This window comes from Mycobacterium sp. NGS51 (assembly GCF_059812525.1).
The window spans coordinates 1-112,614 of record NZ_JCALCV010000018.1; the positions used below are offsets into that span (position 1 = coordinate 1).

The window sequence follows — 112,614 nt, forward strand, 5'->3', positions numbered from 1 at the left end:
CGGTGGAGCGACCATTGCCGCGACAGGCCGGCCAACGCGACAACCGACACGATCCCGCGGTTTGCCATGGCCACCGACCCCACCTGCCCATTGCCGACAACTCGCGTGACACGCCCCGCATCATGACGGGACACCACGAGACGGTTCGCGCAGGTGAGACGGCTTTGTCGAGACGCGGCGGGATATCCTGAAACAGCCTGAAAGCAGGCGGTTCTGACTACGGATCAGAAGGTTGGGAGTTCGAATCTCTTCGGGCGCGCTGCAGGTCTGTGTTACCTCGAGTGATGCTTGGCATTTTGTCTTCGGCTGATGCCCTATCGCGAATTCTTCGGCGTCTTTAGCAGCACTGAGCAAAAGATATCGCCTATGCCGCATCGAATGTAGCGGGCAATGCAATGACCGCAGCGGACTTAGTCCTGAGCTACCATGCCGACGCCGGCAAGCGCCGGTGCTAGCTGGGCGCGCGATTGGACGCCGAGTTTGCGATAAGTATGGGTGAGGTGGACCTCGACGGTACGCAAGCTCAGGAACAGTCTTTGCGCGATCTCGCGATTGGTCTCATTGGCAGCGGCGAGCTGGGCAATCCGCAATTCACTTGCAGTGAGGGCGGCTGGGCCAGTGAGCGCGGTGCGTCGTGGTCGTGCTCCGGCGGCAATCAGCTCCGCGCGGGCCTCTTCGGCCAGTGGGCGGGCGCCGCTTCGGGTGGCCAGATCGAGTCCTTCGCGAAGCACCGGAAGCGAGGCAGATCGGTGCCCGGCGCGGCGCAGCGCCGCGCCGTGGGCGGTTAGCGAGCGGGCCAGTTCCAGCTCAGAGCCGGCCATCCGCAAGATCGCCACCGATTCGCCAAGAGTGTCGAGTTTGTCGTGATCGCCGACGAGTCCCTCGATCCGCAGCGCGATGCCAATGGCACCGGGAGCCTGAAACCGCCGCGAGAGTTCGAGATTCTCGGCCGCGAGTTCGCGCGCCTCGGACACCTCGCCCAGTGCGAAAAGGACCTGCGTGGCATCGCCCCGCCAATGCGCGAACCCCGGGTTGGTGAACCCGTGTTCCGACAGGGTCGTTCCACAGTTCCGATAATCGGTCAGGGCCTCCTGGAGCCGGTTCTGCCGCCAGCGCAGTCGCGCGCGGGCCATGACGACAAAGTGCTCGATGACCATCTCCATCGGGGTGGGTCGCTCCATCCCGCGCTCGGACAGGATGGCCTGTGCTTCGGCCAACTCGCCACGCACGACCAGTGCATCGATGAGAACGGCTGAGGCCAACTGTATTTCGGGCATTGTGGAGAGATCGTGCAAGTCGAGCGCGGCTCGTCCCGCCTCCTCGGCATCCTGCATCCGGCCGGCATAGAACGCTGAATGCGAACGCAGGGTAGAAAAGTACCTGTATCCGCCAATGTCCCCGTTCTGCTGGGCGATTGTGATGGCACGGTCGAGAAGTTGCAGCGCATCGGCGTGGTGGTCGGTGATCGACATCGCGGCGCTCGCAAAATTGACAAGTATCCAGTTGTCAGGGCGGGCTGACAGCTCACTCTTCGCGGCTCGGTGTGCGACAGCGAAGGTTTCGTCTGCAGATCTGGCCCCCGATGCGGCGAAGCAGAAGGCGAGCGACGCGTCGACCAGCCCACCCATGCTGTCGGCTACATCATCGGTCTGCGGGATACGCTCGAGCCTGTCAATCCACGCGATGGGTGATTCCATGGCGGCCAACCCGGCGACAAGCAAGCTGAGACGTTCCGGACGCCGGAGAAATTCGGTTTCCCGCGCGCCGAGAATGCGGCGGGCTTCGTTGTAGCACGCGGTCAGCTCCGTGGCGCGGCCTGCCCGAAAGAGCATCAAGGCCTGCTGCAGGAGCAGGTCTACTCGCAGATCCGGGTCGTCCACCAGGTCGGTCGCCGCGCTCAGCATGTCGGCGGCCTCAGCGGATTTGTTGCCCATTTCCAGTGCTTGCGCGCATTCGATCATGACGGCGAGCCGGTCACCTACATCCGGTGGTTCGGCCAACGCCCGCCGTAGACAGTCCGCCGCGATCTTGGGCGCGCCGCGACCGAGCGCACTCGCGGCTGCAGCACGCAGCTGTTCGACGATTCGTGGATCGCTCTCCGGCGCGGTCGCCAGTAAATGCGGCACAAGGTCTGCAGGTGATACGCCGGCGCTTGCGAGCAGGACGGCCGCGCGTTTGTGTTCGATGCTGCGGCGCAGGTCGGTGCTGTCGGCATAGATCACCGCACGCACCAACGGGTGTCGTAACGAGATCGGTCGGCTGCGCGTAACGATGTCCTCCCCGGCGAGTGCCTCGCTGGCCGCCGCTGCTTGTCCGGGCGTCAGATCCGCTAGCGTGGCGGCGACGTGCAGGTCGCCGACGGGTCCGAGGACCGCGAGGGCGCGAGCCAGCCGTGTCGGTTCCGGCCCGAGGTGCGCTAGCCGTGTCAACACCGCGCGTGCCACCGTGTGCGGTCGCAGATCGGCTACGCACGCGGTTTGGGCGGCAACTGGGCGTACGCCGGCGGCCCGCATCGTTCGCAGACCCTCAGTTAGCAAGAATGGGTTGCCGCCGCTGGCTGTGGCACACGCTCGGCAAAACGCGTCGTCCGCGTTGCCGGCCAGGGTTTCTCGCACCAGCAAGCCGACGGCCGTCTCACTTAAGGGTTGCAAGGCAAGTCGCTGCGGTGTCAGCCCGGTCAACGCGAGGTCTAATCCGCCGCCGGGCGTCGAGGGTCGGCCCGCGAGGACGAGCATGACCGGAAGATCGGTGACGCGCCTTGCCAGGTAGGAGATGAAGCGTAAGGATGCCGGGTCGACCCAATGCACGTCGTCAATCGTGAGCAGCAGCGGGCGTTCGACAGCGAGATCGGCACACACCCAGTACAAGCCGTGCACGACGGCACCGACGGTCGTCGCGTTCGCGGCGGGCGCCTGACCGAAAACCGGCGCTGCCAGACGCGCTGCACCCGTCAGCGTCAAGGACACCACAGCCCGTTCGAAAAGCTGCCGAACCACAGAGAACGGCAACTCTTGCTCGAGCTCACCGCTCAACGCGCTCAGGCTCGTAAATCCATTGTCCCGGCCCAGGCCGCGCACCGCAGTCACCAGCGCTGTTTTGCCAATTCCCGCAACGCCTTCCACGACGACCACACATCCGTGGCCCCCGCATGCCTCGACCAGGTGTCCGCGCACCAGTTCCAGTTCGCGCTCTCGCTCCAGCAGCGCCATGGTGTCTCCGGTTCCGCCGACAAAACATTGTGGTGGCGACCACGATGCTTGCTGGCCCGCGATGACAGATGGTTGCTTCTACGCAACCAAAGTAAACGCCTCGGTTGTTTCGGATTTGTTTCGACGACGCAATGGATCGGAACCCGTCAGAAGACTTATGCGGTCGAGCTGACAGCAGCAGTTGCGCGTTTGTCGGCCAGCTCGAACTGACCGAGAAGTACGACGAGGCGGTGGCAGCTAACGAAGGGAAGGCCTGCCATGACCAGCTTATTGTCCAACGCCGCCCACGTTATTCAGAACGCCGGTGGCACCAGGGCCGACACCGGATCGGCTGCATCTGCGAACGACTCCACGGAATCCACCACCACACGGGTTGTGATTACCGAACAAGGAGTTTTGCTTAGCAGCGCGGCGGCGATTTCAGCGGCCGCAACTCCTCGCCACCGCCGGCTAGCCGCAATGCTGGCAGCGACGGTCGGCCATATCCACCTCCGGCTGCCCGAGTCGCGGCCGACATATCCGCGGCGGGAAGCAACCTATTTCGAGGCGGGGCGGATGTCTCGTGCGATGGAGCACCTGTGACGGCAGCAGCATGCCGATTCGCCAGAAGCTATGGGGCTAGGCCGGTCCACCGATCATGACGTTCGAACACGCACGGAAGGAGTTACGGGATGTCAGAGCAGACCGAGCAGAATATCGGAGTCATCCAGAATGGCTACCAAGCCTTCGCCGCCGGCGACATCGAAACGGCGATGAGCCTGTTCGATGACAACATCGAGTGGGTTCAACCCGGCAACAGCGCAGTCAGCGCTACCTACCACGGCAAGGGCGAGGTAGGCCAATTGCTGGCGCGGTTGGCGGAGAAGCCGATCACCGCGACGCCGCGGCGCTTCCTCGTCGACGGCGACATCGTTGTGGCCCTCACTGATGTGACTGTTGGTGATGAACGAAGCCAGGACGCCGACGTATTCACCGTCCGCAACGGCAAGACGGTGCGCGTAGAAGTGCACACTGATACCGCGCTGATGGAGCGGATATACGGCAGCAAGCAAGTCGCGACCCGATAAGGCGGCCACCAGGACTGCCCGCACGACGGATGGATTCAAAACAGTCACCGCTGGTGTGCCGACTCTGAACGGGCGCCCTCAGTTACCCAGCAGCTCCAGCATCATGTGACTCGCGATTTTCGCGCCGAACGGAATCGCGGCCAGGTCGACGACGTAGTCGGGGCTGTGCGGCGAATACGGGAACAACTTGCCAGCCGCCCACGCCTCGGCGCATACCTGCGGATCGGCGACACCGAGGAACAGGTAACACAGCGGCACGTCGGCGTACGGACCCTTGAGCAGGTGGCAGTCCTCTGAGGCGGTCACCGGCGGTACGTCTGTGGCCACCTGCTCAGATCCGATCGCGTTGCCCAGCGTCGTCGCCACCCGCTGCGCAAGCCCATCGTCGTTGACCAGCGGCGGCGATCCGCCTTTCACCGTGATCACCGGCAGCTGGTCTTCGGGCATCCCGTAGGTGCGGGCGATACCTTCGCTGACCGCCTTCACACCCGCGATCAGCTGCTCACGCACCGCCGGATTGAACCACCGCAGATTGGCCTGCAGCAGCGCGTGATCGGGGATGACGTTATGCGACGAGCCCGCCTGCACGGCACCGACTGTCAGCACCGCGGTCTCCTGCGGAGGGATCATCCGGCTGACGATGGTCTGGAACTCCACCACGGCCAAGGCGGCCATCAGCACCGGATCCTTGGCCAGCTGCGGCATCGAGCCGTGACCGCCGACGCCTTTGAACATGATGTCGACCTGGTCGGTGCCGGCCATCCTGGGACCGCCCGAGGCGGAGAGCATGCCGACTGGGACGGGAGCTGTGTGCATGCCGAGGAGGTAATCCGGCTTGGGCACCACGCCGTAGAGGCCGTCATCGACCATGGCCTGTGCGCCGCCGATCAGTTCCTCGGCGGGCTGGCCGATCAACACCGCGGTGCCCGACCACGCATCGCTCGTCACCGTCAAGACTCGGGCCATCCCGAGCATCCACGTGACGTGCGCGTCATGGCCGCACACGTGCGCGACCGACGACTCGCTGCCGTCGCGCCGGACCCGCACCGTGCTGGCGTAGTCCAGTCCGGTGGCTTCCTCCACGGGAAGAGCATCCATGTCGGCGCGATACATCACGGTCGGGCCGGATCCGTTGCGCAATACCGCCGCGACACCGGTTCCGCCGATGCCGGTGGTCACGTCGAAACCCAGCGCGGCCAATGTTTGCGCGACGATCCCGGCGGTGCGCGTTTCCGCGAACCCCAATTCGGGGTGGCGGTGAATGTCTTTGAACATCTCGACCAGGCGCGCCGTCTCGTTACCGACGAGCGTGTCGACGAACTCGTAGGGCACCAGTCAGCACTCCTCCGGGGCTGCATGGACGCGCTGCTCGGCCGGCAATCGGAAGGTCATCTCGACCGCCGTTCCCGATGGCGTGCAGTCCAACTCGAGCCAGTCGCTCACCGAGCGGATCAGCAGCAGCCCCCGTCCGCGATTACCCGGGTCGGAGGCTGCGGGTTTCCACGAGCCCGAGTCGGTGATCCGGATCTGCAACTCCGCGCCGTCACATCCGGCGTCTACCCGCACCTTGCCCGCCTGCTGTCCGCGGTAGCCGTGCTCGATGCTATTCGCGCACGCTTCGTTCACCGCCAAGACGACGTCGGCAACCAAATCCTCCGAGACGGCGGAGTCCCGCATCCAGGTCATGAGCCGATGCCGGATATCGGCTAATTCGTCTGCAACCGCATCGCTTTCGATGACCAACGCGGCATACGGGTGTCGATAGACCACGATCGCAACATCGTCGTCGTACCCACCGGCCGGTGCCATCGCGGCCAGTGCCGCATCGGCGACGGCATCGACTGTCAGATTCATCCCGTCTACCACCACGTCTGCGACGCGAGCGATGCCGTCATCGATCGATGCGTCCCGTCGCTCCACCAAACCGTCGGTGTACAGCATTAACGTCGATCCGGACTCCAACACAGTGGTTGCTTGGCGACGAGAGTTGTTGCTGTGAACGGCAATCGGTAGCGATTGAGCATCCGACAGCAGCCTTGGCTCGGACTGTGGTGCCACCAGCAAGGCCGGCAGATGCCCGGCGCTGCTATAACGCAACTCGCCCGACTCGGTATCAAGGATGCCGACAAACACCGTGGTGCAGAAGGCGTCCGGGATAAACTCGGCGGCTGAATCGAGTTGTTCGAGCACAGTGGCCGGTTCGGTGTTGGTCAGCAACAGAGCACGTGCAGAGCTGCGAAGCTGCCCCATCACCGCGGCCGCAGACAAGCCGCGGCCCACACAGTCGCCCACAATGATGCCGATTCGCTCTTCCTCAAGCGGCAACACCTCATACCAGTCGCCGCCGATCTCCAACGGCAGGACAGCAGGTTCGTAGCGCACCGCGAAGCCTGTCGGAGGGTCCATAGTTGGCAACATGACTCGCTGAAGTGTCAGCGACGTCTCGCGCGCGCTCTCGAACTGACGAACATGTTGGACTGCCAGACTGAGGTGCCCGACCAGGACCGTCACCAGCAGCCGATCCTCTGCACTGACCCGGCGGGGTTCGCGGAGCTCCAACCACATTGCCACGTCACCACTTCCCGAGAGCACCGCGACTATCCCGCGTGATTTGCCAGGAGTGTCGGCCCACTCGACCGGCTGCACGGTGAGCGGCAACTGATGGCGGGCCTGCTGAAACGTCTCCTGCAGCAAGGGATCCAGTTCGTGCCACGACGAGGCGGCGGCCTCTCCTGCCACCTGGACGGCCGGGTCTGCCCCGTTGGTGGGCCACGTGACAGCCACCACTTGCGTGACGTCGATTGCGGTTCGGCACTCGTCGAGGGTGATCGCGAGTACTTCGCTCACACTTTTCGCCACGCCCACGGCGGTGGCCAGGCGCAGCACCGCGCTTTCCCGCGCGGCAAACGCACGCTCCGCGGTGATGTCGCGAATCGTTCCGACGTACACCACCCCATCGACGCCTTGTCCCGCGACCCTGCTGATGTTTACCGCGACCCATGCCAGTCGGCCGTCGCGATGGCGGATCGGCGTCTCGTATTGAACTTGGCTCTCGGCGCCGAGCCGGGACTGTTGCACCCGCGCCGCCCTTTTGTCGACCAACCACGGATGCGGCCACTCATACGGCGTGTCATAGGAGGGGTAACCGGTGATTCTGGCGAATGCCTCGTTGATCTCGATGACGGCGCCATTGTCGTCGGCGACGAAAAAACCCTCCTGCAGCGAATTGACCAGTGCATTGCGGAACTCGTCGCGATCGGCAAGGTCTTCGGCCCGGGCTCGCTGCTCCTCGTAACGCCTTGTGCCGTCCAGGAATCCGCGTGTCGCGACATCCAGCGGCGCGAAGGTCTGCAACAAGAATTCCAGAGCCGCCGATCTGTCGACAGCGGATTCGCTCGCGAGTTCGTCGTTGACCAGCCGGAAGTGGTTCTCGATGATCTCGAGCATGCTGATGCTTTCCTGCAAGGCACGACGTCCGAGCTCCTCAGCGACCGCAAGGCTCGCCTCGGTGCGCACCGCCAGGTAAGACCGCAGCGCGGCGGCATACGCGACGTGGAAGTCGTAGGCGTTTGTCATCCCGATGCGCCTCGGTGTCGCGCGGTGAGCACCAGCGCATCGTCGTTGTCCTTGCTGTATCGACTGAGGATCTGTTCGGCGATCGCCAAAGCAGGTGCGGCGAAATCGATGTCGTCGAGATGGTCATCGGTAATGCCGTCGCTGGCGATGACGAGCAAGTCACCGGGACGGATCGCGGCGTCCTGGGGCTTGAGGATTTCGGGGAGTCGGTACCCGACGATGCCGCCGATCAGCCGCGCCGACGACCGCACCTCGACACCGCCCGGCTTTTTCGCGACGAGGTTGGCGCTGACGTTGCCAATGCCGATCCAGCGGAGCGTGTTGGACGGAAAGTCGATCTGCGCCAATGTCATTGCGGCGCCCCTGGTATCGGCCATTGCGTGGTGGCAGCGCCGGACCAGGACATCGAGCGGCTCGGCGCACGCATCGCGGAGGATCTCGACCCCGCACAGCGCCGCTCTTGCCGCTTCGGCGCCGTGGCCAAGCCCGTCCAGTACGCCCATCAACGCCCCAGTTCCGTTGACCTGGACTGCGATCGGACGATCGCCGCAAACCTGCTCGCCCGGTCGAGGTCGAGCTTTTGCCGCCCATTCGAACGGTCCGAGCCAGCCGCGCTCAACCATTGGGCGGAATCCACTTCCACATCTCGATGGTCGTGCCTTCGCCGGGCGTGGACTCCACGATCAGCCGGTCCATCAGGCGGCGCGCGCCGGGCAGGCCCATGCCGAGACCACGACCCGTCGAATACCCGTCCTCGAGCGCCCTTTCGATGTTGGCGATGCCCGGGCCGTCGTCTTCGGCGCGCACCACCAACGCCTTTCGCCCCTCCCGGTCGGCCACCATGACCCGAACCGCACCGCGACCGGCGTAGCTGGTGATGTTGCGTGCGATTTCGGAGATCGCGGTGGCGATCATGGTCACGTCGGTCAGGGAGAAACCCAGCTCGTGAGCCAGATGGTGGCCCGCCTGCCGCGCAGAGACGATGTCGTCCGGATTATCGATGCCGACTAGCACGTCATCCAGCACCGTCGGGTCCGATCGGTTTGCGCAGGCCCAGTTGCCGATTCAGCAGTGCGAGGCCTTCTTCCAGGTCCAGCGCGGTGTACATGTCGTCGAACACCAGCCCAAGCTGGACCATGGCGAATGCCACCTCGGGCTGCAGGCCCACAATCACGGTGTCCGCGCCGCGCAGCCGGGTCATGTGCGCGATGGTGCGCAGCGACCGTGCGGCGAACGAATCCATCACGTCAATGGCGGTGACGTCGACGATAATGCCCTGTGCGCGGAACCGGCTCACGCGTTCCATCAGGTCTTCGCGGAGCCGTTCGGTGTCCGAGTCGGTCAGGGCGGCCTGCACTGAAGCGATGAGGATCGCGCCCTGTTTCAGGATCGGTACCGGCATCGGCGCTCTCACTTGCTCCTAATTGTTGTGCTCACCCGCTCTGCTCGCCAGTGCGAGTGACTTCGTAGCCCAGCAGGCGTTCGGCTTCTTCGATGCCGCCCTGGAGGTCACCGACCGCGTTCATCTTCGAAAGGTCTAATCCGATGGTCACCAGGGTCAGCGCGATCTCCGAAGACAGCCCGGTGATAATCACGCTGGCGCCCATCAGCCCGGACGCGTCGACTGTCTGCACCAAGTGGTTGGCCACCGTGGAGTCGATGGTGGGGACACCGGTGACGTCGATGACCACGACCTTGGCCCGGTTGGCCCGAATCGCGCGCAGCAGCTGCTCGGTGACCTGGCGGGCACGCTGGCTGTCGAGGATGCCGATGATCGGCAGAATCAGCAGCTGTTCACGCACTTGCAGTACCGGCGTGGACAGCTCGCGAATAGCCTCCTGCTGTTGTCGGATGATGCGCTCGCGCTCCTGGACGAAGCTCACCGCGACGGTATTGGCGATCCGGTTGGCGGCCGGCTCATAGGCATCGAGCACCCGGTTGAGCAGGTCGAAGTCCGTCTGATACTTCTCGAACAACGAGCGGGCGAGGACGTCGCGCAGCAGCAGCACGATGCCGACGACCTCATGCGTTTCCACCCCACGCGGAATGATCCGCTCGGACAGATCCCGCGCGTAGGCCTGCAGCGCCTCGACGCTCCCGGTCTCGAGCACTTCGACGTAGTTGTCGTAGACGGCGGTGGCTTCGGAGAAGATCTCCTCCGGGGTCATTGCCGTGAGCAACTCGGCCTCGGTGATGCGTTGCGCCCACTTTTCGCGTAAGCCGGTGCGGTTCTGCCGCAGATGCTCAACCAGCTGCGGCAGCAAACCCTCGCTGGAGACCCCCACCGTCTGCGTGACGGCATTGGCCCCTGCAAAACCTAGCGACGGATCCGACATCGAACCTCCCGCTCTCGGCGATACCGGCGGCAGCCCGCACATGTTGTGGGCAACAGTAACTTAGTCTCCGCGGGGCAGCCGGTGAAGTACTATTTCAAGCAGGTTGCGACGGCGGGTCATGGGTCGGCACCGTCCCCGCCACGAGCGATACCACGCCACACAATAAGGATGGCCGTTGTCTGCTCCAGTTCCGATTACCACCTCTATTGGGCACCGCAACGGTGTCACGGTGGTCAGCATTGGCGGTGAAATCGATTTAAGCACCGCGGCCGCATTCGAGGCGGCGATCGCCGGGGCACTTGCCGAGGATCCGACGGTACTCGTCATCGAACTGTCCGCCGTGCAATTCATGGCGTCGGCGGGGCTTCGGATTCTGGTGGCCACTCAGGAGAAGGTCAGCAAATCGGCTCAGGTGGCGGTGGTGTCGAACAACGCCGCGACGAATAGGCCGATTCAGTTGACCGGTCTGGACAAGGTCTTCTCGATGTACCCGACGCTGGATGACGCGTTGACGGCGGTAAAACTGACCGCGGACTAGACGGCAGGCTCCGGTTACGGTGTGCGCAGCACCCGGCGGGCGATCGCGTACTTGTGCACCTCGGTCGGGCCGTCATAGAGCCGGAAGGCCCGCATGTCGGAGAAGATCATGCCGACCGGCGTCTCATTTGAGATGCCGATGCCGCCCAGGATCTGCACGCAGCGGTCGGCGACCTTGAACAATTCCTCGGATACGTAGGCCTTCACCATCGAGCTTTCGTGTCGGCCCTTGCTGCCGCTGTCCAACGTCCAGCAGGCCCACCAGATTGCCAGCCGGCATTGCTGCAAGGCGATCTCGTTGTCGGCGATCATGAAACTCACCCCTTGGTGCTCGCCGAGCGGCTTGCCGAATGCGGTGCGGGTGCGGGCGTGCTGCACTGCGATCGACTGTGCGCGCGCCGCGGCGCCCAGCCATCGCATGCAATGCGTCAACCGGGCCGGGGCCAGTCGCAGTTGCGCATAGCGCAATGCCTGGCCCACCTCCCCGAGCACCGCCGAAGCCGGCAACCGCAGGTCGGCGAAGCGCACCACGCCGTGGCCCTCGACGTAGTTGCGGTCCATTGTCGACATCACCCGTTCGAGCTCAATACCGGGCGTTTGCCCGTCGCACAAGAACAGGGTTGGTCCGTCAGGAACGTGCGGGTTCGGCGCGACCCGCGCCATGATGATCCAGGTGCGCGCGCCCTGGGCCCCGGTGATCAGCCACTTGAGTCCGTTGATGACATAGTCGTCGCCGTCGAACTCCGCGGTGGTGGCCAATTGGTCGGGGTCTGAGCCGGCGCCGTCGGGTTCGGTCATCGCGAACACCGACCGCTGCCGGCCGTCGATGACCGGTACCAGGAACTGCTCTGCCTGCTGCTGGCTGGCGACCTTGCCGAGCAGGTACATGTTGCCCTCGTCGGGGGCGGCGCAGTTGAGCGCCACCGGGCCCAGCGTCGACCAACCGGCCGCTTCGAACAGCACCGCCTGCTCGCGGTGTGACGGCGCCCGTCCGCCGAAACGCTTGGGCGCCTGGAAGGTCAGTAGGCCGGCCGCGCGGGCCAGCTCGACCAACTCGGCGCGCAGTTCGTCGTTGGGACCGTGTCGGGTGAGGCGGGGATCGGACTCGTACGGAACAATCTGCTCGGCCACAAAGGACCGGATCTCAGCGCTCAGCGCGGCCAGGTCAGCCGGAATTTCGAAGTCAATCACCTATCAGCTCCAGAGCCTGCTCGAACAGCTTCACCGTCGCCGCGTGGAGTTGGTCGCCGACCTCCCGCGGTGCCATGCCGGCACAAGCGCGCGCCAGGGTGCCCTCGATCACGATGCCGAGCTTGAAGCAGGCCAGCACGGTGTACCAGGTGATCTGCGACAGGTCGCGGGTGGTGTTGCGGGCGTAGCGCTCGATCAGGTCTTCGGCGCTGGCCAATCCGCCCACCTCGGTGAGCGTGTGCGCGAACACGCTGGATCCGTCGGTTTGTCGCCAGGTGGCCAGCAGCCAGCCCAGATCCAGCAGCGGGTCGCCGATCGTGCACATCTCCCAATCGACGATTGCGACCACGTCCGGGCCGGTCCGGGAAAACATCACGTTGGCGGCGTGGTAGTCACCGTGCAGGATGCCCGGTTTCCACTGCGACGGCCGGTGTTCGTCGAGCCATTTCGCGACGTCGTCGACGCCGGGAATGTCGGGTCCGGGGTAGTTCTCGAACTGGCTGTAGGAATCCAGTTCCGAAAGCCACCGCGGCACTTGGCGTTCCAAGAACCCCTCCGGCTTACCAAAATCGGCCAGACCGACAGCGACATGGTCGACGGCACCTAGCCTGGCCAACGCATCAGCCATCGACAGGCCCATCCCGAACCGCACGTCGGGATCGCTGGCATGCAGCGCCGGCAGCTCTTCGCCGGCATTGAATCCGTCGATGGGCTCCATCAGATAGAAGACGGCGTCGCCGAGCACGCTGGTGTCATCGCAGGTGGCGATCAGTCCCGGGTGGGGTACATCGGAACCGGCCAGCGCGGCCAATACCCGGGTTTCCCGCAGAATCACGGTATTGCTGCGCGGGCGCAGGTGTTGGGGCCCGCGGCGCAGTACATAAGACCGTCCCGACCGGGTGAACCGCAGCATGATGTTCTGCGTTCCGCCGCTGAGCTCGGAAACGTCCTCCAGCGCGCCTTCACCTAGCCCCTGCTGCGACATCCAGTCCGCGACCGCTTCCAGGTTCTCCACGTTGCTGAAGCTACCGTCTGCAAGGATCGCGCTATGACGCCACCCGTGATGCAGCGTTGGGTCGAAATCGTCGAGGCGGGCCGGTTCGGCGAAATCGGCGAATTGCTGGCCGATGATGCAGTCTTTTACTCGCCGGCCGTTTTTAGTCCACAGGAAGGCCGCGCTAAAGTCGTCGAGTATTTGACCGCGGCAGGAAAATTGTTCGCAAACAGCGACTTTCACTATGTGGAGCAGTGGCACAACGACAACTCGGCGATCTTGGAATTCGCGGCGAATATCGACGGGGTCTACCTCAACGGCATCGACATGGTGCACTGGAATGGTGACGAGAAGATCGTTTCGGTCAAGGTCATGATTCGGCCATTCAAGGCGCTGCAGGTGGTCATCCCGAGGATGGCCGAGCTGCTGGGTTACCGCTGACGATCGTGCCCGGATTAAAAGGGGCGGTTAGAGATACGGACCTCGTAACTTGCTGCTCAACCGACCATCGCCCGCCCCGGCCGGCTGCGGCCAGGTTTGAAAACTAGCCGGCAGGGTAAACACGGGTCCAACAGTGCATTGTGTGGACACAATGGAGGTCGCCATGCGGTATAGCGGAGCTATCAGCGCGCTTGTGCTGATTTGGTTGCTGATCGGGGTTGTGGCGGTGTGGCAGCGAGGCTACTTCAAGGGCGAGGCAACGAGTTGTGCCTCCCTGGGCACCGTTGCAGTAACGGTGATCGCGGGGCCGTTGAATTACGCCGGTGTCAATCCGAAAGTCGCTGATTGTCATCTGCCGCAGCCCAGTTCCATGCCCGCAATTGACATTGCACACCTTGTTGGATTGGAGAAGTCATGATCGCTCTTGGAGTTATCCTGCTCATTCTCGGGATTGTGTTTGGCATCTCGATTTTGACGACGATCGGCATCATCTTGCTGGTAGTCGGCGCGATTTTCTGGATCCTGGGCAGCGTCGGCCGGCCGGTCGGTGGCCGCCGATACTGGTATTAACCCCGCCGCCGGGCTCACAGCTCGCGCATAGGCTTGCCACAGTAATGGCTCATGCCCGCGCGCATACTTAGGTGTTGTGGACCAACCCCCGGCGCCGGCCGAGCGTGTCGTGATGCGCCGCGCCGACGGCAACCCGATCAGTGTGCTGGTGGTTGACGACGAGGCCGTGCTGGCCGAAATGGTGTCGATGGCCCTGCGTTATGAAGGGTGGAACATCGCCACTGCCGGTGACGGGGCGTCGGCGCTGGCGGCGGCCCGCGCACAGCGTCCAGACGTCGTCGTCCTCGACATCATGCTGCCGGACATGAGCGGGCTCGACGTTTTACGCAAACTGCGCGAACACAATCCGCAACTTCCGGTGCTGCTGCTTACCGCCAAGGACGCGGTGGAGGACCGCATCGCCGGGCTGACTGCCGGCGGCGACGATTACGTCACCAAACCCTTCAGCCTGGAAGAGGTGGTGCTGAGACTGCGCGCGCTGTTGCGCCGCACCGGGGTGACGACGGTCGACAGCGGTGCCCGGCTCGTGGTCGGCGACCTGGTTCTCGACGAAGACAGCCACGAGGTGACGCGAGCGGGCCAACCGATCTCGTTGACGTCCACCGAGTTCGAGTTGCTGCGGTTCATGATGCGCAATGCCAAGCGGGTATTGAGCAAGGCGCAGATTCTGGACCGGGTATGGAGCTACGACTTCGGCGGCCGGTCCAACATCGTCGAACTCTACATCTCCTACCTGCGCAAGAAGGTCGACAACGGGCGCGAGCCCATGATCCACACGCTGCGTGGCGCGGGCTATGTCCTCAAGCCGGCCGGCTAGCGCTCGGCGAACCTGGTCACTCCAGGTTCGGTTGTTGGTCGGCCAGGTCATCGTGCTGGCTATCGCGTGCGTCGGGATCGGCGCGGTGACCGAGCTCGCGTTGCACCAGTATCTGGTCGGCCAGGTCGACCAAGAACTGCGCAAGGTCGCGCACCGCTCGGCGGACATCTACGGCGCGCCACCGCCGCCGCCGCTGCCCTGGCGCCACTACCACCGCCCGATCCACCGCCCGGGCCCGGGCCCGCTGTTCCTCGACGCGCCGGGTCAGCCCGTCGGCATCGTGGCGGCGGTTCTCGATGACGGTGCCACGGTCGACGCCGGCTATCTCACCGGTCAGGGCGAGCGGGGAAATTTGACGGACGCCGCCAAGGCCCAGCTGCGCGATGTCGCCACCGACCGCCGGCCGGTGACGCGTGATCTCGACGGTCTGGGGCGCTACCGGGTTGTCGCCGCCCACGCCCGGCGCGGTGGCAATGTCATCATTACCGGCTTGCCCCTGACCACCGTCGACAACACCCTGATTCAGGTGCTGTTGATCTTCGGGGTCGTCACCGTCGTTGCGGTCGCCGCCGCGACCACCGCCGGCGTGATGATCATCCGGCGCGCCCTGGCGCCGCTGACCCGAGTCGCACAAACCGCCGGGCAAGTGGTCAACCTGCCGCTGGGCCGCGGTGAGGTGGCGCTGCCGGTGCGGGTGCCCGAACCAGACGCCAACCCGCACACCGAAGTCGGACGGCTCGGGTTGGCGGTCAACCGGATGCTCGACCATATTGCCACCGCGCTCTCGACACGGCAGGCCAGCGAAACTCGAGTGCGCCAGTTCGTCGCAGACGCAAGCCATGAGCTGCGTACCCCGCTGGCGGCGATCCGCGGCTATGCCGAACTGGCGCAACGCATGCGACCAAGCGAGGGTGACAGCGATGTGGTGGCGCATGCCTTGAGCCGGGTGGAATCCGAAACTGAGCGGATGACCTGCTTAGTGGAAGACCTGCTGCTGTTGGCCCGGCTGGACTCCGGTCGGCCGCTGGAACGCGAACCGGTGGATCTGTCCAGGCTGGCGGTCGATGCGGTCAGCGATGCGCACGTCGCCAGCCCGGATCATCAGTGGAAGCTCGACCTGCCCGCCGAGCCGGTGATCGTGGGCGGCGACGCCGCACGGCTGCAGCAGGTCCTGGGCAACCTGCTCACCAACGCGCGCGTGCATACCGGACCGGGCACCGTGGTGACAACCCAATTGGCCGCCGACTCCACACACGCTGTGCTCAAGGTCATCGACAACGGCCCGGGCATTCCGGAGCAGCTGCAGTCCGAGGTGTTCGAGCGGTTCGCGCGCGGCGACACCTCGCGTTCCCGCAAGGGCGGCAGCACCGGCCTGGGCCTGGCGATCGTGTCGGCGGTGATCCGGGCGCACCACGGTACGATCGCCGTGCAAAGCGCGCCCGGCCACACGGAATTCACTGTGCGCCTTCCTTTCACAGCTGACCCATAGCAAGCGCCAATTGGAGCCCCACATCCGGCCAACAAGATCGTCGTATGACGGTCGCAGCGACATTCGACATGGCCGGTACCGGCTTCACCGTGCGCGCCAACGCCGCGCTGATCGCCGCCCAACGCGGCGCCCCGGTGCTCGACGTCGTGGTTCCGGTGTACAACGAGCAAGCCGCGCTCGCTGATTCGGTCCACCGTCTGCACCGCTACCTGTCCGAGGAGTTGCCGTTCACGTTCCGAATCACCATCGCCGACAACGCCAGTGCGGACGCCACCCCGGTCATCGCCGAAGCGCTGGCTGACCAGATCACCGAAGTGCGAGCGGTCCGGCTGGAACAGCAGGGCCGCGGTCGCGCCCTACATGCGGTGTGGTCGCAATCCGATGCCGGGGTGCTGGCATACATGGATGTCGATTTGTCGACCGACTTGGCTGCGCTGGCGCCGTTGGTAGCACCACTGATTTCCGGGCATTCCGACCTGGCCATCGGGACCCGGCTCGGCCGCGGTTCGCGGGTGGTGCGCGGCATGAAGCGTGAAATAATCTCGCGCTGCTACAACCTGATTTTGCGGTCCACGCTGGCGGCGCGGTTCAGCGATGCCCAGTGCGGATTCAAGGCGATCCGATCAGACGTCGCGCAGCAACTGCTGCCGCATGTGGCAGATACCGGTTGGTTCTTCGATACCGAATTGCTGGTGCTCGCCGAGCGAAGCGGACTGCGCATCCATGAGGTACCGGTGGATTGGGTCGACGATCCCGACAGCCGTGTCGACATCATCTCCACCGCGCTGGCCGACCTCAAGGGTATCGCCCGGCTGCTCAAAGGCTTTGCGGGCGGGCAGATCCCGGTTCAGGTGATCGGCGCGGAATTCGGATGTCGAGCCGGTGCACCGCGATCGCTGTTGGGTCAAAGCGTGCACTTCGCCACCATCGGGCTCTGCAGCACACTGGCCTACCTGGCATTGTTCATAGTGCTGCACCATCTGGGCCCACAGCCCGCGAACCTGATCGCGCTGCTGGTAACGGCGGTAGGCAACACCGCGGCGAACCGCCGGTTCACGTTCGGCGTGCGGGGTCGCGCCGGTGTAGCCAGGCATCAAGCCCAGGGGCTAGTAGTGTTCGGCGTCGGATTGGCACTCACCAGTACGTCACTGGCCGTGCTGCATGGTGTCACCGATCCGCCACGCGTGCTGGAGTTGTCCGTCGTGATACTGGCCAATCTGGCGGCGACTGTGCTGCGTTTTGTGCTGCTGCGCGGCTGGGTCTTCCACCCCCGGCGCACAAACATGGAGAGTCTGCCATGACAGTCGTGGACGACGTTGCACCGAGCATGATTTCGCAGCCATCTGCTTCACGCCGACCGCGGTGGGAACGCCATGCGTTGTGGGCGCTGTTGGCCACGACGACCGGTCTGTATCTGTGGGGCCTGGGCGCCGCCGGCTATGCCAACGAGTTCTACGCCGCCGCCGTGCAGGCCGGCACGCAAAGCTGGAAGGCGCTGCTGTTCGGCTCACTGGATCCCGGCAATGCCATCACCGTCGACAAGCCTCCCGCAGCGATGTGGGTGATGGGACTGTCCGGCCGGTTGTTCGGCTTCAACAGCTGGTCGATGCTGGCACCTGAGGCGCTGATGGGGGTCGTCTCGGTAGCCCTGCTGTACGGCACGGTGCGCCGGACCAGCGGTGCGGGTGCCGGTCTGCTCGCCGGTGCGGCGCTGGCCCTGACACCGGTGGCGGCCTTGATGTTTCGGTTCAACAACCCCGACGCGCTGCTGGTCCTGCTGCTGGTTGCCGCCGGGTACTGCGTCGTACGCGCCCTTGAGGGATCACCGAATCGGTGGGTCGCACTGGGCGGTGTCGCGCTCGGTTTCGCGTTCTTGACGAAGCTGCTGCAGGCGTTGCTGGTGGCCCCGGCGTTGGCGTTAGTGATCTTGGTGGCAGCATCGGGCAGCGGCTGGTACAGGCTACGCACCGTGCTGATCGGTGTAGTCAGCATGATCGCCGCGAGCGGCTGGTTCCTCGCCCTGGTTAGCCTATGGCCCAAGGGTTCTCGGCCCTACATCGGCGGTTCCACCGACAACAGCCTGCTGCAGCTGGCCCTTGGTTACAACGGCGTGGGCCGGGTGCTCGGCGGCGACGGCAACCCGGTGGGCGGCCACGGCGGCGGGCCCGGCGGTGGCGGCCCTGGAGGGTCGCCGATGTTCGGCGGTGCCGCAGGAGCTACCCGAATGTTCGGGCAGTCTTTGGGCACCGAGATTTCCTGGCTGCTGCCCGCGGCACTCATCGGGTTGGCCGCCGCCCTGTGGTTGCTCCGGACCGCGCCACGAACCGACCGGACCCGTGCCGGTCTGCTGCTGTGGGGCGGGTGGCTGCTGGTCACCGGCGGCGTGTTCAGCGTCATGCGCGGCATCATGCACCCCTACTACACGGTGGCGCTGGCCCCGGCGGTCGCCGCGGTGGTGAGCATCGCTCTGCGAGAACTATGGCAGCGCAGGTGGTCTGCCACCGCACGGGCCACGTTGGCTGCGATGGCCGCGGTCACGGGCGGATGGAGTTTCGTCTTGCTCGACCGCACTCCGGAGTGGGTGCCCTGGCTGCGCTGCGTGGTGCTGGCCGGTTCGGTGGTGGTGGCATCGGTGCTGATTTTCGCCGGACACCACCTCGGGCGCTACACCGCGGCGCTGGCGGCAGCAGGACTGATGTTCGGGCTGGCGGGCACCGCCGCCTACACCCTCGAAACCGACCTCGCCAACCACGGCGGCGGAGTCCCGACGTCCGGGCCTCCGCGGCCTGACCGAGACTTCGGACCGCCCGGACGCGGCGATGGCCGCCAACCACACCCCGACAACGCCGCACTGAACGCGATGCTGATCGCGACTGGCAACCGCTGGGCCGCCGCAACGGTCGGTTCGCACACCGCCGGTCGCCTGGAACTACGCACCGGCACGTCGGTGATGGCGATCGGCGGCTTCAGCGGTGGGGACAACTCGCCGACGCTCACCCAGTTCCAGCACTATGTTGGCGCCCACCAAGTCCGCTACTTCATCGAGGATGACAACCCCCCTGGCGTCGGCCGCCCGCATCGCCACCGCGACGCCTCCAGCGCCGCAGCACAAATCACGGCCTGGGTGAAAACGCATTACACCCCGCGGAAGGTCGGCGACAGCACAGTCTACGACCTTGCCGGAAAATAATTTCGGTCTGCTTGGTTAGGTCAGGAACAGGTCACATCGATCTCAAACGCCTTGTTCACCGGCTGCATCGGGTTGGCCATGTCGATCCCGGTCGCCGTCCCGCTGATCTTGTAGGTGTTGCCGTCCTTGCTGGCCGTCGCGTTGCCCTGCCCCGCGCCGGGCGTGTAGCCGAGGGTTACGCCGTTGACATTGCCCAGAGCCACCGACTTCACCTCGGGTGGGTTGGCATCAGTGAGAACCGTGGCGATGCCGGTCGCTTGCCCACCGATGGCAATGTTGACGTTGCCGCCGGCGGTGCTGCACACCGTCGTGCCTTGAACGTTCTGGTCCTTGCCGTCAATGGTGACTTTCGTGGTCGACGCGCCGGCCGAGCTCTGCGCCGACGCGCTGGATCCCTGCGACGAGGATTCGGTACCGCCCGTCGTCGACTTGTTACTTGAACAGCCTGAGAGACCTACGATTACGATCGCCGACGCTGCTGCAGCGATTGTCACTGACCGGTTCACCTGTACTCCTTTGTCATCGTGAAAGACCCGTCGACAGGTACGGATCGTCCTGGAAGTATGCGGGGTGAATCGGCTGGCATAGTGAAATTGGCAGAAATCGAATTTTCCGAGAACTGGCTGCGAACTCGCTGAATACGAAGTAATCCTGCGAGCGCGGCGGATTAGTGGCAGCGTCATATCCATGAAACAGAAGCCTCCGACCCCAGCACTACCTTTTGACGACACAAGGGATTTCGTCGATGCCGACCGGGGATTTATTGCGGCGTTGACGCCTTGCGTCGTCACGGCCGCTGACGGCCGCGTTGTGTGGGACAACGATGCTTACTCGTTTCTCACCGGCGACGCCCCGGCATCGGTGCACCCCAGCCTGTGGCGGCAGGCCGCGCTGACCGCCAAACAAGGCCTCTACGAGGTGGTCCCGGGCATCTACCAGGTTCGCGGCCTCGACATTTCCAATATCAGCTTTGTCGAGGGCGACACCGGCGTCATCGTCATCGACCCGTTGGTGTGCACCGAAGTCGCGGCCGCGGCATTGACGTTGTACCGCAACCATCGTGGTGACCGCCCAGTGGTCGCGGTGATCTACACCCACAGCCACGTCGATCACTTCGGCGGCGTGTTAGGCGTCACCTCGCAGGCGGAGGTGGACGACGGAAAGGTGACCGTGCTGGCTCCGGCTGGGTTCACCGAGCACGCCGTGCAGGAAAACGTCTACGCCGGAACGGCGATGCTGCGGCGAGCCACTTACATGTATGGCACGCCGTTGGCCCCAGGGCCGCAGGGCCACGTGGGTTGTGGTCTCGGGCAAGCGCCGTCCACTGGCGAGGTTGCTCTGATTCTCCCGACGATCGACATCCAGTCGACCGGTGAGTCGCATGTCATCGACGGGGTGCAGATCGAGTTCCAAATGGCCCCAGGCAGCGAAGCCCCCGCCGAGATGCACTTCTACTTTCCATCATTCAAGGCCTTGTGTATGGCCGAGAACGCTACTCACAATCTGCACAACTTACTGACGCTGCGCGGCGCGTTGGTACGCGATCCGCGCGCCTGGGCCGGATATCTCACCGAGGCGATCGACACCTTCGCCGACCGTACCGATGTCGTATTCGCGTCTCACCATTGGCCGACCTGGGGACGCGATCGAATTCTGGAGTTTTTGTCACTGCAACGGGACGTGTACGCGTATCTGCACGACCAGACGTTGCGGCTACTCAATCAGGGCCACACCGGTACCGAAATCGCGGAGATACTGGAATTGCCCCCGGCGCTGGAGAATGCGTGGCACACCCACGGCTACTACGGGTCGGTCAGCCACAACGTCAAGGCGATTTACCAGCGCTACATGGGCTGGTTCGACGGCAACCCCGGTCGGCTGTGGCCGCATCCTCCCGAGGCGCTGGCCACCCGCTACGTCGACGCAATGGGCGGGATCGACCGAGTGGTATCGCTGGCCCAGCAGGCCTTCGATGCCAACGACCTCCGCTGGGCGGCAACGTTGCTCGACCATGCGGTGTTCGCCGACAGCACGCATGCCGCCGCCCGCGCGCTCTATGCCGACACTCTCGAGCAGCTGGCCTACGGCGCCGAGAACGCGACCTGGCGGAACTTCTTCCTGTGCGGTGCCACGGAGTTGCGAGACGGCAATTTCGGCACGGCCGGCCAGGTCAGCTCGCCCGCCGTGCTTGCCCAGCTTTCCCCGGAACAGATCTTCGACGTGCTGGCGATCAGCGTAAACGGTCCCCGGGCGTGGGAACTCGGTGTCGCTTTGGATGTCTCCTTTGCCGACTTGGACACCAACTATCGGCTGACACTGCGCAACGGTGTGTTGGTGCACCGCAAGGCTTCCGCCGACGCCGCGACGGCCGATGTGACGGTGCAGCTGGAAACCAAAGCGCGGTTACTGGCGGTCGTCGCAGGCGATTTCACCTCGCCCGGCCTGGAGGTCTCCGGAGATCAGCAGGCGCTGCAGGCATTTCTGGCTGCCCTTGACCAACCCAACCCGGCATTCGACATCGTCACGCCCTAGCCTCGTCGTTCAGATTGCGTCCAGGGCTGTGCCAATCCGAATTCCACGACCCTGAATGCAATCTCGATGCCGGTTAGTCGACGTCGATGACCACCTTGCCGATCGCCTTGCGCTCAGCGACGTGCCGTAACGCCGCGGCCGTGTCGGCCAGCGCAAAACGTGCCCCGATGTAAGGCCGGGCGCGCCCGTCGGCGAACATCTGCTCCAGTTCCCGCATGTCGCGCACCGCCTCCTCGGGGTGATCGGCGATAAACGTGCGGATCTCCATGCCGCGGATCGTGATCCCTTTGAGCAGAACGAGGTTGAGCGGGATGGCCGGAATCGCTCCGGCGGCATAGCCGAGCGTGACGAAAACCCCGCCGCGGGCCAGACCTCGCAGCGCCGGCTCGGCGTACGCCCCGCCAACCGGGTCGATGACGACCCGGGCGCCGCCCTCGGTGACTTCGCGGATCCGGGTCTTCAGATCCTCGCGCTCGTAGTCGACTGTCGCCTCGGCCCCGCGCTGCCAGCACAATTCGAGCTTTTCCGGCGTCGACGCCGCGGCCAGTACCCTTGCGTTCATGGCGACCGCCACGTCGAGGGCGGCCGAGCCGACACCGCCGGCGGCGCCGAGCACGACAACCCAATCCCCCTCCGCCACTGCGGCAACCGAGCGTAGCGCGTGATAGGCGGTGCGATAAGTGACGCCGAATGCCGCGGCGGCGGCATAGTCGGCACCGTCGGGTATCGGCGACACCGACTCGGCTCGAAGCAGCGCCTGCTCGGCGAAGGCACCTACGAATGTCGTACCGGCCGCCCGGTCGCCGGGTGCCAGGCTGACACCCTCGCCGACGGCGAGCACGTCGCCGGCCAGCTCACTACCGGGTGTGAACGGCACCGGAATCTGAACCTGGTACTTGCCGTCGATCAGCAGCACATCGGGAAAGTTGACCGCTGCGGCCCGCACCCGCACCACCAACTCGCCCGGCCCCGGCGTTGGGTCGGCAACCTCCTCGAGGACCAGATCTTCCGGCTGGCCGTATCGACGACAGACGACCGCCCGCATCAGACGCCCAGCCCGCGTAGACAAAACCGCACCAAATGCGCGACGTCGTCGGCGCCGGGCCGCTGGGCCGAATCCAGATAGCGGCGCATGGTCGTCGCGGTGCAGTAGAACACTGCGTCGGCGTCGCGCTGAACGTCTATGCTGCCCAACGCTGCAACCGGTTCGGTCAGCAGATCACGCATCGGCCGCATGATCTCCTCGGTGACATTGCCGCCGGCAGACAGCTGCCCGGCGGCCGCCCGGCTCATGCTGATCAGGTGCGGATCGGTGACCTGGGCTAGTGCACCCTCGATCCAGCGTGCGACCTTGCCGTCGGGAGACGGCGCCTTGGCCATTTGATGCGCAAGGTAGGAAACGACGATCGCCACGCCGCGCTCCATGACCGCCAGGATGAGGTCGTCCTTGCCGGCGAAGTATCGGTAGAACGCCTTGTTTGACGACCCGGCTTCGGCCACGATGTCGCTGACCCGCGGCGGCTCGGGCGCGGCCCGTTCCATCACGCGCACTGCGGCCGCCAAGATCCGTTCCACCTCCTCGGTGGCCTCACGCTGTCGATCATCGAGTGCACGCTCGACGGCCGCGATCACCCTACTGGTCAACGAGAGCACCATATTTGGCGCGCAGGGCCTCGCGACGAACGTCCAGCATCTCGCTGGGCCACTCCGCGCTCTCGGCCTCGACGCCCTTGAGCAGCATCCGGGCCAGGTTGACCTTGTGGGCTTCGGTCGGTCCGTCGGCCAGACCGAGTGCGATACCGCCGAGCAGGACGTTGACCAGCGGCAGTTGATCGGTCAGGCCGAGCGCACCGTGTACCTGAATAGCCCGCAGCGCAATCGATTTCAGCACCTGAGACGCCAGGATCTTGCACGTGGCAATTTCGGCACGAGCACCGTGCTCGTCACCGCTGTCGATCAGCCATGCGGCATGCAGCACGGTCAGCCGGAATGGCGTTAGCTCGGTGTAGGAGTCGGCGACGAACTCCTGCACCAACTGCTTGTCGGCCAGCAAAGTCCCCTGAGTGAAGCGGCTTTTCGCCCGCCGGGCCATCATCTCGACGGCCCGCTGCGCCATGCCGATCGAGCGCATCGCGTGATGTAGTCGGCCGCCGGCCAGCCGGGTCTGCAAGATCAGGAAGCCCTGGCCGGGCTCACCGAGCAGCGCGGAGGCCGGCACCCGCACGTCGTCGTAGTGCACCAGCGAATGGCCGGGCTCGTGCGGGTCGGCGCCGACCAGGTGGTGGTTCGCCTCGACCTTGAGGCCGGGAGTGTCGGCCGGGATCAGGAACGTCGAAGCCCCGTGATGCACCGCCACGTCGGAGTTGGTGATTGCGACCACGATGAAGAACGACGCGACAGAGGCATTGGAGGAGAAGTACTTTCGTCCGGTGATCACCCAATTGTCGCCGTCGCGAACGGCGCGAGTGGTGAACACCCTCGGGTCGGCGCCACCCTGCGGCTCGGTCATCGAGAAGCAGGAGAAGATTTCGCCCGACAGCAAGCCGGCAAGGTAGCGATCCTTTTGGTCCTGCGTGCCGAACCGGGCGATGATCTCGGCGTTGCCGGTGTCGGGCGCCTGGGTTCCGAAGACGATCGGCGCCCACGGGCTTCGGCCCAGGATCTCGTTGATCAGCGTCAGCTTGACCGCGCCGAAGCCCTGCCCGCCGAGTTCGGGCCCCAGGTGCGGCGCCCACAGCCCCTGGTCGCGCACCTGCTGTTTGAGCGGGTCGACGATGCGGCGACGCTCGTCGGTCAGCGGCAGGAACTCGCAGCCCGGAAAGAGCACCTCAAGCGGTTCGACTTCCTCGCGGACGAATTCGCGGATCCAGTCGAGTTTCTTCTCGAACTCCGGCTCCGTGGAGAAATCCCATGCCATGTCGAAACCTCCTCGATTCGTTGGCGGCGACCCGCTGCGCCCGGCGCCGCCGCGCTTGCGATCGCCGCTCAGGGGATGCCGCCGTCGGCCCGCAGAATCGAGCCAGTGGTAAAGCTGGACGCGTCAGAGGCCAGAAATAATGCGGCACCGACGATTTCGGCTGGGTCGCCGGCGCGCTGCAACGACAGGTGTGAAAATGGGTTCTGCGTCGCCTGCTCCAGATTCCACGCCTTGCTGACATCGGTCAAAAACGGGCCGGCCATCAGTGTGTTGACCCGCACCGCTGGCCCGAACGCCTTGGCCAGCGCCTCGGTCATCGCGTTGAGACCGGCCTTGGCCGCGGCGTACGGGACGATGTCGGGGGTCGGGCGCAGTGAGCCGGCGGTGCTGACGTTGATGATCGAACCCCGACCGGCGGCGACCATGCGCTCGCCCACCAACGCCGACAACCGGAACGGGCCCTTGAGGTTGAGGTTGACCACCGCGTCGAACAGCTTCTCGGTGACGTCGGTGAGCTTGTCGTACGTCGGCGACATGCCCGCGTTGTTGATCAGAGTGTCCACCTTGCCGAACCGGTGGTAGACCGCATCGACGAGTCCGTCGAGCTGATCCCACCGCCCGACATGCACCTGGTATGGCATTGCCGTGCGGCCGGTTTCGTCTTCGATCGCCGCGGCGGTGGCCACGCAGTTGTCGATGTTGCGGCTGGCGATCACCACGTCGGCGCCGCAGCGGGCGACGGCGAAGGCCATCTCACGCCCCAGGCCCCGACTGCCACCGGTGATCAAGACCACCTGGCCGGACAGGTCGAAAAGCTGGTCGGCGTAACCCATGTCAACCCTTCGCCGATAGCGACCGGGACAGCTCTGCGGCGGTGGCGATCAACTGCGGGACCATCGCGCCCATCGCCGCGCCCACCTTCGGATCGACCTTGTCGGACTTCACCGAAGCAGCGTAGGTCTTTTCCAGCACGATGCCGAGCTTCCAGTTGGCCAGCACCAGGTAGTAGTCGATGTTCTGCGTCGAGAGTCCGCTGACGTTTTCGTAGTGCTCGAGCAGTTCGCTGCGGGTCGGCATGCCGGCCATATCCAGATAGAAGCCGTCGGTGCGCGGATGTTCGCCGTCATAGCCCAGCAGACACCAAGCCAGATCCAGCAGCGGGTCGCCGACCGTGGTCATTTCCCAATCGACGATCGCGGCCAGGCGGGCCGGGGTGCCGTGAGCGAACATCACGTTGGCGAATTGGTAGTCGCCGTGCATGATGCCCGGGGTGTACTGCGCGGGCCGGTGGCGACGCAACCAGTCAGCAGCCTCGTCCAGGCCGGGAAGGTCGCGCACCCGGTAGGCCTCCAGAAAGGCCAGCCAACGGTCGACCTGCCGCTCGTGAAATCCATCCGGACGGCCGAAGCCCTCCAGCCCCTGCGCGCGCCAGTCCACCCGGCCGAGTTTCGCGGCGCCGTCGACGAGTTCAAGCGCTAGGCCCCGCCGCGCAGACAAGTCGGTATCGAACGGCGTCGGCCAGCCGCCGTCCATTGGGCTCCACCCGTCGATCGCGCGCATGACGTAAAAGGGCATGCCGAGCTGATCGCCGGCATCGTCGGCGGCGATCAACTCGGCATGTGGCACATCGGTGCCGGACAGCGCCCGCACCAGCCGGATCTCGCGCAGCAGGCCGTCGATCCGGGCAGCGTCGGCTCGCGGGCCGGGCATGCGCAGCACCATGCGCTCTTGCCCACGCGCAATCAGATAAATCGTGTTTTGGGAGCCACCGGACAACCGCTCCAGCGCCGGCTTCTCGCCGCTGCCCGGCGCACCGTTGGCGTCCAGCCAACGGCCCAGAACGTCCGCGTCGAGCAACTCGCCACTGGCCGGCCCCATCCGCACACCTCACTCTCTGTCCGGAGAATAACATTCTCTGGCTGCCTGCCGGTTACCGCGGGTGACGTGCGAGGCTGGACAGATGCAATTACTGCTGGTCCGGCATGCCTTGCCACTTCGTAGTGAGCCGGGCCAGGGCTCTGACCCGGACTTGTCCGATGACGGCGTGGCGCAGGCCGCCCGCCTGCCCGAGGCGTTGGCGAGGTTCCCGATCTCTCGGATAGTCAGCAGCCCGCAGCGTCGCGCCATCCAAACCGCGGAGCCCGTCGCAGCGGCCCGCGCCCTGACCGTCGAGGTCGACGAGCGATTCGCCGAGTACGACCGCGACTTGCCCGTCTACATCCCCATCGAGCAGATCCGTGCGGAGAATCCGCAGGAGTGGGCCCGGATGGCGCAGGGGCATCTGCCGAGCTCGGTCGACGAGGCCGGGTTTCGTGCTCGGGTCGGTGCCGCCGTCGAGGACGTGGTTACCACCGGCGACCCGGACGACACTGTGGCGGTGTTCAGCCACGGCGGCGTGATCAACGTGCTGCTACACGAGATCCTGGGCACCCAGCGGCTGCTGTCGTTTCCGATCGACTACGCGTCGGTGACCCGGCTGCTGTTCTCCCGATCCGGGCAGGCCACCGTTGCCGCAGTCAACGGCACCGAGCATGTGTGGGACCTGTTGCCCCGCAACCAACGGCTGTAGTCCGGTCAGCGCCCGCTCGCGTGCTTCTTTGCCGCGCGGCGCAACTGGTAGATCCGCGCGGTACCGGCCAGCACGGTAATCAGACCACCGCACACTGCGGCCAACAGGATGGCGACACCCAGCGGCAGACTCCAGTGCCAGCCGAGAAACTGAAACTGTGCTGAATCGGTGTTCTGGGTGATGAAGATCAGCAGCACGATGAGAATCAGGAACCCGACGGTCAGCGCCGACCAGATGGCGCCGGCGCGAGTGAACATCACCGACGAATCCGGCCGTTCGGTGGCGGCTTCGGGCTGCGGTGCGGGCACCGGGGACGGCTGATCGGGCGACACTGGTGGATCGCTGCTCATACTGCCATCTTGCCCTTTTGGGTGCCGAACAAAACCACATCCGGAAAACCTGTCCGCGAGCAGCGATCAACGCGGCGTGGCACTTGCGCCAGCTTGAGCAAGGTTGACCAGGCTGCAATACCCGGCTGGCCGTCGCCTACGGTGTACCGGTGAGTCCAGCCCCATCGGATACGACGCCGAGCGCTTGGCCGGCGATCTTGACATGGCGCGCCCACGACGCCGCCCGCATGGAATCAGCGCGAGTACAGTTGTCCGGCAACCGAATCAAGGCCAATGGCCGCATCGTGGCTGCCGCCGCCGACAATCATCCGGCGTTCGGCGCCTACTACGACCTGCAGACCGACGAGCTCGGCGCCACCAAGCGGTTGGGGTTGACAGTGACATTGGCCGAGCGGGAACGCCAGCTCTCCATCGCCCGCGACGAGGAGAACATGTGGCTGGTGACCGACCAGCGCGGCGAGTCGCGTGCAGCGTTCGACGGGGCGCTGGACATCGACGTGGTCTTCAGCCCGTTTTTCAACACGTTGCCGATCCGCCGCCGGGGGCTACACGAACGGCCCGGCTCGGTGACGGTGCCGGTCATTTACGTGAGCTTGCCCGAGATGTCGCTCACGTCGGCCGTCGTCAGCTACAGCAGTGCCGGCTCGGCAAGCCCAGGCAGCATCAAGGTGCACTCGCCAGTGTCGGACGTCACCGTCACCGTCGACGCCGACGGCTTCATCGTGGACTATCCAGGCTTGGCAGAGCGGATCTGATCACCCCGCCGGCCCGGCCGGCGGCGGCCAGCTCGGCACGCCAGTTCTCCGCGCCGACGAAGACAGTGACGATCTCCGGCCGGGAAAAACTGTCGTAACGGGTGCGGGCAGCGTGTCCGGTTTCGACGAGTTCGGCCACAGAGTTGTTGTGCGCCAGAGACTCACGGGCACTCGTGAGCAGTTCCATGAACCGGTCGACGGCTGGCAGCACCTGGTCGGCATTGGCTTCACACATGGCCCGCACCAGATCGGGCGCGGTGACCGCCACCCGGGTGCCGTCGCGGAACGACCCTGCCGCCAGCGCGAACGCCAGTGGAATCTCGGCGGCGGTGGCAGCCAGCGCCTCGGCCAGCAAATGCGGCAGATGGGAAATCGCCGCCGCGGCGGCGTCGTGCTCGTCGGACCTGGCCGGGACCACCACCGAACCGCAGTCCAGCGCCAGCGTCATCACCATGGTCCACACCGCAGGGTCGACGTGGTCGTCGACGCTGACGACCCACGGAGCGCCGGTGAACAACCGGACGTGGCCGGCGGTCCAGCCCGAATGTGCGGTGCCCGTCATCGGATGACCACCGACAAAACGCGCCTGCAGGCCAGCGGCGGTGACCTCTTCGAGCACCGCACTTTTGACGCTGGTGACATCAGTCAGCGGGCAGTCCGGCGCCAATTCGCGGATGTAGGTCAGCAAGGACGGGATTGCTGGCATCGGGACGGCCAGCACGACCAGCGCGCCGACGGCGGCGGCGCGGGTCAGCACTTCGGTGAGTTCGGTGGTCGCATCAAAGCCGTCGAACCGAGCCGCCTGCACCCCTTCCACCGACCGGTTGTAACCGAAGACCTCGCGGTTCGCCGCCGCCGCGGCGCGCATGATCGAGCCGCCGATCAGTCCCAGCCCCAGCACGCACACCGGTGTCTTTGCCACCTTCCAAGGTTGGCATATCCGTCAGAACAGCGGCGTCCGACGGTCGGTCAAGCAACGGCCGATCGGCTGGTCAAGGGGCTGACCACCGACTAGCGTTGCGCGCATGGGACCGCAGCGGGCTTCCGCGCAGGCAGATACGCCGGATGGCTTCGGTGTTGCCGTGGTGCGCGAAGACGGTCAGTGGCGCTGCGCTCCAATGCGGCGCAAAGCCCTGACGAGTTTGGCTGAAGCCGAGACCGAACTGCGCGAGTTACGCAGCGCCGGAGCTGTTTTCGGGCTTCTCGATGTCGATGACGAGTTCTTCGTCATCGTACGTCCCGGGCCGTCGGGAACCCGGCTGTTTCTTTCGGATGCCACTGCGGCCCTCGACTACGACATCGCCGCCGAAGTGCTCGACAAGCTGGATGCCGACATCGAGCCGGAGGACCTCGAAGACGCCGACCCGTTCGAAGAGGGCGACCTGGGCTTGCTGTCCGACGTCGGGCTGCCCGAGGCGGTGCTCAGCATCATTCTCGACGAGACCGACCTGTACGCCGACGAGCAACTGGGACGCATCGCCCGGGAGATGGGCTTCGCCGAGCAGCTGTCGACGGTGCTCGACCGTCTCGGTCGGTGATCGCAAGCGCGGCGCAGCCGGGCGCTGCGGGTCGCCGCCATCAAACTCGGTCGGTGACCGGCGACGAAGACCTGATCCGCGCCGCGCTGGCGGTTGCCGCTACTGCGGGCCCGCGTGACGTCCCAGTGGGCGCGGTGGTGGTCGGCGCCGACGGCACCGAGTTGGCCCGTGCGGTGAACGCCCGCGAAGTGCTCGGTGATCCGACCGCGCATGCGGAGATTCTGGCGATGCGGGCGGCCGCCGAGGTGCTGGGTGACGGCTGGCGGCTGGAGGGCGTCACCCTGGCGGTCACCGTCGAGCCGTGCACGATGTGCGCGGGTGCGCTGGTGATGGCCCGAGTCGCGCGACTGATCTTCGGGGCGTGGGAGCCCAAGACCGGTGCCGTCGGTTCGCTGTGGGACGTGGTGCGCGACCGACGGCTCAATCACCGGCCCGCCGTGCGGGGCGGGGTGCTGGCCGATGACTGCGCAGCGCTACTGGAGGACTTCTTCGCCCGCCAGCGATTGGGGTGAGCGGGCGTCGGTTCGGTAGGCTGTCCGGCGGTGGCGTGTCCGAGCGGCCTAAGGAGCACGCCTCGAAAGCGTGTGACGGGTAACCCCCGTCCGAGGGTTCAAATCCCTCCGCCACCGCCAACTTCTTGAGTGCATATGCGCTGGTAGAAGCGCGCCTTATGCGCGATCTTCCGTCGTTGTTGAAATCCCGTTCTTGCGATCCGTCCAATATGTTGGCCGCTACGTCTAGTCAACTGGACGTCTGTGTAATACAGTGCGGTTCTATTCGCGTCGAGGTGCCTAGCAGGGGTGACGCTGTTACAGACGGAGGGACCGACATGCCAGCGAGCGGTCCTCCACCTGACAGTTACTCGCCTTCTGGTGGCCCGGCATCCCTACGGCTGCACCCACCAGGCATGCCTCGGATTGGAGAGCAGCACATTGGCCACGCCACGCGAACCGCACATCGGGGTCATGGTTTCGATCGACACCTTTTTCGCCGCCCGACTCGACGTCGGCAGTGAGATGTCGCTGTTGTTGGGACGCCCGCTATCCGATTGCAAGGGGCGTTTCGATTACGGGCGGCTGCCTGTCAGCCTGGCAGAGCGGCTGGTCTGTCACCTCGATACCGTTGTCGGGAGCCTGGAAAACATCGGCAACCCCAACTGGGACGATAAGACCCTGGCACTGATGATCGGGGCCGTCCGCGACGACCAGCAGCGCATCGACAAGCAGATCGCGGAACAGTCGTGAGCCGGGTGCTGCCACCATTTCACCGGGGACGGTCAACCTCGTAGGTTCCGTTGTCGTCGCGGAACACCACCGTCACGTGGTGTTTGGTTCCATTGATGTGCACCTCACACGTGAAGGTGCCGCCCTTCTGCACAACCGGGTTGCGGCCGTTGTTGCACCTGACCGTCGAGACGTTGTTGCGCCCGTACCCGGACACGGGATCAGTGAGGACCTGCCGGACACCGACCTGCGCCTTATTGACATCGAGTTCGTTGGCGTGGAAGGACCCGAGCTGCCGCACGCCCAGGATCAGCGCCACCCCTGCAAGGCACACCACCGCAACGCCCGCTGCTATCAGCATGCGACGCTCAGCGTACTCGCCCCGCCCAAGCCAGCCGGTACGAATACGCGTGCCTGGCAAGGGTTTCGACTGTTCCGGCGGCGACTGTTGCCCAGCAGGGCGTACGGCCGGGTAACCGGGAGGCGGTTGGCGATAGGGCGGAGGAGGGGGCGGCCGGCGGGGCCGGAGATCGGGCCGCGGCGGCACCGGGTAGTTCTGCGCCGGCGGCCTGCGCGGGTTTACCTCATACCACTTCGGTGCGTCCGGGCGTCGAGGCTGCATCGGTCGCTGTGCCGTTCGCTCTTCCGGCCTGCCGCTTGGCCTTTCGTCTCGACGCGGCGGCGGCATCGGCTGCTGCCACCGGCGCCCAGGCGGCGGACGAAAAGGTTCGGGTGGGCCTGACCCGTGCGGACCGCTCATTGCACCTCTTCTCCTGCGCCACCAACCATTATCGAACTGGCCCGCGACACACACGGCACTAGAACCACACCCATCAGGAGAACCGCTGGTAGCACTGGCCGGCACCACTCAACAAGCCGGAGTGAAACGCAAAAATGCGGGAGAAGCCGGCTGGCACCGGAGTGCCGTTCACATCGCTGGCGGCCAGCCCGTTGGTCAGCAGGCCTGAGATGGCTTCGTCGAGGTCGCCAGCGCCCAGCACGAGCATTTTGCCCGACGGCAGGGCGATCGGCTCGGCCATGTTGCGCTGCGCAACACCGGTCAGGCAGGCCGCGCGCATACCCGCCAGGGCCGAATCCAAGGGCAGTCTCCGCTCGCGCTGCAGCGCCAACACATACCGTGACGTGAAAACAGACAGGGCGGTGTTGTCTCCTTGCGGCAAGCCCAGCTGCGATTCGTCTGATGGCGCTCCCATCCGTTGCAGCACAGGCATATTGACTGAGATCGTATTGGTCGAGGGACAGTAGACGACGGCTTCGGTCCCGCTTCCGGGATTGCAACTGGTGCCGGCCGACGACAGCGTCGGCGGGTCGGTCGGGGCGAAGATCTTTCCCAACAGCTCCATCATCGTCGACAGGGTGTCGTCGTCGATCCCGACGTCGCTTTGCGGGCTCCCTGACTCGAACAACGAACTCGGAAGATCGCCGCGGCGCTGTTGGATTTCGTCACTGTCGATCTCACCGCACGCTTCTGCACCGCTGTCGAAACCGCGCTGCAAGGCAGTGACGCGGTCAAGGGCCGTTCCATGGGGGTCCCCATTTGACGGCGCCTCGGTCGGCGACGAGATCGGATCACGTATGACGATCGCCCCGGCCAGAATATGGCTGAGATCGTCGCCCGTGCTCAGCTGAAAACGCGGTGATTCACCTCCGGCGACCCAGCGGAGGTAGACGCCCGATAGGCAGTCGGCCTGCTGCTCGCGGACGAGGGTCGGGGTCCAGTGGTGGATCAACTTTGCCATCCGCTGGACGGCGTGCCCGTATTCGTGTGCGAGCAGCGCATTGACGGCCATGTCCCCGAAGTACTTCCGGGCCGTGGGGATCAGGCTGCCGCGGTCCCATGCCAGCGTGTCTTTGCGGTGGCAGTACATCGCGTTGGTGTTGCCGTAGGTCTCGTTGCCACACACCGCGGGGCCGAACCGGTCGTTCGAGTCGTACGACAACAGCGTGGACACCGGGCTGAACGTCCGTGAAAACGAGTCGGAGTAATGACGTTGCCAAAAGTCTTCGATGTCGTCGATCGCCAACAGCGCGAGACGGTCGTCATCGCCGCCGTCGGTGTTGTGAACCCGATCGGTGACCGGCGGTGGGACGCCGCGTGGACCGCTGGGACCACCTGACACGGCTAACCCACCGACGCGGTCTGGGTCGTAGAGCATCGATACAGCCCGGCCCGACAAAACCGCGTGACCGCAGCTTGCCAAAAGCAGAGCCGAGAGCGCCGCGCAAATCGCCGCTCTAAGTGTGATTGCCAATCAGATCCTCGGCGGTCGATGAAGCTTGCTTTGCGCCGCGTCCCCAACGGTTGCTGCCTGAACTTTACAATCCACGGCCTCACGTGACGTCGGGCCAGGGACCTCTAAGACGGCGGTCCAGTCACGCGGTTGCCCGACCGAGTAGGGTCGAAGCACCGGGGGCCTGCGCGCGGTGGATCGCTCCCCGCGCAGACTCCTCAGCGGCCAGCAAACTGCTTTGGAGGCGCTGTGGACATCGTATTGGGCATGTCGATGGCCCCGACGACCGTCCGCATGGTGCTGGTCGAAGGCGAAAACGGCCAGGGAGCCACCGTCGAGGAAGACAACTTCTCGATCGCCACGGACGGCGACGCCCAGAGTCCCCCGACGCCAAGCGCGGCCGATCAAGTGGTCGCGGCCATCCTGGGCACCCGGGAAAGCGCGACCGAGGGCGGTTATCGGCTGGCGTCGACGGGCGTGACCTGGACCGATCCCATCGAGGCAAGTGCGCTTCGCGACGCGCTGGCCTCCCGCCGGGTCGAAAACGTCATGCTGGTCTCGGCCTTCCTGGCCGCGGCCGCGCTGGCCCAATCGGTCGGCGCCAGCCTTGGCTATGCCCACACCGGCCTGCTGTTCGTCGAACCGGACTGCGCGACGCTGGCCGTCGTCGATTCTGCTGATGGTTCGGTCGGCGACGTACATCGAGAACCCTTACCTGAGGACGACACCGAAGCAGTCGCCCGGCTCACCGCGATGACCGGGACCGCCGCCGGCCTCCAGTTGGGTCCGGAGGGACTGTTCGTCGTCGGCTCCGGCGTCGACATCGGAATGATCAAGTCCGAGTTGGATGCCGCGACGACGCTGGCGGTCAGCGCAGCTGACGATCCGGACACGGCACTGGCTCGCGGGGCCGCACTGGCGTCGGCCCACGCACCGCTGTTCGAGTCGTCCACCGCCGCACTGGCATACGCCCAAGATCCCGGCACCGGAGTCGTGGACCCGGAAATGGCCCTGGCCGCCGGTCTGGCCGCAACGGAGCCGGCCGGCGCCGACCAGCCTCTGGCATACAGTGCCGACGTCGACCATGACGCCAACGCGTATACCGCGGACGCACTCGCCGCAGATCCCGGCGAACCCTTCTTTGCCGGCGACGAGGACCGGCCCGAACGCAAACCGTTCCTGGTCGCTCTGGGCGTGCTGACGATCTTCGTCGTTGGTGTGGCCGCCCTGGCGATCGCACTGGCACTGGACATCCGCCCGCACGTCAACCAGCGGCCCAACCTGGGGCAAAGTGTCGTTGCGCCGACCCAAAAAGCGCCGCCGCCGGCGCCCCCGCCGCAAGCGCCCGCACCGGCCCCCGCCGCTCCAGCGCCCGCACCCGCGGCACCCGCGCCCGCACCCGCGGCACCCGCACCCGCGCCGGCAGTACCCGCGCCCCCGCCGGCGCTTCCGCCACCTCCGGCACTGCCCGCGCCTCCGATACCGGCGCCGCGGGTTCCGGGTCCTGGGCTTCCGGGACCGGGGATCCCGGGTCCAAAGCTTCCGGGTCCAAAGATTCCGGGTCCGGGGCTCCCGGGCATCGGCGGGGGCCACGGTGGCGGCGGGCCGCACATACCCGGCCTTCCCGGCATCCCCGGTATTCCGGGGCTCTGATGCCCTGAGCCAGTTACGGTTTGGCGCTGCACCGCCGCGCCCCGATCCAGCCTGGGCTTGCTGGGCCGGCTGAATCCGACCGACGCTGCTGCCTACCGCGGTTTAATGGGTTGATGGAGCTGATCACGCCCACCGACTCGATATTCTTGCTGGGCGAATCTCGCGAGCACCCCATGCACGTCGGCGGCCTGGCTTTGTTCGAGCCGCCGGAAGGCGCCGGACCGGATTTTCCGCGCGAGACCTACGAAGCCCTCGTCGCCAACCGGGAATTCCAACCGACCTTCCGTAAGCGTCCGGCCCGGCTTCTCGGCGGTATCGCCAACGTCGGGTGGGCCTACGACGACGAGGATGACATCGATATCGACTACCACCTGCGGCGTTCGGCGCTGCCCGCGCCCGGGCGGGTGCGCGATTTGCTCGAGTTGACCTCGCTGCTGCACGGCAGCCTGCTCGACCGGCACCGGCCGTTGTGGGAGGGCCAGTTCATCGAAGGGCTGAACGACGGTCGGTTCGCGCTGTACACCAAGTTTCACCATGCGTTGGTCGATGGTGTTTCGGCGCTGAAGTTGATGCAACGCTCGCTGTCCAACGATCCGAATGACCAGGAGATGCGGGCGATTTGGAATTTGCCTCGTCGGCGGCACTCGGGTGGCCGGTCGCGCTGGCAAACGATCAGTCAGTTCGCGGGATCGGTTGCAGCCCTTGGCCCGTCGGCTTTCTCACTGGCCCGCGCGGCGCTGCTTGAACAGCAATTGACCCTGCCGTTCGCTGCCCCCCGCACCATGCTCAACGTTCCGATCGGCGGTGCCCGCCGGTGCGCAGCGCAATCGTGGTCGCTGGACCGCATCAAAAGCATCAAGCAGGCCACCGGGGTCAGTTTCAACGACGTCGTGCTGGCGATGTGCGCCGGCGCGCTGCGTTACTACCTGGCTGACCAGGATGCACTGCCGGACACGCCGCTCATCGCGATGGTGCCGGTGAGCCTGCGCAAAGAGGACGACGCCGACAGCGGCGGCAATATGGTCGGCACCATCCTGTGCAGTCTGGCTACCGACATCGACGATCCGGCGAAGCGGCTCGAAGCGATCAGCGAGTCGACGCGCGGCAACAAAAAGGTGTTTTCCGAGCTGCCCCGGCTGCAGGCGCTGGCGTTGTCGGCGTTTCTGATGTCACCGATGGCTCTGGCCGTGGTCCCCGTTCTGGGTACCTCAGCCCCGCCGCCGTTCAATATCGTCATCTCGAATGTGCCCGGGCCCACCGAACCGATGTACTGGCGCGGCGCTCGCCTCGACGGCAACTACCCCCTGTCGATCGCGTTGGACGGGCAGGCTTTGAACATCACCGTGGTCAACAATGCCGGCAACCTCGACTTCGGTCTGGTCGGCTGTCGGCGCAGTGTGCCGCATCTGCAGCGGCTGCTCGGAGATCTGGAGACGTCTCTCAAAGACTTGGAACGCGCGGTCGGGGTCTAAAGCGCGCATGCCCAAGCGAAGCGCCGGGCTGCTGCTGTACCGGGTGCGCGACGACGTGGTGGAAGTGCTGATCGCGCATCCGGGCGGCCCGTTTTGGGCTCGAAAGGACGAGGGCGCATGGTCGATCCCCAAGGGGGAGTACACCGACGGTGAGGATCCTTGGGATGTGGCACAGCGTGAATTCGTCGAAGAACTCGGGCTTTCGGTGCCGGCCGGCGCGCGTACCGACTTCGGTTCACTGAAACAACCCGGCGGCAAGGTTGTCACGGCGTTTGCGGTGCTGGCTGATCTCGACGTCACCGGTGCAGCCAGCAACACCTTCGAGCTGGAGTGGCCCAAGGGTTCCGGAATGATCAAAGAATTTCCCGAAGTCGACCGGGTCGGCTGGTTCACGGTGGCACAAGCCCGAGTCAAGCTACTCAAGGGCCAACGGCCATTCCTGGAGCGGCTGATGGCGCAGCCCGCGTTGGCGAACCTACGCGAAGACGGCTGATCCGACGGTATGTTCGCACCCATGCAGACATTGCGGACACCCGACGACCGGTTTGCCGAGCTTTCGGAATTTCTCTATCCACCAAGGTATTACGATGTTCCTGATGGCGACGGCGGCACGTTGCGGATGGCGTGGGTCCAAGACGGTCCCGACGACGCCGACCCGATACTCATGCTGCATGGAGAGCCGTCGTGGTCGTTTCTGTACCGCAAGATGATCCCGGTGCTGGTCGAGGCCGGGCATCGCGTCGTGTGCCCGGACCTGGTCGGGTTCGGGCGTTCGGACAAGCCGACGCGGCGCGAAGACCACACTTACGCCCGTCACGTCGAGTGGGTCCGCACCCTGGCGTTCGACGTCCTGAATCTGCAGCGCGTCACCCTGGTCGGCCAGGATTGGGGCGGGCTGATCGGACTGCGACTGGCCGCCGAGCATCCTGACCGGTTCAGCCGGATCGTGGTGGCTAACACCGGACTGCCGACCGGCGACATCCCGATGCCGAAGATCTGGTGGCAGTTTCGCGAGGCGATTCAGAATCAGCCGTCGCTGGACATCGGCCGATTCGTGCAGGGAGGCTGTCGCCGACCGATGAGCGACGCCACCCGCGCGGCCTACGATGCGCCATTTCCCGACGACAGCTACTGCGTCGCGCCGCGCGCCATGCCGGGCCTGATCCCCACCTCGCCCGACGATCCCGCCGCCCCGGCCCAGCGGTCTGCGTGGGCGACGCTGTGTGCAAGTGAAACGCCGATGCTGGTCGCGTTCAGCGACGGCGATCCGATCACCGGCGCGATGGCGCCAATCTTCCAGCGGGAGATGCGAGGTGCTCAAGGAATCGAGCATCCGGTAGTCCGGGATGCCGGGCACTTTGTGCAGGAGGACGCCGGCGAAGAGCTCGCCGGTTACATCGTCGACTTCCTGCGCTGACGCCGCCCGGCTGAGTCAGGTTGCGTACGCCGGCCCCTCGGGCAGCAGGTGCTGACGGACCAGCTTGTGCCAGCGTCGATGCCGGTGCCGGAAAATGCCTTTCGCGATCGTCGCAACCACAGCAGTAGCGGGCCCCGCGTCGATGGCGATCGAGTCGGTGTAGTGGCAGCTGTGGTCGTCGACCGGCGCCACGTGCAGTGTGTGGTCCCAACTGGCGATGACGCCGCCGTGTTCATGGGTGCGGATGGTCCGCGTGCCGTGGTCGACCGCGGTCACTTCGATGGTGTGGCGGTAGGCCGGGATGAGGTGAAATGCCCACAGCCAGCCCGTGCCGCGTTCGCCGAGGCGCAGCGGCTCTGATCTACCGTTCAATGCCGGCATGCCGAAGAGGCCCCGGCATACGTACAGCATCGTCGCCGGTGACTGCATCGCTTGCCACACCCGGTCTGCGCCGGTGGGCAGCGTCGTCGTCAGCTGTATGGTCTGCACGTTTTCGACCCCTGAGGCTGTCGCCGGATAGCTAGCTACCAGCGCTTTTTCGCAACTTTACGGGGTCGATAAGTCAGCCGCGTTCCCAGGGCGCGGTTTCGTCCATCTTCTTGTAGTACTTCGCCAGGTGGCTCTTGACCCGGTCGATGTCGGATTTCGGCAGATCGATACCACCCCGCGCACCGTCCATGATCGCGCCGGCGATCATCACTCCGCGGGGCACGGCTTTGAGCTTCCCGCCGATCACGTCGGCAATCAGCAGTTTGTAGGCGGTGAAGTTGTCCTTATGGCCGCTGTCGTACCAGACGTGCGCATCGCGATACTTCTGATTCGGCTTGTCGTGCGCGTCGGCCCACTTGCGGACGCGCTTTTCAGCAGCATCGCCGTCCCATTTGCGGTCGCGGTCTGCCAACGGCAGATCCTGAAACGCGGTCACAGACATGTTTGTCGCGTGCCCGCTGCCTGCGTCCGGTAAACACCGGCCAGTGGTGTCAAGATGAACGCGTGGATCTTCCCGTGCAGCCGCCGATCGAACCGATGTTGGCCAAGGCGGTTGGCACGGTTCCCGCCGAGCCAGGTGTGTGGTCCTACGAACCGAAGTGGGACGGATTTCGCGCGTTGGTATTTCGCGACGGCGATGAGGTGGTGCTGCAGTCGCGCAACGGCAAAGACCTCGGTCGCTACTTTCCGGAGCTGCTGGCGGCGATTCACCGTGAAGTGTCGCCGCGCTGTGTGCTCGACGGCGAGATCGTCGTCCCCCGTAACATCGACGGACGGATCCGGCTGGACTGGGACTCACTGTCCCAACGCATTCACCCTGCCGCCAGCCGCATCAACATGCTGGCCGAGCAAACACCGGCGCACTTCATCGGCTTCGATGCACTGGCCACCGGTTCGGCGTCGCTGCTGGGCGAGCCGTTTCGCATCCGCCGCGCAACGCTTTCAGAGCTGGTCGACGCGACGGACTGGTGTCATGTCACCGGCACCACCGAGGATCCCGAACTCGGCGCGCATTGGCTGATCACATTCGAGGGCGCCGGACTCGACGGCGTCGTCGCCAAGCGACTCGACGGCGCCTATCTGCCGGGTAAGCGAGAGATGGTGAAAATCAAGCACGCCCGCGACGCCGACTGCGTAGCGATGGGCTACCGCATCCACAAAAGCGGCGAAGGCATCGGATCCATCCTGTTGGGCCTCTACCGCGATGGCCGGCTGCACATGGTCGGTGGCGCAGCGTCGTTCACCGCTAAGGAGCGACTGAAGCTGCTCGCCGAGCTGGAACCGCTGCGCGTCGGCGATGACGTGGTCTACGACGGGGAGCCCAGCCGGTGGAATGCCGCGGCCGACAAACGCTGGGTGCCGATCCGGCCGGACCGGGTCGCCGAGGTCGCCTACGACCAGATGGAAGGGGACCGCTTCCGGCACACCGTCCGCTTCGTGCGCTGGCGCCCCGACCGCGACCCGGAAAGCTGCACTTTCGACCAACTCGACGTACCGCTGAACTACGACCTCTCCGACGTCTTGGAGTCGTGATGGCAAGCCCCGCTGAAGAACTCGACGTCGACGGGATCGCGGTCCGGCTGACCAACCCGGACAAGCCCTACTTCCCAAAGCTGGGCCCCGCCGGTACCAAGCGCAAAGTCGTCGAGTACTACCTGGCGGTGGCCCGCGGCCCGATGCTGGCCGCGCTGCGGGACCGGCCAACTCATTTGCAACGTTTCCCGGAGGGCATCGACGGCGAGGAGATCTACCAAAAGCGAATACCGCAGCACCATCCCGACTACTTGGAGACCTGCCGGGTCACGTTTCCGTCCGGACGAACAGCAGACGCGCTCAAGGTGACTCACCCCGCGGCGATCGTGTGGGCGGCCCAAATGGGCACCATCACCCTGCATCCGTGGCAGGTGCGCTGTCCCGATACCGAGCATCCCGACGAGTTGCGCGTCGACCTCGACCCGCAGCCGGGAACCGGTTTCGCCGAGGCGCGCACGATCGCGGTCGATGTACTCAAGCCGCTGCTCGAGGAACTCGGGCTGGTCGGCTATCCCAAGACGTCCGGGGGCCGCGGCGTACACGTATTTCTGCGGATCACAACGGACTGGGATTTCATCGCCGTTCGCCGTGCCGGGATCGCGCTGGCCCGCGAGGTCGAGCGCCGCGCGCCGGACGCGGTGACGACGTCGTGGTGGAAGGAGGAAAGGGGCGCCCGGATCTTCGTCGACTTCAACCAGAACGCTCGCGACCGCACGTTCGCGTCGGCGTACTCCGTGCGGCGCACTGCGGTCGCCACCGTGTCGATGCCGCTGACCTGGGGCGAACTTGCCGGCGCCGACCCCGACGACTACACCATCGGCACCGTGCCCGACCTGGTGGCCCGCCGCGACGACCCGTGGGCCCAGATGGATTCGGTCCAGCAGTCGATCGCTCCGCTGCTGGAGATGGCGGCTACCGACGAGGAACGCGGGCTCGGTGACCTGCCCTATCCGCCCAACTATCCCAAGATGCCCGGCGAGCCGAAGCGGGTTCAGCCCAGCCGGGACGTCGATTATAAGTCAAACTAACCACGATCGTTACGAGCGCGTTATAGTGTCCGCATGCTTCATTCTCGTCTGAGCCCCGTAGTCCGCGCCGGTGTCGCGGTACTTGCGCTTGCTGCTGCCGCGACAGCCTTCCCTCGCGTCGCCTCGGCCGATTCCACCGAGGACTATCCGATACCGCGGCGGATCATCCAGACCACCTGCACGCCCGAGCAGCTACTGGCCGCCGCGCGCGATTACGCGCCGGTGTATTACGAGCGATACATGAACGACTACCACAACCATGCCAACTTCCATCAGGCAGTTCAGGACAAGGCGCACTGGTTTTTCTCGCTGTCACCGGCAGAGCGCAGGCAGTACTCCGACCACCTCTACGAGGGCGACGTCGCCGACCCGATGACGAAGGCGTGGGTCAACAACTTCAAGATCTTCTTCAACAACAAGGGCGTCGTCGCGAAGGAAACCGACCACTGCGCGGACTATCCCCCCAACGACATGTCCGTGTGGGATTGGTGAGCAGTAGCTCAGCTTGATTGTGCGATCAGCCCGACGCAGGTCGCGGTAAGCAGCCGGGTCAGCGCGGATACGAAGTCAATGTTCCAGTCGGCTGAAACCTGGGTTTCCCCGGCGTAGGCGTCGCTGAGCCCTTCCGGCGGGTGGGCGATCTGCCACAACGGCGCCGCCAACGAGTAGGCCGCCAGCAGGACGTCGAGCGCGCCCGAGCGCCCCAACGCCGGCAAGGCTTGCTCGATGGCATCCGCGAGCGACATCACGGCGCCGTCGCTGATGCGCTTGACCTCGATAACCCGGTCGATGTCCACCTCGTGCTCGAGGTGCAGATGCAGATTGGCCAGCAAGTCGCAGAACAGCGGGTCGGCCGCGAGGCCCTGGGCCAGCGTCTCCGCCACCCGCGCCGGTGACATCGGGCCCGGCTGGCGCAGCCGCTCAGATACCGTGTTCGACCACGTCACCCAGCCTTCCGCCGCCAGGTGCAGCAGCACCTCTTTGTGCGAGGTGAAGTAGCGACGCACGGCCGAGTAGTGGATTCCGGCACGCGCGGCGACGGCGGTCAACGTCACCGAGGCGACACCGATTTCCAGCGCCAGCGAACGCGCGGCCTCCACCAACGCGTCCGCACGCTGGCGTTTCTTCGCTGCGGTGCGGGCGCGCTGGAAGGTCAGTTGCGCCACGGCCAGAGGATAACGCACGCCGCGTGATTTCCGGCCTGATCGGCGGAGGTTTACGCAGGCACGCGCGCGATCCTGGTCAGCGCCGTTGATCCACCAATTCGCGTACTACCGGACGAGGCGGGTATGGCCGAAGCAGCCCACTGGCCGGACGTGTGCGTACCCGCTGTGGCCACCAGAACCAGCGGCCCAGCAGCGCGGCGATCGACGGCGTCATAAACGAGCGCACCACCAGGGTGTCGAACAACAGGCCCAGGCCGATCGTGGTGCCGACCTGGCCGACGACGGCCAAATCGCTGACCGCCATCGTCATCATGGTGAAGGCGAACACCAGGCCGGCCGAGGTCACGACCGAGCCGCTGCCGCCCATCGCGCGGATGATGCCGGTGTTCAGCCCGGCGTGAATTTCCTCTTTGAACCGCGCCACCAGCAGCAGGTTGTAGTCCGACCCCACCGCCAGCAGGATGATGACCGACATCGCGAGCACCATCCAGTGCAGATTAAGCCCGATGAGGTGCTGCCAGATCAGCACTGAGAGACCGAAGGCACTGCCCAGCGACAACGTCACGGTGCCCACGATGACCGCGGCGGCGATGACGCTTCGGGTGATGATCAACATCACGATGAAAATCAGGCATAGCGAAGCGATCCCGGCGATGACCAGGTCATAGGCGGACCCGGTGGCCAGGTCTTTGTACATCGGCGCCGTACCACCGAGGTAGACCTTGGAGCCTTCCAGCGGGGTGCCTTTGATGGCCTCGTGCACGGCGTGTTTGACCGGCTCGACGCGCGAGATGCCCTCGGGAGACGCCGGGTCGCCTTCGTGGGAGATGATCATCCGCACTGCATGGCCATCCGGAGATAGGAACATCTTGAGGCCGCGTTTGAAATCGGGGTTGTCGAACGCTTCGGGCGGCAGATAGAACGAGTCGTCGTTTTTGGCCTCGTCGAAGGCGTGGCCCATTGCCGACTGGTTCTTCATCATTTCTGCCATCTGATCCTGCAGCCCACCCATGGTCTGCTGCATGGTCAGCTGCATGACCCGCATGCTTTTCATGGTCTCGATCATCGGCGGCATCACCGTGAGCATCTGCGGGATCAGCGTGTCCAGCCGGTCCATGTCAGGCATCAGATTCTGAATGTCATCGGTCATGATGTCGACGCTGTCGAACGCTTCGAGGACCGAGCGCAGCGACCAGCAGATCGGAATGTCATAGCAGTGCTTTTCCCAATAGAAATAGCTGCGGAACGGGCGCCACATGTCTTCGAAATCGGCCATGTGCACCCGCAAATCCTGGATATGGGCTTCCATGTCGTGCATCTTGGTGACCATGCTGTGGGTGGTCTCGGCCATGCCCCGGGTGATCTCAAGCATCTGTTCCATGCTGGTGATGGTGCGCGCCATATCCTCACCCATCACCAACATGTCTTTCATGCGGTCTTGCATGTATTGCATGTTCAGTTGCTGAGTGGTGCCCTGCATGCTGATCGCAAACGGGATCGACGCGTGGTTGATCGGAGTGCCCAGGGGTCGGGTGATGGCCTGCACCCGTCCGATGCCTGAGGTGCGAAAGACCGCCTTGGCCACCTTGTCGATGACCAAAAAGTCCGCGGGGTTGCGCATGTCGTGGTCGGTTTCGACCAACAACAGATCCGGGTTCATCCGGGCCTGGGAGAAATGCCGATCCGCGGCCGCATACCCCTCATTGGCCGGAATATCGGCGGGCAGATAGTCGCGGTTGTCGTAGCCGGGTTTGTAGCCGGGCAAGGTGATCAGGCCGACCAGCGAGACGGCCACCGTCGCGACCAACACCGGCCCGGGCCAGCGCACCACCGCTGCACCGATCTTGCGCCAACCCCGAATCCGCATGGCCCGCTTGGGTTCCAGCAGACCGAACCGACTGCCGACCACCACGACAGCGGCCCCCAATGTCATTGCGGCCGCGACCATGGTGAGCATGCCGATGGCCAACGGGACACCCAGGGACTGGAAGTACGGCAGCCGGGTGAAGCGCAGGCAGAACGTTGCGCCGGCGATCGTCAGCCCCGAGCCCAAGATCACATGACTGGTTCCGCGATACATCGTGTAGAACGCGTTCTCCCGATCCTCGCCGGCAGTGCGCGCTTCTTGATATCGGCCGATCAGGAAGATCGCGTAGTCGGTCGAGGCGGCGATCGCCAACGTCACCAGCAGATTGGTCGCAAAGGTCGAGAGCCCAATGAGGTTGTGGTAGCCCAGGAACGCCACCACGCCGCGGGCCGCGGCCAACTCCAAGAAAACCATCCCCAACACCAACAGCACCGTGCCGATGGACCGGTAGACGAACAGCAGCATGACGATGATCACCAGGAAGGTCATCCCGGTGATCAGCTTCAGGCTGCGGTCGCCGGCGATGTGCTGATCGGCCAGCAGCGGCGCCGCCCCGGTCACATACGCCTTGACCCCGGGCGGTGCCGGGGTGTCCTTGATAATTTTCTGGACAGCCTCGACGGACTCGTTGGCCAGGCTCTCACCTTGGTTGCCCGCGAGATAGACCTGGACGTAGGCGGCCAGACCGTCCGGGCTTTGCGAACCCGCCGCAGTCAGCGGATCACTCCAGAAGTCCTGGACGTTCTCGACGTGTTTGGTATCCGCCCGCAGCTTGGCGACCAGCTCGTTGTAGTAGTGGTGGGCCGCATCGCCAAGTGGCTTCTGGCCTTCCAACACGACCATGGCTGAGCTGTCGGATTTGAACTCTTTGAAGTCGGCGCCGACGCGCTTGGTGGCGATCATCGACGGCGCGTCCTTGGGGCTCATGGACACTGTGCGCATCTGTCCCACCACGTCTAGCTGGGGGACGACGACATTCAGCAGCACCGTGACCGCCACCCACGCGAGGATGATCGGCACCGCCAACCGGTGGATCCACAGTGGCAAGCGCTCCCGCACCGCCTGGACCGGGGCAGGCAGGGCGTCGGTCGGCGCCTCGGTGACGTCGGTGCTCATGCGGACTTCACCAAGCAGAAGGTCTGGGCGTTCACGCCGCTGCGGATCCTTTCGTCTTTGACGACGCCGTCGACGGTGATGCGGCAGCCGATGGTGTCGCTGTGCCCCTGCGCCACGATGTTGGGGCTGACCGCGGGGTCAGTAGTCGACAATTTGAGCGACCACGGCAGGGGTGCGGAGTCGACCCGCTTGGGGTCGGCGTTGAGATCCAGGTAGTTGATGTCGGCCACAGTGCCGTTCGGACTGAAGATCTCGTAGACCACGACCTTCGGGTTGAACGGCTTGGTGTCTTCGAACACCTGTGACGAGCCACCCGCGTTGCCGTGCGCACCGAAGTAACCGTGCACCCGGTAGACCGCGAACCCGCCGACAGCGATGACCACTACGACAAGCAACGGCAACCACACGCGTTTGAGAAGCTCAAACATCTGAAAACCTTGCCCCTCTTTCCGCTACCTGCTCGCTCGTGATCTCCTCCGCATCCGAGCCATTCAATGGCACGGTGCAGGGGTGCGCCTCAGCTGAGTCATCGGCTCGGTCATGGTCATGGGTGCCTCCATCCTGAGCGGGGGCCAAGAGACTCAACTAATTAGCTTGTGTGTAACCTTAGCTACTCTAATCGGAATAGGCCGATAGACGGAAACCGGGTGGGAAGGGCATGCAATGACCTGGACAGGCTCGCGGATCGGTGGCGGCGACCAAGCTTGTCGGCGTACTCCAGATCGGTCTCCAAGTCCGACACGGGGCGGTACCATCCAGCTCATGAAGGTAGCAAGGTTCGCCTCGATCGCCGCCGTCGCCGCTGCAGTCGGCCTGGCCGCCCCGGCATACGCGGACATCGACACTGATTTTGACAATCAGCTCAACACGTACGGCCTATACGGCGCCCACGACTACAACCCTTATCTGGCCAAGATCGCCTGCCGACGGATGGGCGACGGGATCGACCCCGATGCTGCCGCCTCCGCTCGGTTCGTGAAGAACAACCTGGCCAGGGGCACCACCCAGGTGCAGGCGTACCAGTTCCTCGGCACCGCCGTCAGCTTCTACTGCCCTGAGCTGGCGCCCAAGCTGCAGAACATCCCCGCGAGCTAGCATTTCGCCCCGCGTCCATTAGGTCGCCGGCACGACTCCGCGAGGCAGCGTCAGCGGCAGATCGGTGTAGGTCGCGATGCCCGGCGCCGCGGCGACCACCGCCGGGATGGCGTTGATGGTGGGCATCGCCGTCATGATGTGGCCGAGCGTCATGAAGTCGGCGATCGTCTCCGCCTGGAAATCCGGTGGCGGCAGAAAGCTCACGGTGGTTTTTACGCTTGGCCGTCCGTCGACCTGGATCACCCAGCCGTCCTGGTCGATCTTCCAGTCCGGCTCCAATGTTTGGCCCTTACGCCACCGCACGTTGAGCTCCACGACGGTTTTGCCACCGATGACGCCTTGCCAGCTGGCGTAGACGCCGGCGACGCACCCGGCCGGGATAGTCCATGAGCCGAGGTCGAGATCGGCTGTGGTTTGGGCATATTCCGCGGCGCAGCGCACCTCGTCGAGTTCGACGCCCAGCGCGTCGGCAACCAGCCGCACCGCCTCGCCGAAAACCGCGGTGCCCTGAGCCGTCATCGCCGGCAGTTCGGGGTCGTCGATCGGTGTGCCGAAACCCACCGGAAGCTCGGTTGCCGGGGAATCGTAAAAGGTGGTGTCGGCAGCCTCGTTGACAGTGATCTTGTCGACCCGATCGCAGACCACCGCCGACACCACCGCCAGCAATTCGGCGAAGCCCGGGCTGACCCCGGACCCGAACATCGTCGAGCCGCCCTTTTGGCACGCCTCGGCGATCCGGTCGCGGCCGGCGCCGAGGTTGTGGCCGGTGATAAACGACGCGGTCGCAACGACGTTGGCGCCGGTAGCCAAAATGCGTACCAGCTCGTCGACATCAACCCACATCGGGTTGTAGACCACGCAGTCGGGCTTCAGCGCAAGCAGCGCGTCGACGTCGTCGGTGGCGGCTACGCCAAGCGGCGCAATACCGCACAACTCGCCGACATCACGACCGACCTTGTCGCGAGACCAGGCGTAGCACCCCACGAGTTCGAGCATGGGGTTTGCGGCGATCGCCTGAACCGAGCTCTTCCCGACATTTCCTGTTGTCCACTGGACGACCCGATAGTTGTTTGGCACTCGCTCAGCATAGGAAAGGACCGGCGCGGTTGATAGCCCTACTAATCCTCGACGGTTACTCCACCGCGTGAACGCTTACGCCGACGTGACGACGACTTCCCGCTCGGGCGGCGGTTACGCAAACCGCCGCGAGGGTTTTCGGTAGCGAGCGTGTCCTCGGCGGCGGGCAGTTCGTCGCCGGTCGACTCAGGTTCTTCGGCGGCCGACTCGGCGATCTCGGTGGGTTCGGCCTCCGCTTCGACGGTCTCGGTGGGTTGATCGTCGGACGCGGCGGTCTCGTCATCGGCAGCGGCGGTTTCCGCTTCTTGCGTCTCAGCGGCTTCGCTTTCGTCCACCTCGTCCGCCTCGGCTGCTTCGTCCGCCGAGGCCTCCTCGCCGGCCTTCTTCTTGCCCCGCAACCGACGCTTGGCCTTCTTCGGCTTCAACGGTTTCGGCGGAGGCGGAGGCAGCTCAGCGACGAAGGACAGGTAGAAGCCGAAGATCCCGAGCAACGCGATCGCGGCGGCTGCGCCATAGATTCCGAATAGCCACTGCCCGGCGGCGTCGAGACTCAGCCAGATTTCGCTGATCGCGGCGCCGATGATCAGCACACCGGCCAGCACGTGCGCGACGATCGACCAGGTGCGCAGACTGAGCGCCAGCTGCGGGGTCCCATACTCCGGCTTGCGGGTGCGCAACAGCGTGAACACGACCGGCAAGGCCGACAGGGCGATCAGCACCCCGGCCACGATGCGCAGCGCCGTGCCCAACGTGTGCGAGGTCTGGCCCATCAGCTCAAGCCAGCGCGGCAACACGAAGAAGAAATAGAGGACGCCGGCAGCAATCGAGAACGACGCGTGCCACAGTGTGGCGGCGGTGCGCCCCATACCCCTCCTCAACTTGGTGGTCCGGCGCGACCATCGAGCCTGGTCGCGCCCCAGACCGAGCGCGGAGGATGCGGGATTTGAACCCGCGAGGGCTATTAACCCAACCCGCGTTCCAGGCGAGCGCCATAGGCCACTAGGCGAATCCTCCGTCGGCCATGGTAGCCGAGCTGTCAGTGAGCGCCTTCGGTCACCGCGCAAGTCGGGTACTACACTCTCGGTGGACCCCGCGCGGCGTTTATCCTGTGAACTCCCCCAGGGCCGGAAGGCAGCAAGGGTCAACGGGCTCTAGCGGGTGCGCGGGGTCCCCCATGTCGGAGCCTGCGGGGTGGTCCGACTTTTGTTACTCACGGCGTTGACGATGAAAGGGCGCATGGTGTCGGTCGGCTCCCTTAGCACCCTCAGCTCAGCGGACCTCGCGGCTCTGCATGTGCGCCACCAGCAGGACTACGCCGAGCTGCAGGCCATGAAGCTGACGCTGGATCTCACCCGTGGTAAGCCGTCGGGCGAACAGCTCGATCTGTCCAACGCGCTGCTGAGCCTGCCGGGGGAGGACTTCCGCGACGCGGACGGCACCGATACCCGCAACTACGGCGGTCTGCACGGGTTACCGGAGCTGCGAGCGATATTCGGCGAGCTGCTCGGCATCGGCGTGCCGAACCTGATCGCGGGCAACAACGCCAGCCTCGAGTTCATGCACGACGTGATCGTCTTTTCGATGTTGCACGGCGGCGTGGACTCGCCGCGGCCCTGGCGGGACGAGCCCAACGTCAAGTTCCTCTGCCCGGTGCCCGGCTATGACCGCCATTTCGCTATCACCGAGACGTTGGGCATCGAGATGATCTCCATTCCGATGCGCGACGACGGCCCCGACGTCGACCTTATCGAGGAACTGGTCGCCGCTGACCCAGCGATCAAGGGCATGTGGGCGGTACCGGTGTTCGCCAACCCGACCGGGGTGACGTACTCCTGGGAGACAGTTCGGCGCCTCGTCCAGATGCAGACCGCGGCAAGCGATTTCCGGCTGTTCTGGGACAACGCCTACGCCGTGCACACCCTGACAATGGACTTCGACCGGCAAGTCGACGTCTTGGGCTTGGCCGCCGCGGCCGGCAATCCCAACCGGCCCTATGTCTTCGCGTCGACGTCGAAGATCACCTTCGCCGGTGCGGGCGTCAGCTTCTTCGGTGGATCGCTGGGCAACATCGCCTGGTATCTGCAGTACGCGGGCAAGAAGTCAATCGGCCCGGACAAAGTCAACCAGCTACGGCATCTGCGCTTTTTCGGCGACGCCGACGGGGTACGCCTGCAGATGCTCCGCCACCAGCAGATCCTGGCCCCCAAATTCGCGCTGGCGCTGGAAATCCTCGACAAGCGCCTGGGTGAGTCCAAGATCGCCTCGTGGACCGAGCCGAAAGGCGGCTACTTCATCAGCCTTGACGTGCTGCCCGGCACCGCGCGGCGCACCGTCGCACTGGCCAAGGACGCCGGTATCGCGGTCACCGAGGCGGGCGCGTCGTTCCCGTACCGAAAAGACCCGGACGACAAGAACATCCGAATTGCGCCGACCTTCCCGTCGATACCCGACTTGCGCAACGCCATCGATGGGCTGGCGACGTGTGCGCTGCTGGCCGCAACCGAATCCTTGGTCAAATCCTCGGCTCCATGACGCCGGGCGTGCAGTTGGGTTCACGTTCGCGCCCGAGCGTGAAGCCAGCTTCACGTTGGGCGGGGGCAGCCGTCCGTCTCACCCCGTCGGTAACCTGCTGACTGTGGCTCTCTACCGCAAGTACCGACCGGCAACCTTCGCCGAGGTAGTGGGGCAGGAGCATGTCACCGAGCCGCTGTCGACGGCCCTGGCGGCGGGTCGCATCAACCACGCGTATCTGTTCTCCGGCCCGCGCGGCTGCGGGAAGACGTCGTCGGCGCGCATCCTGGCCCGCTCGTTGAACTGCGCGCAGGGGCCGACGCCCACCCCGTGCGGCGTTTGTGAATCCTGCGTCGCACTGGCGCCCAATGGGCCCGGCAGCATCGACGTCGTCGAACTCGACGCGGCCAGCCACGGCGGAGTTGACGACACCCGCGAGCTGCGGGACCGGGCCTTCTACGCGCCGGCCCAGTCGCGCTACCGGGTGTTCATCGTCGACGAAGCGCACATGGTGACCACCGCCGGGTTCAACGCACTGCTCAAGATCGTCGAGGAGCCGCCCGAACATCTGATCTTCGTCTTTGCCACCACTGAACCGGAGAAGGTGCTGCCGACGATCCGGTCGCGCACTCATCACTATCCGTTCCGGCTGCTGCCGCCGCGCACCATGCGGGCACTGATCGAGCGGATCTGTCAGCACGAGGGTGTCGCCGTCGACGAGGCGGTGTATCCCTTGGTGATCCGCGCGGGCGGCGGCTCGCCCCGCGACACGCTCTCGGTGCTCGACCAGTTGCGGGCCGGTGCCGACGACAACCGGATCGGCTACCAGCGGGCGCTGGGCCTGTTGGGCGCCACCGACGTCGCACTGATCGACGACGCCGTCGACGCGCTGGCCGCCGCCGACGCGGCGGCGCTGTTCGGGGCAGTGGAGTCGGTCATCGACGCTGGCCACGACCCACGTCGGTTCGCCACCGACCTGCTGGAGCGGTTCCGGGATCTCCTTGTGTTACAAGCTGTTCCGGATGCCGCAGCGCGCGGTGTGGTGGATGCACCGGAGGACGTGCTGGACCGGATGCGCGATCAGGCGACCCGGATCGGGCCGGCGACGCTGACGCGGTATGCCGAAGTAGTGCAGGCCGGGCTCGGTGAGATGCGCGGTGCGACGGCACCGCGGCTGCTGCTGGAGGTGATCTGCGCCCGGCTGCTGCTGCCCTCGGCCAGTGACACCGAGTCGGCGCTGCTGCAGCGGCTCGAGCGGATCGAGACCCGGCTGGAGATGTCCATTCCGTCGGACACCCCACCAGCCGCACCGCCCAAGGCTGCCCCGCCCAAGGCCTCCCCGCCCAAGGCGGCCCCTCCCCCGCCCCAGCCGAAAGCACCTCCGCCGCAACCCGCCGCGGTCCCCGAACCGGCACCTGCAGCTGCCGCGGGTGAGCCGGGCGCGGCCGCGGTGCGAACGCTGTGGCCCACGGTGCGCGACAAGGTTCGTCAACGCAGCCGCACCACCGAAGTGATGCTGGCCGGGGCAACCGTCCGCGCGGTCGAGGGCAACACGCTGGTGTTGAGCCATGAGTCGGCGCCGCTGGCCAGGCGGCTCTGCGAGCAACGCAACGCCGACGTCATCGCCGAAGCCCTCAAAGATGCACTGGGCGTGAACTGGCGGGTGCGCTGCGAGCCCGGCGTGGCTGCGCCACCGGTCGAGGATGGCAACCCGGCGCAGCCCGCCGAAGAGGACAGCATGCTCGCCGAGGCCGGCCGCGATGACACCTCAGCGCCGCGCCGCGATCCCGAAGAGGCGGCCCTGGAGTTGCTGCAGAATGAGCTCGGCGCGCGCCGCATCGACAACAGTTAGCGGTGCTACCGCAAAACTTACGGCTGCCACCACGGCCGCAGCGGTAGTCCGCCATCGTCGCCGCGTCCGTCGGATTTGACTGCCAACACGTGGTGCAGCTGAATCTTGTTCTGCTCGAAGCCGACTCGCGAAGCCGCCATGTACAGGCCCCAGACTTTGGCGATCGGCAAACCGACCTCGGCGACCGCCTCATCCCAGTGCGCTACCAGGTTGCGGCACCAGTCCCGCAATGTCATCGCGTAGTGATGGCGGAAATTCTCCTCGTGTAGAACCTCTAGCCCGGTCTCTTGGATTTCGGTGGTGATCCGCCCCGAGCCGGTCAATTCCCCGTCAGGAAAGACGTAGCGATCGGTGAAGCCGCTGCCGCTGTACTTCGACCGGTTGTCGTGGCGGGTGATGCAGTGATTGAGCAGCAGTCCGCCGGTGCGCAGCTTCGTCTTGAGGAAGCCGAAGTAGGCCGGGTAGTTCTTCACCCCGATGTGCTCGGTCAGGCCGATCGACGAGACCGCGTCGAACCCGCCTTCGCGGACGTCGCGGTAGTCGGAGTGCCGCACCTCGGCCAACTCACCCAGGCCCTCGGCCTCGATCGCCCGCTGCGCCCAGGCGGCCTGTTCGGCGGACAGCGTCGCGCCGATCGCGCGAACGCCGTGGCGGGCGGCGTAGCGGACCATGCCGCCCCAGCCGCAGCCGACGTCGAGCAGCCGGTCACCGGGCTGCAGGCGCAGTTTGTCGAAGATCAGCCGGTACTTGTTCTCCTGGGCTTCCTCGAGCGTGGCTTCGGGGTGCGGATAGACCGCGCAGGTGTAGGTCATCGACGGCCCGAGCACCCACTCGTAGAAGGTGTTGGACACGTCGTAGTGGTGATGGATGGCCTCGGCGTCACGGGTTTTACTGTGCCGCAGCCCTTCTGCGATGCGGCGCCACCGGGGCAGCGCCTCCTGCGGCGGCGGCGCGACCGGCAGCAGCCGCTCGAACCCGATCGAGCGCACGACGTTGGCCAAAACCATCGGTGAGGGTCGCTTGAAATCGAGTTTGTCGACCAGCGTTTTGAGCAGCTCATAGGGATCGCCGGGATGCACGCCGTGTGCCTGCAGATCACCGGAGACGTACGCGCGGGCCAGCCCGAGCTCACCGGGCGCGGTGGCCAGGTAGGTGGTGCCGCGCGGGGTCAGCAGATCCAGCCCTAGCACCGCATCGTCGGGGCCGGCGCTGCTGCCGTCGTAGGCGGTGAACTTCAGCGAGTGCTTACTGCCTTCGGTGAAGATCGCCAGGATCTCAGCCAGGCTCAACTTGCCGTTCGTCGGTGCATGCGCCCGACCCTCCTTGATCGCCGTCATCGCCGTTGCACCGCCTTCGCGTAGAGGTCGAGGAGACGCGCGTCCGGGTCATACATCTTCTTGACCGTTTTGTAAGCTTCCCCGCCATAGAGTTCGTCGAATTCCTCACGGGTGTAATAGGATTCGGAGTACAGCGACTTGTGCCCCTCGAGCTCGCCGACCTTCGCCTCGATCAGCCGGTTCGTCGCACCCTCGGTGGCGCCGACCGGCACCGACGACCAGAAGCCGACGTTGACGTACGTGCGGCCTGCGCGGATCGGATACAGCGGCCAGCCGCCCTGGTCGCGCAACCGCAGCGGGCACAGCCAGACCGGCGTGATGGGCACGGCGTCCAAGAACCACTCCAAGAACTCGCGGGTGCGCTCGATGGGCACCTCGATGTCCTGGACTACCCGCTCGCGCGGTGGTCTACCCTTGCGCTTCTCGATCCGGTCGGCGATATCGAACCGCTGGTCGAGGCCTACCAACTTCCAGTAGAAGCTGCTGCGCCGGTAGCGGCGTGGCCACCACCGCCGCACGCGGGGGTTCTGCGCGCCGAACGAGCGTGAGCACCAGAACCAGTCGGTATCCCAGCGCCAGAAGTAGTCGTGCATCGTCAACCGGTCTTCTTTGCTGCCGGTGTCGTGCTGGATCGAGCGGTAGTAGATGTTTTGCCCGGTGTAGTCACTGACCGGTCCCGGTGTGGTGGTCCGCGCACCGATGCACAAATAGCTTTCGTCGGCGCTGAACACCACCCCGTCGAGGTAGTCGACTGGGACACCGTCCCATCCGCCGGTGTCGATAATGCGATCCATTGCCGCCACCATGTCGGTCAGTGCATGAAATCGCAGATGCCGCAGCGCGACGAAAGGTTTGACAGCCTCTAACTCGATCCGCAGCCGAGTCGAATACCCGAGGGTGCCATACGAATTCGGGAATGCTCGATACAGGTCGGGGTGCTGTTGCGGCGAGACGGTGAGCAAGTCGCCGGCGCCGGTGAGAATGTCCATCTCGAGCACCGACTCGTGGGGCAAACCGTTGCGGAACGACGCCGACTCAATGCCGAGCCCGGTGACCGCCCCGCCCAGGGTGATCGTCTTCAATTGCGGCACGACCAGCGGCGACAGGCCGTACGGCAGGGTCGCGGCGACCAGGTCCTCATAGGTGCACATGCCGGCCACGTCGGCGGTGCGGGCCTCGGGGTTGACGGAAATGACGTTGGTCAACCCCGATGTGTCCAGCCCGGGCGCACTCTGTTTACTGCGGGCACGAAACAGATTGGATGTGGGCTTGGCAAGCCGGACAGACGCCGTCGCGGGAATGGAGCGATAGCTTCCCAATAACCGCTCGACGCCCGCCCGATGTAAGTCGGCTTCGCGAACAGGCACCACAGCTACCCTAGTCCCCGACAGCGGCAAACGCATCGATACAGCAGCGTGCGGCACACAGTGTCAGCACATCCACAGCGAAGGAGTCTTGCCTGATGGGACAGGTCAGCGCAGCCAGCACGATCTTGATCAACGCGCAGCCCGAGGCGGTGCTGACCGCCGTTGCCGACTACCAAAACGTCCGCCCCAAGATCCTGTCCGAGCACTATCACGACTATCGGGTGCTGCAGGGCGGCCAGGGCCAAGGCACTGTTGCCAGTTGGAAGCTGCAGGCCACCAAATCCCGGGTGCGCGATGTGCAGGCCAGTGTTGATGTCGCCGGTCACGCCGTCATCGAGAAGGACGCCAACTCGACGATGGTCACCAACTGGACGGTGGCGCCGGCGGGCCCGGGTTCCAGCGTCACCGTCAAGACCACGTGGACCGGCGCGGGCGGGGTGAAAGGTTTCTTCGAGAAGACGTTCGCACCGTTGGGGCTGAAGAAGATTCAGGCCGAGGTGCTGGCCAATCTCAAGAAACAGCTGGAGACGTAGCTTGGCTGCCGAGGAACCCCGCGATGCCCTTGACCACCGCGTCGGCGTACTTCTGCCTGCCGGCGGGGGTCTGCATCAGCGCCGAGTCGGCGGGATTCTTCATGTTGCCCAGCTCGACGAGCACCGACGGGTATTGCGCCAGGTTCAGGCCGGCGAGGTCGGATCGTCCGTACAGCCCGTCCTGGCCGATGTAATTCGCCGGCGGGATACCCGACCCCTGCAACTGGTCGCGCATGATCCGGGCGAACTGCACTGACGGGCCGGCCTGGGCCTGGTTGAGTGGCGGCGCCGAGTAGTTGACGTGGAATCCCCGCCCGGTGGCCGGACCACCATCGGCGTGGATGCTCACGATCGCATTCGGGTGTAACGCGTTGGCCATTGCGGCGCGTTGGTCGACGCAGGGCCCCAGCGCGTCGTCGTTTCCGCGCGACAGGGCGGTCCGGGCTCCCAGCGCGTTGAGTGCGGCGCGGATCCGCAGCGTGGTGTCCCAGGTGAACGTGTGTTCTGGGTAGCCGTCGTTGGACGTCGTGCCGCTGGCCTGGCAGTCTTTGGTGCCGCCGCGGCCGGTGGGCACCTGACGGCCGATGGAGGAGTCGTTGGCTCCGTTGTGGCCGGGATCGAGGAACACGATCATCCCGGCGATGTTGGTGGGCACGGCTTTGGCCGGCGCCGGAGCAACCATGAAGACGGCAGCGGCGATCGCGATCCCGACACGCAGGCAAACGGCTGATACGCGCACGGCGCCACGGTAGCCCGGCGCCGACTAGGCTTGATGTTTCGAACCGCCCGATCGACTGAGCCGAAACCGAGCCGAAACCAACTCGAGACCACGACGCAAGGGGACTGTCATGCAACCCGGAGGCCAGCCTGACATGTCGGCGCTGCTCGCGCAGGCGCAGCAGATGCAACAACAACTGATTGCCGCCCAGCAGCGACTTGCCAATTCCGAGGTGCACGGCAAAGCCGGCGGCGACCTGGTCGACGTCACAGTGAAGGGCAGCGGCGAGGTGGTGGCGATCAAGATCGATCCCAAGGTCGTCGATCCCGACGACGTCGAGACGCTGCAGGACTTGATCGTCGGCGCGCTGGCCGATGCCTCCAAGCAGGTCACCACGATGGCGCAGGAGCAGCTCGGCCCGCTGGCCGGCGGGATGGGCAGCGCGCTGGGCATGCCGGAGTCCTGACGTACCGACATGTTTGAAGGACCTGTCCAGGACCTCATCGACGAGCTCGGCAAGTTGCCAGGCATCGGGCCGAAGAGCGCACAGCGCATTGCGTTCCACCTGCTGTCCGTGGAGCCGGCCGATATCGACCGGCTCGCCGCAGTCCTGAGCAGGGTCCGCGACGGCGTGCGGTTTTGCGCGGTGTGCGGCAACGTCTCCGACGACGAACGGTGCCGCATCTGCGCGGATGCGCGCCGGGACGGCTCGGTGGTGTGCGTGGTCGAGGAGCCCAAAGATATCCAGGCCGTGGAGCGCACCCGTGAATTCCGCGGCCGCTACCACGTGTTGGGCGGGGCCTTGGATCCGCTGTCCGGAGTCGGTCCCGAGCAACTGCGGATCCGCGAACTGCTGAACAGGATCGGTGAGCAGGTCGACGGGGTGGACATCACCGAGGTGATCATCGCCACCGACCCCAACACCGAAGGCGAGGCGACGGCCACCTACCTGGTACGGATGTTGCGTGACATCCCCGGCCTGACCGTGACCCGGATCGCGTCCGGGCTGCCGATGGGCGGTGATCTGGAGTTCGCCGACGAGTTGACGCTGGGCCGTGCGTTGACCGGCCGCCGCGCGATGGCTTAGCTCACTCGGGCGCACCCACCAGCACACCCTCGATCGCGCCGTCGATTGTCACCAACAGTCCACGGCCCACCGGCAACTGCTGCGCACTGACCCGGCCGAAGACTTTCACCGTCGCCGGGTCGTTATCCATGAACAGAGTGGGTGCCCGCGAGCCGGTCATCTTCTGTAGGAACGGGTTCATCACCGACACGCCGGCCCAGTTGCCGGGCAGCCGCGAGGCGATGACATGCAGGCCGATGTCGCGGCTGCGTTCGATCAAACCCCACAGCGGTGCTGTCGCGGCGGGTTTACCGATCCCCCCGTGCGGCCGCAACTCCTGTTCGTCGTCGATCAGCACGAAATGGCGTGGGCTGTCACAGCTGTCGCGGTTGAGCAGTTCCTCTTGACTCAGACCCGGCGGCGGCAAACGGTGGGTCATGAGTTGGGCCAGTTCTTCGACCACCCCGTCAATGTCCTCGGGCGTATACGCGTAGGCGCGCACATGCGGGCCGCGGATTTTGCCGATCAGTGAGGTCTTCGGATCGATGATCGTGATCTGCGCTTGCTCAGGTCCGAATCGGCTGGCGATCGCCTGCCCCAATGCCGCCAAAGTCGTGGACTTGCCGCACGATTGGCGCCCGACAACCAGCAGGTTAGGCAGGGCCCGCATCGGCAGTACCACCGGCTGCAAGGCGCTCTCACCGACCGCGAACGCGACGTTCAGCGGATCGGCCGCCTCAGCGCTGTCGGCAAAGCGGGTGATAATCCGGTTCAAAGCAACACATTCGGGCAGACGGGCGAGGGCTTCGAGCCGCTGAACGCCGGGCAGTTCGGCGATAACGGCTCCCACGTCGCGCGTCGCCAACCGCGACCCATCGGCGGCGGTGATCTCAGGTATCCCGACCAGCAACTCGTATCCCTGCGGGGTGAGGCCGAACCCCGGCTTGTCCAAGGTGTTTCGCGCAGCCTTGCGTAGCTCGATGCCGGTACCCATCTGCGACTCGTCGGGATTGCTGAGCCGCAGTTGTATCCGCGCGTTCGACACGTTGAGCAGCGCCTGCTTCTGTCCGACCAGCCAGGCGTTGGCACTGGTGATGACGTGCACGCCATACGACAGTCCCTGCCGGGCGATGGCGATCGCGCGATCACCGATGGCGCTGTCCTTCTCGTAGAAGTCGCCGAAGTTGTCGATCACCAAAAACACGTCGCCGAATCTGTCGTCGGGGTCTGCGCCGACACCACCGGCCGCGCCGAAGCGGCGCTCGCGGAATTCCGCGATGTCGATCTGATAGTGCTTGAACGACGCCTCCCGCGTCCGGATCACGGCCTCGACCGAGGCTATGGTGCGCGATACGCCTTCACTGTCCGCCACACTGACCACCGACGCCACATGCGGGATTGGTTCGACCGGATACAGCGACGCACCGATGCAGAAGAACGCCACCCGCTCCGGCCGGTAGGACAGCGCGGCAGAAGCGATCAACGTCATCAAGGTGGTCGACTTACCGCGTTGCGTGGTGGCGACCACCATGATGTTGTCCATCTCGGCATCGATGACGTGCACCCGCTGGGCATGCTCGTCGGGCATGTCGACCATGCCGACCGGGAAGACCAGGCCGGGGTTTTGGCCATAGTCCGCCTGCCAAGACTTGCCTCGCCAGCGCGACACCAGCGCATCGATCGGCTCGCTGACTTCCAGAGGCGGTAGCCAGATCCGATGAGGTGGACGCGCGGGATGAGCGGCGAGTGCCCCTCGGATCACGTCGACCAGTTTCTTTTTTCGGAAGCCGTCGGAATCGTAGAGGAATTCATCGGGTTGCTCGGGCTCATCGGCGATAGCCAGCGCCGCGCTGTCCGCCTCGTTGAGCGGCTGATACTCCCAGGTGAGAGCGCGGGGTTTGGAAAAACCGACATTCACGGTGTTACCCAGTTCGGCTGCCTTTTTCGGCAGTACGAACGGCGCCGAGACGTAGAAACAGCGAAATTGCTCCAGGTCACGTGGCCCGACCTTGAGCAGTGCGTAGCCGTTCTCCTTGGACGGCAAGTGCAAAGCCGCATCGCTGCCGATCACGTCACGGGAGTCCTCCGCGGTCTCGGCGCGCAGCGCCACCCGAAAAGCGATATTGCTCTTGACTTTGCTCAGTGATGACAAGTCCAGCCGTTGGCCACCGAGGGTGAAGAACACGTTGCACCCGCGGCCCTCTTGTCCGATGTGGATGACCAGGTCGATCCATTGAGGATGGTGAACAAACAACTCCAGATACTCGTCGATGATGACCAACAGGATGGGCACCGGCTCCAAATCGCGCCCGGCCAACCGCATTTCCTCGTACTCGTTGGCATCGCGGGCGCCGGCGTCCTTGAAAAGCCGGTATCGCCTGGCGATCTCACCGTTGATAGCTTTGCGCATCCGCTCGGCGAGGTGCCGATCATCCTTGCCAAGGTTGGACAGTGAACCGGCGACGTGCGGGAATCCCGCCAGGTCCTGGGCCGCGGATTCGAATTTCATGTCGACAAAGATCACGATGAACGCCTCGGGCGAATGTGACAGCGCGATCCCGTTGCACAACGACAAGAAGTACTCGGACTTACCCGATCCGGATGTGCCAATCACCACCGAATGAAAGCCGTAACCACCGAAGTCCTTGGCGCGCAGAATAACGTACTGCAGCTCGTTGCCGCGTTTCACGCCGACGGGCACCATCGCCCAGTTCGGATCACCACGTCCGCGGCTTTCGGCCCAAAGTTGGTCGACGTCGAGTTCGCGGGGATCGGTGATACCCAACGCACGCAGCAGTTCACCACGCTGCCTTTCAGGTTCGGTCGATTCTCCGGGGCCGCTCGGGGTCCACCGGGCCAGTGCACGCGCGTAGCGGTCAGCGGTACTCGCGGCGAGCCGGTCGGCGACGGCGTAGAAGCCGTCGCGGTGCCACAGCTTGCCACCGCGGAGCACAAAGCGCTCGTTATCGTCGGCGAAGCCCACGCCGGTACCGGGACGGGTCGCCAACCGCAGCAACGTGATTCCGGTCATGCCTTTCTGGCCGGTGACGCTCTCCCACTGTTCCGGCATTCCGACACCGTCGTCGATGATCAGCCAATGCGGACCCAACGTCAGACCGCCGACCGTATCCATTGGCGACGGCATCGACGTCGGACTTGCCCCGGTCGGCGGCGTCCACGGTCCACGCCCTTTACGGTGCAACTCGGCGTCGAGCGTCTCCTCGAGTTCGGTGGGTGAGGCGAATACCAGTCGCCGCATCCCGCACGCGTCGAACATCTCGTCATGCTGGTTGTGCGGCAGCCAGACCAGCCAGGACCACAGTTGCGGTTGACGGGTAACCAACAAGAATTTCAGCTCGCCGGGATTGTGGTAAACCGCCAGCGAGCACAGGACCGATCGCGCCAGGGCATGCAGCTCACCGGAATCATCGCCGGAGAAGCTGAAGCCGGGCCTCGATCGCAAACTCAGTACCTTTCCGATATCGCGGATTTTGGCCTGCTCCACCATGAAATCTCGTAGTGCGCCGCCGGTTACCGGCTCGAGCTCTTCGCCGATCGGGATGTCCGGCCACTGCAACGACACCGCTGAGTCACTGGTCTGCTGAACACCGGTCCCGAGGCGGACGTCGAGGAAATCCGGATCACCCGACCGACGCTCCCACATCCGTGGGCCGCCAATGACGGCGTCCAGCTGCCGGGGATCGGCATGGACGAATAGTTGGCTACGTCGTTGGTGCTGCGCAGCACGCTGTACTTCGTCGCGATCCCCATCAAGTTGGTGCAGATATACGCGCCGCTGCTTTTCCTGCTCGCCCCAACTGATCCGGCGGCCGCGGGCGAAACGACCGCTGAACATCAGCGCGCCGAAGCCGAACAATCCCATCATCGGGAAGACACCGGTCTGCAGTGAACGGGCGCCGGACGCGTACATCACCACGAGCGTGCCGATGATTCCGACCATCAACGCCGGAAAGGCGATCATCAACAGGATGTTGCGTGGTTCGCGCTGCGGCAGCGCGAGGGGCGGAGCGACCGCCACTCGGGTGGGCGGAACGATCGGCGGCGGTGTGCGCGCCCCGCTGACGAAGTTGCGCTTTGACACGGCTAACCCCTCGCCGTGCGATCGTCGGCTCCCGGGATCGGCGCCACCGCGCCGCCTCCGGCGATGGTGTCGTGCGCCAACAGCGCGCCGTCCCGACTGATCGCCGGACCCGCCGCGAACGTGCGTACGATCGGCCATGGCGCCTGCACCGCGCCACGCGGATCCAGAGCCAGTGCGTGGAAAGCCTGTTGGTCCCACTGGATCCCATAGCGCACGCCTCGGGGCGATAGCCAGTACAGGCTTTCGCGGCTATCGGATGTGACCGCACCGCTGGTGATCGCAACCAGATTCGCCGCATCCGGCAACATCAACGTTTGATCGGCTTCTACCGAATCAGCGCTACGGTCATCGCGCACCAGCCGCACCAGGTGCGAGTCCATACTGAGCGGGATCGGCAGGCGTCGGCCGCTGACGACGGCGATCTTCGCTTGCGGATCACCGGTCTGCTTGCTCCACGTCAGGCAGGTGACCGGATTCGCGGTGGTGTCGAGGAAAGTCAGCTTGCCCGACGGGTAGTAGTCCACGTTGAGCCCGTCGACAGCCGGGACATTGACCAGTTTGTCCGGTGAAACCAACGTGGGTGTGGCCGAGCCCTGCGAATCGGCAGTGCGCAGTAAGTCCGCGACGAACCCGCTGACCTTCTGCACCCCGCTCGCCAGCAGCGCGTAGAAGCCGCTGATGGCGCCCGTCGCGTCGCGCGTCTCCAGCACACTGCCCACGGTCAGGTCCGGCAGCCACGTCGACGGTCCGCCCGCTTCCGGAATCTCCGGCACCACAAGCGGTTCGGTTGCCGGCAAGGCATCGTATAAGGCGTTGGAGATATTGATCGGACGTGTGACGGCGGGATCGAGGCCCAGGTTGAAGGTCACGGATCGGTCGCCGAGGTCGAGCCGTGACCGGTGGCCGCCCCAGATCACGTACGTCGCATCACGGTGGTTCGCCAGAATGGCCTGTGCAGGCCCCATCGGGGCGGCCGGGTCCCGGTCGGAAAGCCGGCCCGCGATGGACGTCACCACCGGCGCGGCACTGCTACCCCGAGCGGTGGCGGTATCGCATATCGACCAGGCGGAGGTAGCGGTCGACCTGACGCCGACGTTGTCGGGTACGCCCGGGATACCGATCATCGGTCCGGTTGGATACTTGGCGATCTCGCTGGCCTTGACCCAGGCCGGGGCAACCGCGCTGCCGACAGCCAGGCGCGCCGAGGCCAGGTTGAGAGCGGGATAGAGCCGGCCATCGACCTTGGCGTAGATTTCGCCGGTGTCGCGGTCGCCGACAATTGCCGCGTGTCCCACCAACCCGGCCGGTTTCATGAAGTGCAGCAATGCCATCCACCCGATGCCAAGGATGACGAACACCAGCGACAACGCCAGCGCGGCCTGCTGTTTGCGGTCGTCGTGCTTCATCCGAACCGAATAGCGGGTGATCGCGGCTCGCAGCCGCCGGTTGTAGAACAGGTGGCCAGAATTCTGATCCCGGTTCGACAGGTTGAGCGGCACGATCAGTATCCCTTCGGCGGTCGGTGTGGATCCGCCTGCTGAACCAGCGCAACAAGGTTCGCCCCGTCGGACGCGACGCCGTAGCGTTGCATCACGTAGTTGATCGACGCACAGATATTGGCGACAGGGTCATAAATATTGGTCGACGTCCCGGGTTGGTGATACCGCGCGAACGTGGCCGGAATCGTTTGGGTGATACCGCGGGCATACCCGAGTCGGTGGCCATCAGGCTGCACAGGTCCCGGTTGGGTGGCCGGCTCCGGAGCGATCGCCGATGGCCGCCCGCCCGACTCGCGGGCAATCAACGTCTGGTACCCGCGCATCCAGTTGCGACGGGCGACGGGGTCCGTGATGCCAAGGCGATCGAGCGCAGCGCCGATGCGCGCCCGGACATGGCCGTGCTGAAACGTCCGCTCGTAGCGCACCGCGCCGCGCGGGATGGCGGCTGCCGGTGATCGCTGCCCCCGCGGAGTCCGCCGGTGCAGGTAGCCGAGCCGCCTGACCTGGTGAGTGAGGATCCGGGCCTGTCGGCGCGAACGCTGAATGTGCCGCCGCTGCAGGCGAAGTCGAGCTGCGGTGCGGCGCAGGAATTCCCGTCGCCCTACCGGTGTGTCGACGGCGGGCATCGAGTCGGCGTGCGCCGCGTCGAGGACGGAGCGGGTGTGGTGTCGGGCCTGGGCGTGCTGTGTTTCGGCGTCGGCCAGCACTGTGGTCAGCTCAGTGTCGGTGGCCGCGGCATGGCGCAGCCCCGCCGCCATGCGCCGCACGGCCGGCGCCGTGGACGCTGGCGCGTCGCGCGCCCACGCATGGCTGAGCAGTACGGCCGGTGTGCGTGGCGGCAGGGCGTCGACCCGCGGTCCGGCGTATAGCTCATGCCCACGGGCCAAGAGTTCGAGTGCGTGTCCGGTCAGCGGATCGCATGTCACCGGAGATTTCCGCCGTAGCGTGCTTCGTTGTCGGCCTCAGCCTCTTCGCGCAGGGCGGTGATCGCAAGGTTCAGCCGGTCGGCCAATTCGCCGTGGCTGTAGCCGGTCATCACCTCCGGATGCAGGCTTAATTCGATCAACTTGCCGTCGGCGTTGGCGACGGCTTGCACATCGCCCAAGTCAACCCGGTAAGTGATCGCCTCGGCCTCGGTGACAAGCGCCTCCCATCGATCGGCCGCCTCGCGCAAATCCCGCAGAACCGACTCGACGAGATCGGTTTCGCTCAGCTGTGTGCGACTGCCCCGCCCCGACATCGTGCAAGTATGTGATCGCCTGCGACCAGCGTCAATTCACGGTTTGGTATGGAGCGCCTGGTACCACGCGAAGTGGTAGTTCGCCGTCAGCCGGTCACCGCTGGCCATGCCCTCGGTGGCGGCCAGCAACAGGCAATTGAGCAGCAGCGCGTGGTCGACATCCGGATACTGGGCCAGCAGTTGGAGTCGCGCCGTGGCGAGATGTTCTCTCAATTCGTCGATCTCGGGTTCCAGGATGCCCGTTCTGGCGGCTCCTGCCTTGGCCAAGGTGTGGACGAGGTGCGGCAAGCCCTCGCGCCAATGCGTCGCCCCGCAGAGCAGCCAGCCCAGATCGTCGACGGGCGGTAGCCGACGTGGTTTTAACGAAGACGCGGTCGGGTCGAATTCGGTTGCCCAACCAAAAGACCAACCCAAGTGGTCGCCGGGAGCATAGGTCACCGAGACCGTCGTCGGCCCCAAAAGCTCTGCTACGTTGCCGGTGCGGCGCTGCGGGGGTAGCAGCCGCACATCGGCAGGCACCGCGATACCTGGCGGTATCCAGCCATGAGCGATGTCGGTGGTGACGACGGTAGTGCGGTTATCCCGGTCGCCGGCAGCCCAAGGCAATCCGGGTTCCTGGCGGGCCATGAACTCCACGAGGCGCTGCAACCGGTCGTGATCGGATTCCGGTTCGCCGCTTTCGGCATCCTCAGCAGCAGGGGCCCGCGGGAAGCTCGCCGTCGCCCGCCGACTGGACCGATACGACTCGTACGGTGGTTGATCTGCAATCGGGGCGGTGATGCGCGGGAGTTGCTGCGTGTCGTCGTGGCTTGGCCCGTCAGTGGGTTCGGCCGCGACGGGCGGCAGGTACTGGGTGGGAAGGTCGTGCACCGTATTGCCGAGTCGGCGAAGCGCCGTCGCCACCCGCGCGGCAGCAGCACCGCGGGCAGTGTCGATGACGCGGGATTCTTCAGCCTGCAGCGCCGGTCCGACGATGCCGGCGCGCCTGATGCTGCGAAGCTCTTCGTTGGCCGAGCGGGCAATCCGTTCCAAGTCAGCTCTGAGATACCGGGCGACCATGGCATTTTCGGGCGTAATGGTCGAAAGCTCGGCAGGCCAGAGACCATCGGTCACCCAGGGGGTGCAGTCAACCGCAGAGCCGAAGGCCGGGATCGCGAGGGATTCCCGCGCGGCTTTACGAAGGCGCCGGCGCGCGGTGTTCCGACCGAAGATCGCCACCGGCTCAGCGTACCGTCGCGCCCGGATTGTCGACCTGGCGTCTATCCCGGTCGATGGCAAGCGGTGAATTGTGGGCGCGGTGTGGCGTGCGTAGCGTCGGGGCATGGCTGATTCTGCGTTGCAGCTGGAGCTGGACGAAGTACGCCTATTGCTGAGTCGCGCGCGAGAGTTGTTCGGCGCCAATCCCATCGAGCCGCCTACTGATATCGCACCGCACCCCGACACGGCCAGAGCCTGGCTGGGCTAGTCCCGCCGGTTCCGGTGGCGCAGGCGATGCGCCACCAGCTTTTCGATCGCCGCGTCGAGGTCGCCGGCAGTGGGAACGCCGGCTGACGGGCTATGACCGGCGGCAACGATTTCGCCGCGCACTTGCAGCGAGGCCTTCAGATAGGAAACGTCGGCGGCGAGCAAGATCGCTTTCGCCAGCGTTTGAGCGTCGGTGTCCATCGCCGCGGCGCTGAGCGCCAGGCTGTGCAAATATCCGCCACGGCAGGAGCGGACCAGGATGTGCCCGCTGGGATGCACGGTGTCGAAGGCCGGAATGGCGGTGCTCATCGCTCATCGTCAACGACGTCGGCCAGGCTCTGGGCAGCGTCGGCCTCGTGGTGTTCCCAGAGGTTCGCTGCTGCGCGCAGCTTGGCTGCGATGTCGGCATGGTCGTCGGCCTGCTGTTGATAACACCGCCGCCGTTGGTCGAGCAGCTCGCATCCGGCGTCCCGCAGATTGCCGAAGACCGGGCCCAGCGAGTCGAGACTTTCCTGGATCGCCGGATGCGACGAGGGAATCGTCCGCAGATACTCTGCAATCTGCTCGTGCTGCATCGCCGACTCCCGCAGATTCGCCGGCTCCACGTGGATTCGATCTGCCATCCGGTCTCTCCCTGAACTATGTGGTGGCGGCCGGCCGGGTGGGCGCCGGTGTGCCGGTCGCGGGTGGCGCGGTCGCCGGCAGCGCTGCCGGCGGGTGCTCCCAGCCCAGGAAACCCGGCCCGTTGACGGTCGAGATGTGTTGGATCTGGCCGTTGAGAAGGGCTTTGCTGTTGCCAAGAGCAAGTGCATGCCGGTTGGTGAACATGCCGATATCCCCTGGCGTCAGTTGCGATACGTCGACGGGATCGGCGACGGCGGTTCCCGGCGGCGGGATGGTGATGCCCTGCTGGCGAAACGCATCCGAAATCGGTGCCCCACCGGCTGCGGCCTGGATCGCGGCGGCAAGCTGCGGGCTGGCCGCAGTGACCGTCTCACCGTTGGGCAACGTGATCGTGGTCGGGCCCGCCGGCGGCGCCGGTTCTGGCTGCGGCGTGTCCCCCGGTTGGTCCTCATCGGGTGGATCCTGATGCCCTCCTTCCGGAACCCGTTCTTCGTTCGACATCAGGTCGTCGTCGGGTAGGTCATCGGGAGGCTGCGGCGAGCGTTCGGCTCCCGCGTCGTGCAAACCGGGCAGCGGTAATCCGCCCGGCATGCCCCAGCCGGGCATCGCTCCCCCGCCGAGGCCGGGGATGCTTGGTATCGCCGGCGGCATCGGGGCCGACGCCCCTGGTGCTGGCGTCGGTCCCGCTGGCGGGACGAGGCCGGGATCGTCGGCGAAGAGCGAATCCAGCAACGGGTCGATGTCGGCGTCTGACGTTTCCGCGTTGTCGGTTGGTGCGGCCGCGGGCGTCCGTGTCGGCCGGCCGTCGCTCGGCTCGTCGCTACTCACCCTCGAAGCGTCGTAGAGCGACGTCCAGGCCGCCATCAGCGCTGACTTCGACGTGTCGTCGAGGTTTGCGTTCGCCACCACGGCGCGGATGTCCCTGAGCTTGCCGACGAGGAACCGCTGGAAGTCACGAGCTCCGGAGGGGGTGTCCAGATCGGTTCGGCTGCGCACGGCCGCCTGGATCTCCTGCTGCAGGTTATCCAGTCCAGCCCGGCCGTCCACCGTCCTCAGGTGCGCGTTCATGATCGCGCTGACCACTTGCAGGTCGAGCTGAGCTGCTGTCGAGTTCTGATGTGCCAGAAACGATTCAGCGTCTCTGATGGCATCGGCTGCGTCGCCGAGGTTTGGCTGCGGCAGCCCCTCCATGCGGCGACAGTAGCCAGCCGCACCTCCGTCGACAATTCACTGCAGCCGGCTGGGCGTCGGGCCGCTTCGGCCTATGGCAGTGGTCTCCTGATCTGCACATTGCTGCCCAGCGGGCTGATCCGCACCGTGGCGCCGGCATGCGGCGCCTCGACGACAAGATTGTTCCCGATGGCCATCTGCACGTGCCCGGTGTGGGGGAAGACTAGATCCCCTGGCCTTGCCTGCCACCGCGGTATCGGGATCCCCTCGTGTATCTGCTGATAAGTGGTGCGGCTCAAATGGACTCCGGCCTGGTTGTAGGACCATTGCGTCAATCCCGAACAGTCGAACTGGTTGGGGCCGGTGGCGCCCCAGACATATGGCCGGCCCAGCCGCGACAGCGCCGCCCGGACAGCGATTCCGGCGCGGCCGGTCGGCGACGAGAGCCGCAACATGCCTGTCGCGCGCCGCCGTGTTGCTCGGTACCGCAATGCCCGCAGCGCAGCCAGGTGCCGTCGTGCCCGGGAACGGGCGGACAGCACATGCATCCACTGGGCACGCAACCGTGCCACCCGCCGCCGGATTGCCTCTCGTTGTGCGATCGGGGTGTCCGGTGTGGCCGCGGTATCGGCGCGGGCTTCGTCGACGACGCTCCTGGTCTGGCCGTGGGCGGTGGCGTGATCGCGGTGCGCCCGCGCGATGAGGGCTGCCACCGACGCGTCGGTGCGGGCGGCCGAACGCAGTGCCTCTCGACTGTTGTGCAGCGCAAACCGGTAACCGTCGTTAGCTGCTGCCGGCGGCTGCGGAAATCTGTCGACGTGAGCAGTGTCCCGCCTCAGCTGCGCGGGCTGACCGGCGCCGGCGAACAGTCGATGGGCGCGATCGAGCAGCTCTAGTTCGCTCGGACTCACCGCCTCCCCTCACCGCTGGTCTGATCTGCCGGGGTCGACGGGAAGATCGTGTCGGCGAAGGCCCGGACCCGCGCCAACGCGCCCGGCGGTATTACGCCCCGATTCCGGATCCCCCACATTTCTGCGCCGGTGACACCGAGCAACGTAGCGATGACCGGCTCGGGCAGCGCCGATTGTGTGCACGCCTGGTCGAAGCGGGCGCTCAAACTGTTCGGCATGCGCTGCAGGAGCGCGCTACGAGTGGCTTCCAAAGCCTGCAGATGTTGCATCAGTCGATCCGCCGACGCCCCGCCGGCATTGACGGCCACCCGCCAGGAGTTGGCTGCCAACAGTTCCGCCTTCACGCACTGGCCGATCACAGAAAGAATATACGTCTCGTATTCGTTTGATGTCACGGCAGGGAGGCGTTCGATGACCGAGTTCAGCGCGTCGAGCTGCGCTTCGGCATATCCTTCGAGCACTTCGGTATCGCTGTGGCGGTCCACCACAATCGAGTCCGCTGGCTGTGCGGGGATCGCCTCGGGCGGTTGGGCGGTGAGCAGCCGGGCCAGTTCGGCCTCCGGATCCTGCGCGACCACCAACCGGGAATAGGTCCCCGGGGGTAGCCCGAGTCCGTTTTCGACCTTTTGAACTGTGCTTTTATGCGGTTTACGGGCGCCGCGTTCCAGGTAGCTCAGGCCCATGACGCTGACCCCGGTCTCAGCGGCGAGGTCGGCCAGTGACCAGTCGCGCGACTCGCGCAAGGCTCGGATAACCGCGCCCGCCGATTCGCGGCTCACCGCAGCGCTCCGGCCATATCCGGATACTACACAGACCACGATATGAACCCGAATATATCTGTTTCTATCGCGTTTCCTTGCGCGGTGCTCTGGAGTGTGTATACGCTTTCGCCTACGTTTCAAGCGCGGAGGAGGCGCCTCGATGGGATACCCCTGCTCAGTCAACCCCGATTTGTGGTTCGGCTACGCCGATGACGACGGCGGCGACGGTGCCGCCAAGGCGCGGGCATATGAGCAATCGGCGACCGAGGCGCGGCTACAGTGCCTGCGCCGCTGTCCGGTAGCGCAGCAACGATGTTGCGCCCGCTACGCCGTCCAGCATCGCGAGGAGTACGGCGTGTGGGCCGGTGTGAAGCTGCCGGGCGGGCAGTACCGCAAGCGCGAGCAACTCGCCCGCGCCCACGACATGCTGCGCCGCATCGCAGCGGGCGAGATCACCTCCAGGCAGCTGCCCGAAAACGCTGCCCTCCTCCAGCGGCGTGAATGTGACTCCGTTGCGGCGACCGCCACGGTGTTCCATCTGCCGGCCTCGCGGGGCCCGCAGTCGGCCGCCTGACCGATCGCGTTTGAGCTGCGCGCAAAGCGGCAACAGTCGGTTCGGACGAGGTGATCGGCGACATCGGGCCGAACGCTGTGATCGCAGGGGCGCATTGATGAGCTTCGACTTGACACCGACGGCAGCACAACACGACCTGGCGCAGCGCACTCACCAATTCGCCGAATCAGTGATCCGCCCTGTCGCACTCGACTATGACCAGCGGCAGGAATTTCCCTGGCCGGTACTGGAGGAGGCTGCCCAGCAGGGTTTCTACAGCCCGCTGTTCTACCGCGACCTCATCGGTGATCCGACCGGGCTGTCGTTGCCGATGTTCATGGAAGAGCTGTTCTGGGGTTGCGCCGGAATTGGTTTGGCGATCGTCATGCCGGCGCTGGCACTGTCAGCCATCGGCCAGGCCGCGTCGTCTGAGCAGATGTTGGAGTGGGCGCCAGAATGCTTTGGAGAACCCGGTGACCTCAAGCTCGCGGCCCTGGCCATCTCCGAGCCGGAAGGCGGCAGCGATGTGCGCAATCTGCGGACCACGGCGCGCCGCGATGGCAGCGACTGGGTCATCGACGGCCACAAGATGTGGATCGGTAACGGGGGTATCGCCAATGTGCACGTGGTCAATGCAGTTGTCGACGAAGAACTGGGCCACCGCGGTCAGGCGCTGTTCGTAGTCCCGGGCGGCACACCCGGACTGGAGTTGGTGCGCAAACTCGACAAGCTGGGTTGCCGGGCGTCGCACACCGCAGAGCTACGTTTCGATGGCGTTCGTATCCCGGAAGCCAATCTGCTTGGCGGGCAAGACAAGCTCGAGCACAAGCTGGCCAAGGCACGTGAAGCTGCCGCCGGCGGTAAACGGCCCAGCTCGGCGACATTGGGCACTTTCGAGCAGACCCGCCCGATGGTGGCTGCCCAGGCGATCGGCATTGCGCGCGCGGCACTGGAGTATGCCACCACCTACGCCACCCAGCGCGAGGCATTCGGCGGGCCGATCATCGACAACCAGGGCATCGCGTTTCCACTGGCCGAAATCGCCACCCAGATCGATGCCGCTCGATTGTTGACCTGGCGGGCATCCTGGATGGCGGCCAATGGAATCGCATTCAACCGCGGCGAGGGCTCGATGTCGAAGATGACGGCCAGCGAAGTCGCTGTCCGTGCTACCGAGCGTGCCATCCAGACGATGGGCGGCTGGGGATACATCACCGACCACCCGGTGGAAAAGTGGTATCGAGACGCCAAGCTGTACACCATCTTTGAGGGCACCAGCGAAATCCAGCGGATCGTCATCTCGCAGGCCTTAGGAGCATCGGAAGGCGCGCTGCCGCTGCATTTCGAGATCGAGCCGTCAGGTGGCCCGCTGAATCGTATGTTTGGCCGCGGCACTCCGCTGCGTTCGCAGGTATCCAGCGCCGCGCTGTCCATGAAAGACCGAGTACCCGAACCGGTCATGCGCATCGCGATGAAGGTACTGCGGCCGCCGCGCTAGCGGGTCAGCATGCCCACACGGTGCACAGTTGCGGGTTCATCGCCGCGAACACGTTCTCGTCGCTGATATCCGTCCAGCCCACGTCCGGTGTGCCGGTCGACCACAGGGTCAGCTCGGTCACCGAACTGCCCACGCTCGCCAGATATACATGGGCACTGGTCTGCTGTGCGGGGACGTCGACGGTGGCCGCCAGCTGGCTGCACCCGGCGCGTTGACTGCTCGGGCAATGCGAGCGCGGAGTGGTCACCTTGACCTGTGTGCCCGGAGCCGTAGAGCCGCAGCTGCTCAACGTATTTCGCAACGAAGTGAACAGCGCATCAGCAGTTTGGCCCATTCGCCAGGTGTCGCCGGGGTAATGAACGATCTGTTGCTGCAATGACCATTCGGCTTGGCCCTTGTCAATGCCGGCGCGTCCGGCGTCGACACCAGCGGCGTCCACTAATCGGTGCGCGGGCGCATCGGCCCGGCACAGCTGCTCGACCCGAAAGGCATTGTCGGCCGGTGCTTCTGCGATGCTCGCGAGATCGGGCCAGTGTTGAGTGTCGTCCAGCGGCAGCTGCCCGGCGCTGATCCACGCGGCAGCGGGCACCGCGGTCGCCGCTGCCGTCACCGCGGGCGCGCTAGCCGCGCCGATGATCAGGCCGAGGGTCAGAGCTGCGGCGCGTCGAAAGGTTCTCGGCCCCATCTCAATAGCCTTGGGGGTCGGCCTCAGCGTTGGCCTGCGGAACCAGTGCTGCCAGGTTCGACCCGTCTCGATGAACGCCGTAGCGCCCCATGACGTAGTTCATCGACGCGGCGATATTGGCGACCGGATCATAGATATTGTTCGACGTTCCCGGCTGATGGTATTGCGCGAACGTGCCCGGAACACATTGCGCCAGGCCACGCGAGCAGCCATTCCCGTAGCCGTCGGAGACGTCACGGGTCGAGTTCGGCGGTTCTGAGTTGATGTCCCAATCATTGACTGCATTCGGGTCATAGCTGGACTCGCGCAGGGTCATGGTCGTGTACCCGTCCAACCAACGCTGTCTTGCCGCGAGGTCGGTGATACCGAGCTTGTCGAGAGCCTGGTCGATGTAGTCGCGGGTGGCTTCCGGACCGGCTGCGACGTTGGTCTGATCGTAGTCCACCTGATCCACCGGGATCGGCGCCGACTGATGAGTGGGCGGGCCAGGAACAGACGCGGGCAGTGGTGGAGTGTCGCCGTGGTTGGCGTCGATTTCGTGGGCGGCCTGGTCTAGACCGCCGCGCAACTGCTCGTCGGCCTGCTCGTATTGTTCGGCCGCTGATCGCAACTTCTCGGCCAGCTGGGAAAAGTCGCCGCTCAGCTGCTGACATGCATCGTCGATCGCCGTCCCGGCCTCCTGGCAGACACCGCCGCTGTGAAAGCCGCGCATAGCTCCGACCAGCTCGTTCAGCGAGGGACCTAGACCCATTCCGGAGAGGTCGCTGCCTACGTGCGCCAGCACAGATCCGGTCGACCTGAGAACCGCCGGATCGACACGCAAGCTTTGCGCCATATCAGGAAATCCTATGGCATCTCCGCGCCCCGTCCGACACAAAAAGACAACCCCTGGCCTGCGCCCCGGGGCGCCGTGTCCGCTCGCGGGTAGGGTCGGGGTATCGGCCCGTATCGCCAACGCACGAACGGTGAACGATGAGTAACCTGGAGACCGCACCGGCCGAAGTTGCCTGTGCCGCTACACAAGTCGCCGGTGTGGAGGTTCTGCACCCGCGCGAGGTACCGCTGGGTGGGCCGCGAGCGATCCAAGTCCGGCGCACCATCCCGCAGCGGCAGCGCTCGCTGATCGGCGCCTGGTGCTTCGCCGACCACTACGGACCGCACGACCTGCGTCACTCGAGCGGCATGGACGTACCGCCCCATCCGCATACCGGTCTGCAGACCGTCAGTTGGTTGTTCAGCGGCGAGATCGAACACCGCGACAGCGCCGGTGTGCTGGCCCGCGTGCGCCCGGGTGAACTGAATTTGATGACGGCCGGCGCAGGCATCTGCCACTCCGAGGTATCGGTCGACCCCGACACGGCGCCGATTCTGCACGGCGCCCAACTATGGGTGGCCCTGCCCGACTCCGACCGCGACACCGCCCGAGATCTCGTCCACTACGCGCCCGAAGCCGTCTCGCTGCCCGGCGGCGCCGCACGGATTTTTCTCGGCGAGCTGGTCGGAAGCCGCTCCCCGGTGCACACCTTCACCCCGCTGCTGGGCGCCCAGATCGACGTGAACCCGAGCGCCACGGTGACGCTCGACCTCAACCCAGCCTTCGAACACGGCGTGCTGTGCGACCAGGGTGTTCTGGACATGGCCGGAATTACCCTGAACCTCGCGGACCTGGGTTATCAGGGCCCGGGTTACTCGTCGCTGCAGCTGCGCAACGCCGGCGATCGCCCGGCCCGCGCGCTGCTGTTGGGCGGCACGCCGTTCACCGAGCAATTGGTGATGTGGTGGAACTTCGTCGGGCGCAGCCACCAGGAGATCGTCGAGTATCGCCGGCTGTGGGAAGCAGCCGATCCACGTTTCGGCGCCGTTAGCGGCTACCAGGGATCACCCGAACGCCTGCCCGCGCCCCCGCTTCCGAACGCCACGCTTCGGCCGCGCCCGCTGCCGGACAGAAAGGAGCATCGATGACTGCCGACAAGACCGGTGCCCAGACCGCGGTCAGCGCCGCGGACGGCAAGTACACCATCGCCGTCGACGGCAAAACCGTCGGATACGCCGCCGTCGCCGACCGCGACAACCAGCGCGTCTTCTACCACACCGAAATCGACGACGAATTCGGCGGTCGCGGCCTGGCGAGCATCCTGGTACGCGAAGCGCTCGAGGCCACCCGCGCCGACGGCAAACGCGTCGTCCCGGTGTGCAAGATGGTGGCCGCGGTACTCAAAAAGCATTCGGAATTCGACGACATTGCCGACCCCGTGACACCCGAAATCGCGCGGTGGGCGGAGGCCGTCGCAAACGGTTAACCGGGCTTTCCCCGCCGAAAAACCGGAACCAGCGTTGTCTGCGCCGACTTAGGATTACCGGGTGCCTGCACGCCGTCACGGGGTGAGACGATGTTGCTCTACCGGCGGCCGGCCTGACCAGGCCAGTAGGCGAAAGGGGCAGTCGATGGTGCGGCGTATCGCCGTAATGGTGGCGGCGTTGGCACTGGGACTGCTGATAGCACCGCCCGCCGTGGCGATCGCACCCCCGGTAATCGACCCAGGTGCCATGCCGCCGGACGAGACGGGGCCGGACCTGCCGATGGAGCAGCGCCGAATCTGCTCGGCGCCGACGTCGTTCCCGGACGCGAAGTTCGCCGACCCGCCGTGGGCCAACGACTACCTGCATGTTGCCGAGGCGCGGAAATTCGCCACCGGCGCCGGGGTGACGGTCGCGGTGATCGACACCGGGGTCAACGCCTCACCGAGGGTGCCCGCGGAGCCGGGTGGGGACTTCGTCGACGCCGGCGGCAACGGGCTGTCCGACTGTGACTCCCACGGCACCTTGACCGCCTCGATCGTGGCGGGCCGACCCGCTCCCACCGATGGTTTCGTCGGTGTGGCACCCGAAGCGCGGCTCCTCTCACTGCGACAGACGTCAGAAGCGTTCCAGCCCAAGGGCGCCCAAGTCGACCCCAACGATCCCAACACCACCCGGACGGCCGGATCGATCCGCAGCCTGGCCCGCGCGGTGGTGCATGCCGCCAATCTCGGCGCCAACGTCATCAACGTCAGCGAGGCCGCCTGCGTCAAGGTGACCCGACCCATCGACGAGTCCATGTTGGGTGCAGCGGTGAACTATGCGGTCAATGTCAAGAACGCGGTGATCGTCGTCGCCGCCGGCAACACCGGCCAGGACTGCACACAGAACCCGCCGCCCGACCCGTCGGTACCCAACGATCCGCGCGGCTGGAAGCAGGTCCAGACGATTGTCACGCCGGCGTGGTATGACCCGCTGGTCTTGACGGTCGGAAGCATCGGTGAGACTGGAATACCGAGCAACTTTTCGATGCACGGACCCTGGCTGGGCGGGGCGGCGCCGGGGGAGAACATCATCGCGCTGGGCTATGACGGCGCGCCGGTCAATGCGCTGCAAGGCCAGGACGGCCCGATCCCGATCACCGGCACGTCGTTTTCCGCGGCGTACGTTTCCGGGGTGGCGGCGCTGTTGCGGCAGCGGTTTCCCGACCTGACGCCGGCGCAGATCATCAACCGGATCACCGCCACCGCCCGACACCCCGGCGGTGGCGCCGACGACACCGTCGGCGCGGGTGTCATCGACCCCGTCGCCGCGCTGACGTGGGATGTTCCGACCGGCGCCAAGACAGCTCCGTACAACGTGAAGCAGATCGCGCCGCCGGTGTATATCCCGCCGCCGGACCGTGGCCCGATCACCATCGTGGTCGTGGGCGCTGCGGCGTTGGCTCTGATCATGGGACTCGGCGCCCTGACCCGACGAGCGTTGAAACGCCGATGAGTAGCGCAGTGTCTTTGCGGTTCACCGCCGGCCACGCCCTGGTGGCAGCGGCGCTGGCGCCGGCGTGCATTGCGGTATCCATGAGCCTGGGCTACCTGTGGGCCGGAATCACGCTGGCCGTGCTGGTGGTGCTCGCGGCGGTGGTCACGATCCGCGGCAGGCGCATAACCGGCTGGATCGCAGCGCTGAACTCGTGGCGGCGTCGGCACCGCAGCGCTCCCGATCCGCCTTCGGAACCGGCGGTGGGCGCCACGGTGATGCCGGGAGATCACGTGGCCGTGCGGTGGCAGGGTGACCACTTGGTTTCGGTCATCGAGCTGATCCCGCGACCCTTCACTCCCACGGTCATCCTCAACGGGGAGGCCCAAACCGACGACGTGGTGGACACCGCGTTGGTGGAGCAGCTGGTGGCAGCGCACTGTCCCGACCTGGAAGCCGACGTGGTATCCGCGGGATATCGAGTCGGCAAGACCGCTCCGGCCAACGTCGTGGGCCTCTATCAGCAGGTGATCGGCCCCTATCCGGCTCCGGCTAACCGCCGGACCTGGATCGTGCTGCGCGCCGACCCTGACACGACTCGCAGATCCGCGCAGCGCCGTGCGGCCGGTCTGGCGGGCCTGGCCCGGTATCTGGTGGCGTCGACGACCCGGATCGCCGATCAACTGGCCAGCCATGGCATCGACGCGCGGTGCGCACGCAGCTTCGACAGCTTCGACCAGGCCACCGAGATCAGCTTCGAACGCGAGACGTGGTCGGCGATCAAAGGGCGCAGCGCGTTCACCGCGGCCTACACCGCGCCGGGTGGCCCCGACGTGTGGTGGTCGGCACGCGCCGACCACACCATCACCCGGGTCCGGTTGGTGCCGGGCATGGCGCCGCAGTCGACCGTCCTGCTGACCACGTTGGCCAATCCCAAGACGCCGCGCGGCTTTTCGTGCCTGTTCGGTGGACAACGTGCCGCAATCCTGGGTCAAACACCGGTCAGTGACAAGCACTACCAGCTGCCGATCGGCTCTGCGGGTGTTCTAGTTGGCGAGACCACCGAGCGTTACCCCGTTTACATGCCGTTCGATGACGTCGACGTCAGCATTAACCTGGGCGATGCGCGGCTGTTCACCCAGTTCGTGGTGCGCTCGGCGGCGGCCGGAGCCGTGGTCACCCTCGAACCGCGGTTTCGGGAGTTCGCCGGCTTCGTCAACGCACGGATCGGCTCGGTGAACAAGGTGGCGTGGCCGAACGCGACGACCTACCTTGGCCCACAGCGGGGTTTGAGCAGGATCATTCTTCGGCACAACTTCATCGGGACGCCGCGCCACCGCCAATTGCCGATCCGGTTGATTCACCCGCGCGAGGAGAGTCGCTTCCAGACCGCGCTGGAGAATTAGCGACCGGGCGTGCTGGACGGCGCATTCTGAGGAGGAAGTATGGGAGAAGAACTCAGAGTCGATACGAATGACCTGCGGGGCAAAGCGAACGACATCAACGGGATCGACTGGGCCAACCCGTCAGGTCAGCCGCCGATCACGCCGCCATCCACGCTGAAAACCTCCTTGGACGCGACCGCCAACCTCGTCCATAGCGCACAGTCGTTGTGGGAATACCAGAACTGGGGCGTCATCGAAGGTAAGCGGCTTGCGGAGTCGCTGTATCACGTGGCGAAGGCCTACGACGAAACCGATCTACGGGCTACCAGTGAGATCAACGCGGGTAAGCCGATATCTAGCGGTGCGGTCAAGCCCGACGACTGCTCGATCCCGGCGCCGCCGCATCCGGCCGCACCGGGAATGCCGACCAAAACCGGCCACGCCCATGGTGACCCGGAGGAAATCGAGAACGACTTGGCAAACGGCGATCAAGGGGCTGCCCTCCGCGCGGTGGCCGCTCATTGGCGCACTATCGCGACCAATCTTCAGACGGCAGCTCAACATTTTCACGTCAAGATCCGCGATTGGGAGGGTGCCGCTGCCGAGGTCGCCTATGGGCGTTTCAACGAATTCGGCGGGTGGTTAAGCGGCCTCGCCGGTTCCTGGCAGGAACTCGCGGCTGAGGCCGACAAGATCGCCGATGCCCACACGACAGCACGTGCCGCCCACACACCGATAGCCGACGAGTGGAAACAGCTCAAAAAACAAATGGAATCGCCCGATACCACCGACGAGCAGAAGAAGGCGATCGGGGCGAAACTCCTCAAGCTGTATATGGATTCCGAACACGTGCGCGCGCAATATGAGTCGGCCGCCACGATCGACAAGGTCTCCCCGCCCGAACCCCGCGACGGTGCCCTTCCCTCCACGCCCGTCTACACGAACGGTGACCCACGTCGGCGGGCGGTGCCGGCTGGGGACGGCGAGCAGCAACCCGGCGGGGGCGGGTCATCTCCTGGCGGTGGTGGAGGCACGCCGGGCGGTGGCGCACCCGGCGGTGCACCATCCCCGATGGGACAGCCGGTCGCCCCGCAACAGCCGGCAGCCGCACGAACCGGAGGTACACCCGGAGGCATGCCCGGCGGCGGCCAAGGTGCCGGCCAAGGTGGCGGGAAACCTGGCGGCGGCATGCCGGGCGGCCTGCCCGGGGGTATGCCAGGCAGCATGCCGGCCGCGGCGAAAACCACACCGCACCTGCCGAAAGGGCCCGCAGTCAAACCCGCCGCGCACGGAGGCGGCGGGGCAGGCGGCGGCGGTGGCGGCGCACCGCGGTCGCCGCTGCAGCCTGCGGTAGGCGCCAATGCTGTCGCGCCGGCGAATGCTGCCGAAGCGGGGCCGGGAGCGCAAGCAGCCCAAGGCATGCCCGGCGGCGCGATGGGCGGCGGTATGGGCGGTATGCCGATGGGCGGCCATGGACAGGGCCAGGGTAAGGAGCGGCGCCGCACTCCGGGGCTTGCTCCGGACGAGGAGCTCTACACGGAGGACCGGGCCTGGACCGAGGGTGTCATCGGAGCCCGTCGTCGTAAGGACGTGCCGGACGCCAAAGATGGCAAGGAGTCGAAGTGACCTCGGAGATGCATCCGCACGTGGCGGCGGTGTTGAAACAGGCGCAACGGTTGCAGTCAGCTCTGGACGAGCAGTTGCACAAGATGGAGACCGAAAAGTTCACGGCCACAGACGAATCCGAGACCGTCGAAGTGACCCTCAACGGACATCACTGGCTCACCGATGTCTTCATCAAAGACGGGTCGCTGCGGCTGGGATCGAAAACCGTCGAGCAGCGGGTGAACGAAGCGTTGCAAAACGCGACCACGCAAGCGGTCGCCTCCATCGAAGCCGATCGGGAACGCCTTGATGCGGTACTCGTCGACATCACCGACGAGCTGAGCGACACTTCCGAAAACTGACCGAGCGGTCTAGTGCGATTTAGGGCGCGGCGGATCCGGCCAGCGCATCGGCCACCAGGATGCTCAGCTGCCGCCAGTAGAGCCAGTCGGCGACCGCCGAGCGTTGCTCGATCGCGTGCACGGCCGTGTGGGCCTGATACAGCGCCAACTCCTGGGCATGGGCGGCGTAGGTGACGAACGCCTGCAAATGGTGCACCCCACGATCGGGATCGCTGCTCATCAGATGCTTCATCACTTCAAACCACAGCGTGCCGCGCTGGTCGGGCGGCGGATTGGTGTCCACCGGGGCTGGCGGCAACATGTCGATCAACCCCAAGTCGCTGACCCCGGCCAGCTGCGCCGCCTGGCCAGGCGCGACCACTTCTAACCTGGACCGGCCGGCCATCTTCCCGCTCGCCGGAATGTCTTCCTCACGCAGGACCTCCCGGTAGACGCCGGGATCGAACTCGCGGAATTGGGCCTCGGTGGCGATCACGGCCCGCAGCGTGGTGTCGTGGGCCGCCGCCCAGCCTTGGATGGCGAGCATCGGGTAGGTGGCCCAGCGGGCTCGCTCGGCGGCCGGGACGGCCGGGTCGACCGAGACCAGCTGAACACCCTCGGGCAGTGTCACCGGCGCGGGGATGTAGCCCATCCCGTAGCTATTGGCGACGACGATCTGGCCGTCGTTGGTCACAGCGGTGATCCAGAAGAACTGGAAATCACCCTGGTTGAGCAAGTCTGGAGCGTTGAGTGCCGCGCCGAGGCGCCGGGCCGCCCGCAAAGCATCACCGCCGCCACGGCGGTTCGTGGCATCGGCGATCGCATCCTTTTGCGCCCGCGCCGAGGACACCGGGATCGGCGCCGGCGCGGCGTCGGCGTGCGACGAGGTCATCGACCCGCCGACACCGCCTTGCGAGGTGCTAGTGGTGGAGGCCGGGTGTACGCCTGGACCACCTGGTGCACCCGGAGTGCCGCCACCCGGGGCGCCCGGAGTGCCGCCACCCGGGGCGCCCGGCGTGCCGCCACCTGGCGGCACCGGTGCCGCTGGCGACGGGGTAGCCGGGGGGAGCAACGGCATCGGCGCTGAGCCGCTTCCTCCTGATCCCGACGACATCGAGGGCATGCTGACGCCACCACCGCCACCGCCGGTGAATCCGCCGCCTCCGCCGCTGTCGACGGTGTGGCCGCGAGGGCCCGAGACCGCTCCCCCGGTGTGCTCGATCGGCGCCGACGGGGCCACGGGGGTCGCACCAGCTGCAGCTGCCGACGCCGCGGCCGCAGCCGTCGACGCCGCGCCCGCGGAGGCGGGCAACACTGCCGGTGATGCCGACCCCGCCGCGGCAGCCGCTGCTGCAATCCCGGAGTCGGGCCTGCCCGCCGCGGGCTGAGTTGGCGGGCCACCCGAACCCGCCTGTGACTGTGGGGTGTCCGACATGCCCTGCGGAGCGCCGGACGCCGCCGTCGGTCCCGCGCTTTGGGCGCCTCCAGAACCAGACGACCCCATCCACTGCGAACCAGCCGTCGGAGCGGATGAAGTAGCTCCCGTGCCCGACGAAGTTAGCGTCGACGGCCGCGGCACGGCACCTGCCGGAGCCGGAGCCGCCGCCGGTGCCGGGGGAGGGGAAACAGGCCCGTTCCCGCCGCCCCTGGGACCACCGGACACGGATGTATTTCCCGCCACCTGCGCGGTTGCTCCGCTCGACCCACCACCCCGGGGGCCACCGGACACGGATGTATTTCCCGCCACCTGCGCGGTTGCTCCGCTTGACCCACCGCCCCTGGGGCCACCAAACCCGGATCGACCTACCGCCGCCTCTACAGCTGTATCCCCTGTATCCGTACCGCCAACTGGCTTGCCCACAGAGGTGGTAGGTGGCATTTTCGGCATGTCCAAATTGAAGCCTAGCTTCGAGCCTTCGCTGGAGACGGTTTCGGAGTTCTCGTTCCATGCTGCGGTGATTTCATTTTGGATTTTTGTGTCACGGTCTTGGTCGTCATCCGGAATGCGACTGATTGCTCCTTGATGGTTATGAACAGTCTGGACGATCTCGTTTTTGGCATCTCGCACCCTGTCGTGCGCATCGTGATACCACTTCGCGGCGGCGTCAATCTTGTTCCGCATATCCTGCATTAGGTTAAGCCGTCGCTGCAAGACGTCTTTGGCGGCGCTGGCTGCGCCCCCCGACCAAACACCATCATGAAAAATCATGTGATGCTCGCGTGCCCAATTTTCGATCACCTTGCCCAGTTGTCCGCTGGCTTGGTCGAATACCTCTGCACGAGCCTCCAATTGTTCTTCATCAGCCTGCGGCCATAGCCCGTCGATCATCTGCGCGGCGTAATCGCCCGATGGTGAAGCAATCGTCATTCTTTAACCCCCAACAACGATGCACGCTCCGACGACTATCGACTTCGTGTCGTGAGCAGCCGCGGCCAAAAAACTGTCCGACGGAACGTAGGTGGGTAGACTTTGGACATACGCACGAAGGTACTGAGCGCTTAGTATTGTTAAATCCTGAACCGCAGAATTGCTGCTATTTTTTCCGAGTCGTTCGATATTGTCAGCGTAGGCTGACATCACTGGTTTCACCGCATCGAAGATGGCCCTTTGATCAGGGTTCCACTGGGTCGCAGGAATTCGCGCGTCGACGGTCTCCCACGCGGAAGTATCGGATACGTATCGGTCGGTCGTGGCAACCAAATCGTCACAGACTGGATCTCGGGAGGTGATCAATCGTTGAGGGTTAGCCGGATCGCTGGGACTCGCGGAGTGCGCGGGCGGCGCTACCGTCGGCACCAACGGTTCCCACGCACTGGCCGACCCCTGTGAAATCGCATGGCAGATGTCATATACGGCCGACGAGGCGCCCACAGCGACAAGGGCTAAGTAATTATCCTGCGCCGTGTAAGTAGCAATGCTGTCGGCGTAAGCCCGTGCGTAAACGATAAATTGTTCATAGATTTCACGCACGACCCTGTGTGGCGTCCGCTTGGCAAGTGGTACGAACTGATCCGCGGTAGTCCGCATCAAAGTGCCGACCGCCTGGTATTGAGTACGCTGATCCGCGGTCCAACCCGCTGCCGGGATCGACGGGTCGCGCTCATCCCACCCATTTTTCGCTTGGTTGGCAAAGCCATCGTTGATCGGCCCGAATTTCTCGCAGGTCGGCTCGTCGGTGATGATCCCGATAGGGCTCGTGTCATTCGCGCTGGCAATCGCGGAGGTCCTTCCCGCATCGCCTCCGTTGGTCGAGCCTCCGCCGCCAGATCCGCCGTGTGTGAGTGCCAACGTCACTGCCACCGCTATTGCGATGACCGCAACCAGGGTGACCGCCCCCAGGGCCCACTTCAGGGCGTTGCTCTTCTTCGGTGGCCCAGGCGGTGGCCAACCCGGATACTGCCCGGGCGGCGGACCGTACGGCGGAGCGGGCGGCTGGCCGGGTGCAGGCGGCCTTGCCTGCCACGGCCCCTGCGGGGGCGGGGGCACACTCAATACACAAACCTCCAGGTCACGTCCACTCACGGCTCGAAATTGAGGCAGCTTCAACTGCAGCTTGCACCTACCCGAACACTGTTCTCTACAAGGTTAAGCGACAAATCGACCGGCCTCGTACACCAAAGCTGTCATGCGCACCGTCACACACTGCGCCGCATCATCCACGTCTCGATCGCCGAAACTGCATAACCTGCGGACTGTGAAGGAGGCAACGGCTGGCTGCGCCGCTGCTAGGCGCAATCCCTCGAAGGTTGCGCAAACACCCCATCAGCTGACGCCAACCGCTTTGCACACCTCAACAACAACCGCCTCGACGGTGTTGTCCGCAGCAGCTAAATGACTATTAGACGGAACGTAGGCGTCTAGCCCTGAACATAGGCGCGCGTGTATTAAGCGCTCCGAAACGCAAAGTCCTGTACGACCGAATTGTGGCCGCGCTTATCCCAGCCTTTGCGTTGTTGGTTAGCCAGGCCGTCATTGATCGGCCCGAACTTCCCGCACGTCGGCTCATCGGTGATGACGGCGACCGGGCCACTGTCGTTTGCGCTGACGATCCCCGGTGTCGGATGCGAACCGCCGCCATCGGAAAAGTCGCCGCCTGCTCCCCCCTGACTGAAAACCAACGTCAGCACCACAGCCACTGCGACAACCATTATCAGGGTCACCGCTACCAAAGCCCACTTCAGGGCATTGCTCTTCCTGGGCCGCCCATGCGGTGGCCAACTTGGATACTGTCCGGGCGGCGGGCCATAAGGCTGGCCCTGGGGAAACCCCCCGGGGGGCGGTGTGGGCGGCTGGCCGGGCCGGGGCGGACCAGAGTGCCACGGACCCTGCGGGGGCGGGGGCACACTCACGACACACACCTCCAGGTCAGGCCAACTTACGCCAATTCAGGCCGACTCAACGACGGCCTTCCTGCACTGAACCTAATGGCGACAGCCTCAAGCAACTGGGGATTAATGCCGCCTAGCGATCAGAGATCGATCTCCGAACCGGGCGTCGCCGGCCGGCTAGGCGCCGGCGTGACCGGAACAGTCGGACTTCCCGGCTGGCCACCGGCTGCACCGCCAAGAGAGTCGGGAATGGGCTCTAGCCGCTCTCGCTGCGGTCCGGCGGCTTGGTGTTTCGGCTCGGCCGGTTCGCTCGGCTTCTCCTCGGCCTTGTCGTCCTTGTCCTCCGGCTTGTCCGGTTGGAGCTGATCCGGGGGCACGTCGCCCGGCTGCCCATCCTGGCCGTGCTGGCCCAGCTGGCCAGAGTGGCCCATCATGCCCTGCAGGCCTTGCATGCTCTGCATAACCGTCTGCGGAAGCGCTCCCAGCATGCCCACCATCTGCATCGGCATCTGCACGGCTTGGCCGGCCATCTCCATCGGCATGCCGAGCATCTGGCCCATCTGACCCATCATCTGGCTCGCCGGGTCGCCGCCCGCCCCCGCCGCACCGCCGGACTGCCCCTGGCCGCCATTCGCGTCGAACTGCTGCTGGTTGATTTTGTTTCCCAGCGCTTCATCGGTCTGCGCGTAGTGCTGGGCCGCCTTGGCAACGTTGGCAGCGTCCCGTTGCGCGTCCGCTTTGAGTTGGTCCAGGGTCATGGCCCGACTACCGGTGCTTCCAGCTTGGGTACGTGCGCGGCGATCGCTGCCGATAGCGGGTCACTTCCGGACACGGTGAAACCCGGCGGAATCACCGGAATTTCGTCGGCATGGGCGCCCAAGCTCGCCGCGGCTTGCGCCAGCCGCTCTGGATCTACTTTGAGCGTCTCTTGTGCCATCGCTAAAACCCCCACGCTGCGTCTTCGTAGCACAAATCATAACCGGTCGGTTGACACGTCGCGTGCACGAATTTTGCCGCCACCGTCGAAAGAGGATGCTGGCCGGTCAATCGAGCCGTCATCCCAGTTCGTCGGTGATGCGTTGGAAGCCGTTATCCGTGTGGTGATCCGCCATGTTGCGGCACTCACCGAACAGCCGGATGGAGCCGTGATGCCCGACGGTGCCGCTCTCCCCGATGATGACCATGACCCCGTCTTTGTGGACCGCGGCGCCGAACGGGCGCATACCCGGTGGCGGGCCGGCGGACCAGCCGGATTGTCCAGCCATCGTGGCGGCGATCTGCTGGAAGTAGGCCTGGCGGTCGACGCCGGCGGGCACGGTGAACAACATGTCCACCCTGCCGCGATAGGGCGGATCCCCTTGGTCGTTGCACGACTCCCACTCGAAAGTCCCGGACAGGTCGGGTAAGTCGGTGACTTTGGCGATCTGTTTGGCTGGGTCGATCACCTGGGCCTTGGCCTGCTCCTCGGAGAGCGGCTCCGGAGGTTGGGCCGCGCGGTTTTGCGATGGAAACATCTGCGAGCATCCTCCTAGGACAAGAACAACGACCGCGATAAGCGGGGCGACGGTCAATAACGCCGGTCCTCGCCGTAGGCGGCTATCTCGACGGTTACTAGAAACCATGGTCATCCGTCACAGACGCCCCCGGCCGGTTCCATTCAGGGTCAGTCCACGGGAGATCGATGTGCGGCACCGGGACCTTGCCGATGCCTGGAACCTGCACTTCGGTCGGTGTGACGGGATAGGGGACGTCCACCCGCTGCCCGGCCAACAGTCCCTCGCGTCCCAGATTGTCGCCATGACCGCTGACGATGTCGGTCATGCTGCGCAGCGACTCGCTGCCCACGTGGTAGTAGTACGAATGGTCTTCTCTGCGGATGAATTCTGAGCCCGGAACTTCGGCACGAAACCGCGTCGCACCAAAGCCCTCGTGGGCCGGGTCGGTGCCTAAGCCCGCTGCCGCTCCAACAGGATTGCCTAGAGCATCGTTGAGCGCATTGGGCACTCCGCCTGCTTCGCCGAGCCAACCGACGAAGTCAGTGGAAGCGTCGCCGACGTAGACGTGGCCGCCATTGAGGTTGAAGTCGGCAGCGGTGCGCGCCGCATCAGTGCCCGGACAACCCAGTAGCACAGCATCATTGGCGTGCATGCCGCTGCGGGCAAACGCGTCGGCCACCGTCGTCGACCCGTATGAGTGGCCGATGACGGTGACGTGCTCCCCTACGCCGCCTTGGTGAGTGACACCCAGGCTGTTGACATCCCACGCGAGCAGGTCCCCACCGGTTTGGGCAAGGCCCGGGTTCCCGACGTTGAGATCGTTGAAGCTCGAAGGGGTGTCGTAGCCCATCCACGCGATGACCGCGGTGGGATGGGTTGGATCGGCCAGTGCCGATTGATCGTAGAGATTGATCGCATCATTGTGGCCGTCGGATAACCATCCCGACTTCACGCTGGCGCCCGTACCCGGCACGATGACCGCCGTGTTCGGCGACTTGTCCGGGTTTCCAATCGCGATTGCTGCCTTGCCCTTACCGTTGAACGCCAGCGGGTCATAGGCCCAGAGCATTGCCGGCCGCAGCTTGGATATGTCCAGGTTGTGGTCTTTGGCATACTGGGCGAGGCCTTTGTAGTCGCCGTGGTAATCGTCAATCCCCATGTCATGGTAAAGACCACGCTGCGTATTCTTGGCGTTTTGATAGCGAGTAACGTCGTCGGCCGAAAGTCCGTAGGCCCCTGGGTTTTTGGCCACATCATCGATCGAGACGTGGTGGCGGTTGGCAATGTCCTCGACGCGATGGATGTCGTCGTCCATCACCTGCACATTGACTTGGTCGCGAACGTCGGCCGGGACGCCGCCGAGGTTGCCCAGCAGCGGGGGGTGCTGCGCGATGAGTGCTTGTCGCTGCTCGTCACTGAGCGAATCCCACCACTTCTTAACGTCCTCGGGGCTGGTGTCTGGCGATGGAATCTGAATGTCTTTGCCCGCCACGTTGACCGGAGGATTAGGAATCGACGAGCCACACGCCTGTGCAATCGCCGCAGCAGTGGCTTGATCGACTTCGTCGAAGGTTTTCAGCAGTTGCTGGAGGACAGTTGTCAGCTTCTCCGCCACCCCGTTCAGGAACCGTCCGACCAGCCACTGGTGTGGCGTGACCACACCATCATCGCTGACCGAGAAACCCAACTTCACCAATGTGTGGACCATTTCCACGATTGCTTTACGCAGGGCGCCGAGTTGCTCTCCGCCGTTGTTGAGTGCGGATTTCAGTTCCTGCAACCTGAGACGAAACCGCTCCTGTTTGCCCAGCTTTCGCAAACCCTCGGCCAGCGCAGCGCTGGCGGCCTCGCCCTGCCAGGACTGCTGCAGATATGCCAAGTCCTCCCGCTCGCCGGCCATGATGGTTTCCAAGGTGGTGATCTTGCCGGAAACCTGTTCGGCGGCGTCGACGAGCTTTTCAGGGTGCGACCCCTCCACCGTCGAGACCGAAACACCCATGCAGCCATGCCTTTCGAACGGCCGATTTCAAAACCGTACCACCGGGATAAGCGGTGTCAGTGCATCAACTAGCGCGACTTACTTGCCGAATTCGACCTTGTGAATCGCGTCGCCCGCTGTGCGGTCGGTGTTGCGGTATTCGGCCGCGGCGGTTTTCAGGTTGCCGCCGTATTCGTCGGTTTCCTTCGCCAACGCCGCGGCCTGAGCGGCGACGGCCGACTGCGCCTTCCGGCAAGCACCCGCGGTGGCCAACTGCGACCCCACCGCGGCCGCATCGCCAAGGGGAGCGTCCGCGTTGAGTGCGGCCAGTTCGCCGCCGGCCTGGCTGAATGTGCTGCCGACTTTACCGACCGCGTCGGCGTCAACAGCCAGATCCTGCCCGCCGCTCATGGGCCGAACTCCGTTGCGGGAAGCCCTCTTAGGGCGGACGTCGGCATCAGCCGCGAATATTGCGGATCAGGTCGTAGACGCTGGCGATCCACAGCAGCAACGGGATGACGGTGGCGATCGCCGCGCCGTCGGCCAATTCGAGGAGCCGCTTGGTCACCGGCGAGACACGACGGCCACTCCCGCTTGCGCCGATGGCAATCACACCGACGACCGCACCCGCCAGGTAGATGCTCAACACCAGCCAGGCGCTGTCCGGATACCACAGACTCACCTTCACCATCACACCCGTCGGGATAGCGACGACGGCGGTCAGCAGCGCCCAGGCGCACCAGCGTTCGGCGTACAACCGCGACCGGAACCCGCAGATCACCGTAACCAAACCGGCCACCACGATGCTGTGGATGAAGAAGTGTCCGCGCACCACCACCGCGATCGCACCGACGGCCAGCACCAGGGTGCCGGCCGAAAGAAAACCGATCAGCAACTGCCTGGCCAGCCGGCTGCGTTCGGTCAACCGGGCCGCAGAGTCGGGCACCGACGCCAGGATGGCCTGCCAAGTCGCCGACTCTTCGTCCACGTCTTCGGGAGCCTCGACGGCGTCGAGCAACTCCTCGTTGCCGACGGTCTCGCCGGGCGCAGGAATCGGCGGCAGCGCAATCCGCGCGACAGCGACCGTCAGCTTGGCCGCATTGGTCACGACGAACAGCCCAAAGCCAATTGCGCCAGCCGGCACCCAGTACTGCCAGCCATAGCCGTAGGCGATGGCCGCCGCCATCACCGCGGTAGCCGAGACGGTGATGAACGAAGCCAGCTCGGCGCGCCGACGCGGCCCACCGCGCGTGGCCAGCGTCAAGAGCAGGATGGCCACCGCGCTGGCCGCCAGTTGAGGCGCGCCCAGCGAGTCACTACCGCGCGGCAGCGGGATCGCGAGCGCGACCGCTGCCGCGACTACCGGATACGCCGCAACGAGCAGGCTCTCCGCCATCTTCAGGTTCCCATACCGGCTTCTGGCGACGACACTGCCGACCAGCAGACCGACGGCCAAAACGCCCAGCGCCGGCGCCCACCAGAGCAGATGCCCCGTGTTACTCCAGGCCAGCGCCGACGCCACGGACAGCACCAGCGCTACTACTGGAAGGGCCACCACCACAAAGCGATTCAGCGCGCGCCGATCGAACTGTGGTGATTCGTCGAGCACCGCGATGGCGTCGATGACGTCCTCGACCAGCGGTCGATACCGCTCCGTGCGGCTGACCGCCACCAGCGTCAACAACGACCCATCGACGACTCCGGCGTCGTCGAGTGATTTGTCGAGTTTCAGCGGCGGAGCACCCGGACGAGCGAACGCCCACACCCCGCCCGCGGAGAAATCGAAGCCGGCCAGGACGTCAGCAGGCGTGTCTTCCAGCAGGTCGGCCAGCACCGAGACGGTCTCGTCGATATAGGTCTCGATCGGGGTCGACGAGGGCAGCACCAAGTCCGTCATCCGCTTGCCGGTAAGGATCGTCACGCGGGTGGTCGCCGGTCTGCTCGGCGTGGTGCCCGAGGTGGCCGAGGCTGCGGCGGCGGGGGCGCTCAATGCCGTTCGAGCCGGTCGAAGTCGTCGGACAGCGCCGCGGCCAACTCGAGGATCCTGCGCTGGTAGGTAGAGCCCAGCAGGTCGAGTTGGATCTCGGTTCCCGCCGCGACGTGCTTATCCCACGGCAACACGAGGACCCGGCCAGGCTGCAGATGGCGTTCGAACTGCTGCACCAGATCGTCGACATCCAGATTCGGCTTACCCGGCACGACGTGGTTGATCACCACACACGCGCGCGATAGCAGGTCCTGGTAACCGTTTTGGCGCAGCCAGTCCATAGCGATCGCCGCCTGGCGCGCGCCGTCGATCGACGCGCTGGCCACGATGACGATGCCCGAAACCGTCGACAGCACAGCTTTGGCCGACGAATCGAACAAGCCCGGCCCGCAGTCGGCCAGCACGAGGTTGTAGTACCTCGACACGATGTCGGTGGCGCCCTGCCAGTCGTCGTCGTTGAATGCGCGGCGTGCCACGCTGTACTCCTCGGAGGACAACACTTCGAGGTTTGCGGCGTTCATGCTGGTGTGCGCGCGGATGTCGTTGTATCGCGACAGTGATTTGTCGGCGAGCAGGTCCGCGATGCTGGCCGCAGATTGGCGCCCCGCGCGATCAGCGAGGTTTCCGGCACCCGGATCGGCATCGATAGCCAGGATTCGGTCACCCCGCACTTTCGCCAACGCCGAACCCAAAGCCACAGTCACAGCGGTCTTTCCGACGCCGCCCTTTAAGCCCAGCACACCGATCTGATACGAATCGCGGGCGTTGCGCCGGACCCGCATCTGCAGGTCCAATTCGTAGAGCTCATCGGGAGACAGACCGAGGTTCATCCTGGTCAGCAGGTAGAGCCAATGGCGCCAGCCGTGTTGCGACGGCATCTTGACCGCGGACTTGACGCCGACGTGCGACAACGCGTCGATAGCGCGGTGATTGCCGATCGTCGCCGCGGACGTCTGCGGCTGGCTCGGCGCCGGCGGGGCTGCGCGCCAGCCACCTGCCTCTTGCTGCGAATCGGCGAAATGTTGGCTCGGCGCCGGTGCTGGTTGCATCGGCGGCGGCTGGGGCGGTGGCGTACGCGGTCGCTCGTATTGCGCGCCGGTAGTTCCGGCGGTCGGCATGGGCGCCGCGGCGCTGCCATTCGGTGGTGGCGGTGCGGGCATATCCGTGCGTGGCGCCGGTTGCGGTGCGGACTGGGCTTGCCACGACGGCGGGGGCTGCGGCCCGCCGATAGGCATCGGCGGGGTAGGCGCGTCGTGGGATGCGGGTGGGCTCGCCGGCATCGGAGGCGGTGGCTGGAACCGTCGAACGGCGTCCAGATCTACCTGCGCCGTTGTGTCCCCGGGCTCGTCCTCGGGGGCGTTGAAGAGCCGGTCATAGTCGGCCGACATGAGCACCTCTCAAGACTTCGTCGGTTGCGGCGGGACACGAGGTGGGCGAGCTCAACAACTCATACTCGCCCCCTCGTGCGCGCCGGGCTAGAAAAATCTAGCCGTGTTGGCGGCCTCGGTTTGACCCATTGTCGCACCGGCCTCGTGAATCGCCTGCGCCAGGTTCTGCAAGGCCAGGTTCAGTTCGTTCGCCGTTTGGTCCCACCGCATCATGAGCGTGTTGTAGGCGCCTTGGGCGTCGCCTTGCCACGCTCCGGCCAGCCTCGCAAGCGAGCCCTTGCCCTCGTCGAGCAGACCGGCCTGGATACCAACCGCGCCGTGAATAGCGGTCGCGTGGCCCTCGATGCCGGCGAAGTTGTAAGTGATTGGTTGTCCCATGTGATACTCCGTTTCTCTCGAGTCGGGGTCAGAAGTTCATGGCAGCGGCAACGCCGGCGGCCTGATCCTCGTCCGTGCTGGTGTAGTGGATGTTCGACTGGTGCAGGTTCTCAGTGACGTCGTCGAGTTCTTTCACCTGCGCGAGGGCAGCCTCGTTGTAACGGGCGAGTGCCGCCTGAGCAGCAGTGCCGGCACTACCCTGCAACTGCGGCATCAATTCTTGTGCTGTCCCCTCGACTCGGGCCATCACACCCTTGATCTCTCCTGCGATCCGCTCGAAGTTGCCGGCCTCTGTGGCGAGGACAGCCGGATCGGCTTCCATTGGTGCACCCATGCTGATCTCTTTCTTTTCCTGTTGTCCTCGCCACAGGGCGAGTCTTCCGGCCCCAATGGCCGGGAAGTCTTTGGTGGACGACTACCAGTCGTCGCCGTCGTCTTCGCCCAGGTCCTGGGTGAGCGGCGAGGGCGCCTTCAGCCCGCCCTTGGTGCCGCCGGATTTTCCGCGCTGCCCGGTCGGGCCCATCGCGCCCGCGCCGCCGCTGCCGGCACCGACCGGCGCCGTTCCGCCGGTGGCCGACGCTCCCGCGGCTGCACCGACGGGTTCGACGGCGGCCGGCGACACCGGGCCGGCCTTGTCGATCAGGCTCGCCATCAGGGGTGTGCGCGGCGCCGAGCCTCCCATGCCGGGCAGTGACGCCGCCCGCACCAGGCCCGCGCCGGTGCTGGCCCCAGACCCGCCGGCCAGCGGATGGTTGGAAAATGGACTGGCCCCCATCAGGCCAAGTTGCTGCATACCGTGGTCGCCGGATCCCATGCCGCTGCCGAATTGGCTGACCATCGACGTCACCTGCTGCAGTGGTTGGGTCAGCTGCTGCATCGGACTCTGGAGCATCTGCGGTATTTGGCCGGCCTGCGACCCGATCTGGGTGACCATCTGCATGCCCGACTGCATGAACTGCTGCGGACCTTGGGTCAGCTCGTTCTGCTCGGACGGGCGCGCGTTCTGCGCGTGGCTGGCCTGACCCTCCCCCAGTGTTGCCGCCTGGCTGCCCGCGCCCACTGCCTCGCCCGCCTTCAAACCGACCGATTCGGCCAGGCCCTGTGCAGCCGCCCGGGCGAACACCGCGTCGCGGTAGACGGCACCCGGCGCATTCGCGGCCAACTGGCCCAGCGCCGCGCCCGCCGCTACCTCGGCGACACCCGGGATGACAACCGGCTTCGCCGGCAAAACCGGCTCGAACATCACATTGGTGGTGGTCTCCGCCAGGTACGCGTACATCGTGGCGGCAGCCAGATCCCACATGCGGACGTAGTCCGCCTCGTTGAACGCAATCGGCACTGTGTTGACGCCGAGGAAGTTGGTGGCGTTCAGAACAAAGTTGGTGATGTGGTTTTCCGCGATCTCGGGCAGCTGCGGGGTGGTTGTGGCCGCGGCGGTGTACGACGCGGCCTGTGCCGCTGCCTGCATGGCACGCTTCTGTGCCTGCAACGCCAGCGTCTGCAGCCAAGCCACCATTGGCATCGTCGCGGCCACCGCCCGTTCGCTGGCCATGCCGGACCACGCCCCACTGAGCGCAGACATGCTCGCGGCCAGCTCCAGAGCCTGAGTCTCCAGAGAGATTGCCCACGCCTCCCAGCCTGCGGCGGCCTGCAGCATCGGCTCTGCGCCGGCTCCGGCCTGCAGCCGGAAGGTATTGATCTCCGGCAGCAGCGCGGCGAAATCGATGCCTAACGGCGGCAACCCAACCATGGCGTACTAACTCTGGTCTCGAGGTGACTGCTTCGGCCGACGCTCTAAATCAGCGTGCCCGCGGCACCCTCGTCGACCGCGGCATAGATTGCGGCGGCCTCCGCGTAGGCTGCGCCGGCGCGTGCGAGCTCTTCCTGCGCGAAGCTGTTCAGAGCGCATGTCTGCACGCCCTCTGACGCGAATGCCAGCGCGGCCTGCGCCGAGACTTCGTCGATTCCGGCCGGCATCAGGCTCGTCACCGCCGCCGAAGCTGTGGTGCCAGCGGCCAGTCCGCGGGTGCCGTTCGCGACGACCTGGGTACCGATCGCGGCGATGGCCGGGTCGACTGCTAAGGGTTGCATTTCAAATCTCTCCTCACCTTGTAGCGGACATCCACATTCACCGTTATGGACGACCGCGCACCATTTCAGGCTGGGATTTGACACCCCTCGCGCATCAGCACGTCCTACGGCGTTGAAGTTGTCGAATCGATCCTAACCGCCGTGAGAGGGTGGTGCAGACACTTCTTCTGGAGGGTCGATATAGACCGCTTGGATGACTTCTTTAGCGTCCGGCGCCACCAGAAACGCCTGGCCAGGAGGTCTTTTTTTGACTTTAATCTCGCTGGACGGGAACTCTTGTTTGTCACCGGAGAGAAATAGGGTGGGCGATCCCGACCCGTATGCAACACCGACAAACCTGTCCATGGTTGCTCGGGCAGCCTGGCTCATTTGACACGTGACAATTACGTGCAGCCCAATATCCGCGGCCGCAGGTAATAGCGGTCCCAGCGGCGTCATCGGCGGGACTCCACCGGCAGCTGCCACGATCATGTGCCAATCGTCGACCAACAGCACGATGTCAGGCCCGCTCCACCACGACCGCGCACGCAACTGTGCGGCAGTCAAGTCGACGGGCGGCAATCGCTTTCGCAGATTGATCGCCATCGCTTTGATGTTCTCGTCCAGTGATGCGGCGTTGCGGTTGATGGCCCCCGCGTCGAGCAGATGGGAATCCGGTACCGCGTCCAGCAGTCCGGAGCGGTAATCGGCCACCATGAAACGCACCTGATCAGGACTGTTGCGGGCACAGATGGCCTGCGCAACGGCGTGAGCGATACGGGTCTTACCCGACTTCGCGGCACCAAAGATCAGCAAGTGCGGAGTGACCTGCATGTTGTTGTAGGCCACCGAAAGGTCTGCCTCGCGCAGGCCAAGCGGAATCATCCACCGGGCGCGGTAATCCGCATCTGGTCCCGGCGGGTTCGGATCCAGTTGGTGCAGATGGATACGTTCGGGCAGCACCCTGACCTCGGGCGCCTGTTCGGTGTGAAGGGGAGCGATTTGCTGCACTGCCGCCGACATCGCTTCAACCAGGTTGTCGGCGCTGTGCACACCGTCGATCCGGGGAACGCCGATCATCAGGTGGTGCTTTTCCATCGAGATCGCCCGGCCGGGACGGTTGGCCGGGATCTCGCGGGTTATGCGGTCGATCTGGGTTTCGTTGGTGTCGCCAAGTCGGAACTCCACCTTGGTGCCGAGATAGTCGCGCACCCGGGCCTTCAGTTCAGTCCAACGTGGCGTGGAGATCACGGTGTGGATGCCGAAGGCCAACCCCTGACCGGCCAGGTCTTGCACTATTGGTTCGAGGTCGGGAAATTCCCCGACGAACGCCGGCCACCCGTCGATGACCAGAAACACGTCGCCGAAGGGATCGGATGCGGCGGGATGATTCGGGTCGTCGCGCATCTGCCGATACGCCGCGATCGAGCCCACCCGATACTGCTTGAAAATGTTTTCCCGTTGGCGCAGCACGGCTTTCATTTCGGCAACCATGCGGTTGACCCGGTCCGGCTCGGATCGGGTCGCCACCCCGCCGACATGCGGCAGGTCTTCGAGGTAAATCAGCCCACCGCCACCGAGATCGATGCAATAGAACTGCACGTGGCGCGGTGAGTGGGTGGCCGCAGCCGACAAGATCATTGTTTGCAGAAATGTCGACTTGCCTGTCTGCGGGGCGCCGCCAACGGCGATGTTGCCGCTCGCTGCGGAAACGTCGATGCCCCACACTTCCTGACGATGCCGGCGCGGCTCGTCCATGACCCCCAGGCCGAATCGCAACGGTTGCCGGATGTCACGCTCGACGAGCTCATTGACCGGAGTCGGATCCATCAACGGCGGCAACCACATTCGATACGCGATAGCTTCACCGGTGCCAAGCTGATCCAGCACCACCTCGCGCAGTACCCGCGGTTCTTGTTCGATGCTCATGACGTCACCGCCGGGTCGAAGATCGGTGCCGCGGTGAACCGGTGGATGCGCACATCTCGCCTGCGCTGCGGGACACCAGGCGCTTCACCGTTTACTTCCCCGTCAACGTCCATGGCGGGAACGTAGGGCGTACCGGTGTAGACACTCTTGAATTTGACCGGGTCCTCCATACCGACCCGCAGGAACCCGACACCGCTTTCCTTGTTGGTGATGTATTGCGCTTCGGGCGTTCCGATCACCTGCTTGGATTCCGCCGAACTAGTCGTGCGCAACGCGATGCGGTAAGTAAGGTTGGGCTCCAGTTTGTCGATGCGCGCGCCGCCGGTGTTCAGCGACTGGGTCGCCAACAACAAGTGCACCCGCAACGACCGGCCGACGCGACAGATCCGGTCAAACAAGGCGATGAAGTCCGGGTGGTTGGCCAACAGCTCGGCGAACTCGTCAACCACGACGAAAAGTGTTGGCAGAGGCCGTAAGTCAGCGCCGCGCTCCCGGTGTTTCTCGTACTCAGCCACACCGGATAACGCGCCCGCAGCGCCCACCTGCATACCGGCCTGGCGCAGTATCGACTGCCGCCGGTCGAGTTCGCCGGTCAACACCTCACCCATGCGGCTGACAAGCTCAGCCTCTTCCTCCATGTTGGTGACAACCGCGGCAGTGTGCGGCAGTCGTTCCATACCCAGGAAGGTGGAACCACCCTTGAAGTCGGTGAGCAGCAGGTTGACCTGGTCCGGATGATGGGTGGCGGCCAGCGACAGGATCAGGGTGCGCAAGAACTCCGACTTGCCCGATCCGGTAGTGCCGATGAGCATGCCATGCGGTCCGGCCCCGAATTCCGCACCCTCTTTGATGTCCAGGTACATGACGTCGCCGGTCCTGAGCTCATGACCGAACGGGATTCGCAGTCGGTCCTGGTCGGTGTCGGCGAACATCCGCCAACGGTTCGGCAGCACCTCTTCGACCCCCTGGGCACCGACCAACTGGTGCCACTCGGTCGACACCTTCTTCTGGACTCGAGTGGTCTTGTCGATGATGGTCCCGGTGATGGACCACCCGGCCAGCTTTCGGGCGACCCGAGTGGCTTGTGCCGGGGACATCCGGTCGGTCACCGACGTCACCTGCCGGAATGTCTGGTTAGGAAGGCGGTCGTCCGCGGTGCCGTCCTTGTCGACCCGAATTCGGTACGCCGACCGGTGATTACCCAACGTGATGACCGTGACGCCGGCACGGCCGTCCATTGGGAAGCCCGCCGTGCCTCCGGTCAAATCGATGACCACCACGTAGGGCCCGCCGGGACCCGCATCCGGTGTGTGCGGGCCGCGAGCGGTCAAATCGCTCAGACCGTCTGGCCGGGTGAAGATCAGCCGAGTCGTCCCGGCGGCATCGGTGTCGGTCTGGTGCTGGAGATGCGGGAGCCACTTCACCCAGGACCACTCTGGGTCCTCAGGGTCTTCGGTGAGCACCCGCATCTGCAACAGGTCCGGTGGATGGAATACGGCCAAGTGGCAGATCATCGCTCTCAGCAACCCGGCCGCGCCCTCCGGATCACCGCCGAGTGCGATGGTGGGAAAAGTGCGCAGCTGCACCAGCTTCGGGCAATCGTGGACAAGTCCGTGAGTGCGCAGGAACTTCAACACCCACATGTGGCTTACGGGTTCAAGGTGCGGCTGGGGTGCGGCGTCGGGCCCCGCCAGCTCACCGCCGAGTGCAGGTCTCAGCAGCCGGTCCACCGCCGGCTCGGAGCCGAGTCCGATGCGGGTCGCCGCGTAGAAGTCGGCATTAGCCGGCCGAGACCACTGCCGGTGTGTGCCGACAAGCGACAGTAGATCGTCGGGATGTGGTGCGTGGTAACCGAAGAACGTGACCTGTGCGCTGGCCGATGAGGTCACGCGGGTTCGTAGACCGGCCAGATAGCGCAGATATTCCCTACGGTCGGCGTTGATTTCAGGGACCTTCTTGCCGCCCGGACCACCGCCGGCCATGAACCCCACCGTCGTCATGATCATCATCAACGGCATCATCAACATGTACGGTGAAAGCTGCCGGACGCCGGTGAAGACCATGATCGCGATCATGCCCAGCATGCCGCCGCCCATCACATACGGCAGCATCTTCTGGATGCCCGAGGCCGGAATCTCAATGCCGAGGTCTTCCGGTGGCGTGACAGTGATTTCGCCGGGCGTCAGGCGTGGTCCTCGCTTGACGGTCGGGGTGAACTTCTTGGTCGTCATCAGCCGCCTCGGGTTTCGATTTTCCGGGGTTTGGGATCCGGGGGCAGGGTGTCGTGCTCTAGTAGTGCGGCCTGCTTGGACAGCACCGGCCCGTCTACGAGCAACCGCACGACAGCCCACGGCGCGTTCTTGGGCGACGTCAAGCCGAGATACTTGGCCGTCTCTTCGTCCGGCAACCCGTACCGCACACCCTGTGGATCGATGTAGTACAACGCCTCACCGTGCTTCGGGTCGGGAGACTGGAGACGCACATACTTTCCGCCATCTGTGAAAACTGTTGTGGTCCCCTCGATCTGCTTGATACCGGTGCGCATCGCCGCAGGTGAAATCGGCAAGTGGCGGCCGGTGAGCACAGCAGTTTTGGCGGACTGGTCGCCGGGCTCGCGCTCCCACGACCAGCACAGCACGGGCGCCTCCTGCCGAGGCAGAATCTTCAGCGGTTCATCCGGCAGAGGCGAGCCGTACACCCGCTCTGGAATCCTCGCGACCAGGCTCGACTCGATCGACGGGGGCGCGATCAGCCCATAGGAATTGGTTGCGCGTAAGGCCGCTGACGTGGTCGCGTTCACCCGGGCAACACCATCGGGCAGCACCACGAACTTCTGTGGACCCGTCTCGCTCTGGGTTTGAAACACTGACCCGATTACCAGATTCTCCGGCAGCCCAAGAGAATTCGGCGCGCCTGCGGCGGGGATTGGTGGCACCTGCCAGGGTCCGGCGTCGGGAATCGCGTTGTACACACCTTCCGACATCGGGGTGGCCCTCGCGGTGACGGGTATCCCTACCGCCGAGGCGACCGCGCGGTCGGTCAGATCGATGACGTGGCGACCGGCTTTGGTCACCACCCATTCCCTGCCTTGATAGGAGGCGATCAGCGCCTGATTGGGCCGCACCGGACCTATCGACGCATCGGTAACCAAAGGCATGGCTATCACCGAAGTCTGGACGGCGGGAGCAACACTCTCCGGGTTGGCGACGGTGTCACACAGCGTCCAGTCCGACGAAGTATCTGACGTCACCGGGGTGGCGTACGGGGCGCCCGGGATGCCGATGCGCTGGCCCTTGGGCATCTTGTCCAGCTCGCTGGACTTCACCGCGTGCGGGTTGCCCGAGCTTCCCAGCACCAGCCGCGCCGAGGTCAGGTTGTAGACGGGGTGCAGCTCTCCGGTTCCCGACATCACCACATAGAGCTGGTTGGTGCTGCGGTCAACGAGCAGACTGTCGCCGCTTTGCCGGCCAAGCGGCTTGAAATACGCCAGCAGTCCGGCGCCGACCCCGATCAACACCGCGATCACGATGCCGAGCCCCACCGCCCGGCTGTAGAACTGCAGCGGATCGTCGAACATGCGGGTGTCTCGCCGCACGATGGCGTGCTCTACGCGCCGCAGCAAGAACCGCCAACCGCTGACCTGAACCTTGGTGGTGAGCCGAAATCCCGCCATCTGTCACTCGCCGATGTTGAGCCGTCGGTGCACCGAGCTGATCGCCTCCGCCATATCCTGGCCGTTGACTTCACGCAGCCGGTCCACGTCCAGGGTTTCGAAGTCGACCGCCTGCGTCAGGCGCATATCCCGGTACTGCTCACCGGACTCTACGAGTTGGCGCGCGTAGCGACCGTTGCCGGCGACGTCGAGCGCCGGCTTGTCGCCGACTGTGCGCTGACTGAGCAGTTTCGCCGCCTCCAGCAGATGGTCGGCGGCATCGGTGCTCAACGCCGAATCATTGGCGCTGGCAATGACTTTCGCGATATCGAGAATCTCTTCGGGCGAATAAGAGTCGAACTCGATCCGGGTCGCAAAGCGCGACCGCAACCCATCGTTGGCTTCCAGCAGCCGGTCGATGTCGGAACTGTAGCCCGCGATGATCACCACGAGCCGGTCGCGGTCATTTTCCATCCGGGCCAGCAGGGTGTCCAAAGCCTCGGTTCCGAATGGATCAGCGCGTCCGTCGCGTTCCTGAACCAGGGTGTAGGCCTCGTCGATGAACAGCACACCGCCGACGGCACGGTCGATGGTCCTGGCGGTCTTGACCGCGGACTGTCCCTCGTATTCGGCGACGAAATCCTTGCGGGAGGCCTCGACGAGTTTTGGTTCGGTGATGACGCCCAGCCCGGCCAGGATGTTGGCCACCACGCGGGCGATGGTCGTCTTGCCGGTGCCGGGGGGTCCAGCGAAGATCATGTGCTTGCTGGCCTGCGCGACCTTCATGCCGCGAGCCGCGCGGACCTTAGCCATCTGGGTGGCGGCGCGGTACCTCTCAATCTGCTCTTTGACCCGGCCCAGTCCGATCTGGCGGTCCAGTTCGGCTTGGGCTTCGGCGAGCAGCTTCTCCTGGCCCGACGTGTCGGCGACAACGCTGGAGGGATCCCAGGGGTCTTTGCGAGCCGCGATCTTTTCGGTGCTGGTTGGCACCAACCGGTAGGACGGATCTTTCAGCGCCGCAGCGACTTTGGGCTCGGGGTAGTTTGCCTGCAGCCACTCCAGCAGTGGCGTCGCCGATTCTTCATTGCCTTGTCCGCGCCGAATCATCGCCAGATGCCAGGCGATCACTCGCCCGCATGCTTGCCCCGCCGGCGAATCGTGCATCTCGGTCAGCCGCCGCTCAGCTTCGCTGAACAGCCCCAGGTTCGCGGAGGCGACTCCGTGGGCGACCCCGGCGGCAGCAGCCAAGAACTTGTCCGTCCAATGCGGAGCGCCCCTGACCTCGTCGATCACATCGGTCCAGCGTTCGGCCGCGCCGTAGACGACTGCCTTGGCCCACGACACCAGGTACTCGGCGCCGCTGGACGGCGTGGCTTCCAGCGCTTCCATGGCATCCGCATAGTTGCCGGCCGCGGCTTCACTCGCCGCGAAGCCCAGCGTGATCGCCAGCGGCGAATTGATCGGATAGGTGATGTCGCCGTACAGGCCGCCGATCGGGATCCTGGCGTTGAGGGTGGACATCGAAGTCTCACCTGCGCCCGCCAACCGGCCAAAGTTCATGCGCGAGTACCACGCCCGGAACAACGTCACCCGATCGGTATCGCCGCACCTGATGCGACCGATCCACGCATCGCAGGCGGACTCGTCATAGCTGGTGATTTCAGTGAACAGTTCCAGGGACCGCGCCGGCGACATGGGCAGCATGTTGACAGCGCTGGCGAACAGGTTGGCCAACTGCTCAGTCATGATCGCTCGCGTATCGAGTGGCAAAAACCTCTGCTGCGGCTGCGCTCGCCTCTTCCGGCGAGGGCAGCCGCAATTCGCGTGCCAGGAAATCACGCGTAGTCGCGTTGTCTTGCCCCAGTTCACGCATGGCCTCAGAGATGGACTCGTACTGGGCGGACCGGGCCTTCTGCCGGGCCAGATCTGCGATGACGAGTATCTCGTCAGCCAGATGTGCTTCGGTCATGTTGGTCACTTTCGCCGTCAGTTCAATCCCCTGGATGTGTCCATCCATAAACGCCGACACTGTCACCGTCCCCGCTGGGTTGGTCACTGTGAACAGCGGCGATTGAAGCTCTTCCTCTTCCACGCCAGGGGCAGCGATCGCATCCCAATCCCCGCCCACATCCGTCGTCTCATCACTCGGCAGATAATCGTCGAACAAGCCGAGCACCGACTCCTCACCGTCGTCATAACCAACGGAGAAGTCCAATGCGGCTAGATCGTCGCGATCGTCGTCGCCGTCTAGTGGGTATGGCGGAGTGCCATCCACCGTGTGTCCTTCCTGATTCTTACTACGAGTACTCGGCCGGGGTGGGCTCGAACCAGCTTCCCGACGGCAGGAATTCGACCAAACCGTCGAGCGCCCGCTGCAGATTTTCCGGTGTTCCGGGAAGAAAGCTGCCGTACAGCTCGCCGTTGACCCGCCGAGGAAGCGATACCACCCTGCCCTGCCGTGAGTCCGCGACTCCGGCGGCCAAGTCGGTTTGCGTCGACGTGCCGCCGGGGTGGCGTTCGCCGGCCGTGATCTCCACCCAGCTGGTCGGGTTGGCGATGATCTCTGCATAGACGCGCGCCGAAGCGGGTGCGACGCCGTACTGCGCGATTTGGCTTGCGGTCGTGCACTCGGCCAACTTGCTTGCGACTCCGGTGAGCGGTTCGACATCGGCGGCCGACGCGGGACCCAACACGGTGGTCACCATCCCGGCCAAGCCGATCTGCGGAGCCACCAGCTGCAATACCAGCATGTCGCCGTCACGGGCTGCGACGACATGGCGTTCTCCCTTGCGGCACAGCACGAAACGCACCATCGTGCCGTCGTTGACGTCGCGACGCCACCACCGCGCTTCCAGTGTGCGGTCCGCTCTGCTAAGGGTGTCGACCATGGCCGCGACACTGGGATGCGGCGCACCATAGATGTCCAGCACCCCTTGATCGGTGAGGTCGCGCCGCACTTGATCCCAGACGAGCTCACGCAGTTCCAGTTGGGGGATGTTGGGCCGGATGGCGAGCGACACCGGAAAGTCCACGAGGCCGAGGCGGTCGGCAATCACCAACATGCCGTCGATGGTCACCTCGACGCCGACGACGTCGCCGACGTCGCCGGAGGTGCGGTCCGTGGCATAGGGACTGGTCATCGTCTTCCTCGTTTACATCTGCCGGTCGACGCCGACTGAGAACAACGCGCCACTATTCGCTGCCGTCACGCGCGGTTCGCCGCCCATCGGCAACTCCTATCTGCTGGCAACGTCGTTCTAAACCTACTGCGTTGTGGCTGCGTCCACGCGCTGGATGGTAGAGATGCAGCTGCGCGGCCACACTTCCGCCCGTAGCGCCCCGCCGGCGCGCTCACCCGGTCTGAAATCACCGATGTCGCAGGTCGACCAGCGCTACATATCGACCCACAGGCGAAATTTTAGTGCCACCGTGACAGGCTGCCGCGCACAATTTCCGGCGACGGATCAGCACTCCCAGCGACGGTCAGCGCCAACTGATCTGGTCGACCAGCGACGCGATCGCAGCTGCAGTCGCGGTGGGCAGCGCTTCTTCCCGCTCCGCGGCGACGATCATGCCCTCCGCCACCCCCGCCGCCTGCGCGGTCTCTGTTATCGACAGGTTGGCGCGGCGCCGCGCCGCATACAACCGTTGCCCCAGCGTGGCGGCGGGCGCCGTCGCGCCCAGCATCATCAGTTGGTCGTAGTGGTGGCGCACTGTGCTGAGCGCCTTGATCAACGGCGGCGTAACCCGGCCGATCTGAGTGGCGCGGACGGCGACCGCCTCAACCCGACGCAGGTCCGCCAGAATCGGCGCCGCTGCGCGGGTGAAGTCTGGATGCTCGACCGGTGGGAGGGCGGCGATCGCGAGGTTGCAGCTGTCCACGGCCGCAATCACCGCATGTGCGATCAACGGCACCTGGTCGTCGCCAGAGAGGACTTCGGTGACTTCTTCACCGGGAACCGACCCGCCCTCTCGGATCCGGGCGATAGCACCCGGCGGCCAGCGCAATACCTCTTCGAGCTTGGCCCTGGTCCGCTCGCGCGGCCAGCTACGGCCTTTTTCGAAAGCGATGAGCGCTCCGGCATTAATGACCCCGTCGGCCGCGAGGCTGCGTTGACTGATGTCGAGTTCACGGCGGCGAGCCGCGGCCGCCGCGCCCGCACGGACCACCCCTGGGTCAAGGTCGTCGATCCGCCAGGTACCGGTGACGTCGAGGTCCTCGCCCTCATTCGACCGCGGCTGGGCGATGCCCTTTGACGGCACCACAACTTCGAATACCAGCGTCTTGCCATCGCTGGCGCCGCCCAGACGGACTGTCGTCCGATCCGCGATCGTTACCGACCTTGTCGGTAGTCCGTCGACGAACATCCCGTTGGAGCCGTTGTCGACTACTCGCCACTGTCCGTCGGTTGACTCCACTTTCAAGGAGACCCGCCGGTCATCGATCTGCACACTGTCCTGAGGACTACTCCCAATCGTCACGACGCCGCGCCCGGGTCCGATCGCATGAGACTTGTCGCCGTCGTGAACGATCAACAGAGCTGGCTCGACAGTCGACTCGACGTTGGTCATCTCTGGCGATTCCTTGGATTGAGTTGGCGGTGGCGTTGGCTCGGCCGCCAGCCTGATCTTAACCGTTGCGGGCTAGCGCCCGCTATGGCTTAGCTACGTTTCTTGGTCACATCGGAACGTTAGCGCCAGTCGGGTCTAGTCCATTAACCGTGTCGGTGCTACAGCCCCGTGGATGGGAAAGCGTCGCAAACAGCAGCGCTTCCGGTGCGCCCAGACCACTGGATGCCCGGCGTATCCAGCGCGGCAAGCGGCGCGGCCTGCATCACTCGGGCCAGTGCCGTGACCTGGGCTGATCGCACGCCGACCTGCGATCGAGCTGCTAGCCGGCCAACCCTCACTTGGTGATGTTTCACCCAGCGTGCCTGCGTGACGGTCCTGGTCGCTTCTGTAAAGCAGAGCGCCAGCTGCAGCGTCCGATGTAGCGCTTTCTGTTGCATCGCTACGGTTTGTGCTATACGCTTCCGAATCAGCAGCCGCGAGACTGCGGCACTTACCGGAGGAACCAGACACATGACCGCAACCGCTCTCTACGAGCTTCCGCTGGGCGCATGCACACAGGACCCCGAGCGTTGGACAACGGCTGCCGATGATGAGGCCAAGACAATTTGCCGCGGCTGCCCGCGTCGGTGGCAGTGCGCCCGAGAAGCCTGCGAACTGCCTGGCATAGAAGGACTCTGGGCAGGAGTCGTCGTTCCGGAAACCGGCCGCGCGCGGACCTTCGCGCTGCGCCAACTGCGCTCCCTTGCCGAGCGCAACGGTTACCCCGTGCGAGAGCGGCGAGTCGCGCCAGTTCCCGCGTAACCCTAGGCTGGCGCCGCCGCTGCAGGTTCGAGGGGTGGCTGCGGGGCGCCCAACATAACCGACCCCTGCGGATCGTCGTATCCGCAGGGGTCGGGCTATTTATCGAGTCGGTTGGAAAAAGGGCGTGACCTTAGCCCGCGCCCTGGCCGGCAGTTCCAGAAGTTCCCTGGCTACCGGCCGGCGTCGCCTGGCTCGCGCCAGGAGTTGGGTTCGCCGGGGCTCCGCCCGTCGCGTCTGGGTTACCGCCGGTGGCAGGTGCCTCGGGGGCGCCTCCCGTAGCAGGCGTTCCCTGGCTACCCGGGGCCTGGCCGGCCGCCGGCGCTTCAGGACTACCGGCCGGCGCGGGCGCCTCAGGGCTGCCGGCTGTACCGGGCGCCGCCGGGATACCGGCCGTACCCGGAGCCGCCGGGGTACCTGCCGTACCGGGCGCCGCCGGACTGCCTGCCGGTGCCGCCGCGCCACCAGTGGCCGGGGGCGTCCCTTGGCTTCCGGTAGGGATCGGTGTGCCTTGACTACCGCTGGCGGGGGGCATCGACGGGTTGCCGGCGGGGGCTGCGCCGGTATTGCCAGACTGAGCAGGCGAGGTCGAGCTACCGGCAGCCGAAGTGGTGCCGCCACCCATCCGGCCTTGCGGTTGCGATTGCACCCACGAAGCTAACTCCCGGCCACCACCGTCTGTGTACACCACCGAATTCGGGCTGTCCCCGGTGACGTCGAAATAGATCTTGCCGCTGGTCTTCTGCCCCTGTGCAAGCCCGGCGGGATTGACGCCCTGCGGCGTCGCAGCCTGATACAAGACTCGGTAGGTCTGACCACTTGCCGAATGCGCGTTGAAGTTCGAGACGACGGGTGTGGCTCCGCCCTGAATGGCTTCATCCGTGGCCGTGGCTTCCCACAACGTACCGTTCACCGGAAAAGAAATGGCATCCGAGCTTGGCTTAAGGTCGCTGACGGTCCAGCCCTGAATGTTCGTGCCATTCACGACTTTTGCCTGGCTGCCCAGGCTTTGGGTGTTTGCGACATCCGCGGCTTCATCTGCAGAGGCAATCGATGCGCCGGCGATGCCGACGGCACCTGTGGCGGCAATGGCTGCTGCTGCAATTGCGGTGGTGGTAATGATCTTCAAGGCGGTTCACTCCCCTATCGTCTTCATCGTCTTTAGCGGCAGTGCTGCGACGGATTGTTAGACAAGCACTGGCACATTATGCCCATTCTCTGGAGCCTAGGTGTCGCCCGCGCAAATTAACACCCCTGTGTTCTACCACCCGATCCGTAGTACTGCACCGCGCTTGCATTCGCCTCCGGTATTCGGCCAAGGGCCGTCACAAGTGTCAGGAATGGGATGTCCACCACGAATACAGCTGATCGAGAGTCGGCCCCTGTGGCTCCGTGTGCACGACGCTCACCAATAATGCATCGTCATTGGTCCACACCACCGAAGGAAAGCCTTGGTGAGTCCCACACAACAACATGCCGCTGGGTTGGTCGGGGGTGGCGTTCCGGTGCCAAGGCCCCGGGGATTGGATTCGCCCGGGGCAGTCCACGGGGGCGGACGTCCGGACGATTCTGTCAAAAGCGGCGCGGACCGCTGCTTTATTTGGAAACAGTGCATACGTTGCCGACGGTGGCCCGTCGGGGTCGGTGTTCGGGCCACAAGAAGCCTTGGCAAAGGCGCCCTTCGGCGGAGGAATCGGATTACAGCTACCGGGTGCGTAGCCGGGGGGCAACAGGCTGAATAGCTGAGCTTGGGTCTCGGCCGCAGGCGGTGTGGACACCGGCGGCGTTGACGCGGTCGGCGGAGAGGACGTCGGTTCGGCGGTGGGTGGTGCGGGGGGAGCAGCTCCCGACGGCAGCAGCACCCAGATGAGCAAGCCGACGATGGCTACGACGACCACCGCGGCGATCACACCGACCCGCGATATGGGCTTCCGCTTACGGGGCATGGGCCGGCGCGGGGACACGCCGGGCGGTGGTGCCCCGAAGTGTCCGTGCCAGCCGCCGCTTCCATGCGGTGGGAAAGGGGGTGCGTTCCGCGGGCCGTCGCCGGCAGGATGCGCGGGACCCGCGTGGCCCCCGCCGCCACCCCAGCCGGGACCACCGGATGGCGGTGGCGGTGTGTGTCGCAGCGGCTCAGAGCCGCCGGGGTGGTGATACGGCGGGCCGGCCGACGGATGCGGCGTGACGCCGGGCGGCGGTGTCGGAGACGGTGTGCGTCCGGGCGGTGGGGTTGGAGAAGGTACCGGTCCAGGCGCTGGCGTGGGAGTAGGAGCACTGGCGGGCGGGTGCAAGCGCTGCGTGGGCATGGTGGCTTGGTCAGTTTGCCGTGTCGGCAACGTGGCTTCTTCGCTGCGCTCGACGATGTCACCGGCACGGTCTTGATCCCGTGCACTCAGTGCGTCATTGGCTGCCTGCGCCAACTCGCCGGCACTCGTGTAGCGGTCCTTGGGGTCTTTGGCCATACCACGCGCAACCACCTCGTCAAAGGCGTTCGGAATCCCTGGCTGCAGTTGGCTGGGGTGCGGGATCGGTTCCATCAAATGCGCGGTGATGAGCATTCCGGCGCTGTCGGCGCGATACGGCGGCGAGCCGGTCAGACACTCGTGCAGCACACAGGCCAACGCATACACATCGACGCTGTGGGTCACCTCGGCGTTGGTAAAACGTTCCGGCGCAGCGTATTTCCAAGTCCCCACCGCGCTGCCCGCCTGGGTCAGTTTTTCGTCGGTGGTGGCGCTGGCAATTCCGAAATCGACGAGGTACGCGAAATCGTCGCGGGTGATCAAAATGTTTTCCGGCTTAATATCGCGGTGTATCACCCCGGCCGCATGGGCCGCGTCCAATGCAGAAGCGGCCTGGTGCACAATGGCGACCGCCCGTGGCGGCGTCAATGCGCCCGACTCGTGCAACACTGCGGACAAGTCGGTGCCTTGTATCAAGCGCATGTCTAAATAGAGGAGTCCGTCGATTTCGCCGTAGTCATGTACCGGCACCACATGTGGCTCCTGCAACCGGCCCGCGGTGCGTGCTTCTCGCTGCAAGCGCTCACGGAACACGGGATCCTGGCATAGTGCCGGCGACAGCAGCTTCAACGCCACTACCCGCTCTTTTACCGTGTCCTCGGCTTCGTATACCTCGCCCATGCCGCCGCGGCCCAGCAGCCGCTTGAGGTAATAGCGCCCAAACTGTGACCCCACGCGCGAACCGTGCGCGGCGTCGCTCATCGCCGACTCCTTAAGCCAACCCGCGACCCCACCGGCAGCGGCGAGGCAATCATCCGGCAACCCACCGACTGCGCCGCCAGGGTGCGTCAACTATGACGGTAATTCCTCGCCACTTTGGTCACACGGTAACCGTAGCAGCCGTTCTTAGGTGGCCAGTCATGCTTGGTTAGCACGATAAGTGCAGGCGAGTGAGAGCGGAAATCGGCGCGTGCGACGACGCGATCTTGGCGTTACGTCAGTTCGTTGCGGTGGCGGCCCAGCTCTAGGTCGGGCTCCCCGTCGCGGCTCGCCTGACGCCCGACGTCGACCCGGCGCATTCTGACGTCCGTGGGTTCCTCGAGCTGTCTGCTGCGCCACCGATTCCGGATTTCCTGAGTCGCGTGTTTGATCCGGTCGATCTCGCTGCGGACATCGTCGGGCCTGGTCTCCTGACTCGCTACCTGGAAGTAGGTCAGCACGCAGCGCAACAACTCGAGCTTCTGCTTTTCGCGCTTGGCCAGATCGTGCGTCGTCATCAGATCGATCCGCTGCACCGGGGGCAGCGTGCCCCAATCCAGGACAATCTTCGTTTCGATCGGCTTACGTCGCCGCGCTTTGAATTTGCGCCACCGCCCGCCCGGCGCCGGACTGTCGTAGTAGGTGGCAGTACCGGCGAAGCGCGAAGCTATCGCGCCGCCCAATTGATGCCGGTCAAGTGCGGAATCCCAGACAGTGCGCCATTCCTGGCCTGGCGCCAGCTCAGGCAGTTCCTCTGGCAGGTGGAGTTCGGTGATGTCGACCATGCCCTCGTATGCGTTTTCATACTCGGCCACGGTGGGCGGGTTGCTGAATTGGAACTGGACGTCGTATGCCGTTCGCTGACCGAAATTTCGGACTACCAACTCCACCAGATGCCAGTCAGCCGCATGGGGCTCCATGAACATGGTGACTTGCGGGCGGTTGTCTTCGAAGCTCAGCCTCCGCAGACGAGACAGGTGGTATCGCACATAGATGAGCGCAACGAGCGCGATAGCGGCCATCACCCAGAGAGCCAGCCCCAGCCACGCGGTGGCCCCGAAGTCAGTCAGGTCATGCCATCGGTCGTTAACCCACCCCACCGAAACCACCTTCCGCCGACATGCCCGCTCGGCCCCAGCCCTGCTCGCTGGACGTATCGCCACAACTACGGTGCCGGCTGCCGACACGCTGCATCATAAGTGACTTCTGCGCACGAGTTAAATTCGCATCTGCGCCGCAGATTTGGCGGTTTAGCAAAAGAACTGCAGCTGGCACCACCCTTTCGGTTTCAACGTTTGTCGTACCCCTTGTCGGGTGCACGCAATTGCCAAATGATCCCCTGCCGGGCGTGACTCGCCACACCTGGATTCGGCGCGGCGAATTCGTCGATGGTGTCGCCGGGGAATGAGGCAGGCTAAGCGTGATGAGCAGACACGACGAGCCCGGCGAGGGCGAGGAGACGGTGCCCCGACACGCAGGCCGGCGCCCACCGCAACCCGCTGGCGACGATGGCGAATCAACGGCGTTCATCTCGCGGCACCCGGGTGGCGCAGGCCCCCCGGCGCCGGGTGGCTGGCTACCTCCGTCGCCGATGCCCCCACCTTCTCCCCCGGTACCGCCGATGGCGGCCGGCTGGCAGGGCGGCGGCCCGGTGCCGCCGCCACCTGCACATTGGGGCAGTCCCCAAATGCCGCCGGGCGGCCCCCCACCCTGGTATCCGCCCCCCATACCGTCAGTGGGCGCAGCTGGGCCGGCGCGACCACGAACGGATGTGCGGTGGTGGATCGTCGGGGCCGCGGCTGCTGTCGCGGCTGTCCTCGTTACCGCGGTGGTGGTGACCCGTAACGGCGATGGTTCCAGTTCTCCGGCTACTCACGCATCGTCTTCCTCGCGGCCGACCGCCGCGGGGACGGCGCCACCGAGGCTGCCCTCGCGGCCCTCGCCTTCGAAGCCCCCGCCGCCACCCGCCGCTCCGGTTGACGTGGCGGCATTGCCGGGTCTGCTGTCCTCGCCGGAGGAGATCGGCCAATTGGTCGACAACGTCACGATGGAGCCCAGCGCGGTCGATAAGGCACCGGCCTCGGGACTGTCAGTGACACCGGCCCACTGCGCCGGCGCGGTGGCGCCGGTGACTGAGGCGACCTACTCAGGGTCGGGGTACTCGGGGTTAGCGGGGCAAGCGTTAAATGCGACGACAGCCCGGGTGATCCAGGGCGTCGTCTCATTCGCCGACGCCGACTTCGCGAAGTTCTTCTACGACACACAACTCACTCAGTGGCGGGGCTGCCAGGACACCGACGTCACGGTGGCCTACTCCGGCGGTGCCAAGACCGATCAGGTGCATCTTGGTGCGGTCACCGAATCAGCGGGCATGGCCAACGTCTTGATTGTTCCGTCGGCAGCAGCCACGAATCGCCAGTGTCAGCGCGCTTTGACCGTCCGCAACAATGTGGTCGTCGACGTTCGGGTCTGCTCACCGAATCTTGACGACGCCGGAGTGACGCTGGCCCGCAGCATCGCCCAGCGCGTCCCGGGATAGCGCCGATAGTTTCCTTAACTGCTGCTGAGGGTGGGGACGAACTTGGCGTCGAGGTACTGGGTCGCCAGATAGCCGCCGGGGTCGGCCAAGGCCGCGACCGTGTCGGGGTCGTCGGCAATGACCATTCTTCCTCGGTAGGCAGCCAATTCGCGGGGTAGTCCGGCGGCTCCCCCGCCGCCGGCAGCGCTGTCCGTGCGCACCACGACCAAGTAGTCGGTGTTGATCAGGTAGAGCTTGGTGGGGTCGGTTACGGGCCGCTCCGAATTGGTGTCATTGGATTGGCGGCGCAGTGTGTCGCTGTAACGCAATCCCAGTGAGTCCAGGTAGTCGGCGGCGTTGGACGGAGTGAGTGTTTGGGTGACGCCGGAGTTTGAAATATTCACGATTGAAACGGTTTTCCCGACCAGATTCGCGTGCTGGTTTTTCAAATCAGTCTGTTGGGCGCTGACACTGTTGATGAGCTGGGTGGCTTGCTCGTCGTGGCCGAGGATGCGGCCTACCCATTGCAGTTGGGTCTGCCAGTTCCACAGTTGATCATCTTGCGGTCGCGTGATCGTCGGAGCTATGGCGCTCAATCGTTGGTAGGTGGCATCGTCAATGTTGCCGGTGGCGATGACGACATCGGGTTTGGCGGACTTGATCGCGTTGGTGTCGACGAAGCCCAGCGCCGGCGGTGAACCGGTGATCTTGTCCCGTTCCCAGGATGGCAGCGACCCATTGGGTGTGACGATAGCTACGGGTTGCTCCCCCAACGCCAGTACGGCATCGGAATCGCCAAGCCCAACGGCGGCAACGGCTTTGGGTTGCTTACTGATTTCGGTGGTGCCGTGCGCGTGGGTGAAGGTCTGCGCCTGGTAGGCGGGTTTGGGGGCGGCGCGCGGCCACAGCATCACCGCGGCCACCGCGATCACGGCAATCAACGCAGTCAGCGTCGCCGGGAAAGCAAGCCGGCGCAGCCGGTCTCGGCCTTTGCCTCGTCGGGGGGGCTGGCCAATCGAGGGGCCGCCAGGTGGCAGCGGGGGGCCAGGAGGCAGGTGGGCGGGTCCACGGGCGGCTGGACCTTGGGGACCGCTGAAGAAGCCGGTGGGATAACTCGCCTCGTGATGAAATGCCGGTGGCGGCGACGATGCGGGACGTGGCTGCGGCCGAGTCGGGCCGGTTCGCGAGGTGGTCGGCCAAGGCTGGGTGGATCGCGGGATAACGGCTGTGCTGTCTTCAAGTGCCCGGGCCGCCGCGTTGGCAACCTCGCTGGCTTTTTGGTATCGAGCCGCGGGTTCTTTGGCCATCGCTGTGGCGATGACATCATCGAGGGCAGCGGGCAACTCTGGTATGAGATCAGTGACCTTCGGCGGCGGCTCGGAAAGGTGTGCGGCTGCCATTGCGGCTAGCCCCCCGGAGCGGCCAGCGTAAGGGTTTTTGTTGGTGAGTAGTCGGAACAGGCTGCAGCCCAACGAGTAGATGTCAGCGCGGTGGTCAATGTCCATGCCCGTCAATGCTTCTGGCGAGGCGTAGGCGATCGACGCCATCACCATCCCGGTGGCGGTGAGGTGGGCTGACTCGTCGAAGGCCCGCGCGATGCCGAAGTCGGCGAGGAAGATGCGTTCATCATCGGGGGCGAGTAGGAAGTTGGCTGGTTTGACGTCGCGGTGGATGATGCCGCGGCGGTGCGCGTAGTCGAGGGCCTTCGCGACTTCCGCGATGATGTGGACTGCCCGCTTGGGTGTCATGGCGCCGGCACGTAATTCCCGGTCGGCGTCGGTACCCGCCACGTATTGCATGGAGATCCACAACTGGCCGGCGTCGGTTTCACCGCGGGAGTAGACGGTGACGATGTTGGGATGATCGAGGGTGGCGGCCAAATCGGCTTCGCGGAGAAATCGTGCGCGAAATTGCGGGTCGCGAGAGTACTCGAGGCTGAGGACTTTTAGGGCGTCGCTGCGCGGCAGGACCAAGTTAGCGGCCCTGTAGACCGTACCCATCCCACCTGACCCTAGTTCCGTCTCGATGGTGTAGCCGGCGACGGCCAAACCTTCGCTGAATACCATTGGCCGCCTCTACTTTCCGACCAGGAGGATGTATTGGGCGGCCATCTGTTGATGCGCGTCACGAAGTTGAGCGGAGGTGACTTCGACCGCGTAACGGCCAGCGGCCGCAGCGCAGTAGTAGGACTGGTTACCGCTGAATTGCAGGCAGTGGCTGGCTTTCAGGTTGGGCACCGGGTCGGCGGCTTTGCCCATGGGCTGAGCTTCGGTGTAGAGCGCATTGGCCAGCGCGGTGGCGGCTGCGGGGTCACGGGCTTGATAAACCCAATCCAGGGGGCTGACGGCGGCGTCCATACCGGCGTCGGCGAATGCTTTGGCCGAACCCAGGGGGTCGTACTGCAGGTGTGCGGCCCCGCGCGGGCCCCACGTACCGTTGGACAGCACGGTGGCGTCTTTGTCGGCTATAGGGAGCGCCTTCGCCAATACGCCGCTGGGATCTCTTGGCAGGTAGGCGAATTGGTCTGGATCAGTCGGCTCGAATCTGTCGATCAGCGGCCCTTGTAAGTCCAGCGCAGTGCCCACTAGCACCGCGGCGGCTTCGGCGGCGTCCGTGGTTTCGACCCGCTGGTAGAGGACATAGGGGCCGCGCGCGGTGAAAGATTTCACCGTGCTCCATTGCTGGCCATCCGAGCGAGGCGCGGTGTAGCTAGTGGCGGTGGCGTCAGGATGGTCGGGGATCGGCAGCACCGCGGCTGGGGTTGGTGTCGGCAGGGCAAGCGCTGCAGCATTCATGTCATTGGCCGCGGCGCCGGCCGCGTCGGGGTCGGCCAGGCGGATGACCGCGTTGTAGAGGACGGTGCGGTTGGTGTCCTCACGGGCCACGACGAAACCGTTGACGTAGTTGTGCCGGCCGCAGGCCTGAGCGATCTCGTCCGGCATGATCTCGGCGAGCGCGCCGGGATCGGACTTGAGCACCATGGCCCCGGGGGAGAACCCGAATGCGTGGCCAGTGACGATGGCCGCGTCGACGTCGGAGGGGTCGATCACAAATTCGGCCATCCGCTGCGCTTCAAGGATCGACCCGGATGACGGGCTGCCGGCCACACCTAATGGCGGGCGCGGGGTGGTGGGGTAGTTGCCGTGGTCGAGCAGAGAAACGTCGATCGCTCCGGGAGGCGGGCCGCCGGGAGCGCGTACGGCCGCCCCGTCCACGACAGTGGTACAGCCCCCGATCGACAGGCACACAGCCACCGCGGCCAAGGCGCCGGCCCGGCGGATGACGTCGTTCAGCATTGGGCAGACCTCACGTCCTACGGCAACCCGGCTAAGAGTCGCTGCAGGCCGGCGGTGTGGGGCTCAGGTAGCGCAGCGCCGGTTTCGGCTGTGCGGATGTCATCGCAAATAAGGTCGACGAGGTCGGCGGCATCCTCGACCGTCAATTCCGTCGGCTGTCATCGCCACATCCTAAACCGTGGTGGCGTTGCAACTGGCGGCTGGATCGAACCTGGCTGAAATTGCGTCCGAACGCCATGTAGTTGTCCACGCGGTCAACGGCGCCAGTGCACTGGTCCGGCCCACAGCGGGCGTTCTTCAGGATGCGGCGCGGAGCGTGGGCGGCGGTAGGTGATCGGGATCGTCAGTGGCGGTTGGCGTTTCGGTGTCGCGACACTAGAGCTGCCGACGAGGTCGTCACCTGAGCGTTGCGGCTCAGAACGCAATAGGTGGTAAGCGGCCAGAACCTGCTGCAGTTGTCTCTCTGTGCCGGTGGTGGAAGCACCGGTGTGACGGGTGTCGGGGTGAAGCGTACGTAACTTCGCCCGAAACGCATGGGCG

At 65.3% G+C, this 112,614-nt stretch carries 108 protein-coding genes, 3 tRNA genes and 1 other RNA gene (1 of these 112 only partly in view); 43 read left to right on the forward strand and 69 right to left on the reverse strand.

All coding sequences use genetic code 11. The features are described from left to right. Positions 1-177 precede the first annotated feature (177 nt). A tRNA-Ser gene (locus AC5Y5W_RS19845) sits at positions 178-259 on the forward strand. A gap of 151 nt (positions 260-410) precedes the next feature. Here the strand turns inward: AC5Y5W_RS19845 and AC5Y5W_RS19850 are convergent. Next, positions 411-3,209, reverse strand: a complete 2,799-nt coding sequence (locus AC5Y5W_RS19850) for an ATP-binding protein (protein WP_500012997.1) — start codon at positions 3,207-3,209, stop codon at positions 411-413. Positions 3,210-3,880: 671 nt separating this feature from the next. On the opposite strand from AC5Y5W_RS19850, the gene AC5Y5W_RS19855 reads away from it, so the two are divergent. Continuing rightward, positions 3,881-4,276 (forward strand): nuclear transport factor 2 family protein, encoded by a 396-nt coding sequence (locus AC5Y5W_RS19855; RefSeq protein WP_500012999.1) that lies wholly within the window; start codon positions 3,881-3,883, stop codon positions 4,274-4,276. 78 nt (positions 4,277-4,354) lie between these two features. Here the strand turns inward: AC5Y5W_RS19855 and AC5Y5W_RS19860 are convergent, their stop codons facing one another. The 6 genes from AC5Y5W_RS19860 to AC5Y5W_RS19885 are packed head-to-tail and all read right to left on the reverse strand — an operon-like array spanning position 4,355 to position 10,188. Beyond that, positions 4,355-5,608 carry an amidohydrolase gene (locus AC5Y5W_RS19860; protein ID WP_500013001.1) on the reverse strand — a complete coding sequence of 418 codons (1,254 nt, stop codon included), beginning with the start codon at positions 5,606-5,608 and terminating at the stop codon, positions 4,355-4,357. A gap of 3 nt (positions 5,609-5,611) precedes the next feature. Continuing rightward, on the reverse strand, positions 5,612-7,852 hold the full coding sequence (locus AC5Y5W_RS19865; RefSeq protein WP_500013003.1) for a SpoIIE family protein phosphatase: 2,241 nt from the start codon (positions 7,850-7,852) through the stop codon (positions 5,612-5,614). Further along, positions 7,849-8,475 carry a SpoIIE family protein phosphatase gene (locus AC5Y5W_RS19870; protein ID WP_500013005.1) on the reverse strand — a complete coding sequence of 209 codons (627 nt, stop codon included), beginning with the start codon at positions 8,473-8,475 and terminating at the stop codon, positions 7,849-7,851. The genes AC5Y5W_RS19865 and AC5Y5W_RS19870 overlap by 4 nt, the downstream gene beginning before the upstream one ends. After that, complete coding sequence (locus AC5Y5W_RS19875; protein WP_500013007.1) at positions 8,468-8,878, reverse strand: anti-sigma regulatory factor; 411 nt, start codon at positions 8,876-8,878, stop codon at positions 8,468-8,470. Before AC5Y5W_RS19875 ends, AC5Y5W_RS19870 begins: the two co-directional genes overlap by 8 nt. Continuing rightward, positions 8,868-9,254 (reverse strand): STAS domain-containing protein, encoded by a 387-nt coding sequence (locus AC5Y5W_RS19880; RefSeq protein WP_065015748.1) that lies wholly within the window; start codon positions 9,252-9,254, stop codon positions 8,868-8,870. The genes AC5Y5W_RS19875 and AC5Y5W_RS19880 overlap by 11 nt, the downstream gene beginning before the upstream one ends. Positions 9,255-9,285: 31 nt before the next feature. Next, on the reverse strand, positions 9,286-10,188 hold the full coding sequence (locus tag AC5Y5W_RS19885; protein ID WP_500013009.1) for an STAS domain-containing protein: 903 nt from the start codon (positions 10,186-10,188) through the stop codon (positions 9,286-9,288). 175 nt (positions 10,189-10,363) lie between these two features. Here AC5Y5W_RS19885 and AC5Y5W_RS19890 point away from each other — a divergent pair, with 175 nt between their 5' ends. Then, on the forward strand, positions 10,364-10,726 hold the full coding sequence (locus tag AC5Y5W_RS19890) for an STAS domain-containing protein (protein WP_500013011.1): 363 nt from the start codon (positions 10,364-10,366) through the stop codon (positions 10,724-10,726). A gap of 14 nt (positions 10,727-10,740) precedes the next feature. Here the strand turns inward: AC5Y5W_RS19890 and AC5Y5W_RS19895 are convergent, their stop codons facing one another. Both AC5Y5W_RS19895 and AC5Y5W_RS19900 read right to left on the reverse strand, forming a co-directional pair. Next, on the reverse strand, positions 10,741-11,916 hold the full coding sequence (locus AC5Y5W_RS19895) for an acyl-CoA dehydrogenase family protein (protein WP_500013013.1): 1,176 nt from the start codon (positions 11,914-11,916) through the stop codon (positions 10,741-10,743). Continuing rightward, entirely contained in the window at positions 11,909-12,901 is a 993-nt protein-coding gene (locus tag AC5Y5W_RS19900; protein WP_500013060.1) for a phosphotransferase family protein, read from the reverse strand. The genes AC5Y5W_RS19895 and AC5Y5W_RS19900 overlap by 8 nt, the downstream gene beginning before the upstream one ends. Positions 12,902-12,964: 63 nt before the next feature. Here AC5Y5W_RS19900 and AC5Y5W_RS19905 point away from each other — a divergent pair, with 63 nt between their 5' ends. The 7 genes from AC5Y5W_RS19905 (at position 12,965) to AC5Y5W_RS19935 (ending at position 19,417) form a co-directional block, all read left to right on the forward strand. Further along, positions 12,965-13,351, forward strand: coding sequence for a nuclear transport factor 2 family protein (locus AC5Y5W_RS19905; RefSeq protein ID WP_500013014.1), 387 nt, complete (start codon positions 12,965-12,967; stop codon positions 13,349-13,351). Positions 13,352-13,502: 151 nt separating this feature from the next. Then, positions 13,503-13,769 carry a hypothetical protein gene (locus tag AC5Y5W_RS19910; protein ID WP_500013062.1) on the forward strand — a complete coding sequence of 89 codons (267 nt, stop codon included), beginning with the start codon at positions 13,503-13,505 and terminating at the stop codon, positions 13,767-13,769. Then, positions 13,766-13,921, forward strand: a complete 156-nt coding sequence (locus tag AC5Y5W_RS19915; RefSeq protein ID WP_500013016.1) for a DUF6131 family protein — start codon at positions 13,766-13,768, stop codon at positions 13,919-13,921. Before AC5Y5W_RS19910 ends, AC5Y5W_RS19915 begins: the two co-directional genes overlap by 4 nt. A 112-nt stretch (positions 13,922-14,033) precedes the next feature. After that, positions 14,034-14,738 (forward strand): response regulator transcription factor, encoded by a 705-nt coding sequence (locus AC5Y5W_RS19920; protein ID WP_500013064.1) that lies wholly within the window; start codon positions 14,034-14,036, stop codon positions 14,736-14,738. Further along, positions 14,716-16,227: a sensor histidine kinase gene (locus tag AC5Y5W_RS19925; protein ID WP_500013018.1), complete on the forward strand. Its 1,512-nt coding sequence runs from the start codon at positions 14,716-14,718 to the stop codon at positions 16,225-16,227. The genes AC5Y5W_RS19920 and AC5Y5W_RS19925 overlap by 23 nt, the downstream gene beginning before the upstream one ends. A 44-nt stretch (positions 16,228-16,271) precedes the next feature. Next, positions 16,272-17,528 (forward strand): bifunctional glycosyltransferase family 2/GtrA family protein, encoded by a 1,257-nt coding sequence (locus tag AC5Y5W_RS19930; protein ID WP_500013020.1) that lies wholly within the window; start codon positions 16,272-16,274, stop codon positions 17,526-17,528. Beyond that, positions 17,525-19,417, forward strand: a complete 1,893-nt coding sequence (locus AC5Y5W_RS19935) for an ArnT family glycosyltransferase (RefSeq protein ID WP_500013022.1) — start codon at positions 17,525-17,527, stop codon at positions 19,415-19,417. The genes AC5Y5W_RS19930 and AC5Y5W_RS19935 overlap by 4 nt, the downstream gene beginning before the upstream one ends. Before the next feature lie 20 nt (positions 19,418-19,437). On the opposite strand, the gene AC5Y5W_RS19940 is transcribed toward AC5Y5W_RS19935, so the two are convergent. Next, positions 19,438-19,923: a lipoprotein LpqH gene (locus AC5Y5W_RS19940; RefSeq protein WP_500013066.1), complete on the reverse strand. Its 486-nt coding sequence runs from the start codon at positions 19,921-19,923 to the stop codon at positions 19,438-19,440. A 175-nt stretch (positions 19,924-20,098) separates the two neighbouring features. Between AC5Y5W_RS19940 and AC5Y5W_RS19945 the strand changes: the two genes are divergently transcribed. Further along, entirely contained in the window at positions 20,099-21,949 is a 1,851-nt protein-coding gene (locus tag AC5Y5W_RS19945; RefSeq protein ID WP_500013068.1) for an alkyl/aryl-sulfatase, read from the forward strand. Between the two features lie 73 nt (positions 21,950-22,022). Here the strand turns inward: AC5Y5W_RS19945 and AC5Y5W_RS19950 are convergent, their stop codons facing one another. From AC5Y5W_RS19950 to AC5Y5W_RS19970, 5 genes are all read right to left on the reverse strand, one after another. Then, a complete protein-coding gene (locus AC5Y5W_RS19950) occupies positions 22,023-22,994 on the reverse strand; it encodes an NADPH:quinone oxidoreductase family protein (protein WP_500013024.1) in 972 nt (323 codons plus the stop codon). After that, entirely contained in the window at positions 22,994-23,605 is a 612-nt protein-coding gene (locus AC5Y5W_RS19955) for a TetR/AcrR family transcriptional regulator (protein WP_500013026.1), read from the reverse strand. The genes AC5Y5W_RS19950 and AC5Y5W_RS19955 overlap by 1 nt, the downstream gene beginning before the upstream one ends. Then, the gene (locus AC5Y5W_RS19960; RefSeq protein WP_500013028.1) at positions 23,583-24,866 is read right to left on the reverse strand and encodes an acyl-CoA dehydrogenase family protein; all 1,284 of its coding nucleotides are present in this window, start codon (positions 24,864-24,866) and stop codon (positions 23,583-23,585) included. Before AC5Y5W_RS19960 ends, AC5Y5W_RS19955 begins: the two co-directional genes overlap by 23 nt. A 68-nt stretch (positions 24,867-24,934) precedes the next feature. Continuing rightward, entirely contained in the window at positions 24,935-25,699 is a 765-nt protein-coding gene (locus AC5Y5W_RS19965; protein WP_500013030.1) for an SDR family NAD(P)-dependent oxidoreductase, read from the reverse strand. Between the two features lies 1 nt (position 25,700). Further along, on the reverse strand, positions 25,701-26,744 hold the full coding sequence (locus AC5Y5W_RS19970; protein ID WP_500013031.1) for a phosphotransferase family protein: 1,044 nt from the start codon (positions 26,742-26,744) through the stop codon (positions 25,701-25,703). An 82-nt stretch (positions 26,745-26,826) separates the two neighbouring features. On the opposite strand from AC5Y5W_RS19970, the gene AC5Y5W_RS19975 reads away from it, so the two are divergent. Then, positions 26,827-27,435, forward strand: a complete 609-nt coding sequence (locus AC5Y5W_RS19975; protein WP_500013033.1) for a histidine phosphatase family protein — start codon at positions 26,827-26,829, stop codon at positions 27,433-27,435. A 5-nt stretch (positions 27,436-27,440) separates the two neighbouring features. Here the strand turns inward: AC5Y5W_RS19975 and AC5Y5W_RS19980 are convergent, their stop codons facing one another. Continuing rightward, positions 27,441-27,785, reverse strand: a complete 345-nt coding sequence (locus AC5Y5W_RS19980) for a LapA family protein (RefSeq protein ID WP_500013034.1) — start codon at positions 27,783-27,785, stop codon at positions 27,441-27,443. Between the two features lie 149 nt (positions 27,786-27,934). On the opposite strand from AC5Y5W_RS19980, the gene AC5Y5W_RS19985 reads away from it, so the two are divergent. After that, a complete protein-coding gene (locus AC5Y5W_RS19985; protein WP_500013036.1) occupies positions 27,935-28,540 on the forward strand; it encodes a putative glycolipid-binding domain-containing protein in 606 nt (201 codons plus the stop codon). Here AC5Y5W_RS19985 and AC5Y5W_RS19990 read toward each other — a convergent pair. Next, the gene (locus AC5Y5W_RS19990) at positions 28,503-29,447 is read right to left on the reverse strand and encodes a prephenate dehydrogenase (protein WP_500013070.1); all 945 of its coding nucleotides are present in this window, start codon (positions 29,445-29,447) and stop codon (positions 28,503-28,505) included. The genes AC5Y5W_RS19985 and AC5Y5W_RS19990 overlap by 38 nt on opposite strands. Positions 29,448-29,565: 118 nt before the next feature. On the opposite strand from AC5Y5W_RS19990, the gene AC5Y5W_RS19995 reads away from it, so the two are divergent. From AC5Y5W_RS19995 to AC5Y5W_RS20010, 4 genes are all read left to right on the forward strand, one after another. Next, positions 29,566-30,078: a tRNA adenosine deaminase-associated protein gene (locus AC5Y5W_RS19995; protein ID WP_500013038.1), complete on the forward strand. Its 513-nt coding sequence runs from the start codon at positions 29,566-29,568 to the stop codon at positions 30,076-30,078. A 53-nt stretch (positions 30,079-30,131) separates the two neighbouring features. Continuing rightward, complete coding sequence (locus tag AC5Y5W_RS20000; RefSeq protein WP_500013040.1) at positions 30,132-30,590, forward strand: nucleoside deaminase; 459 nt, start codon at positions 30,132-30,134, stop codon at positions 30,588-30,590. A gap of 29 nt (positions 30,591-30,619) precedes the next feature. Further along, positions 30,620-30,710: transfer RNA gene (locus tag AC5Y5W_RS20005), tRNA-Ser, on the forward strand. A 240-nt stretch (positions 30,711-30,950) separates the two neighbouring features. Continuing rightward, the gene (locus tag AC5Y5W_RS20010; protein ID WP_500013042.1) at positions 30,951-31,322 is read left to right on the forward strand and encodes a hypothetical protein; all 372 of its coding nucleotides are present in this window, start codon (positions 30,951-30,953) and stop codon (positions 31,320-31,322) included. A 19-nt stretch (positions 31,323-31,341) separates the two neighbouring features. Here the strand turns inward: AC5Y5W_RS20010 and AC5Y5W_RS20015 are convergent, their stop codons facing one another. Beyond that, positions 31,342-31,662, reverse strand: coding sequence for a DUF4333 domain-containing protein (locus tag AC5Y5W_RS20015; protein ID WP_500013043.1), 321 nt, complete (start codon positions 31,660-31,662; stop codon positions 31,342-31,344). Positions 31,663-32,134: 472 nt separating this feature from the next. Next, positions 32,135-33,478 (reverse strand): neutral zinc metallopeptidase, encoded by a 1,344-nt coding sequence (locus AC5Y5W_RS20020; RefSeq protein ID WP_500013044.1) that lies wholly within the window; start codon positions 33,476-33,478, stop codon positions 32,135-32,137. Positions 33,479-33,802: 324 nt separating this feature from the next. Between AC5Y5W_RS20020 and AC5Y5W_RS20025 the strand changes: the two genes are divergently transcribed. From AC5Y5W_RS20025 to AC5Y5W_RS20040, 4 genes are all read left to right on the forward strand, one after another. Further along, positions 33,803-35,206: a DUF7159 family protein gene (locus AC5Y5W_RS20025; protein ID WP_500013046.1), complete on the forward strand. Its 1,404-nt coding sequence runs from the start codon at positions 33,803-33,805 to the stop codon at positions 35,204-35,206. Between the two features lie 113 nt (positions 35,207-35,319). Further along, positions 35,320-36,678, forward strand: a complete 1,359-nt coding sequence (locus AC5Y5W_RS20030; RefSeq protein WP_500013047.1) for a WS/DGAT/MGAT family O-acyltransferase — start codon at positions 35,320-35,322, stop codon at positions 36,676-36,678. A gap of 7 nt (positions 36,679-36,685) precedes the next feature. Beyond that, entirely contained in the window at positions 36,686-37,171 is a 486-nt protein-coding gene (locus AC5Y5W_RS20035; protein ID WP_500013048.1) for an NUDIX hydrolase, read from the forward strand. Positions 37,172-37,192: 21 nt separating this feature from the next. Then, complete coding sequence (locus AC5Y5W_RS20040) at positions 37,193-38,095, forward strand: haloalkane dehalogenase (RefSeq protein WP_500013049.1); 903 nt, start codon at positions 37,193-37,195, stop codon at positions 38,093-38,095. A 15-nt stretch (positions 38,096-38,110) separates the two neighbouring features. Here AC5Y5W_RS20040 and AC5Y5W_RS20045 read toward each other — a convergent pair whose 3' ends face one another. Then, positions 38,111-38,584, reverse strand: a complete 474-nt coding sequence (locus tag AC5Y5W_RS20045) for an Rv1443c family protein (protein ID WP_500013050.1) — start codon at positions 38,582-38,584, stop codon at positions 38,111-38,113. Between the two features lie 73 nt (positions 38,585-38,657). After that, complete coding sequence (locus AC5Y5W_RS20050) at positions 38,658-39,026, reverse strand: hypothetical protein (protein ID WP_500013051.1); 369 nt, start codon at positions 39,024-39,026, stop codon at positions 38,658-38,660. 62 nt (positions 39,027-39,088) lie between these two features. On the opposite strand from AC5Y5W_RS20050, the gene AC5Y5W_RS20055 reads away from it, so the two are divergent. From AC5Y5W_RS20055 to AC5Y5W_RS20065, 3 genes are read left to right on the forward strand one after another with little or no spacing between them, the layout of a single operon-like run. Continuing rightward, positions 39,089-40,117 (forward strand): ATP-dependent DNA ligase, encoded by a 1,029-nt coding sequence (locus AC5Y5W_RS20055; RefSeq protein WP_500013052.1) that lies wholly within the window; start codon positions 39,089-39,091, stop codon positions 40,115-40,117. After that, entirely contained in the window at positions 40,117-41,145 is a 1,029-nt protein-coding gene (locus tag AC5Y5W_RS20060) for a DNA polymerase domain-containing protein (protein WP_500013053.1), read from the forward strand. The genes AC5Y5W_RS20055 and AC5Y5W_RS20060 overlap by 1 nt, the downstream gene beginning before the upstream one ends. 33 nt (positions 41,146-41,178) lie before the next feature. After that, entirely contained in the window at positions 41,179-41,637 is a 459-nt protein-coding gene (locus AC5Y5W_RS20065) for a DUF5078 domain-containing protein (protein ID WP_500022525.1), read from the forward strand. A gap of 8 nt (positions 41,638-41,645) precedes the next feature. Here AC5Y5W_RS20065 and AC5Y5W_RS20070 read toward each other — a convergent pair whose 3' ends face one another. Genes AC5Y5W_RS20070 through AC5Y5W_RS20080 form a run of 3 tightly spaced genes read right to left on the reverse strand, consistent with a single transcriptional unit; the run spans position 41,646 to position 45,722 of the window. Further along, on the reverse strand, positions 41,646-42,329 hold the full coding sequence (locus AC5Y5W_RS20070; protein WP_500022526.1) for a TetR/AcrR family transcriptional regulator: 684 nt from the start codon (positions 42,327-42,329) through the stop codon (positions 41,646-41,648). Between the two features lie 58 nt (positions 42,330-42,387). Next, a complete protein-coding gene (locus AC5Y5W_RS20075) occupies positions 42,388-45,294 on the reverse strand; it encodes an MMPL/RND family transporter (RefSeq protein WP_500022527.1) in 2,907 nt (968 codons plus the stop codon). Next, positions 45,291-45,722: an MmpS family transport accessory protein gene (locus AC5Y5W_RS20080; RefSeq protein WP_065014603.1), complete on the reverse strand. Its 432-nt coding sequence runs from the start codon at positions 45,720-45,722 to the stop codon at positions 45,291-45,293. The genes AC5Y5W_RS20075 and AC5Y5W_RS20080 overlap by 4 nt, the downstream gene beginning before the upstream one ends. Before the next feature lie 334 nt (positions 45,723-46,056). On the opposite strand from AC5Y5W_RS20080, the gene AC5Y5W_RS20085 reads away from it, so the two are divergent. After that, entirely contained in the window at positions 46,057-46,389 is a 333-nt protein-coding gene (locus tag AC5Y5W_RS20085; RefSeq protein WP_500022528.1) for a DUF732 domain-containing protein, read from the forward strand. Positions 46,390-46,407: 18 nt separating this feature from the next. On the opposite strand, the gene AC5Y5W_RS20090 is transcribed toward AC5Y5W_RS20085, so the two are convergent. The 3 genes from AC5Y5W_RS20090 to AC5Y5W_RS20100 all read right to left on the reverse strand — a co-directional run bounded on the left by AC5Y5W_RS20090 (position 46,408) and on the right by AC5Y5W_RS20100 (position 48,480). Beyond that, positions 46,408-47,466: an NAD(P)H-dependent amine dehydrogenase family protein gene (locus tag AC5Y5W_RS20090; protein ID WP_500022529.1), complete on the reverse strand. Its 1,059-nt coding sequence runs from the start codon at positions 47,464-47,466 to the stop codon at positions 46,408-46,410. Between the two features lie 41 nt (positions 47,467-47,507). Further along, entirely contained in the window at positions 47,508-48,332 is an 825-nt protein-coding gene (gene lucA, locus AC5Y5W_RS20095) for a lipid uptake coordinator LucA (RefSeq protein ID WP_500022530.1), read from the reverse strand. Positions 48,333-48,394: 62 nt separating this feature from the next. Beyond that, positions 48,395-48,480: transfer RNA gene (locus AC5Y5W_RS20100), tRNA-Ser, on the reverse strand. A gap of 67 nt (positions 48,481-48,547) precedes the next feature. Between AC5Y5W_RS20100 and ffs the strand changes: the two genes are divergently transcribed. The 3 genes from ffs (at position 48,548) to AC5Y5W_RS20115 (ending at position 51,829) form a co-directional block, all read left to right on the forward strand. After that, an RNA gene (gene ffs, locus AC5Y5W_RS20105) (signal recognition particle sRNA small type) lies at positions 48,548-48,644 on the forward strand. A gap of 58 nt (positions 48,645-48,702) precedes the next feature. Next, positions 48,703-49,998 carry an aspartate aminotransferase type Ic gene (locus AC5Y5W_RS20110; protein WP_500022586.1) on the forward strand — a complete coding sequence of 432 codons (1,296 nt, stop codon included), beginning with the start codon at positions 48,703-48,705 and terminating at the stop codon, positions 49,996-49,998. Positions 49,999-50,101: 103 nt separating this feature from the next. Further along, positions 50,102-51,829 (forward strand): DNA polymerase III subunits gamma/tau, encoded by a 1,728-nt coding sequence (locus AC5Y5W_RS20115; RefSeq protein WP_500022531.1) that lies wholly within the window; start codon positions 50,102-50,104, stop codon positions 51,827-51,829. A gap of 17 nt (positions 51,830-51,846) precedes the next feature. On the opposite strand, the gene AC5Y5W_RS20120 is transcribed toward AC5Y5W_RS20115, so the two are convergent. After that, on the reverse strand, positions 51,847-53,166 hold the full coding sequence (locus tag AC5Y5W_RS20120; RefSeq protein ID WP_500022532.1) for a class I SAM-dependent methyltransferase: 1,320 nt from the start codon (positions 53,164-53,166) through the stop codon (positions 51,847-51,849). Then, a complete protein-coding gene (locus AC5Y5W_RS20125) occupies positions 53,163-54,569 on the reverse strand; it encodes an FAD-binding oxidoreductase (RefSeq protein ID WP_500022533.1) in 1,407 nt (468 codons plus the stop codon). The genes AC5Y5W_RS20120 and AC5Y5W_RS20125 overlap by 4 nt, the downstream gene beginning before the upstream one ends. Positions 54,570-54,628: 59 nt before the next feature. On the opposite strand from AC5Y5W_RS20125, the gene AC5Y5W_RS20130 reads away from it, so the two are divergent. Then, positions 54,629-55,066, forward strand: a complete 438-nt coding sequence (locus tag AC5Y5W_RS20130) for an SRPBCC family protein (protein ID WP_500022534.1) — start codon at positions 54,629-54,631, stop codon at positions 55,064-55,066. Here AC5Y5W_RS20130 and AC5Y5W_RS20135 read toward each other — a convergent pair. Continuing rightward, positions 55,044-55,748, reverse strand: a complete 705-nt coding sequence (locus tag AC5Y5W_RS20135; RefSeq protein WP_500022587.1) for an Rv3717 family N-acetylmuramoyl-L-alanine amidase — start codon at positions 55,746-55,748, stop codon at positions 55,044-55,046. The two genes, AC5Y5W_RS20130 and AC5Y5W_RS20135, sit on opposite strands and share 23 nt — an antisense overlap. Before the next feature lie 166 nt (positions 55,749-55,914). On the opposite strand from AC5Y5W_RS20135, the gene AC5Y5W_RS20140 reads away from it, so the two are divergent. Then, positions 55,915-56,250: a YbaB/EbfC family nucleoid-associated protein gene (locus AC5Y5W_RS20140; RefSeq protein WP_082969411.1), complete on the forward strand. Its 336-nt coding sequence runs from the start codon at positions 55,915-55,917 to the stop codon at positions 56,248-56,250. Positions 56,251-56,259: 9 nt separating this feature from the next. Beyond that, positions 56,260-56,871: a recombination mediator RecR gene (recR, locus tag AC5Y5W_RS20145; RefSeq protein WP_500022535.1), complete on the forward strand. Its 612-nt coding sequence runs from the start codon at positions 56,260-56,262 to the stop codon at positions 56,869-56,871. Between the two features lies 1 nt (position 56,872). Here the strand turns inward: recR and eccCa (AC5Y5W_RS20150) are convergent, their stop codons facing one another. Genes eccCa (AC5Y5W_RS20150) through AC5Y5W_RS20170 form a run of 5 tightly spaced genes read right to left on the reverse strand, consistent with a single transcriptional unit; the run spans position 56,873 to position 64,909 of the window. Next, a complete protein-coding gene (gene eccCa, locus AC5Y5W_RS20150; protein ID WP_500022536.1) occupies positions 56,873-60,952 on the reverse strand; it encodes a type VII secretion protein EccCa in 4,080 nt (1,359 codons plus the stop codon). Between the two features lie 2 nt (positions 60,953-60,954). Next, complete coding sequence (eccB, locus tag AC5Y5W_RS20155) at positions 60,955-62,451, reverse strand: type VII secretion protein EccB (protein ID WP_500022537.1); 1,497 nt, start codon at positions 62,449-62,451, stop codon at positions 60,955-60,957. A 2-nt stretch (positions 62,452-62,453) separates the two neighbouring features. Continuing rightward, a complete protein-coding gene (locus AC5Y5W_RS20160) occupies positions 62,454-63,377 on the reverse strand; it encodes a transglycosylase SLT domain-containing protein (protein WP_500022538.1) in 924 nt (307 codons plus the stop codon). Further along, on the reverse strand, positions 63,374-63,691 hold the full coding sequence (locus tag AC5Y5W_RS20165) for a DUF2710 family protein (protein WP_500022539.1): 318 nt from the start codon (positions 63,689-63,691) through the stop codon (positions 63,374-63,376). The genes AC5Y5W_RS20160 and AC5Y5W_RS20165 overlap by 4 nt, the downstream gene beginning before the upstream one ends. A gap of 36 nt (positions 63,692-63,727) precedes the next feature. After that, complete coding sequence (locus AC5Y5W_RS20170) at positions 63,728-64,909, reverse strand: DUF5631 domain-containing protein (protein ID WP_500022540.1); 1,182 nt, start codon at positions 64,907-64,909, stop codon at positions 63,728-63,730. A gap of 103 nt (positions 64,910-65,012) precedes the next feature. Between AC5Y5W_RS20170 and AC5Y5W_RS20175 the strand changes: the two genes are divergently transcribed. Continuing rightward, positions 65,013-65,156: a hypothetical protein gene (locus tag AC5Y5W_RS20175; RefSeq protein ID WP_500022541.1), complete on the forward strand. Its 144-nt coding sequence runs from the start codon at positions 65,013-65,015 to the stop codon at positions 65,154-65,156. Here AC5Y5W_RS20175 and AC5Y5W_RS20180 read toward each other — a convergent pair. The 5 genes from AC5Y5W_RS20180 to AC5Y5W_RS20200 all read right to left on the reverse strand — a co-directional run bounded on the left by AC5Y5W_RS20180 (position 65,153) and on the right by AC5Y5W_RS20200 (position 68,639). Beyond that, complete coding sequence (locus AC5Y5W_RS20180; RefSeq protein WP_500022542.1) at positions 65,153-65,464, reverse strand: DUF2694 family protein; 312 nt, start codon at positions 65,462-65,464, stop codon at positions 65,153-65,155. The genes AC5Y5W_RS20175 and AC5Y5W_RS20180 overlap by 4 nt on opposite strands. Further along, positions 65,461-65,778, reverse strand: coding sequence for an ESX-1 secretion-associated protein (locus AC5Y5W_RS20185; protein ID WP_500022543.1), 318 nt, complete (start codon positions 65,776-65,778; stop codon positions 65,461-65,463). The genes AC5Y5W_RS20180 and AC5Y5W_RS20185 overlap by 4 nt, the downstream gene beginning before the upstream one ends. Positions 65,779-65,794: 16 nt before the next feature. Then, positions 65,795-66,970 (reverse strand): DUF4226 domain-containing protein, encoded by a 1,176-nt coding sequence (locus tag AC5Y5W_RS20190; protein ID WP_500022544.1) that lies wholly within the window; start codon positions 66,968-66,970, stop codon positions 65,795-65,797. A 71-nt stretch (positions 66,971-67,041) separates the two neighbouring features. Further along, entirely contained in the window at positions 67,042-67,860 is an 819-nt protein-coding gene (locus AC5Y5W_RS20195; protein ID WP_500022545.1) for a C40 family peptidase, read from the reverse strand. Next, positions 67,857-68,639: a helix-turn-helix domain-containing protein gene (locus tag AC5Y5W_RS20200; protein ID WP_500022546.1), complete on the reverse strand. Its 783-nt coding sequence runs from the start codon at positions 68,637-68,639 to the stop codon at positions 67,857-67,859. The genes AC5Y5W_RS20195 and AC5Y5W_RS20200 overlap by 4 nt, the downstream gene beginning before the upstream one ends. 142 nt (positions 68,640-68,781) lie before the next feature. On the opposite strand from AC5Y5W_RS20200, the gene AC5Y5W_RS20205 reads away from it, so the two are divergent. Then, on the forward strand, positions 68,782-69,195 hold the full coding sequence (locus tag AC5Y5W_RS20205; RefSeq protein ID WP_500022547.1) for a WhiB family transcriptional regulator: 414 nt from the start codon (positions 68,782-68,784) through the stop codon (positions 69,193-69,195). A 97-nt stretch (positions 69,196-69,292) separates the two neighbouring features. Next, positions 69,293-70,672, forward strand: a complete 1,380-nt coding sequence (locus AC5Y5W_RS20210; RefSeq protein WP_500022548.1) for an acyl-CoA dehydrogenase family protein — start codon at positions 69,293-69,295, stop codon at positions 70,670-70,672. A 4-nt stretch (positions 70,673-70,676) separates the two neighbouring features. Here the strand turns inward: AC5Y5W_RS20210 and AC5Y5W_RS20215 are convergent, their stop codons facing one another. Both AC5Y5W_RS20215 and AC5Y5W_RS20220 read right to left on the reverse strand, forming a co-directional pair. Continuing rightward, positions 70,677-71,357, reverse strand: coding sequence for a hypothetical protein (locus tag AC5Y5W_RS20215; protein WP_500022549.1), 681 nt, complete (start codon positions 71,355-71,357; stop codon positions 70,677-70,679). Between the two features lies 1 nt (position 71,358). Then, complete coding sequence (locus AC5Y5W_RS20220; RefSeq protein ID WP_500022550.1) at positions 71,359-72,192, reverse strand: type VII secretion target; 834 nt, start codon at positions 72,190-72,192, stop codon at positions 71,359-71,361. Between the two features lie 137 nt (positions 72,193-72,329). Here AC5Y5W_RS20220 and AC5Y5W_RS20225 point away from each other — a divergent pair, with 137 nt between their 5' ends. The 6 genes from AC5Y5W_RS20225 to AC5Y5W_RS20250 all read left to right on the forward strand — a co-directional run bounded on the left by AC5Y5W_RS20225 (position 72,330) and on the right by AC5Y5W_RS20250 (position 78,483). Further along, complete coding sequence (locus tag AC5Y5W_RS20225) at positions 72,330-73,319, forward strand: pirin family protein (protein WP_500022551.1); 990 nt, start codon at positions 72,330-72,332, stop codon at positions 73,317-73,319. Next, on the forward strand, positions 73,316-73,657 hold the full coding sequence (locus AC5Y5W_RS20230) for a GNAT family N-acetyltransferase (RefSeq protein ID WP_500022552.1): 342 nt from the start codon (positions 73,316-73,318) through the stop codon (positions 73,655-73,657). The genes AC5Y5W_RS20225 and AC5Y5W_RS20230 overlap by 4 nt, the downstream gene beginning before the upstream one ends. A gap of 166 nt (positions 73,658-73,823) precedes the next feature. After that, entirely contained in the window at positions 73,824-75,152 is a 1,329-nt protein-coding gene (gene mycP / locus AC5Y5W_RS20235; protein ID WP_500022588.1) for a type VII secretion-associated serine protease mycosin, read from the forward strand. Next, positions 75,149-76,537: a type VII secretion protein EccE gene (eccE, locus tag AC5Y5W_RS20240; RefSeq protein WP_500022553.1), complete on the forward strand. Its 1,389-nt coding sequence runs from the start codon at positions 75,149-75,151 to the stop codon at positions 76,535-76,537. The genes mycP and eccE overlap by 4 nt, the downstream gene beginning before the upstream one ends. Positions 76,538-76,576: 39 nt before the next feature. Further along, the gene (locus AC5Y5W_RS20245) at positions 76,577-78,142 is read left to right on the forward strand and encodes a PPE domain-containing protein (RefSeq protein ID WP_500022554.1); all 1,566 of its coding nucleotides are present in this window, start codon (positions 76,577-76,579) and stop codon (positions 78,140-78,142) included. After that, on the forward strand, positions 78,139-78,483 hold the full coding sequence (locus AC5Y5W_RS20250; RefSeq protein ID WP_500022555.1) for a YbaB/EbfC family nucleoid-associated protein: 345 nt from the start codon (positions 78,139-78,141) through the stop codon (positions 78,481-78,483). The genes AC5Y5W_RS20245 and AC5Y5W_RS20250 overlap by 4 nt, the downstream gene beginning before the upstream one ends. Before the next feature lie 19 nt (positions 78,484-78,502). Here the strand turns inward: AC5Y5W_RS20250 and AC5Y5W_RS20255 are convergent, their stop codons facing one another. Then, a complete protein-coding gene (locus tag AC5Y5W_RS20255) occupies positions 78,503-79,354 on the reverse strand; it encodes an EspK C-terminal domain-containing protein (protein WP_500022556.1) in 852 nt (283 codons plus the stop codon). A gap of 76 nt (positions 79,355-79,430) precedes the next feature. Between AC5Y5W_RS20255 and AC5Y5W_RS20260 the strand changes: the two genes are divergently transcribed. Beyond that, the gene (locus AC5Y5W_RS20260; RefSeq protein ID WP_500022557.1) at positions 79,431-79,850 is read left to right on the forward strand and encodes a hypothetical protein; all 420 of its coding nucleotides are present in this window, start codon (positions 79,431-79,433) and stop codon (positions 79,848-79,850) included. 983 nt (positions 79,851-80,833) lie between these two features. On the opposite strand, the gene AC5Y5W_RS20265 is transcribed toward AC5Y5W_RS20260, so the two are convergent. The 20 genes from AC5Y5W_RS20265 to espM all read right to left on the reverse strand — a co-directional run bounded on the left by AC5Y5W_RS20265 (position 80,834) and on the right by espM (position 102,241). Further along, positions 80,834-81,763: an ESX-1 system-associated protein gene (locus AC5Y5W_RS20265; RefSeq protein ID WP_500022558.1), complete on the reverse strand. Its 930-nt coding sequence runs from the start codon at positions 81,761-81,763 to the stop codon at positions 80,834-80,836. 584 nt (positions 81,764-82,347) lie between these two features. Beyond that, positions 82,348-82,599: an ESX-1 system-associated protein gene (locus AC5Y5W_RS20270; protein WP_500022559.1), complete on the reverse strand. Its 252-nt coding sequence runs from the start codon at positions 82,597-82,599 to the stop codon at positions 82,348-82,350. Positions 82,600-82,931: 332 nt separating this feature from the next. Next, positions 82,932-83,549 (reverse strand): hypothetical protein, encoded by a 618-nt coding sequence (locus AC5Y5W_RS20275; RefSeq protein WP_500022560.1) that lies wholly within the window; start codon positions 83,547-83,549, stop codon positions 82,932-82,934. Continuing rightward, positions 83,546-83,728: a hypothetical protein gene (locus AC5Y5W_RS20280; protein ID WP_500022561.1), complete on the reverse strand. Its 183-nt coding sequence runs from the start codon at positions 83,726-83,728 to the stop codon at positions 83,546-83,548. The genes AC5Y5W_RS20275 and AC5Y5W_RS20280 overlap by 4 nt, the downstream gene beginning before the upstream one ends. A 118-nt stretch (positions 83,729-83,846) precedes the next feature. Further along, positions 83,847-84,419 carry a lipoprotein LppJ family protein gene (locus AC5Y5W_RS20285; protein ID WP_500022562.1) on the reverse strand — a complete coding sequence of 191 codons (573 nt, stop codon included), beginning with the start codon at positions 84,417-84,419 and terminating at the stop codon, positions 83,847-83,849. Beyond that, positions 84,403-86,286 carry an alpha/beta hydrolase gene (locus AC5Y5W_RS20290; protein WP_500022563.1) on the reverse strand — a complete coding sequence of 628 codons (1,884 nt, stop codon included), beginning with the start codon at positions 86,284-86,286 and terminating at the stop codon, positions 84,403-84,405. The genes AC5Y5W_RS20285 and AC5Y5W_RS20290 overlap by 17 nt, the downstream gene beginning before the upstream one ends. A gap of 78 nt (positions 86,287-86,364) precedes the next feature. After that, a complete protein-coding gene (locus AC5Y5W_RS20295) occupies positions 86,365-86,676 on the reverse strand; it encodes a type VII secretion target (protein ID WP_500022564.1) in 312 nt (103 codons plus the stop codon). A gap of 46 nt (positions 86,677-86,722) precedes the next feature. Further along, a complete protein-coding gene (gene eccD, locus AC5Y5W_RS20300; RefSeq protein ID WP_500022565.1) occupies positions 86,723-88,255 on the reverse strand; it encodes a type VII secretion integral membrane protein EccD in 1,533 nt (510 codons plus the stop codon). Further along, positions 88,252-89,640, reverse strand: a complete 1,389-nt coding sequence (locus tag AC5Y5W_RS20305; protein ID WP_500022566.1) for a MinD/ParA family ATP-binding protein — start codon at positions 89,638-89,640, stop codon at positions 88,252-88,254. Before AC5Y5W_RS20305 ends, eccD begins: the two co-directional genes overlap by 4 nt. A gap of 87 nt (positions 89,641-89,727) precedes the next feature. Then, positions 89,728-90,018: a WXG100 family type VII secretion target gene (locus AC5Y5W_RS20310; protein WP_499889927.1), complete on the reverse strand. Its 291-nt coding sequence runs from the start codon at positions 90,016-90,018 to the stop codon at positions 89,728-89,730. A gap of 28 nt (positions 90,019-90,046) precedes the next feature. After that, on the reverse strand, positions 90,047-90,340 hold the full coding sequence (locus tag AC5Y5W_RS20315) for a WXG100 family type VII secretion target (protein WP_499889925.1): 294 nt from the start codon (positions 90,338-90,340) through the stop codon (positions 90,047-90,049). Positions 90,341-90,433: 93 nt separating this feature from the next. After that, the gene (locus AC5Y5W_RS20320) at positions 90,434-91,768 is read right to left on the reverse strand and encodes a PPE family protein (protein WP_500022567.1); all 1,335 of its coding nucleotides are present in this window, start codon (positions 91,766-91,768) and stop codon (positions 90,434-90,436) included. A gap of 44 nt (positions 91,769-91,812) precedes the next feature. Further along, the gene (locus AC5Y5W_RS20325; protein ID WP_499889922.1) at positions 91,813-92,109 is read right to left on the reverse strand and encodes a PE domain-containing protein; all 297 of its coding nucleotides are present in this window, start codon (positions 92,107-92,109) and stop codon (positions 91,813-91,815) included. A gap of 132 nt (positions 92,110-92,241) precedes the next feature. Further along, positions 92,242-94,017, reverse strand: a complete 1,776-nt coding sequence (gene eccCb, locus AC5Y5W_RS20330; protein ID WP_500022568.1) for a type VII secretion protein EccCb — start codon at positions 94,015-94,017, stop codon at positions 92,242-92,244. Beyond that, on the reverse strand, positions 94,014-96,248 hold the full coding sequence (eccCa, locus tag AC5Y5W_RS20335) for a type VII secretion protein EccCa (RefSeq protein ID WP_500022569.1): 2,235 nt from the start codon (positions 96,246-96,248) through the stop codon (positions 94,014-94,016). The genes eccCb and eccCa (AC5Y5W_RS20335) overlap by 4 nt, the downstream gene beginning before the upstream one ends. Further along, positions 96,248-97,690, reverse strand: coding sequence for a type VII secretion protein EccB (gene eccB / locus AC5Y5W_RS20340; RefSeq protein ID WP_500022570.1), 1,443 nt, complete (start codon positions 97,688-97,690; stop codon positions 96,248-96,250). Before eccB (AC5Y5W_RS20340) ends, eccCa (AC5Y5W_RS20335) begins: the two co-directional genes overlap by 1 nt. A gap of 3 nt (positions 97,691-97,693) precedes the next feature. After that, positions 97,694-99,415, reverse strand: a complete 1,722-nt coding sequence (gene eccA / locus AC5Y5W_RS20345) for a type VII secretion AAA-ATPase EccA (protein ID WP_500022571.1) — start codon at positions 99,413-99,415, stop codon at positions 97,694-97,696. Beyond that, a complete protein-coding gene (locus AC5Y5W_RS20350; protein WP_500022572.1) occupies positions 99,408-99,884 on the reverse strand; it encodes a YbaB/EbfC family DNA-binding protein in 477 nt (158 codons plus the stop codon). The genes eccA and AC5Y5W_RS20350 overlap by 8 nt, the downstream gene beginning before the upstream one ends. Before the next feature lie 82 nt (positions 99,885-99,966). Continuing rightward, positions 99,967-100,809, reverse strand: a complete 843-nt coding sequence (locus tag AC5Y5W_RS20355; protein ID WP_499889911.1) for an ESX secretion-associated protein EspG — start codon at positions 100,807-100,809, stop codon at positions 99,967-99,969. 343 nt (positions 100,810-101,152) lie between these two features. Then, a complete protein-coding gene (espM, locus tag AC5Y5W_RS20360; protein WP_500022573.1) occupies positions 101,153-102,241 on the reverse strand; it encodes an ESX-1 type VII secretion system transcriptional regulator EspM in 1,089 nt (362 codons plus the stop codon). Between the two features lie 510 nt (positions 102,242-102,751). Between espM and AC5Y5W_RS20365 the strand changes: the two genes are divergently transcribed. Further along, positions 102,752-103,042 carry a WhiB family transcriptional regulator gene (locus AC5Y5W_RS20365; RefSeq protein WP_499889907.1) on the forward strand — a complete coding sequence of 97 codons (291 nt, stop codon included), beginning with the start codon at positions 102,752-102,754 and terminating at the stop codon, positions 103,040-103,042. 130 nt (positions 103,043-103,172) lie between these two features. Here the strand turns inward: AC5Y5W_RS20365 and AC5Y5W_RS20370 are convergent, their stop codons facing one another. The 3 genes from AC5Y5W_RS20370 to AC5Y5W_RS20380 all read right to left on the reverse strand — a co-directional run bounded on the left by AC5Y5W_RS20370 (position 103,173) and on the right by AC5Y5W_RS20380 (position 107,360). After that, a complete protein-coding gene (locus tag AC5Y5W_RS20370; RefSeq protein WP_500022574.1) occupies positions 103,173-104,168 on the reverse strand; it encodes an MPT63 family protein in 996 nt (331 codons plus the stop codon). 205 nt (positions 104,169-104,373) lie between these two features. Then, on the reverse strand, positions 104,374-106,263 hold the full coding sequence (locus AC5Y5W_RS20375; RefSeq protein WP_500022575.1) for a serine/threonine-protein kinase: 1,890 nt from the start codon (positions 106,261-106,263) through the stop codon (positions 104,374-104,376). Between the two features lie 230 nt (positions 106,264-106,493). Next, positions 106,494-107,360, reverse strand: coding sequence for a DUF8453 domain-containing protein (locus tag AC5Y5W_RS20380; RefSeq protein WP_500022576.1), 867 nt, complete (start codon positions 107,358-107,360; stop codon positions 106,494-106,496). 881 nt (positions 107,361-108,241) lie between these two features. On the opposite strand from AC5Y5W_RS20380, the gene AC5Y5W_RS20385 reads away from it, so the two are divergent. Continuing rightward, positions 108,242-108,799: a sensor domain-containing protein gene (locus AC5Y5W_RS20385; RefSeq protein WP_500022577.1), complete on the forward strand. Its 558-nt coding sequence runs from the start codon at positions 108,242-108,244 to the stop codon at positions 108,797-108,799. Between the two features lie 14 nt (positions 108,800-108,813). Here the strand turns inward: AC5Y5W_RS20385 and AC5Y5W_RS20390 are convergent, their stop codons facing one another. The 3 genes from AC5Y5W_RS20390 to AC5Y5W_RS20400 form a co-directional block, all read right to left on the reverse strand. Next, the gene (locus AC5Y5W_RS20390) at positions 108,814-110,844 is read right to left on the reverse strand and encodes a serine/threonine-protein kinase (RefSeq protein ID WP_500022578.1); all 2,031 of its coding nucleotides are present in this window, start codon (positions 110,842-110,844) and stop codon (positions 108,814-108,816) included. 9 nt (positions 110,845-110,853) lie between these two features. Continuing rightward, the gene (locus AC5Y5W_RS20395; protein WP_500022579.1) at positions 110,854-112,074 is read right to left on the reverse strand and encodes a DUF7373 family lipoprotein; all 1,221 of its coding nucleotides are present in this window, start codon (positions 112,072-112,074) and stop codon (positions 110,854-110,856) included. Between the two features lie 254 nt (positions 112,075-112,328). Next, positions 112,329-112,614 carry the 3' portion of a J domain-containing protein gene (locus tag AC5Y5W_RS20400; protein WP_500022589.1) on the reverse strand. Its footprint extends 77 nt past the window's final position, so only the last 286 of its 363 coding nucleotides appear in the window; the start codon falls outside the window, past its right edge; the stop codon is at positions 112,329-112,331.

Bases quoted from the DNA above. Each gene is read 5' to 3' on its own strand.
- AC5Y5W_RS19850 (WP_500012997.1), bottom strand. From the start codon at position 3,209: ATGGCGCTGCTGGAGCGAGAGCGCGAACTGGAACTGGTGCGCGGACAC.
- AC5Y5W_RS19855 (WP_500012999.1), top strand. From the start codon at position 3,881: ATGTCAGAGCAGACCGAGCAGAATATCGGAGTCATCCAGAATGGCTAC.
- AC5Y5W_RS19865 (WP_500013003.1), bottom strand. From the start codon at position 7,852: ATGACAAACGCCTACGACTTCCACGTCGCGTATGCCGCCGCGCTGCGG.
- AC5Y5W_RS19870 (WP_500013005.1), bottom strand. From the start codon at position 8,475: ATGGTTGAGCGCGGCTGGCTCGGACCGTTCGAATGGGCGGCAAAAGCT.
- AC5Y5W_RS19880 (WP_065015748.1), bottom strand. From the start codon at position 9,254: ATGCCGGTACCGATCCTGAAACAGGGCGCGATCCTCATCGCTTCAGTG.
- AC5Y5W_RS19885 (WP_500013009.1), bottom strand. From the start codon at position 10,188: ATGTCGGATCCGTCGCTAGGTTTTGCAGGGGCCAATGCCGTCACGCAG.
- AC5Y5W_RS19900 (WP_500013060.1), bottom strand. From the start codon at position 12,901: ATGTCGCAGCAGGGGCTAGGTGAAGGCGCGCTGGAGGACGTTTCCGAG.
- AC5Y5W_RS19905 (WP_500013014.1), top strand. From the start codon at position 12,965: ATGACGCCACCCGTGATGCAGCGTTGGGTCGAAATCGTCGAGGCGGGC.
- AC5Y5W_RS19910 (WP_500013062.1), top strand. From the start codon at position 13,503: ATGGAGGTCGCCATGCGGTATAGCGGAGCTATCAGCGCGCTTGTGCTG.
- AC5Y5W_RS19915 (WP_500013016.1), top strand. From the start codon at position 13,766: ATGATCGCTCTTGGAGTTATCCTGCTCATTCTCGGGATTGTGTTTGGC.
- AC5Y5W_RS19920 (WP_500013064.1), top strand. From the start codon at position 14,034: ATGCGCCGCGCCGACGGCAACCCGATCAGTGTGCTGGTGGTTGACGAC.
- AC5Y5W_RS19925 (WP_500013018.1), top strand. From the start codon at position 14,716: ATGTCCTCAAGCCGGCCGGCTAGCGCTCGGCGAACCTGGTCACTCCAG.
- AC5Y5W_RS19930 (WP_500013020.1), top strand. From the start codon at position 16,272: ATGACGGTCGCAGCGACATTCGACATGGCCGGTACCGGCTTCACCGTG.
- AC5Y5W_RS19935 (WP_500013022.1), top strand. From the start codon at position 17,525: ATGACAGTCGTGGACGACGTTGCACCGAGCATGATTTCGCAGCCATCT.
- AC5Y5W_RS19950 (WP_500013024.1), bottom strand. From the start codon at position 22,994: ATGCGGGCGGTCGTCTGTCGTCGATACGGCCAGCCGGAAGATCTGGTC.
- AC5Y5W_RS19955 (WP_500013026.1), bottom strand. From the start codon at position 23,605: ATGGTGCTCTCGTTGACCAGTAGGGTGATCGCGGCCGTCGAGCGTGCA.
- AC5Y5W_RS19960 (WP_500013028.1), bottom strand. From the start codon at position 24,866: ATGGCATGGGATTTCTCCACGGAGCCGGAGTTCGAGAAGAAACTCGAC.
- AC5Y5W_RS19965 (WP_500013030.1), bottom strand. From the start codon at position 25,699: ATGGGTTACGCCGACCAGCTTTTCGACCTGTCCGGCCAGGTGGTCTTG.
- AC5Y5W_RS19970 (WP_500013031.1), bottom strand. From the start codon at position 26,744: ATGGGGCCGGCCAGTGGCGAGTTGCTCGACGCGGACGTTCTGGGCCGT.
- AC5Y5W_RS19975 (WP_500013033.1), top strand. From the start codon at position 26,827: ATGCAATTACTGCTGGTCCGGCATGCCTTGCCACTTCGTAGTGAGCCG.
- AC5Y5W_RS19980 (WP_500013034.1), bottom strand. From the start codon at position 27,785: ATGAGCAGCGATCCACCAGTGTCGCCCGATCAGCCGTCCCCGGTGCCC.
- AC5Y5W_RS19995 (WP_500013038.1), top strand. From the start codon at position 29,566: ATGGGACCGCAGCGGGCTTCCGCGCAGGCAGATACGCCGGATGGCTTC.
- AC5Y5W_RS20015 (WP_500013043.1), bottom strand. From the start codon at position 31,662: ATGCTGATAGCAGCGGGCGTTGCGGTGGTGTGCCTTGCAGGGGTGGCG.
- AC5Y5W_RS20020 (WP_500013044.1), bottom strand. From the start codon at position 33,478: ATGCTCTACGACCCAGACCGCGTCGGTGGGTTAGCCGTGTCAGGTGGT.
- AC5Y5W_RS20030 (WP_500013047.1), top strand. From the start codon at position 35,320: ATGGAGCTGATCACGCCCACCGACTCGATATTCTTGCTGGGCGAATCT.
- AC5Y5W_RS20035 (WP_500013048.1), top strand. From the start codon at position 36,686: ATGCCCAAGCGAAGCGCCGGGCTGCTGCTGTACCGGGTGCGCGACGAC.
- AC5Y5W_RS20040 (WP_500013049.1), top strand. From the start codon at position 37,193: ATGCAGACATTGCGGACACCCGACGACCGGTTTGCCGAGCTTTCGGAA.
- AC5Y5W_RS20050 (WP_500013051.1), bottom strand. From the start codon at position 39,026: ATGTCTGTGACCGCGTTTCAGGATCTGCCGTTGGCAGACCGCGACCGC.
- AC5Y5W_RS20060 (WP_500013053.1), top strand. From the start codon at position 40,117: ATGGCAAGCCCCGCTGAAGAACTCGACGTCGACGGGATCGCGGTCCGG.
- AC5Y5W_RS20065 (WP_500022525.1), top strand. From the start codon at position 41,179: ATGCTTCATTCTCGTCTGAGCCCCGTAGTCCGCGCCGGTGTCGCGGTA.
- AC5Y5W_RS20075 (WP_500022527.1), bottom strand. From the start codon at position 45,294: ATGAGCACCGACGTCACCGAGGCGCCGACCGACGCCCTGCCTGCCCCG.
- AC5Y5W_RS20080 (WP_065014603.1), bottom strand. From the start codon at position 45,722: ATGTTTGAGCTTCTCAAACGCGTGTGGTTGCCGTTGCTTGTCGTAGTG.
- AC5Y5W_RS20085 (WP_500022528.1), top strand. From the start codon at position 46,057: ATGAAGGTAGCAAGGTTCGCCTCGATCGCCGCCGTCGCCGCTGCAGTC.
- lucA (WP_500022530.1), bottom strand. From the start codon at position 48,332: ATGGGGCGCACCGCCGCCACACTGTGGCACGCGTCGTTCTCGATTGCT.
- AC5Y5W_RS20110 (WP_500022586.1), top strand. From the start codon at position 48,703: ATGGTGTCGGTCGGCTCCCTTAGCACCCTCAGCTCAGCGGACCTCGCG.
- AC5Y5W_RS20120 (WP_500022532.1), bottom strand. From the start codon at position 53,166: ATGACGGCGATCAAGGAGGGTCGGGCGCATGCACCGACGAACGGCAAG.
- AC5Y5W_RS20125 (WP_500022533.1), bottom strand. From the start codon at position 54,569: ATGCGTTTGCCGCTGTCGGGGACTAGGGTAGCTGTGGTGCCTGTTCGC.
- AC5Y5W_RS20130 (WP_500022534.1), top strand. From the start codon at position 54,629: ATGGGACAGGTCAGCGCAGCCAGCACGATCTTGATCAACGCGCAGCCC.
- AC5Y5W_RS20135 (WP_500022587.1), bottom strand. From the start codon at position 55,748: ATGGTTGCTCCGGCGCCGGCCAAAGCCGTGCCCACCAACATCGCCGGG.
- AC5Y5W_RS20140 (WP_082969411.1), top strand. From the start codon at position 55,915: ATGCAACCCGGAGGCCAGCCTGACATGTCGGCGCTGCTCGCGCAGGCG.
- recR (WP_500022535.1), top strand. From the start codon at position 56,260: ATGTTTGAAGGACCTGTCCAGGACCTCATCGACGAGCTCGGCAAGTTG.
- AC5Y5W_RS20165 (WP_500022539.1), bottom strand. From the start codon at position 63,691: ATGTCGGGGCGGGGCAGTCGCACACAGCTGAGCGAAACCGATCTCGTC.
- AC5Y5W_RS20175 (WP_500022541.1), top strand. From the start codon at position 65,013: ATGGCTGATTCTGCGTTGCAGCTGGAGCTGGACGAAGTACGCCTATTG.
- AC5Y5W_RS20180 (WP_500022542.1), bottom strand. From the start codon at position 65,464: ATGAGCACCGCCATTCCGGCCTTCGACACCGTGCATCCCAGCGGGCAC.
- AC5Y5W_RS20185 (WP_500022543.1), bottom strand. From the start codon at position 65,778: ATGGCAGATCGAATCCACGTGGAGCCGGCGAATCTGCGGGAGTCGGCG.
- AC5Y5W_RS20190 (WP_500022544.1), bottom strand. From the start codon at position 66,970: ATGGAGGGGCTGCCGCAGCCAAACCTCGGCGACGCAGCCGATGCCATC.
- AC5Y5W_RS20205 (WP_500022547.1), top strand. From the start codon at position 68,782: ATGGGATACCCCTGCTCAGTCAACCCCGATTTGTGGTTCGGCTACGCC.
- AC5Y5W_RS20210 (WP_500022548.1), top strand. From the start codon at position 69,293: ATGAGCTTCGACTTGACACCGACGGCAGCACAACACGACCTGGCGCAG.
- AC5Y5W_RS20215 (WP_500022549.1), bottom strand. From the start codon at position 71,357: ATGGGGCCGAGAACCTTTCGACGCGCCGCAGCTCTGACCCTCGGCCTG.
- AC5Y5W_RS20220 (WP_500022550.1), bottom strand. From the start codon at position 72,192: ATGGCGCAAAGCTTGCGTGTCGATCCGGCGGTTCTCAGGTCGACCGGA.
- AC5Y5W_RS20225 (WP_500022551.1), top strand. From the start codon at position 72,330: ATGAGTAACCTGGAGACCGCACCGGCCGAAGTTGCCTGTGCCGCTACA.
- AC5Y5W_RS20230 (WP_500022552.1), top strand. From the start codon at position 73,316: ATGACTGCCGACAAGACCGGTGCCCAGACCGCGGTCAGCGCCGCGGAC.
- mycP (WP_500022588.1), top strand. From the start codon at position 73,824: ATGGTGGCGGCGTTGGCACTGGGACTGCTGATAGCACCGCCCGCCGTG.
- eccE (WP_500022553.1), top strand. From the start codon at position 75,149: ATGAGTAGCGCAGTGTCTTTGCGGTTCACCGCCGGCCACGCCCTGGTG.
- AC5Y5W_RS20245 (WP_500022554.1), top strand. From the start codon at position 76,577: ATGGGAGAAGAACTCAGAGTCGATACGAATGACCTGCGGGGCAAAGCG.
- AC5Y5W_RS20255 (WP_500022556.1), bottom strand. From the start codon at position 79,354: ATGACCTCGTCGCACGCCGACGCCGCGCCGGCGCCGATCCCGGTGTCC.
- AC5Y5W_RS20275 (WP_500022560.1), bottom strand. From the start codon at position 83,549: ATGACCCTGGACCAACTCAAAGCGGACGCGCAACGGGACGCTGCCAAC.
- AC5Y5W_RS20280 (WP_500022561.1), bottom strand. From the start codon at position 83,728: ATGGCACAAGAGACGCTCAAAGTAGATCCAGAGCGGCTGGCGCAAGCC.
- AC5Y5W_RS20285 (WP_500022562.1), bottom strand. From the start codon at position 84,419: ATGACCATGGTTTCTAGTAACCGTCGAGATAGCCGCCTACGGCGAGGA.
- AC5Y5W_RS20290 (WP_500022563.1), bottom strand. From the start codon at position 86,286: ATGGGTGTTTCGGTCTCGACGGTGGAGGGGTCGCACCCTGAAAAGCTC.
- AC5Y5W_RS20295 (WP_500022564.1), bottom strand. From the start codon at position 86,676: ATGAGCGGCGGGCAGGATCTGGCTGTTGACGCCGACGCGGTCGGTAAA.
- AC5Y5W_RS20305 (WP_500022566.1), bottom strand. From the start codon at position 89,640: ATGTCGGCCGACTATGACCGGCTCTTCAACGCCCCCGAGGACGAGCCC.
- AC5Y5W_RS20310 (WP_499889927.1), bottom strand. From the start codon at position 90,018: ATGGGACAACCAATCACTTACAACTTCGCCGGCATCGAGGGCCACGCG.
- AC5Y5W_RS20315 (WP_499889925.1), bottom strand. From the start codon at position 90,340: ATGGAAGCCGATCCGGCTGTCCTCGCCACAGAGGCCGGCAACTTCGAG.
- AC5Y5W_RS20320 (WP_500022567.1), bottom strand. From the start codon at position 91,768: ATGGTTGGGTTGCCGCCGTTAGGCATCGATTTCGCCGCGCTGCTGCCG.
- AC5Y5W_RS20325 (WP_499889922.1), bottom strand. From the start codon at position 92,109: ATGCAACCCTTAGCAGTCGACCCGGCCATCGCCGCGATCGGTACCCAG.
- eccCb (WP_500022568.1), bottom strand. From the start codon at position 94,017: ATGAGCATCGAACAAGAACCGCGGGTACTGCGCGAGGTGGTGCTGGAT.
- eccCa (WP_500022569.1), bottom strand. From the start codon at position 96,248: ATGACGACCAAGAAGTTCACCCCGACCGTCAAGCGAGGACCACGCCTG.
- eccB (WP_500022570.1), bottom strand. From the start codon at position 97,690: ATGGCGGGATTTCGGCTCACCACCAAGGTTCAGGTCAGCGGTTGGCGG.
- eccA (WP_500022571.1), bottom strand. From the start codon at position 99,415: ATGACTGAGCAGTTGGCCAACCTGTTCGCCAGCGCTGTCAACATGCTG.
- AC5Y5W_RS20355 (WP_499889911.1), bottom strand. From the start codon at position 100,809: ATGACCAGTCCCTATGCCACGGACCGCACCTCCGGCGACGTCGGCGAC.
- espM (WP_500022573.1), bottom strand. From the start codon at position 102,241: ATGACCAACGTCGAGTCGACTGTCGAGCCAGCTCTGTTGATCGTTCAC.
- AC5Y5W_RS20365 (WP_499889907.1), top strand. From the start codon at position 102,752: ATGACCGCAACCGCTCTCTACGAGCTTCCGCTGGGCGCATGCACACAG.
- AC5Y5W_RS20375 (WP_500022575.1), bottom strand. From the start codon at position 106,263: ATGAGCGACGCCGCGCACGGTTCGCGCGTGGGGTCACAGTTTGGGCGC.
- AC5Y5W_RS20390 (WP_500022578.1), bottom strand. From the start codon at position 110,844: ATGGTATTCAGCGAAGGTTTGGCCGTCGCCGGCTACACCATCGAGACG.
- AC5Y5W_RS20395 (WP_500022579.1), bottom strand. From the start codon at position 112,074: ATGCTGAACGACGTCATCCGCCGGGCCGGCGCCTTGGCCGCGGTGGCT.